This window comes from Acidovorax sp. SUPP2539 (genome assembly GCF_030158975.1).
Taxonomy (GTDB): Bacteria; Pseudomonadota; Gammaproteobacteria; order Burkholderiales; family Burkholderiaceae_C; genus Paracidovorax.
Window position 1 is genome coordinate 282,076 of record NZ_BQXJ01000004.1, and the last position, 111,313, is coordinate 393,388.

The window sequence follows — 111,313 nt, forward strand, 5'->3', positions numbered from 1 at the left end:
GACAGGATGCAGGCGTACAGGTCCGTGCCCACACGCCACACGTGAAGGTCGCACACGCTGGCGGGAATGGGGCTGGCGGCGATCGCATCGCGGATTTCCTGCACCACGGGCGCGTCCATTTCCGCGTCCAGCAGCACCCGCCCGGTATCGCGCAACAACCCCCAGGCCCAGCCCGCGACCAGGGCCGCGCCCAGCAGGCCCACGGCCGGGTCGAGCCAGTCGGCGCCCCACAGCAGCCCCCCGCACAGTGCGGCGATGGCCAGCACCGACGTGGCAGCGTCGGCCACCACGTGCAGGTAGGCCGACCGCAGGTTCAGATCGGCTGGCGTCATCCCATGGCTGTGGCCGTGGCCTTCATGCGCAGGGTGTTCGTGGTGCGAGTGGTGTGCCTGATGCACATGCCCGCCCCGCAGCAGCCAGGCGCACGCCAGGTTGACCGCCAGTCCCAGCGTGGCCGTGAAGACGGCCTGCTCATACTGGATGGGCGCCGGGGCGAGGAGCCGCTGCACCGACTGGTAGACCATGAGCCCGGCCACGAGCAGCAGCAGGATGGCGCTGGTGTAGCCGCCCAGCACCTCGATCTTCCAGGTGCCGAAGGCGAAGCGGCCGTCGCTCGCGTGGCGCCGGGCCGCGGCATACGCCACGGCGGATAGCCCGAGCGCCAGGGCATGCGAGCCCATGTGCCAGCCGTCCGCCAGCAATGCGATCGAGCCGAAGGCCCAGCCGCCGACGATTTCCGCCACCATCATGGCGACCGTCAGTGCCACCGCCCAGCGGGTGTTGCGCTCGGCCAAGGGATTGCCGTGGCTGAAGACATGGGGGTGCTGCCAGCCGGCTGCGAGGGGGGCGTTGGCGGAAGGGTTTTGGGTCATGAAAGTCATGGTGAAAGATACTGTACCCCAGTATATTTTCAGCCCTTCGTACAATCCGGTCATGGCCCATACCATCCACGGAAAAAAGAAGCTGCTGGCCCGCGTGCGGCGCATCCAAGGCCAGGCCGCGGCCCTCGAGCGGGCGCTGGAACAGGAGGCCGACTGCATGGCGGTGCTGCAGCAAATCGCGGCCATCCGCGGCGCGGTGAACGGCCTGATGGCGCAGGTGCTGGAAGGCCACATCGTTCAGCACCTGGGTGACCCCGCAGCTCCCGCGCAGCAGCGCGCGCAGGACGTGGCGGCGGTGGCCTCGGCGCTGCGCTCCTACCTCAAATAGGCCGGGTGCTCCGGGGCAAGACCGCGCCCGGCCGCCGGCCAATCGGGCGCCCCAGCGGCGGATGCCGCCGTTGGCGACAATCGGGCCCATGTTTCCTTCGCCCTTCCTTCGCGCCGCCCTCGTTCTGGGCCTTCTTTCGGCCATCGGCCCCTTTGCCATCGACATGTACCTGCCGGCGCTTCCCGACATCGGGCGCAGCCTGGGCGCGCAGGTCGGCGCCGTGCAGTGGAGCCTGACCGCGTTCTTCCTGGCGCTGGGGGCGGGGCAGCTGTTCTACGGCCCGGTGTCCGACATGGTGGGGCGCAAGCCGCCGCTGTATTTCGGGCTGCTGCTGTTCACCGCGGCGAGCGTGGGCTGCGCCCTGGCGACCGAGATCGAGACGCTGGTGGCGCTGCGCTTCCTGCAGGGCCTGGGCGCCGCCGCGGGGATGGCCATTCCGCGCGCCGTGGTGCGCGATCTGCACACCGGCACCGATGCCGCGCGCCTGATGGCGCTGCTGATGCTGGTGTTCAGTGTTTCGCCCATCCTCGCGCCGCTCGCGGGCAGCGGGGTCATCGCACTCACCGGCTGGCGCGGCGTGTTCTGGGTGGTGGCGGTGGCCGCCATCGCGGGGCTGGCGCTCGTCTATGGCGCGCTGCGCGAGACGCGTCCTGCCGCCGACCGGGTGGAAAGCAGCCTGGGCGGCGCCCTGCGGGCCTACGGCATGCTGCTGCGCGATCGCCATTACCTGGGCCTGGTCTTCATCGGCGGCTGTGCCATGTCGGGCTTCTTCGTGTACCTGGCGGGCTCGCCGTTCGTGCTCATCAACCACTACGGGCTCACGCCCACGCAGTACAGCCTGGCGTTCTCGCTGAACGCGGCGGCCTTCATCGGCTCGTCCCAGTTCACCGGCCTGCTCGGCCAACGGTTCGGCCTGGTGCCGCTCGTCAAGGTGGCGGCCAGCGCGGCCGGCATGGTCATGGTGCTGTTGCTGGCCTACTACCTGCTGGGCGGTGATCAGCTGGCGGTGCTGATCGCGCTGTATTTCGTGTCCAGCGCCTTCATGGGGCTGGTGATTCCCACCACCTCGGTGCTGGCGCTGGAGCAGCATGGCGCCATCGCCGGCACCGCCTCGGCCTTGCTGGGCACGCTGCAGATGCTGACGGGTGCGGCGGCCATGGGCATCGTGGGCCTGTTCGCCAACGGACAGCCCTTGCCCATGGTGATCGGCATGGCCGCAGGCGCGCTGGTGGGCGTGGCGCTGACCTGGATCACGCTGGCGGGCCCGCATGCTGCCGGGCCGGTGGAGGCGCGGGTTTGAGCCCCGGTCCGGGCGCCGCCGCCATGGGGCAGGGCGCGCCCACCGCCTCCGACGGGCTGCCTCCGCGCGACCGCGCGCGGGCCATGCTGGTCATCATCCTCGGGCTGACCGTGGCGGTGCTGGACGGCAGCATCGTCAACCTCGCGCTGCCCGGCATCGCTCGCGAACTGAACGCGGGCGCGGCGCAGGCCATCTGGGTCGTCAACGCCTACCAGATCGCCACGCTGGTCATGCTGCTGCCGCTCGCCTCGCTGGGCGAGCGCATCGGCTACCGGCGCGTGTACCTGCTGGGCATGGCGCTGTTCGCCGTGTCGTCGCTCGGGGCCATGCTGGCCACATCACTCCCCGCGCTGGTGGTGGCGCGCGCGGTGCAGGGGCTGGGTGCGGCAGGCATCATGAGCGTGAATGCCGCGCTGGTGCGCCTGACCTATCCGCGCGCGCATTTGGGCCGGGGCATGGCCATCAACTCGCTGGTCGTGGCCACCTCGTCGATGGCCGGGCCCTCGGTGGCGGCGGCCATCTTGTCGTTCGCATCGTGGCCCTGGCTGTTCGCGCTGAACCTGCCGCTGGGCCTGTTCACGCTGTGGCTAGGGCGGCGCGCGCTGCCGTTCAATCCGCCCAGTACGCACACCGGCGCGCGGCTGACGGTGCTGGACGTCACGCTCAACATCCTGATGTTCGCGCTGATCTTCATCGGTGGCGAGCAGCTCGGCGTGCGGGGCGAGGCCTCGCGTGCGGCGGCCCCGCTGGGCTGGGCGCTGCTGCTGGCCGGCGTCGCGGTGGGCTGGGTGTACCTGCGGCGGCAGCGGCGCGTGGCTGTGCCGCTGTTTCCGGTGGACCTGCTGCGCATCCCCGTGTTCGCGCTGTCGATGGGCGCGTCGGTCGGGGCCTTCTGCGCGCAGATGCTGGCCTTTCTGTCGCTTCCGTTCCTGCTGCTGGAGGCGCAGGGCCGGTCGCATTTCGAGGCGGGCCTGCTCATCACCGCCTGGCCGCTGGCCATCGTGGTGGTGGCGCCGTTCGCGGGACGGCTCATCGGCCGCTTCGCGGACGGCCTGCTGGGCGGTGTCGGCATGGCGGTGTTCGCCTGCGGGCTGGTCGCGCTGGCTGTGCTGCCGCCTCAACCGGGCGTGTTCGACGTGGCGTGGCGCATGCTTTTGTGCGGGGCGGGCTTTGGGCTGTTCCAGTCGCCCAACAACCACACCATCGTCGCCTCGGCGCCGTTGCACCGTTCGGGCGCGGCCAGCGGCATGCTGGGCACCGCGCGCCTGACCGGGCAGACCCTGGGCGCCGTGCTGCTGGCGGGCATCTTCGCGGTCTGGGGCCAGCACGACGGGCAGGGCGAATCGGTGGCGCTGATGGCGGCGGCTGGCTGCGCAGCGTTGGCGGGCGTGTGCAGCGTGATGCGGCTGCGGCACGGCGCCACGGTGCATGCCTGAATCGGGTTTTGGCCTTTTAGGCCGCCAGCGCAATTGATACTAGGGCGTTGTGCTATTAAATTAATAGCATTCCCTTTGGGGCATGGTCGGTCGCTTGAGCCGTCGCTCTATTGCAGGGGCGCCACCCGCTCCGCCAGCGTGCGCAGGGTGAGGGGCGCGCACCCTTCGGCATGGTTGCTGACCGTGACGAAGGCATTCTGGCCCGCCCCGGTCACCCCCGCGATCGTGCGCGCCAGCACGTCGTGCACCTCGGGGGCCGGGTGGAGGATGCGGTCATAGGGGGCGTAGAGCTTTTCGGCGTCTTCGTACCCATAGGCGCCGTGCACCGGGTTCAGGTTCCAGCGGCACACCAGCGGTCCGGGCCACAGCCGGCGCAGCAGGTGCAGTTGCTCCGCCAGCGGCGGCATCTTGGCGTGCAGCCCCACGCAGTAGGTGGCGCCGGCTTCGCGCAGCACGGCGGCAAAGTGCGGCATGAACTCGGGCGACAGCCACTCGGGGTCGCGCACCTCCACGGCCAGCACGCCGTCCGGCGCGGTGGGCGCCAGCAGCGGTTGCGCGAGCAGCATCGTGCGCAGGCGCTCGAGCACCTGCGGCAACCGGTCGAGCTGCGCCAGCGGCAGGGGGCTCAACTGGAACACCAGCGCACCCACCTTGGCGCCCAGGCCTTCGAGCGCGGGCGCCACGAACTCCTGCGTGGCCAGCGCGGCATCCAGGAACGCCGGGTTGGCCTGGCGCCCGCGTCCGTCCTCGCCGCGCACCAGCGCATCGGTCACCAGGCTGGGCGCCTTCACCACGAAGCGGAAGTCATGCGGCACCTGCGAGGCGTAGCGCTCGTACTGGCTCACCGTGAGCGGCCGGTAGAAGCTGCGGTCGATGCTCACCGTGCGCATCAGCGGGTGCTGGGCATACACCGGCAGGCCGTTCTTGGAGAGCGTCTGCTCCGAATGCTCGCCTTCCCACAGCAAGCCCTTCCAGCCAGGGTAGGTCCACGACGACGTGCCCATGCGCAAGCGGGACGGCAGCCGGTCGGCCAGTGCGCGCAGGTCGTCGTCCCAGGCCGCCGGTTGCACCGTGCCGCTGCGGCGCACGGCAGGGGCCTTGGCCTCGGTGGGCTCGGCCGATGGGGCAGGGCGTTTGGCGGGCGCCTCAGCGGGTGGCTCGGGGGGAACGGGCAGGTCGCCGAAAAGATCGTCTTGCATGGAGGGAGTCGATGAGCGGGCGCGCAGAAAGCGGATGAAAGGCAGGAAGTGCGGGCCCTGCACGGTATCGAGGTGGGGCGCGATGGCGTGTTCTTCCAGACTCGTGCTGTTTCCTTTGGTTTCGGCGCCGCAACGGCGGCACCCCGGACGCCGCGACCAGTCATTCGCCCGAAAACAGCCCCCCTTCGTTGAGCAGTTCATAGGCGATGTCGGGGTGCCGGTCCATGCTCTTCTTGATCGCGGCAGGAATGGCCTGCCGGGTCTTGCGGCACAGCCCCCGCTGCTCTAGTACCAGGATGGCAATGCCGCGCAGGCTGCGGACCTCGTTGGGGCTGGTGGTGATGCTCAGGCGGATGCCCAGTTGCGCTTCCAGCCGGTCCTGCATGCGGCGCAGTTCACCCAGGCTGCCCAGGTTTTCCAGCCGGTCGATGAGCCGTTTTTCCTCCTCCCGCGTGAGGCGCAGCACGCGCAAGTCGCCGCTCGGCGCATGCAACAGCGCATCGCGGTCGCACACGCACGCGCCTGGCGGGCATTCAGTGCGGACCGGATAGGGGAAGGGCGTCATGGTCTTAAAGGCGCAGGCGTTGGTTGTGGTGGCGTGGCGGTGGTCTGCGCATTTTAGGGACGCCCCCCGCGCTCACTGCGCGCTGTACACCAGCCCGGGGCGCGTTCCATCAAGGTCGTCGGTCTCGCCGTCCTGCACCGGCTCCGTGCCGAAGGTGCGCCCCAATGCCACGAAGCGGTACGCGCCCTGGCGGTCGGTGTAAATGGCCCAGCCGCCGGGCGTGATGGCAATCCCATGCCAGGGGCCGGCGATGCGCGCGTCCGCCACGCTGGCCACCTGCTGCCCATCGGCGGTGCGGTACACGCGCAGTTCGCCGGTGTTTCGCAAAGGGGCGGTGTCGGCAGCGCCTTGGGCGGAGGGGGCGGGGGCCTGCGGCCGCTGGACCTCGCGCACGGCAAACCGCCCTCCCGGCGCCAGCCGCACGGGGCCGCTGTCCGCATCGGTGGGATCGGCCAGCCGCACGAAGCGATGCGCGGCGCGATCGGCAAAGCCCGCCTGGGCCTGCGGCGTGCCTTGGGACGGGTCGGGACCCGCGAACTCCACCAAGGACACATCGCCCGACCATTGGGTGAAGCGTGCAAAGGCCAGGCCCTGGCCGCCCGCATACCCGGCCAACTCGGCCGTGGCATCAGGCGCCCCCTCGGATGGGCGGGGCACCCACTGGCCGGCCTGCGGGCCACGCACCATGCGCGGCGGCGTGCCGTTGAGCACGTCGAACGTTCCCAGGTCCGCTTGCTGGCGCAGCGTCCAGTCGGGCAGCGAGAACGTCAGCAGTCGATAGGCTTTCTGCCCATCGGCATCGCTGCGGTAGAACTGGGGCGTCGCGACCAACTGCACCTGGCGCTCTGCTGTGCCACCCGCACCATCCGTGGCAGCGGGGCGGGCCAGGCAACTGTCGGGCTTGACGCCCGGAGACGGCGCCGCAGCGACGGCCGGCGGCGTGCCGCTGCGCTCGCTGAGCGCGAACGACGAGACTTTGGCGGGCCGTGCCAGATCGAGTCGGTCCACGGTGCCGTTGCAGTAGATGACGTAGAGAAACCGGTGGCTGGCATCCGGGGCGCTTAAAGACGCTGGGTTGTTTGACGGTGTCTGTGACGGGGCATCGGCCTGACCGCCGTCCTTGTTGGGTGAACAGGCGGCAAGCAGCATGGCAGCGCACATCAAGGTGGAGCGGCGTACTGTCCGTGCGTTGTAGTTAAAGGTTGGTAAGGGGTTTTTTTGCTGAGTCATGGCAATCAGAAATCCGCAGCCGCATCAACATGTTCAACATAGCGAGGGTCTCCAGCGCTGCCCCGTTCATCCACGGGCACTCTTTCCCATTCCGCACTTCCGCGCTGGCCGCTCGAATCCAGGGTGACAACCAGTTGACCGCTCTGCGTTCGTGGCCGAAACTCATGCAAGCCGTTGGCGTAGCCGTTGAATCCGCGAATCGTATCGAGTTCGAGCTGTTCATCCGTGAAGGCCGGCAGTGTGACTTGTGCTTGCGGCAAATTTTGGGCAGACCGCGCGCGATTCCATGCACCGACGAGATTTCTAAAGGACTCACTGCGTTGGGCGTTAGCAGGATAGGCACGAGCGATGCGCTCCTTTTCCTGATAAAGCGCCCATCCAGCGCGAATGTTTTCCTTCCAGTTCCAGGTTTGGTCTGCTGTGGGAGCAGGTCGGGTGATCTGCGCCAGCCCCACGCCCCCGAGCCCATCGCTGCTGTACTTTGGCCAGTTTCCAGGTGGCCGGAACTGCTGAAGCGAGCTCTCTTGGCGCAACTGTTTTCTAAACCGCACCTTGGTGGCCCCAATGCTGTTGGCGAAGGCTCGGATGGCCGTGGGCAGCGGATTGGTGCCTGCAATGGTCAGGTTCGTGCTGCTTGCATTCAGCACGGTGCCACCAACGCGGGCGATCACATTGACGGTCAGCAAGCCTCCGCGCAATTCCGTGAATGGAATGCACCAAGTGTTGCCATGCCCTGCCTGCGAACGAATCGGTGCATGCTGGGTTCTGCGGTTTCCTCCATAGGCAGTGTTGGTAGGCGGGACACCTCCATCGAACACAAGGGTTGCCGACCATTCATAGGTGGGTACAGGCCCAGCCGGATTCAGCGGTACGCCAGACAGCGTGGCCGTCATCACGATCTCTGGCATCGTTGCATCTGCAGAGATGAAGAAGCGCGGGCCTGCGGGTCGGCAGGTCAGTACAAGAGGCATGGTCTGGCCTAGTTTTTATAAAGCCGCAGATTCTCCCGTCTTGGGCTCCCTCGCTGGTGCTGCTCCGTGATGAAAATCGTGATGAATTGTTGTTCCGCTCCTCAAAGCAAAAAACCTCTTCTCGCTACACCGAGAGGTACCGCGCCCACAGCCCCCGATCCGCATTGAGCGCCTCGGAATCCCCTTGCCACACCACGCGCCCGCGCTCCAGGATCACGTGCCGATCGGCCAGGCCCATAAGGCGGTGCACGTACTTGTCCACCACCAGGATGGTCTGCCCCGCGGCCTTGAGCGTGGCGAGGCACCGCCAGATTTCCTCGCGGATCACTGGGGCCAAGCCCTCGGTGGCCTCGTCCAGGATCAGCAGGCGCGGGTTGGTGGACAGCGCGCGGCCGATGGCCAGCATCTGCTGCTCGCCGCCCGACAGCTGGTGGCCCAGGTGGTGCTCGCGTTCCTGCAGGCGCGGGAACACGCCGTAGATGCGCTGCAGGTCCCAGGGCTCGCCCAGGCCGCTGCGGTTGCCGGCGAAGGCCAGCAGGTGTTCGCGCACGCTGAGGTTGGGGAACACGTGGCGGCCCTCGGGCACGATGGCCAGGCCCATGCGGGCAATGGCGTCGCTCTTCATCGCCCCGATGGCCTGGCCCGCGAAGCGGATGGCGCCGGCCGTGGGGCGCAGTGCGCCCATCAGGGTCTTGATGGTGGTGCTCTTGCCCATGCCGTTGCGTCCCAGCAGGGACACCACTTCGCCCGCGGCGATGTCGAGATGGATGCCGAACAGCACCTGGCTCACGCCGTAGCCGGCCTCCAGGCCCTGGCAGCTCAGCAGGGGCTCGGCCACGGGCGCGGACCCATGGTGCATCGAAGGCGTGGGCGTGCTCATGGGGTGGCCTCCAGGGTTTCGGTGCCCAGGTACACGGCCTGCACTTCGGCGTTGCTGCGGATCTCATGGGGCGTGCCGGTCGTGAGCACCCGGCCGTACACCAGCACCGAGATGCGGTCGGCCAGGCGGAAGACGGCCTCCATGTCGTGCTCGATCAGCAGCACGGCCATGTCCTGGCGCAGGCTGTCGATCAGCTGCACCATCTGCTGCGATTCCTCCGGCCCCATGCCGGCCATGGGTTCGTCCAGCAGCAGCAGCTTCGGCGCGCAGGCCAGGGCGAGGGCCACGTCCAGCGTGCGCTGGGCGCCATGGGGCAGGGCGCCGGCGATGCCGTCCATGCGGTCTTGCAGCCCCACGCGCTCGGCCAGCCGGTCGGCGGCCTCGTACAGCCCGCGCGCCTGTGAGCGCGGCTGCAGGAAGCGAAAGCTCGATCCGCTGTGCGCCTGCACGGCCAGCAGCAGGTTGTCGCGCACGGTCTGGGCCGGGAAGATGCGCGTCACCTGAAAGCAGCGCGACAACCCTTTGGCCACGCGGCGGTGCATGGGCAGGGCGGTGATGTCGTCACCGTCGAGCAGCACGCGGCCTGCGTCGGGCGCCAGCAGGCCCGAGATCTGGTGGACCAGCGTGGTCTTGCCCGCGCCGTTGGGGCCGATGAGGGCGTGGACCTCGCCGTGCGCCACGGTCAGGTCCACGTGGTCGGTGGCCAGCAGGCCGCCGAAGCGTTTGACCAGGCCCTGCACTTGGAACAGGCTCATCGCGCGCTCCTTGCGCGCAGGTCCGCCAGCGCGGCCAAGCCCCTGGGCGCGTACAGCGCGGTGGCGATCAGCAGCAGGCCCAGCGGCATGTGCCAGTAGTCGGTGTGGAGCTTGAGCGCCTCTTCCAGCGCCAGCCACACGGCCGCGCCCAGCGGCCCGCCCCAGCGCCGGCCCAGGCCGCCGATGACGACCATCACGATGAGCGTGGCCGACTGCGTCCAGTGCATCATCGCCGGGCTCACGAAGCTGTTGCCCGTGGCCAGCAGCGCGCCCGCCAGGCCCGCCACTGCGCCGGCCAGGGTGAAGGCGGCCAGCTGCAGCAGGTACACCGGATAGCCCAGCGCGCGCATGCGCGTCGCGTTGTCGCGGATGCCCGCCAGCGCCGCGCCGAAGCGCGAGGCCGTGGCCCGGTCCAGCCACCAAAGCACCAGCGCCACCAGCGCCAGCACCACCCAGTACAGGGTGGGCTCGTGCATGGCGTCCAGGCCCAGGCCGAGCACGGGCCGCATGGGCAGGGTGTAGCCGTCGTCCCCGCCGTAGCTGCGCAGCGAGACGAACACGAAGTACAGCATCTGCGCGAAGGCCAGTGTGATCATGATGAAGTACACGCCCTGGGTGCGCAGCGAGATGGCGCCCACCAGCGCAGCCGCCAGCGCGGCCAGCACCATGGCGGCGCCCCACACCACCCAGGCCGAGGTGGCGCCCGCGTCGCTGAGAACCACCACTGCGTAGGCGCCCACGCCCATGAAGCCCGCATGCCCCAGCGCCACCATGCCGCCGAAGCCCATGATGAAGTTCAGGCTGGCGGCGGCCAGGGCCACGACCAGCACCCGGCGCACGAAGCCGATGTAAAAATCCAGCCCCAGGGCCGATGCCACCAGCGGAAACACCGCCAGCGCCGCCAGCAGGGCCAGCGGCAGCAGCGCGCCGCGCCAGCGCGGGGCGGCAGGGCGCTGAGGCGGGGAAGAGGAAGTCAGGGATGCAGCAGACATGTCGCTCAGGCCTTGGCAGAAAACAGCCCCGCGGGGCGAAAGCTCAGAACCGCCGCCATCAGGGCGTACATGGCCACCTCGGCGCACAGCGGCCCTAAGTCGGCGGCCACGGCAGGCGGCAGGGTGGCGCGCAGCAGCAGCGGTAGGAAGGCGCGGCCGATGGTGTCCACCAGGCCCACCAGCAGGGCCGCCACGAAGGCGCCGCGCACCGAGCCGATGCCGCCGATGACGATCACCACCAGCGCGGGGATCAGGATGGATTCGCCCATGCCGACCTGCACCGCCATCAGCGGCCCCATGAGGGCGCCCGCGAGGGCCGCCAGGGCGGCACCCAGCACGAAGATGCCGCAGAACACGCGCCGGACGCGCACGCCCATCAGCTCGGCCATCCAGCGGTCCGACGCACCCGCGCGCACCAGCATGCCCACGCGGCTGTGGTTGACCAGCAGGTACAGCAGACCCGCCACCAGCACGCCCGCGCCCAGCACCACCAGGCGGTACGACGGGTAGGGCAGGCCGGCGAACAGTTCCACCGGCCCCGAGAGCCAGGCCGGCGTGGGCGCCATGACGGGGGAGGGGCCCCACACCATCTTCACGGCATCGTCCGCCACGAGGATCACGCCGAAGGTGGCCAGCACCTGGGCCAGGTGGTCGCGTCCGTAGAGGCGGCGCATCAGCGTCACCTCCAGCAGCGCCGCCACCGCCACGGTCACGGCCACGGCCACCAGCACCGCGACGGCGAACGAGCCGCTCTGCACATGCACCGTGGCCGCCACATAGGCGCCCACCATGAACAGCGAGCCGTGCGAGAGGTTCATCACGTCCATGATCCCGAAGACCAGGGTGAGCCCCGCCGCGATCAGGAAAAGCATGAGCCCGTAGCCCGCGCCGTTGAGCAGTTGTTCGAAGACGAGGATCGGATTCATGGCGCAGCCCCAGTGGATGAGGAGGGGTTCGATGTCATTTCAGGGTTCCATGTCCGCAAGCGACGCGCGCTGCCTTTCAAAACGGGCGCGGCCCCAAGCCAGCAGCCGCCGCGCAAGGGCCGCCCCGCCGCGCTGGCGGCGTCCCCCCTCCGGGGGGAAGGCGCGAAGCGACTCAGGGGGGCTATTTCATACCGCACTGGGCAGAGAACGCATCCCCATAGTTTTCCAGCACCGTCTTGATGGTCTTGTTGGTCACGCGGCCTTCGGCGTCCTTGCCGATGGTGCGCAGGTAGAAGTTCTGCACCGGGTAGTGGTTGTTGGCGTAGCGGAAGTTGCCGCGCACCGAAGGAAACTGCGCCTTGGCCAGCGCCTTGATCAATGCATCGCGGTCGGCCACCTTGCCGCCCACGGCCTTGACGGCCGCGTCCATGGCGGTGATCACGTCGAAGGCCTGCGCAGCGTAGATGGACGGGTAGCGCCCGCCGTATTCCTTGCGGAACGCGGCCACGAAGGCCTTGTTGGCCGGGTTGTCCAGGTCGTGCGCCCAGTGCGAGGTGTTGAACAGCCCCAGCATGGGTTCGCCCACGGCGCTGATGACGTCTTCGTCGGCCGAGAAGCCGCTGGTCACCAGCGTGATGTCCTTGGACAGGCCCGCGCCCACGAACTGCTTGATGAAGTTGATGCCCATGGCGCCGGGCAGGAAGAAGTACACGGCCTCGGGCTTGGCGGCGCGCAATTGCGCCAGCTCGGTCGCGTAGTCGATCTGGCCGAGCTTGGTGTACATCTCGTCCACCACCGTGCCCTTGAACTTGCGCTTGAAGCCGTTGATCCCGTCCTTGCCGGCGGGGTAGTTGGGGGCGATCAGCACCATGCGTTTGAAGCCCCGGTCGGCCGCGAACTGGCCGGCGGCCTCGTGGTACTGGTCGTTCTGGTAGGCCGTGCCGAAGAAGTAGGGGTTGCACTGCGCGCCCGCCAGCTGGCTGGGGCCCGCGTTGTTCGACAGGTAGGGCACCTTGGCGGCGAACAGCGTGGGTGCCACGGCCAGCGCCACGTTGGAGGCGATGGGGCCGGTGAACAGGTCGATCTTCTCGCGCTGCACGAAGCGGTCCACCAACTGCTTGGCCTGGTCGGGGCTGCCGGCCATGTCGGTCTGCACGAACTGCACGGGCTGGCCGCCCAGCTTGCCGCCCAGCTGCTTGATGCCCAGCGCGAAGCCGTCCCGCGCCTCGGCCCCCAGGGCGGCGAACGGGCCGGAGATGTCCAGCGCGATGCCCACCTTGATGGGGGTGGCCGGCTGCTGGGCCGCTGCCGGCAGGCCGGCGCAGGCGCCCAGGACCGCCAGGGCGGCGGCGCCGAGCCGGGTGCGAAGGGAAGTGCGGGAAATTCGTGCCATCGTCAGTCCTTCAATCGTCGATCAACCAAGGGGAAAACCAGCCGGGGCCGCTGCAGGCCGTGCCGTGCATCGCCTGGCCGTCGCGGGGCCCTGCAGCCCCACTTCGGCCCGCGTTGCCGTGCCATGCACCGGGAACGTGCGCATCGCTAGGTGCAAAGGCGCCTTGCAGGCACGGAAAGCGGATGCCCGGGCTGTCCTGATGCAAGGGGCATTCCATGCAGCGGTGGTCGCCATCGCCACCCGGTCCTGGGCGGGCGATGGGAGTGCCTGGGGATCGTACAAGCGCGCCGGGCTGCCGCGCCTACAGGTCTTCCCTGGGATGGAATGTCGCCCGGTGCCGGCCGGGCCGCCACGCAAGGCACGGGGCAGGGGGGCGGTGCGGCCTGAAACAAGGGCCGGGAAGGCCTGTGGCACACTCGCCCGCTTTTCCAAAGCCGAGCCCTCGGGCGCGTTTTCAGCATGCAGAAGATCATCCGGCAGATTGCCGCAGAAATCCGGGTCACCGAGCAGCAGGTGGCCTCCGCCGTCGAGTTGCTCGATGGGGGCGCCACGGTGCCCTTCATCGCGCGCTACCGCAAGGAAGTGACCGGTGGGCTGGACGACATCCAGCTACGCGAGCTGGAGGCCCGCCTGTCGTACCTGCGCGAGCTGGAAGACCGCCGCGCCGCGGTGCTCAAGGCCATCGACGAGCAGGGCAAGCTGACCGACGCGCTGCGCGCCGCCATCGCGGGTGCACCGACCAAGCAGGAGCTGGAAGACCTCTACCTGCCCTTCAAGCAAAAGCGCCGCACCAAGGGCCAGATCGCCCGCGAGTTCGGCATCGAGCCGCTGGCCGACAAGCTCTTCGCCGACCCCACGCTGGACCCGGCCGCCGAGGCCGCCGCGTTCACCCGACCTCCCGAGGTGCTGGACGATGGCAAGCCGGGTGCCGACTTTTCCACCGTGCCGGCCGTGCTCGACGGCGTGCGCGACATCCTCTCCGAGCGCTGGGCCGAAGACGCGGTGCTGGTGCAGTCGCTGCGCGAATGGCTGTGGACCGAGGGCCTGCTGCGCAGCAAGAAGGTCGAGGGCAAGAACGAGGCCGATCCCGAGGTCTCCAAGTTCCGCGACTACTTCGAGTACGACGAGCCCATCGGCCGCGTGCCCTCGCACCGCGCGCTGGCCGTGTTCCGCGGCCGGGCGCTCGAAATCCTGGAGGCCAAGCTGGTCCTGCCCGTCGAGCCAGAGCCCGGAAAGCCCAGCATCGCCGAGGGCAAGATCGCCCTGCACCTGGGCTGGAGCCATGCCGGCCGCGCGGCCGACGACCTGCTGCGCAAATGCGTGGGCTGGGCCTGGCGCGTGAAGCTGAGCCTTTCCACCGAGCGCGACCTGTTCGCCCGCCTGCGCGACGAGGCCGAGAAGGTCGCCATCAAGGTCTTCGCCGACAACCTGCGCGACCTGCTGCTGGCCGCGCCCGCCGGCCCGCGCGTGGTGATGGGGCTGGACCCCGGCATCCGCACCGGCGTGAAGGTGGCGGTGGTGGATGCGACCGGCAAGCTGGTGGAGACCGCCACCGTGTTCCCGCACGAGCCGCGCCGCGACTGGGACGGCTCGCTGCACACGCTGGCCAAGCTGGTCGAAAAGCACGGCGTGAACCTGATCGCCATCGGCAACGGCACCGCCAGCCGCGAAACCGACAAGCTGGCCGCCGACCTGATCAAGCTGGCCGCCAAGGCCGAGCGCGCCATCGAGAAGGTGGTGGTGAGCGAGGCCGGCGCGTCCGTCTATTCCGCCAGCGAGTACGCCTCGCAGGAGATGCCCGATGTGGACGTGAGCCTGCGCGGCGCCGCCTCCATCGCGCGGCGCCTGCAGGACCCGCTGGCCGAGCTGGTCAAGATCGACCCCAAGAGCATCGGCGTGGGCCAGTACCAGCACGACGTGAACCAGAGCGAGCTGGCCCGCACGCTGGGCACGGTGGTGGAGGACTGCGTGAACTCGGTGGGCGTGGACCTGAACACGGCCAGCGTGCCCCTGCTCAGCCGCGTGTCGGGCCTGTCGGGCAGCGTGGCGAAGGCCGTGGTGCGCTGGCGCGAGGCCAACGGCGCGTTCAAGAGCCGCCGCCAGCTCATGGAGGTGTCGGGCCTGGGCGCCAAGACCTTTGAGCAGAGCGCGGGCTTCCTGCGCATCCGCGGCGGCGAGAACCCGCTGGACATGACGGGCGTGCACCCTGAGACGTACCCCGTGGTCGAGCAGATCATGCAAAAGACCGGCAAGCCCGTGGCCGAGATCATGGGCCGCGCCGACATGCTCAAGACGCTCAAGCCCGAGTTGTTCGCCAACGAGAAGTTCGGCGTCATCACGGTCAAGGACATCCTGGGCGAGCTGGAGAAGCCCGGCCGCGACCCACGCCCGGACTTCAAGGTGGCGCGCTTCAACGACGGCGTGGAAGACATCAAGGACCTGAAGGAAGGCATGGTGCTGGAGGGCACGGTGAGCAACGTGGCGCAGTTCGGCGCGTTCATCGACCTGGGCGTGCACCAGGACGGCCTGGTCCACGTGAGCCAGCTGAGCCACAAGTTCGTGAACGATGCGCGCGAGGTGGTCAAGACCGGCGACATCGTGAAGGTGAAGGTCATGGAGGTGGACGTGGAGCGCAAGCGCATCGGCCTGTCCATGAAGCTCGATGCAGCGCCCCCGCGCAGCGGCGGCGACCGAGGTGCGCCCCGCGACAACCGGTTCGAAGGGGCGGGGCGGGGCCAGCATGCGGCACCGCGCCGCAGCAACGAGCCCGCGCCCCCGTCGGCCATGGCCTCGGCCTTCGCCAAGCTGCAAGGTAATAAGCGGTAAAAGTTGCGTGGATAATCGCCGGACCCTTACTTCCGGCCGTTCCATGGAGCTCATCGCCCTGCTGGGGATTCCCGTCGCGCTGCCGAGCGTGCCGCGCGCGGTGGCGCTGCTGATGAACGAGCTGGCGGCGCCCGAGCCCAACCTGCGCCGCGTCACCCAGCTCTTCGGCACCGACCCGGCCATGGCCGCGCGGCTGCTGGAAGAGGCCAACTCCCCCACGTTCCAGGCCCAGCAGCAGATCAGCGGCATTCCCGAGGCGCTGTCGCTGCTGGGTGTGCAGCAGCTGCGCACGCTGGTGGCGTCCGCGCCGCTGGGCACGACTTCGCGGTCGGTGCCGGGCGTCAACCTGCAGCAGTTCTGGCGCTACAGCCTGCACACCGCCAAGCTGGCGCGGTCGCTGGCCGGCAGCGTGCACCACAACCAGATCGCGGCATACACCGCGGGCCTGCTCCACGGCGTGGGCGAGTTGCTGCTGCACCTGGGCAATCCGGACCGCGTGCAGGCCATCAACCGGCTGGTCGGCCCCTTCGATCCGCGCCGCTCCAAGCTGGAGCAGCGGCTGCTGGGCTACTGCTATTCGCAGGTGAGCGCCGGCATGGCGCGCCGCTGGCAGTTGCCGCAGGTGGTGGTGGATGCCTTGCAGTACCAGAGCGCGCCGTTCGAGAACAGCGTGTACGAGCCGCTGGCCGGCGTGCTGCACCTGGCCGCCTGGCGCGTGCGGGCCCGCGAGGCGGCGCTGGGCGAGAAGGAGCTGGCGGTCTCTTTTCCTGGCGAGGTCGGGCTGGCGCTGGGGCTCGATATCGACATGGTGCTGCAGCAGGACCCGATCGACTGGACGGTGCGCCCCGATCCGGGCGACTACGTGTGAGCGCCGTGGCGCGCCGGTGCACCGGCCGATGAAGGCGCTGCGCATCCATGCCGGGCCGCTGGCGCGGGCGCACATCGCCCGGCACGGCCTGCAGCCTGCCGACATCGGCGTGATCCCCGCCGCGGCCGGCGGCCCCAAGGGGCTGGTGCTCGGGCCGCTGGACCGCTTCGTGTTCGGGCACTGGCTGCAGGGCTCCGCCCAGCCGGTGCATCTGGTGGGCGCGTCGATCGGGGCGTGGCGCATGGCCACCGCCTGCCTGGATTCGCCCGTGGCCGCGCTGGAGCGGCTGGAGCATGCCTACATCCACCAGCACTACGCGCCGCCGCCCGGCCGCCAGCGCCCTTCGGCCGCGCAGGTGAGCGCGCAATTCGGGCAGGGGCTGCGCGACTTCTACGGTGCGCCGGTGGGGCCGTTGCTCGCGCACCCGCGCTGGCGGCTGCACATCGTGACGTCGCGGGGGCGTCACCTGCTTTCGCGTGAACGCCGGCTGGCCACACCGCTCGGCTACCTGGGCGCGTTCGCCGCCAACGCGGTGCACCGCCGCGCGCTGGGGTGGTGGCTGGAGCGGGTGGTGTTCTCCGGCCCGGCCGGCGATGCCCCCGGGGCCGCCATGGCGCCGCTGCCGTTCGCCACCACCGACTACCCCACGCGGCAGGTGGCGCTGACCGGGGCCAACTTCCTGCCGGCGCTGCAGGCCAGCTGCTCCATCCCCTTCGTGCTGCAGGCGGTGCACGACGTTCCGGGCGCGCCGGCCGGTGCCTACTGGGACGGTGGCCTGACCGACTACCACCTGCATCTGCGCTACCGGCCGCTGGCGGACATCGAGCGGATGGATGCTATAAAAAATATAGCGACATGCCCTAGTGTTGATTGTGCTGGAGGCCAAAAACGTTCAGATCCCCTTGGCGCCCTGGTGCTGTACCCGCACTTCCAGCAGAGCGTGGTGCCCGGCTGGCTGGACAAGGGCCTGCGCTGGCGCCACCGCGCCACGCCCGCGCTGGACCGCATGGTGGTGCTGTCGCCGCACCCCGACTGGGTGCACACGCTGCCGAACGCGAAGCTGCCCGACCGCAACGATTTTCTGCACTACGGCAGCGACCTGGCCGCCCGCGTGCGCGCCTGGAGCGCGGCCACGTCGGCCAGCCGCCAGTTGGCCGATGAGTTCGCCGAATGGCTGCGCCGGCCCGACCCGGCGGCGGTTCTGCCGCTTTGAGGGCGGGCCGCCGCGGCCGCAACGCTCACATCGATTCGGCGAGCATCGCCCGGTAGTCGTCCACGCTGGCCTCGCGCGGGTTGGTCTTGTGGCAGTGGTCGGCCATGGCGCCTTCGATCACGTCGCCGAACAGCGCCTCGGTCACACCCATCGCGGCCAGACCCGTGGGCAGCCCCAGCCGCGCGCTCATGTCACGGATGGCTTCGGGGATGTCGCCCGCGGACGCCAGCCCCATGGCGTGGGCCATGCGTTCCAGGCGCCGGTCTTTCTGCACGGCGGGGTCCTGCGCGTTGAAGCGCACCACGGCGGGCAGGAACACCGCGTTCAGCGTGCCGTGGTGCAGCCGCGGGTTCACGCCGCCCAGGCTGTGGCTCAGCGAATGCACGCAGCCCAGCCCTTTCTGGAACGCCATCGCGCCCTGCATGCTCGCGCTCATCATGTTCAGGCGGGCCTCGCGGTCGCTGCCGTCGCGCGTGGCGCGTTCGATGTGGGCCCAGCCGCGCGTAAGCCCCTCCAGCGCGATGCCGTCGGCCGGTGGGTTGAAGGCAGAGGACATGAAGGTCTCCATGCAGTGCGCGATCGCGTCCATGCCGGTGGCGGCCGTCAGCGCGGGCGGCAGGCCCAGGGTCAGGCCCGGGTCGCAGATGGCTGTCTTGGGCACCAGGTGCCAAGAGTGAAAGCCCAGCTTGCGGTGGTCGTCCACGATGATGATCGCGCCGCGCGCCACCTCGCTGCCGGTGCCGGCAGTGGTGGGCACGGCGATCAGCGGCACGGCGCGCTCGGTGATGCGGGGCGAGCCGCCTTCGATGGTGGCGTAGTGCGTGAGCGGCCCTTCGTGCGTGGCCGCGATGGCGATGCCCTTGGCGCAGTCGATGGCCGAGCCGCCGCCCACCGCGACGAGGCCGTCGCAACCGTGGTCGCGGTACACCTGCACGGCGGCGCGCACGGCCGCTTCGGTGGGGTTGGAGGGCGTCTGGTCGAACACGGCCACGGGCACGCCGGCCAGTGCATCCAGCGCGTGCTGCAGCACGCCGGCGGCTTTCACGCCGGGGTCGGTCACCACGAGCGGACGCGTGATGCCCACGCGGTCGCACTCCTGTTTCAGGAGCTGGATGGCGCCGAATTCGAACTGGATCTGGGTGACGTAGTAGATGAAGGCCATGGTGGATTGCGAGGATGCGCCCAGGGCGCGGTTGTGGTTAGCATGCCGGCCAGCCAATCTACAACCGGGAGCCTTCCATGGCCATGCAGCAAACCCTCATCGCCGCCGTGCTGGCGGTCGCCTGTGCGACAACCGCCCAGGCCGAATGCCTGAGCGACGTCCAGGTGGCCGAACTGGCCGCCCATTACTCGGGCAGGACGCCCGCCGCCAACCTGCCGCCCCTGAGCGATGCCGATGCCGCCTGCACGCGCGCCAAGTTCAATGCCTTGCTGGCGCACCGCCTGGGCCGGGTGGTGGGCTACAAGGCGGGGCTGACCAACCCTGCGGTGCAAAAGCGCTTCGGCACCGACAAGCCGGTGTGGGGCAAGCTGTACGAAGGCATGGTGCTGCGTGACGGCGCTGTGGTTGATGCGGCGTTCGGCGCCCGCCCGCTGTTCGAGGCCGACATGCTGGTGCGCGTGAAGAGCGCCGCCATCAACCATGCGCGCACGCCGATGGAGGTGCTGGAGCACATCGATCAGGTCATCCCTTTCATCGAGCTGCCCGACCTGCTGGTGCAGGCTCCGCCCCAACTCAACGGGGCCGGCGTGGCAGCCATCAACGTGGGGGCGCGGCTGGGCGTGGCTGGCGCCCCCATCGCCGTGCCGCGCCTGCGCGCGGAGCGCTATGCGATGGTGGACGCTCTCCAGAACATGGCGGTGACGCTCACCGATGGCCAGGGCGCTCGGCTGGGCGGCGGCAGGGGCAGCGACATCCTGGGCCACCCGCTCAACGCCGTCGTCTGGCTGGCCGAGGCGCTGGCCAAGGAGGACATCATCCTGCAGCCGGGCGATCTGGTGAGCCTGGGGTCGTTCTCCGCACTGCTGCCGCCGCGGCCGGGACTGGAGGTCACGGCCACGTTCGACGGGTTGCCGGGCGCGGTGCCAGTGCGCGTGACGTTCCGGTGATGCGTTGCCGTTGAGCGAGGGCCGGGAACGCCGGCCGGGGGCGAATAACCCGGCCCCGCCTGCCCACGGCCGAGTTGCGGGATGATCGGGCCCTTATCCTTTTGGCCCTTTTTCCGCCATCCCACGGGGTGGCCCGCGACCGTGACACCTTCCGCCCCATCTACCGCCCGGCTCACCCCGCAGATGCGCAGCGTCATCGACCGCATGGAGCGCGCCGGCCGGCCGCCCCTGCACACGCTGCCCCCCGCCGAGGCCCGCGCCGCCTACGAGGCCGGTGCCGGCGTGCTCGAAGTGCCCAAGGCCGCCCTCGAGCGCGTGGAAGACCTGCACATCCCCGCCCGTGACGGCCATGCCTTGCCGGCCCGCCTGTACGCCCCCACGCGCGGCGCGCCGCTGCCGGTGCTGCTGTACCTGCACGGTGGCGGTTTCACCATCGGCAGCGTGGCCACGCACGACGTGCTGTGCCGGGAACTTTCGCGCCTGGCGGGCTGCATGGTGGTGTCGCTGGACTACCGGCTGGCGCCGGAGCACCGGTTTCCCACGGCCTCCAACGATGCGTGGGATGCGCTGGCCTGGCTCGCGGCGCAGGCCCATGCACTGGGCGCCGACCCGGCGCGCATCGCCGTCGGGGGCGACAGCGCGGGCGGCACGCTGTCGGCCGTCAATGCCATCCTGGCGCGCGATGCCGGCCTGCCGCTTGCGCTGCAGTTGCTGTTCTACCCCGGCTGCACTGCCCACCAGGACACGCCCTCGCATGCTGCGTTCGCCCACGGCCTGGTGCTGGAGGAGCCCGCGATCACTTGGTTCTTCGGCCACTACGTGCGCGGGCCCGCGGACCGCGACGACTGGCGCTTCGCCCCGCTGAACGCGCCCGACGTCGACGGCGTGGCGCCGGCCTGGATCGGGCTGGCCGAATGCGATCCGCTGGTGGACGAAGGCGTGGCGTATGCCGACAAGCTGCGTGCCGCCGGCGTGGCGGTCGATCTGGAGATCTACCGAGGCGTGACGCACGAGTTCATCAAGATGGGCCGCGCGATCCCGGAAGCCCGCCAGGCGCATGCGGATGCGGCGCGGGCGCTGCGCACGGCGTTCGGGCTGGCCTGAGCGGGGCTGGCCGTGCCGGCTCAGCGCTTCTTGCAGGAGGCGGTGATCAGCTTGCGCGCCGGCTCGCCGGGGATGCCGGCGAAGGACACCGGCGCCTCGTCTTCCTTGAATTCCTCGCGCGCGGTCACGGGGCCTTGCCACACGGGCTCGGCGTAGTAGTTCAGGGCCAGGTACCACCCCTTTTGCGTGCCGCAGTCGATCACGGCCACGCCCTTGAACGAGCGGTAGGGGTGCTTGCGGTAGCTGGAGCGCTGGGTGCTGCGCGACACGCGCACCTCCATGGTGAACTGGTTCTGCCAGGGAATCTGCGTGGGGTTGATCTGCACCAGGTCGCCGGTCTTGTCTTCCGGAAAGCCCTGGATCGTGAGCCATTCTTCGTCGGTTTGCGCATGTGCCTGCGCCGCCAGGAGCAGGACCGCTAACAGGGCAGGGCGAAGGGGGGACACGGGGCCTCCAAGGATGGGGTGCAAACGGTGCAGCGGCGAATCTTATGCGATCTGCGCCGCGCCGCATTGACGTGGATCAAGGGGACAAAGCCGCATCAGGGTAATCCTGCGAAGGGGCGCGCTGCTGCGCTCCCTAAAATCGGTTGCGCTGCAAACCATCAAATCATGGGTGCCTCGCACCCCAGGAGCCCGCTGTGCCAGAAACCACGTCCCCCCCAACCCCCTCGACCGCACAGCAGAGGATCATCAAGAAGTACCCCAACCGCCGGCTGTACGACACCTCCACCTCCACCTACATCACCCTGGCCGAGGTCAAGCAGCTCGTGATGGCGGGCGAGCAGGTGGTGGTGCGCGATGCCAAGACCAGCGAAGACCTCACGCGCAGCATCCTGCTGCAGATCATTCTGGAAGAGGAAGCCGGCGGCGCGCCCATGTTCACCGAGGCCGTACTGGCCAACATCATCCGTTTCTACGGCCACGCCATGCAGGGCTTCATGGGCGCCTACCTGGAAAAGAACGTGCAGGTGTTCACCGACATCCAGGCCAAGATGGCCGAGCAGTCCAAGGGCATCACACCCGAGATGTGGTCGCAGTTCATGAACCTGCAGTCGCCCATGTTCAAGGGCATCATGGGCAGCTACGTGGACCAGTCGCAGGCCATCTTCACGCAGATGCAGGAGCAGATGCAAAAGCAGACCGAGCAGATGCTCGGCGCCTTCGGCATCAAGCGCTGAAGGCAGGCCCCAGAGCCCGGGCGAGGGCCTTGGAGCGGTAGCCCTGGGCCCGTGCGGCCGCGTCGGCCATGGACGGGCTTCGCCCAGCGCAGCGGAGCGCCGTCAGTCCTGCACGTGGGATTTACGGTGGGCGTCCTGAAAGATCCGGTGGATCAGTTCCCTGAACCACTTGTGCCCCGGATCGTGGTCGTTGCGCGGATGCCAGACGGCGTCGATGGACAGCGCCAACTCCGGCAACGGCATGGGAAAGGCGACGCAGTTCGATCCGGAAAGCACGCTGTCCATCCAGTGCGCCGGCATGGCCGCGATCAGGTCGGTGGATTCGATCACCGGCACCATGCCCTGCCACGTAGGCACCTGCACCATGACCCGGCGTGCCAGGCCGCGTTCGGCCAGCAGTTCGTCCAGGATGTTGCTGCCCACCCCTGACACCTTAAGGTGCCCCAGTTCGAGGTACTTTTCCAGCGTGAGCGGGGTGGAGGCTGCCGGGTGGCCCTTTCGCATCAGCACCATCCAGCGGTCATCAAGGATGCGCCGCGAGGCCGAGAGAACGGAGTGCCCCCGCGACACCGAGAGCCTGATTTCCACCCCTTCGTACTCGACGCGGTCCGACGGCTGGCGCATCTCGAATGACTGCACTGACAGGCTGATGCCGGGCGCCACGGAACACAGCTCGGTGCACAGGCGTGGTAGCAAGAGGACCCCCACGTAGTCGGAGACGCGCAGAAGAAACGTTCTGCGCGCCGTGCCGGGATCGAACGCGCCGGCCACGCCGATGGCGTTCTCGATTTCGCTGAAAGCCTTGCGGAAACGCGTCGCCAGGCGAACGGCTTCCGGGGTCGGAACCATGCCCTCTGCCGTGCGCAGCATCAGCGGATCATTGAACTGCTCGCGCAGGCGTCGCAGTGCGTGGCTGACGGCGGAGGAGGTCAGGTTGAGCCGGGCCGCCGCCTTGGCCACGCTGCGCTCCTCCACCAGCGCCTCGAACATCACCAGCAGGTTCAGATCGATTTTGCGAAGGTTGACGACCGCGCGGTCCTGCTGGGCAGGGGGGTGAATGTTGTTCATCTTGATGATGATGGTAATGAATTTGACTAACCACCCCTGCGGCAAAAACAATCCGGTCAGCAGTTCAACCCGACCGTTTGGAATCCATGCCCATCACAGACCGCCACGGCGCAACCCATCAGGCGCCGCCTGGTGAAACAGAAAGAGTCTTTCCGCAAGGGGCGTGCGACACGCACCTCCACGTCTTCGGATCCCCCGGCGAATTTCCGTACATCGCCGAGCGCGCCTACACCCCGCCACCTGCCACGATCGAGCAGTACTGGTCTGCCTACCGCCCTTTGGGAATGGACCGGTGCGTTCTGGTGCAGCCCAGCGTGTATGGGCGCGACCACTCGCTCTTGAAGCGGACATTGGGCGACGCGGCCGCGGGCAGCATGCGCGGCGTGGCCGTGATCTTCGAGGACACGCCAGACACCGAGATGGAGGAACTTCACCGGCTGGGCGTGCGGGGGGCTCGATGCAATGCGCTGTTCAGCGGGGGCGTTTCGATCGCCAGCGTGCAGTCGATTGCCGATCGGGTGAAAGGGCTGGGTTGGCACATCCAGCTGCTCGTCGACATCGATGAAGACATCCGCCTCGTCCAGGGCCTCGCCGAGAGTGGCACGACCGTGGTGGTGGACCACTTCGGCCACCCCTCGGACTGCAGCGACATCGACAGCCGGGGCATCCGGAGCCTGCGGAGCCTGATGCGGGAAGGGTGCGCCTGGGTCAAGTTCTCGGGCGCCTACCGGATCTCTGCGGCGGCATCCGGCGTGGACCCTGCCGTGCTGCCGCTGGCGCACAGCCTGGTGCAGGCCAATCCCCACCGCATCGTCTGGGGATCGGACTGGCCCCACCCCGGCATCGACGCCACGTCCATCGCCAGCGCGGAACTGGCGAGCCTCATCACCCACTGGTTTCCCGAGGAAATCAGGCGCAAGGCGCTGGTCGACAACCCGACCCGGCTTTATTGGGAAGACTGATTTTTCTAAAAAGGAGACATGGCATGTTCAATGCACCATCCAGCCGCAGAGGCTTTTTGCAAGGCGCCGCATCGCTCGCGGCATGTTCCATGGCCTTCCCGGCCGGGGCCCAGAACCGCTTTCCCTGGAAGCCGATCACGCTGGTGGTGCCCTTCGCTCCGGGAGGGAATGTGGACATCGTCGCGCGCTCGCTGGGCGTGCCGTTGACCAAGTGGGTCGGGCAGTCCGTGATCGTGGACAACCGTGCGGGCGGCGGGGGCGCCGTCGGAACGAGCACGGTGGCGCGGGCCGAGGCCGACGGGCACACCTTGCTGGTGGCAACGCCCGGGCAGTTGGGCACCCTTCCGGAAATCATCAAAACGCCGTACAAGGCCGACAGCCTGGTGCCGGTGGCGGTGCTCAGCCGCACACCGGTCGTCGTGGTCGTGCGTGCCAACGACCCGCGGTTCAAGACCGCGGCGGATTTCATCAAGGCGGTGAAGTCCACGAGCCAGGGCGTGACCGTCGGCCACGCGGGGCCGGGCTCTCCCAACCACCTGGCGTTGCTCCAGTTCGAGGATTCCGCCCAGGCCCAGGTCAATGCAGTGCCCTACAAAGGATCGGGGCCGGCGTTGGTGGACCTGATGGGGGGCCAGATCGACGCGGTGATCGATCAGATCACCAGCTCCACCCCGCACATCAAGGGTGGCGCGCTCCGCGCACTGATGGTGCTGGGACCGCAGGCGGGCGGGCTGCTCGCGAGCGTGCCGACGCAGGTCCAACTGGGCTTGCCGGTGTTCGATGCGACCACCTTCGTCGGGGTCTTCGCGCCCAAGGCGACGCCTGCCGCCAACGTTGCCAGCCTGCATGAATGGATCACCAAATCGGTGGCCCAGCCAGAGTTCACCAACGTGATCCGGGATCTGGGCAGCGAGCCGGTGGGGGAGGGCGGGGCCGCGCTGCAACGGCTGGTGAGTGGCGAAGTCGCCCTGGCCACGCGAATGGTCAAGCAAGGACGGCTCAAAGCCGACTGAGCCGTCACGTGGGCTTTGGCGTGAGGCCCGGCCGCACCCAGCCTGCCGAGGCCATCGCCCCGCCGCCCTTTCGATGCGCCGCGTTCGACCCTTGACGGGGCCACGCGGCGCAGGGCGCTTCTTTTCGTCATCGCAGGACCCTGAAATTGATTGCAATCATTCCAGCCCCGGCGCCGCTGGACGGCGACTACCCGCGCTTTCTTCAGGCATTGGCCGCCGAGGGTTTCCGGGGCGAAATCACATCGCAATACGCGGACCGCACCGTGCTGGCGACAGACAACTCGATCTATCAGCGGCTGCCCCAGGCCGTGGTCTTCCCGCGAGATGCCTCGGACGTCGAAACACTCGCGAAGCTGCTCGCCAGGCCGGAGCACCGGTGGGTGGTGGTTTCTCCGCGGGGCGGCGGCACGGGCACCAACGGGCAATCCCTGACCGATGGCATCGCGGTGGATCTTTCCCGGCATCTGAACCAGATCCTGTGGATCGATCCTGTGCGCAGGGTGGCCCGGGTGCAGGCCGGCGTCGTCAAGGACCAGTTGAATGCAGCGCTGAAAGCGCATGGATTGTTCTTTGCCCCCGAGCTGTCCACGTCCAACCGCGCCACGATCGGCGGCATGATCAACACGGACGCCAGCGGCCAGGGCAGTTGCACTTACGGCAAGACCCGCGACCACGTGCAGGTGCTGGACATGGTCCTGCTGGGGGGCGTGCGGTTTGCCAGCCGGTCGGTCGATGCCGAGGAACTGCCGTTGCGATTGAAGGAAAGCGGCCTGGTGGGCGACGTCTGGCGCTGCGCGCACCAGATCGCCACGGAGCATGCCGAGCTGATCGAGGCGCGCTTTCCCAAGCTCAATCGCTGCCTGACCGGCTATGACCTGGCGCACCTGAAAGAGCCCGGCGGTCGCTTCAACCTCAACAGCGTTTTGTGTGGGGCGGAAGGCTCGCTGGGCTTCGTCGTCGAGGCGGAAATCGGCCTGCTGCCCATCCCCCGCCATTCCATGCTGGTCAATGTGCGTTACGCCAGCTTCATGGACGCGCTGCGCGATGCGAGGGTGTTGATGGAGCACCGCCCGTTGTCGATCGAGACGGTCGATTCGCGGGTCTTGATGCTGGCAATGGAGGACATCGTCTGGCAGGACGTGGCGGAGTACTTCCCTGCCCAGGCCGACCCGGCGCCGACGCGTGGCATCAACCTCGTCGAATTCTGCGGGGACTCGGAGGACGAGGTGCGCACTCGCGTGGCGGCCTTCACCGGGCACCTTGCCTGCAACCCCACCGTGAGCCGTATCGGCCACACCATCGCATCGGGCCAAGTGGCCGTCGAGAAGGTCTATGCGATGCGCAAGCGCGCCGTCGGCCTGCTGGGCAACGTGCAGGGCGAGGCCCGGCCCCAGCCCTTCGTTGAAGACACGGCCGTGCCGCCAGAGAAGCTCGCCGATTACATCGAAGAGTTCAGGGCATTGCTGGACCGCCACGGGCTGAGCTATGGCATGTTCGGCCACGTGGATGCGGGTGTGCTGCACGTCCGGCCCGCCCTGGATCTGAAGGACCCCGCCCATGCGGCGTTGATCCGCACCATTTCCGACGAGGTCGCCGGGCTGACCCTGAAATACGGTGGCGTGCTCTGGGGCGAGCATGGCAAGGGAGTCCGTTCCGAATACGCGCCGAAGTATTTCGGTCCCCTGTATGCCGCACTGCAGGCGCTCAAGGCGGCATTCGATCCGCACAACCAGTTCAACCCGGGAAAGATCGCCACGCCCGCAGGCCAGAGTGCCCGGCTGCTGCGCATCGATGAGGTGCCGTTGCGTGCCGACGCCGATCGACAGATCGACGAACGGGTGTGGCAGAGCTATGCCAGCGCCGTCCATTGCAACGGCAATGGCGCTTGCTACAACTTCGATCCGGACGACGCGATGTGCCCGTCATGGAAGGCCACGCGCGAACGCAGGCACTCTCCGAAAGGACGTGCCTCGCTGCTGCGCGAGTGGCTGCGCCTGCAGGGCCGGGCGGGGGTGGATGTTCTGGCGGTGGCTGCGCGACAACCCCCGTTCCTGTCCGGATTGGCCAGGCGCTGGCGCAGCAGCCGCGAGCGCGCTGTCAACGGAGCGGACCGCTCCAGCGACTTTTCCCACGAGGTGTACGAGGCGATGTCCGGTTGCCTGGCGTGCAAGTCGTGCGCGGGGCAATGCCCTGTCAAGGTCAACGTTCCGGACTTCCGTGCGCGCTTTCTGGCGCTGTATCACACGCGGTATGGAAGGCCGTTGAAGGACTACCTCATCGGCTCGCTCGAATTCAGCGTTCCCTATCTGGCACGCATTCCATGGCTCTACAACGGTGCCATGTCCAATGCGGTGGTGGGCCGGATGCTGGAGCGCCATGCAGGCATGGTGGACAGCCCGCTGTTGAGCCGCTTCGACTTCCAGGCCACATTGAACCGCTGGGGCGTGCGCCGGGCCACGCCATCGTTGCTGGCCGCGCTGACGGACGCGCAACGCGCCCGGTCCGTGATCCTGGTGCAGGACGCTTTCACGCGCTATTTCGAGACGCCCGTGTTTTCCGCGTTCATCGAGTTGGCGTCCCGGCTGGGGTACACGGTCTGGCTGGCCCCTTTCATGCCCAACGGCAAGCCGCTTCATGTACTGGGCTTTCTGCAGGCCTTCGATCGAACGGCGTTCAAAAACGCGGAGATGCTTGGCGCTCTGGCATCGCATGGCGTGCCGCTGGTCGGTCTCGATCCTGCCATGACGCTCGTGTACCGCCAGGAATACGCGAAGCTGCCGTCTTTGAAAAAGCCGCCGGGCGTCCTGCTTGCGCAGGAATGGCTGCTGGAGGCGCTGCCCGCGCGGGCGTCGGAATCTCTTTCGGGGGACTTTCAGCTACTGAACCACTGCACCGAAAAAACGACCGCCCCTGCCGCCGCAGCGCTGTGGCCCCAGGTCTTCGCCCGTGCCGGTTTGAAGCTCAGTCCGCGGGCCAGTGGCTGCTGCGGCATGTCGGGAACCTACGGACACGAAAGCCTGAATGTGCAGACCTCGCGCCTCATCTACTCTCAATCGTGGGGTCCGATATTGAACGCCGAGCCGGCGCTGCAGACGGAGTTCCTGGCCACCGGCTATTCCTGCCGCAGCCAGGCCAAGCGGATGGACGACCGGCGTTTGCGGCATCCCGTGGAAGTCCTGCTTCAGTTCTATGAACAGCAGGAAACTTCCGCTCCTGTCGGCACGGGCTGCTGAACACGTGCATCCAGCCGCTTTTCACCTGCCAATGCACAATCGGCAAATCAAAGTATGATGGCCGTCATGCGAAAAGAAAAGACCAATGCCCGGACCGCTGCCAAAGAGGCCTCGCACGAGCGCATCGTGCAGGCCGCTGCGCGCGCCATCCGGCGCAGCGGCTATGACGGCACCGGCGTGGCCGACATCATGAAAGAGGCGGGTTTGACGCACGGTGCGTTCTATGCCCATTTCGAGTCCCGCGAAGCCATGCTGGCCGAAGCGGCAGACCGTGCCGGAGCCGAAGCCAACGCCGCCGCTGCGCGCATCGTCGCAGCCGTGCCGCCAGAGCAGTCCTTGCAAGCGCTGATGCAGATCTATCTGTCCAAAGAGCATCTGGTGGCTATCGAGACAGGCTGCCCGGTTTCCGCCCTGGGCTCCGAGATGCCGCGCCAATCGCCCGAAGTGCGTCGCGCGGCCACGCTCCGCATCAAGGAGATGATCGATCTGGTGGCCCGTCAGTCGCCCGATTGGGGACAGCCTGGGGCCCACGAGCGCGCGTTGGTGACCGTGGCCACCATGGTGGGCACGTTGGTGCTGGCCCGTGCCGTCGATGATGCGGCGTTGTCGGACTCGCTGTGCAGCGCCGCGTTGAAGAGCCTGGCCCCGTCCGGTGCGTGAGCCCACCGGACTTTTTTTGCTCATAAATATGATGATCATCATTTCAAAAGGCCTGTCAGCCAATGCTGCCGGGTTCGTCATTTGCACTGCCTGGAAAAAGGAAACACCATGAAAGCTTTCGTCCTGGACCGCTACGGAAAAAAAGAGCGCTTGCGTGCTGCCGATGTGCCTGAGCCGGACTTGCGTGACGACGAGGTGCTGATCCAGGTTCATGCGACCGCCGTGAACCTGCTGGATGCCAAGATCCGCAATGGCGAGTTCAAGCTCATCCTGCCGTATCGCACCCCCTTCGTCCTGGGCCACGATGTGGCCGGCGTGGTGGCGCGTGTCGGACCGCGTGTCCACCAGTTCAAGGTGGGCGACGAGGTGTACGCCAGGCCCGATGACTTGCGCATCGGCACGTTCGCCGAATTCGTGGCCGTGAAGGAAGACTCGGTGGCGATGAAGCCCAGGAACCTCACCATGGAGGAGGCTGCGTCCATCCCCCTGGTGGGCTTGACGGCTTGGCAGGCGCTGGTCGAAAAGGCAAAGCTCAAGAAGGGGCAGAAGGTTTTCATCCAGGCAGGCTCCGGGGGCGTGGGCACGTTTGCCATCCAATTGGCCAAGCACCTGGGCGCGACGGTTGCCACCACCACCAGCTCCCGCAACGTCGCTCTCGTGAAGCGCCTGGGCGCGGATGTCGTCATCGACTACAAGAACGAAGCCTTTGAAGACCACCTGAGCGGCTACGACGTGGTGCTGAACAGCCAGGATGGCAAGACCCTCGCGAAGTCCCTGGGCGTGCTCAAGCCGGGTGGAACCCTCGTTTCCATCTCGGGGCCACCGGACCCGCGTTTCGCCGAAGACATCCAAGCCCCATGGTGGGTGAAGCAGGTGATGGGCGTCCTCAGCTCTGGCGCCCGCAAGCAAGCCCGGCGCCTCGATGTCGCCTACGCATTCCTGTTCATGAAGGCCAGCGGAAGCCAGTTGCGGCAGATCACGCCGCTGATCGAGTCGGGCGCCATCCGTCCGGTGATCGACCAGGTCTTCCCCTTCGAATCCACCAACGATGCCCTGGCGTACGTCGAAAGCGGCCGAGCCAAAGGCAAGGTGGTCATCAAGGTCCGATGAACCGTTCCATCGAACCACATCGCACGTCCGTAAATATGACGGTCGTCATTTGAAATCTCAATCCAACCCTTTGGAGCTCCCCATGCACATTGAAAACTCCGTCGTCCTCGTCACGGGCGCCAACCGCGGCATCGGCCTTGCCTTCGCGCGCGAACTGCTTGCGCGAGGTGCTCGCAAGGTTTACGCCGCCGCGCGCGACGCTGCTACCGTCACCTTGCCCGGCGTGCAGGCCCTGCGGCTTGACGTCACCAAGCCCGAGGAGGTCGCTGCTGCGGCCCAGCAGGCCGCCGACGTGAACCTGGTGATCAACAACGCGGGCATTGCCCAGCCGGGTGGTTTTCTGGATCAGGACAGCGACGCGGTGGCGCGCCGCTTGTTCGAGACGAACTTCTTTGGTGTGCTGAACGTGAGCAAGGCCTTTGCGCCCGTGCTTCAGGCGAATGGCGGTGGCGCACTGCTCAACGTTCTGTCGGTGGCGTCGTGGGTCAATGGTGGCGAGCTGGCCGCTTATTCGGCCAGCAAGTCGGCGGCGTGGTCGTTGACCAACGCACTGCGCCATGAGCTGGCCGGGCAGAAGACCCAGGTGCTGGGCCTGCACATGGCGTATGTGGACACCGACCTCACCAAGGGTTTCGAGGTTCCTAAAAGCAGCGCCGAGGAGATCGTGCAGCGTGCGCTCGACGGACTGGAGGCCGGCGCCGATGAGGTATTGGCCGATGTGCTCACCCAGCAGGTGAGGCAGGGCCTGACAGCGCCGCGCCCGGTCTACCTGCCCCAGGCACTTTGAGCCCCGGTCACACTGGCATGCCACTCGACACACTCCCTGCGCCTGCCGTGAAGAGTGGCGCCAGCGCGTGATCACGGCGCCCGTGGTGAGAAGCGAGAGCTTTGGAACACAGCATGCCCGGTGCCAGACAGAGCCTCGGAACCCATGATTTCAAGGGTGGAGATGCAGCGCGGCTGAGGTCAATTCCTGGCCTCATTTACAATGTCCGGTTATCTTGCCCGCTGGGCCGTCCTGCGAAACCTAAATGAAATCAGATACTTACGATGAAATCGCGACGCCAGAGACGATGAAGGTCCCCAAGGTAGGCTTCGTCAGTCTTGGCTGCCCCAAAGCCCTGACCGACTCCGAACTGATCCTCACGCAGCTGAGCGCCGAGGGCTACCAGACCTCCAAGACTTTCGAAGGTGCCGATCTCGTCATCGTCAACACCTGCGGCTTCATCGACGATGCGGTCAAGGAAAGCCTGGACACCATCGGCGAGGCGCTGGCCGAGAACGGCAAGGTCATCGTCACCGGCTGCCTGGGTGCGCGGTCCGGCGACGGTGGCGGGAACCTGGTGCGGCAGATGCACCCCAGCGTGCTGGCCGTCACCGGCCCCCATGCGACGCAGGAGGTGATGGATGCCGTCCACCTCAACCTGCCCAAGCCGCACGACCCGTTCATCGACCTGGTGCCGGGCAGCTTCGGCGTGGCGGGCATCAAGCTCACGCCCAAGCACTACGCATACCTCAAGATCAGCGAGGGCTGCAACCACCGCTGCACCTTCTGCATCATCCCCTCCATGCGCGGCGACCTCGTCTCGCGTCCCATCGGCGATGTGCTGAGCGAGGCCAAGGCTTTGTTCGAAGGCGGCGTCAAGGAACTGCTGGTCATCAGCCAGGACACCTCGGCGTTCGGCGTCGATGTGAAGTACCGCACGGGTTTCTGGGACGGCAAGCCCGTCAAGACCCGCATGCTGGAGTTGGTGCAAACCCTGGGCGAGATCGCCGAACCCTACGGCGCCTGGGTGCGCCTGCACTACGTGTACCCCTACCCGAGCGTCGATGAGGTCATCCCCCTCATGGCCACGGGCAAGGTGCTGCCGTACCTGGACGTGCCGTTCCAGCACAGCCACCCGGACGTGCTCAAGCGCATGAAGCGCCCCGCCAGCGGCGAGCGCAATCTGGAGCGCATCCAGCGCTGGCGCGAGACCTGTCCCGAAATCGTCATCCGCAGCACCTTCATCGCCGGCTTTCCGGGCGAGACCGAAGAAGAGTTCCAGCACCTCCTGGACTTCGTGCGTGAGGCTCAGATCGACCGTGCAGGTTGCTTCGCCTACAGCGACGTGAACGGCGCGGTGGCCAATGAACTGCCCGGCATGCTGCCGATGGAATTGCGCGAAGAGCGCCGCGCACGCTTCATGGCCGTGGCCGAGGAAGTGTCCGCCGCCAAGCTGCGCAGCCGCGTGGGCGCCACCATGCAGGTGCTGGTCGACTCCGCCCCCGCGCTGGGCAGAAAGGGCGGCACCGGCCGCACCTATGCCGATGCGCCCGAGATCGACGGCGTGGTGCACCTGCTGCCGCCCGAGAAGATCAGCAAGACGATGAAGGTGGGCGAGTTCACCCGAGCCCGCATCGTCGGCACGCAGGGACACGATCTGGTCGCACTGCCGATCTGACCGGAAGAAGGGGCCGTGAGGCCCGCGCAGGCGGGTCGCCGCGGCGGCGCAGGGCTGACGGCAGATACCGCCCACCGCGCCGTGCCATGGCGGCGATTGATCGCTCGCCGCATAGCCCGAGCACGCCGCCATGGCAACCCCACGCCGTCTATCTGCGCAATAGGCGCGGCGCCCTGCCGTCGCGGGCCTGCTGCGGGCCCGGGCTACGTATCATCGACCTCCCATGCCCATGTTCCCCTTGCCGCGCACCGCCACCGCGCCTTTTTGCCCGTCCGAAGTCAAGGGCAGCGTCCAGGTGGACCCCGGCCTCCCGTTTTCCAAAAAGCTGCTGCGCTACGCAGGGCCGGGCCTGCTGGTCTCGGTGGGCTACATGGACCCCGGCAATTGGGCGACGGACATCGAGGCCGGCTCGCGCTTCGGCTACGGGCTGCTCTTCGTCGTGCTGCTGGCGAGCCTCGCCGCCATGCTGCTGCAGACCCTGTGCGTGCGTCTGGGGCTGGTGGCGCGCCGGGACCTGGCCCAGTTGTGCCGCGAGCGCTATTCCCCCGCCGTGAACCGGTGCCTCTGGCTGGGGGCGGAACTGGCGATCGTGGCCTGCGACCTGGCCGAGGTGCTGGGCAGCGCGCTGGCGCTGCACCTGCTGTTCGGCGTGTCGATTCCGGTGGGCATCGCCATCACGGCCTTCGACACCGTGCTGGTGCTGGGCTTGCAGGGCGCGGGGTTCCGGCGGGTGGAGGCCATCGTGCTGGCGCTGGTGGCCACCATCGCCGCATGCTTTGCGGTGGAACTGGCGTTCTCGCAGCCGATCTGGTCGCAGGTGGCGATGGGCTTCGTGCCCAGCCTGGAGCGGCTGCAGCAGCCCGGGGCGCTGTACCTGGCCATCGGCATCGTGGGCGCCACGGTCATGCCGCACAACCTGTACCTGCACTCGTCCATCGTGCAGACCCGGCTGGTGGCCGACACCGATGCGGCGCGGCGCGAGGCCATTCGTTTCTGCACCTGGGATGCCGTGGTGTCGCTGTCGCTCGCGCTGCTGGTGAACGCGGCCATCATGGTGCTGGCCGCCAGTGCCTTCCACCATAGCGGCCACCGCGACGTGGCCGACATCGCCGACGCGTACCACCTCATCGAACCCCTGGTGGGCAGCGCCCTCGCGGCCGCGCTCTTCGGCATCGCGCTGCTGGCCTCGGGCCAGAGTTCGACCTTCACGGGCACCATCGCCGGGCAGATCGTGATGGAAGGATTCCTGGATCTCAAGATTCCCTGCTGGCAGCGGCGCCTCATCACGCGGGGCCTGGCGCTGGTGCCGGCTTTCGTGGGCGTGTGGTGGCTGGGCGATGCGGGTGTGGGCAAGATGCTGGTGCTCAGCCAGGTGGTGCTGAGCTTTCAGCTGCCCTTCGCGATGTGGCCGCTGATCCGGTTCAGCAGCAGCCCCGAGGTGATGGGCCGCTTTGCCACCGGACGGACCCTCCGGCTGGCGGCCTGGGGGCTGTTTGCCGTGATCTCGCTGGCGAATCTCTGGCTGGTGGCAGCGGTGTTCGGTTGAGAGAGGCGGCTACCGCAGGCCACCGCCGCGTTCAGCTCAATTGGTCGGATAGGCCGTCAGCAGAATCCATTTGCTGCCGACCCTTTCGAAGTCGAGCTGAACGTTGGAGAACTGCGATTTGGTCTTGGTGGTGCATTCGCCGTTGGCGTTGGCCGCGGTGCAGTTGAAGCCGCCGATCAGGTCTTGCTTCAGCACGCTGTAGACCGTCACCTTTTGTCGTGCATGCGTGCCGGAGCACTTGACGGCATTTCCTTTGTATTTCTTCGGGTCCTGGTAGCTGTTCCAGAAGGCGCTGTAGTCTCCCACGCTGGAGAACAGCGTCTTGTCCTGCTGGCTGGAACCCTTGGGCGGTGTCGCGCCGAAGACGTGCTGGTTGAGGTGGCCGCCATCGGCGTTGTTGTTGGCCGAGACGGCGCTGTGCTGCACGGTCGCGATGGCGCGGCATTCCACGGCGTGGGCGGTGCGGCTGAGGCCCGGGGCCATGAGCAGCGCGGCCATGGCGGACAGCGCCAAGGGGGTGGTGGACGAAAAAAAGCGGATCGAATGCATGCGGGCTCCCTGGGTGTTATGTAAGGCAATCGTCACCGGAAGGCCTTGCAATTGCCCACCCCAAGCCCCTGTGCCATGGCGGGCCTGGATGCTGGCAAGGGGTGTGCGCCTGTCGGTCTTCCGGTGGCTCCATTCTGGAAAGACTCCCCTTGCAGCGCTCTGAAGATTGCGTGAATCCTCCTGAAATGGGCTGAAGCGCGGCAGCGCACGCTTCGTGCGCGAGGCTATCGCGGCGCTGGGTGGCGTGCGGCCATGCGCGATCCAAAGTTCATCCCTGCCACGGCCATGAGGATTGCGACGGCGCCACCGACCTGCATCGGGCTCAGCCGATGGCCGAAGGCCCACGCGTCCACCCCGATGGCCACGATGGGATAGATGAACGACAGAACGCCCACCATCGACGTCGATAGCTTCTGGATGGCGCTGTACAGGAGCGTGGACATCAGGCCCGTGTGAATGAATCCGATCGCCAGCAGCAAACCCCAGGTGGGTAGCGTCGATCCGCCCGTCGGGGCCTGGGCGAACGGCAGCAAAAGCAGGGTGCCGACGATCAGCTGGATCAGGACGATCAGGCGGGGCGGCACGCCGCTCAGCCTTTTGGTGATCGCGGCCGCCATGGCGTAGAAGAACGCGGCGGCCAGTGCCAGTCCGACGCCTTCCAGGTAGCCGGAGGGCGGCGCGCCCCACTGTCCACCACCGACGACGATGAGCACGAGGCCGCCAAACGCGATGCCCAGCCAACCCGCTTGCGACGCGGTCCGCTTTTCTCCGAAGAACAGCGCCCCCAGGACCACCAGCATGAAGGGCTGGGTATGGTAGGTCACCGTGGCAATCGCGATGGATGCGTGCGAGTAGGCGGCAAACAGCAGGCCCCAGCTGGCCGCCAGGGCGATGCCGCCGAGTGCGGCCATGCCGGCTTGCCTGCGGCCGATGTCCCATCGCGCCGGCTGGCCCGGAAGGAGACAGAGCATCAGCAGCGCCGCGGCACCGAAAGCGCAGCGCCAGAAGACCACTGCGCCGGCAAGCATTCCGGTCTGCAGCACCAGCCAGCCCACCGTGCCGGCGATGACCATGGCGGTGGTCATCTCCAGCGTCCCTGCCGTTTTCGGATGCATGGATCGTTGCCTGTGTGGATTGCCCAGTCGCCTGGGCAAGGGGTCGGAATGATGCGGGCTGTTCTTTAAAAAGAACGAATGAGCGGTATGATGAACTGGCTGGAATCGTTCGTCAAGACGAACGATTGTTCTTTTTGACGATATAGGATGACCATCCCGTGACCACCATTCCCTCGCCCATCCGCCTGTTGGCTGCGGCCGTACGCCGCGAGCGCGAGCGCCTCGGCCTGTCCGTATCCGAACTCGCCAAACGGGCGGCCATCGCCAAATCGACGCTCTCCCAACTGGAGGCGGGCGTCGGCAATCCGAGCCTGGAAACGCTCTGGGCGCTCGCCACGGCGCTGAATGTGCAAGTGACGCAATTGATCGCTCAGCCCAGAACCCATGTGCAGGTCATCCGGGCCCATGAGGGGGTGGCGCTGGCTTCGGAGCAGGCGAACTACGCGGCGACCCTGCTGGCGGTGTGCCCTGCCGGCGTGCAGCGCGATCTCTATCGCCTGACGGTCCAGCCCGGCGCACCCAGGACTTCCGAGCGCCATTTGCCGGGCACGTTGGAGCACGTCGTCCTGTGCAGTGGACGCGCCCGTCTAGGGCCGGTCGGCCATCTGGTGGAACTCGGCCCGGGGGACTATGCCAGCTACTCGGCGGATGAAACGCATGTGTTCGAAGCGCTCGAACCCCAGACGACGGCGGTCATGCTGATCGAGCACACATGACATGGCCTGGCCCACCGGAAATGAAAAAGGGCACCGGCCGAAGCGGGTGCCCTTTGGGGATCGAAGTTCGATCCGGATCGATCAGACGCGCTTGCGGTATTCGCCCGTGCGGGTGTCGATTTCGATCTTGTCGCCCTGGCTCACGAACAGGGGCACGGGCACTTCGAAGCCGGTGGCGATCTTGGCGGGCTTGAGCACCTTGCCGGACGTGTCGCCCTTGACGGCGGGTTCCGTCCAGGTGACTTCGCGTTCCACGCTGGTGGGCAGTTCGACCGAGATGGCCTTGCCGTCGTAGAACACCACTTCGACGGTCATGCCGTCTTCCAGGTAGTTCAGTGCGTCGCCCATGTTCTCGGCTTCGACTTCGTACTGGTTGAACTCGGTGTCCATGCAGACGTACATCGGGTCGGCGAAGTAGGAGTAGGTGCACTCCTTCTTGTCCAGGATGACGTTGTCGATCTTGTCGTCGGCCTTGAACACGTTTTCGGTGCCGAAGTTGCCGATCAGGCTCTTGAGCTTCATGCGGACCGTGGCGGCGCCGCGGCCGCCGCGTGCGTATTCGGTCTTCAGGACGACCATCGGGTCCTTGCCGTGCATGATCACATTGCCGGCGCGGATTTCTTGAGCGATTTTCATAGCAGATTGCTGGGCTGGGGTTGAAGCCGCTCTACGCGCCGGGGCGCTGCGGGCGCTGCCTGAGAGGTGCAGCGCAAGGTCCGAGCGCCAGCGCATGTTCCGCGGCGGGATGCGCCGGCCGGTCACTTCGTCAGAAAGTGCCGCCTTGGGTTGGCGCAAAACCGTGGATTTTAGCTTTTTTCGGCAACGAACCCCAGCAGTTGGGTCAACAGATCGTCCTGCGCGAGCAGCCGTGCGCGGGCTGCCTGCACGGTCGCGCGCCATTCCTGCAGCGTGGCGGCGTCCAGGGCGGGCAGGGGGCCGTCCTGTTCGAGTCCATTCCACAGCGCGTGGAAACGCCGCAGCGAAGTCGGCGCCTGGAGCCAGTCGAGGAACGCGTGCAGCTTGGCATGGTGGGCCTGGTCGTCCTGGGGATAGATGTGCCACACGAAGGGCTGGCCGGCCCACAGGGCGCGCACCAGCGAGTCCTCGCCGCGCACGCAGTTGAAATCGCAGGCCCACAGCATCTCGTCGAACGCCGGCTGGGGGCAGGGAGCGAGGTATGAAATCGATAGCAGACTGCCGGCGTCTTGATTGCGCTGTAAGCCATTTGGGTCCTGATTTTCCAGCGCCTGGACGGCTGCCGTTGCGCGGCCGGGGGTGACGAGCAAATGGGCGCCGGCATGCTGCCGCAACCGGTCGAGCAGCGAAGGCAAGGCGGGTGGCTCGTAGCAAAACAGCGAAACGGCGAAGGCCCCGGTCGCCACGCCATGGCGGGCACGCCAGCCGGCGCGGTCGAAGGCGGCCTGGCGGTCCATCAACCCCGGTTCGCGCAACAGCCCGCCCGTGCGGCGGGTAAATCCGGGGTAGAAGAACCAGCGCGTGCAGCCCGCGCCGGGGCCGGACATCAGCAGGGAGGGCAGGCGGTGGCTGCGCTCCACATAGCTTTCGGCGCTGAGGTACTCCAGGTTGATCCAAAGGCGGTTTTGGCCTGATGCCCTAGTGGAATATGCCATGGATGCTATGAAATCAGGAGCAATCTCGCAACCGAACGCCTCGATGACCACGTCGCCCGCGCCGTCGGGCGGGGCCTGCGCAGGCCAGGGCAGGACCTGCACGCCCGGTGCGCCGGCAGGGGCCATCCAGCCCAGCGCGGTGGCGTCGTCCGTCCACAGGCGGACGGCGTGGCCCCGCCCAGCCAGGTCGGCGGCGAGGCGCCAGCACACGCCGATGTCGCCGTAGTTGTCGATGACCTGGCAAAACAGGTCCCAGCGCAGGGGGGCGGCCACGGGGTGCGCAGGGCTCATGCGCCGCCCCCGGCCGGCGCCCGCAGATGCTCCACCAGCAGTTGCGCCACGCGCGACAGCGGCTCCCCGGACCGCACGCACAGCGACAGCTGCCGGTGCGCCCACGGCTCGGCCAGGGTGATGGGCCGCAGGGCCAGGGTCGCGCGGTACAGCTGGGCGCTGCCGCGGGGCAGCACGCCCACGCCCAGGCCCGCGGACACCATGAGGCACAGCGCGTCGTAGCTGGTCACCTGGATGCGCAGCTTGAGCGGCAGGCCGGCTTCGGCCGCCGCGCGGGTGAGCTGGTTGTTGATGGCGCTGCCCGGGTGCACGCCCACGAAGTCGAACGGCAGGGCGTCGGCCAGCCGCACCGAGCGCCGCCGGGCCAGCGGATGGCCGGCGGGGGCGATCAGCACCAGTTCGTCGGTGCGGTAGGGCAGAAGGGCGACGCGCTCGCCGTAGCTGCCGTGGTTGAGGATGCCCACGTCCGCGGCGTTCTCGGCCACCGAATGGGCGATGGCGCTGCTGATCTGCTCCTGCAGCCGCACCTGGACCTGCGGGTGCGCGGCCATGAAGGCCGGCAGCTCGGCCGGCAGGAACTGGGTGATGGCCGAGATGTTGGCCACCACGCGCACGTGGCCCCGCACCCCGGCGCGAAAGTCGCGCATCTGCAGGGCGATGCCATCGAGTTCGTTGAGCACGCCGCGCGCCATGTTCAGCAGCGCATACGCCGCGTCGGTGGGCTCGGTACCCCGGTTGCTGCGGCTGAAAAGCTCCACCTGCAGGGTGCCCTCCAGCTCGGCCAGGCGCCGACTGGCGGCCGACGGGGCGATGTGCTCGCGCGCCGCGGCGCGGGCGATGGCGTTTTCTTCCATCACCGCCACGAACAGGCGCAGGGAAACCGGGTCGAGCTTCATGGGCGCCGATGGTACTGCCGCCGGGCAGCCGGCCATGCCGGTTTGCGATGGCGGCGTCGCGCATCGGGGTTTTGCGGTGGGCGGGGGCCACGGCATGATCCGCGCCATTCGAACGAAGGGACGCGACAGGAATGACGACGACGACGGATACGACAGCAGCCCCCGCCGCCCTGGCCGGGGTGCGGGTGATCGAGATGGGCCAGTTGATCGCCGGGCCGTTTTGCGGCAAGACGCTGGGCGAGTTCGGGGCCGATGTGGTGAAGATCGAGGCGCCTGGCGCGGGCGATCCGCTGCGCAACTGGCGGCTGATCAAGGAAGGCACCTCGGTGTGGTGGCAGGTGCAGTCGCGCAACAAGCGTTCGCTGGCGCTGGACCTGCGCCAGCCGGAAGGGCAGGACATCGCACGCCGGCTCATCGCCGAGGCCGATGTGCTGATCGAGAACTTTCGCCCCGGCACGCTGGAGGACTGGGGCATGTCGCCCGAGGCGCTGCATGCGCTCAACCCCGGGCTGGTGATCCTGCGCATCTCGGGCTATGGGCAGACCGGCCCCTACCGCGACCTGCCGGGCTTCGGAATGATCGGCGAGGCCATGGGCGGCCTGCGCCACCTGACGGGCGAGCCCGGCCGCGTGCCGGTGCGCGTGGGCGTCTCCATCGGCGACACGCTGGCGGCGTTGCACGGCGCCGTGGGCGTGCTGACGGCGCTCTACCACCGCAAGGTGAATGGCGGCAAAGGCCAGGTGATCGACGTGGCGCTGCACGAAGCCGTATTCAACGTGATGGAGAGCCTCATTCCCGAGTACAGCGCCTTCGGTGCCGTGCGCGACGCGGCGGGCAGCGCGCTGCCCGGCATCGCGCCGTCCAACGCGTATCCGTGCACCGATGGCTGGGTCTTGGTGGCAGGCAATGGCGACAGCATCTTCAAGCGGCTGATGGACGCCATCGGCCGGCTTGATCTGGCGGCGGCGCCCGACCTGGGCAGCAATGCCGGGCGGGTGGCCCGGGTGGCGGAGATCGACGCGGCCATCGGCGAATGGACGGCCGGGCGCACCGTGCAGGCAGTGCTGGAGGGCCTGGGCGCCGCCCGCGTGCCCGCTGGCAAGGTGTACACGGCGCAGGACATCGCCGAAGACCCGCACTACCGCGCCCGAGACATGCTGCTGCCGCAGACCACGCGCGACGGCTATGTGGTCGAGGTGCCGGGCATCGTGCCCAAGCTGTCGGGCACGCCGGGCACGATCCGCTCCAGTGCGCCGCACCTGGGCGACGACACCGATGCGGTGCTGGCCGAGGCGGGCCTGACCGCCCAACAGATCGCGCTGCTGCGCAGCAAGGGGGTGATCCAATGACCGCGACTCGCAACCCGTCGAACGGAGCGGATGAGACGCGCGAAGCCCGGGCCGGCGTGTGGAACGGCAATGGCCGCCGCATCCACCTTCAGGAAGTGGGAACGCGCGACGGCCTGCAGATGGAGCAGGCCTTCGTGCCCACGGCAGACAAGATCGCGCTGGTCGATGCGCTGTCGGCGGCGGGCCTGTCGAAGATCGAGGTGACGGCATTCGTTTCGCCCACGGCGATACCGGCGCTGCGCGATGCCGAGATCGTGATGCGCGAGATCGTGCGGCGCCCCGGCACGGTGTACAGCGCGCTGGTGCCCAACGTGCGCGGCGCCGAGCGCGCCATCGAGGCGCACACCGACGAGCTGAATCTGGTCATGTCGGCCAGCGAGACGCACAACCTGGCCAACCTGCGCATGGCGCGCGCGCAATCGTTCGCGGCGCTGTCGCAGGTGGTGGCCACCGCCCAGGCCGCGGGCGTGGCGGTGAACGTGTCGCTGTCGTGCGTGTTCGGCTGCCCCATGGAAGGCGATGTGGCGCAGGCGCAGGTGTTCGGCTGGGTGCAGCGCTTCGCCGACCTGGGCGTGCGCGGCATCACCCTGTGCGACACGACCGGCATGGCGTATCCGACCCAGGTGGCGCATCTCACCGCTGCCGCCCGGGCGCGCTGGCCGGAGGTGGATTTCACGCTGCACTTTCACAACACGCGCGGAATGGGGTTGGCAAATGTGCTCGCCGCCATCGATGCGGGGGCGGACCGTTTCGACGCGTCGCTCGGCGGCCTGGGTGGCTGCCCCTATGCGCCGGGTGCGTCGGGCAACGTGTGCAGCGAGGAGATCGCGCACGCGCTGCAATGGATGGGCTACGACACGGGCGTGGATCTTTCGCAGCTGATCGCCGCGGCGGCCCGGTTGCCCGGGCTGATCGGCCACGACATTCCCAGCCAGATCGTGAAGGCGGGGCGGCGGCTGGACCTGCACCCGGTGCCGGACGGCTTCGAGGCGATCCGCGAACGGGCACGGGCGCGCGAAGCCGCCTGAACGCCGGGCGGCAGCGGCTTTCCTGCGGGAAGGCCCGCGGGCCGGCGCGGCGCGATGCATCGACAAAAACCCAAGGAGACAAAAAGGATGGACACGCATTCACTCTCGCGCCGCGCGGCGCTGGGCACGCTGCTGTGCGGCATGGCGGGCACGGCCCTGGCGCAGGCGGGCTACCCCCAGCGCGCGATCACCCTCGTGGTGCCGCAGCAGGCCGGTGGCGCCAACGACGCGATCGCCCGCGTGGTGGCGCAAAAGCTGTCGGAACAACTGGGCCAGCCGGTGGTGGTGGACAACCGCCCCGGCGCAGGCGGCAACGTGGGCACGGCTGCGGCGGCCAAGGCCCGGCCGGATGGCTACACCCTGCTGCTCACGGCGGACAGCGCGCAGGTCATCAACCCCTGGCTCTACCAGCACACCGGGTTCGATCCGGTGAAGGATTTCGAGCCGGTGGCGCCGCTGGCCACGGCGGGCTATGTTCTGGTGGCGAACCCGGCGTTTCCAGCGTCCAACGTGGCCGAGCTGGTGGCGCTGGCCAAGGCCCACCCGGGCCAGTACGCCATCGCCTCGGCGGGCAACGGCACGCTCAACCACCTGATCGGCGAGATGCTGCAAAAGACCGCGGGCATCACGCTGCAGCACGTGCCCTACAAGGGCTCCGCCGCAGCGGCCACGGACGTGGTGGGTGGGCAGGTGCCGCTGTCGGTGCAGAGCCTGCCGTCCTCCATCGCCTTCATCAAGGCCGGCAAGCTCAAGGTGCTGGGCGTGGTGAACACGCGGCGCGTGGCGGCCTTGCCGGACGTGCCCACCATCGGCGAGACGCTGGCGGGTTTCGGCCAGACACCGTGGTACGGGCTTTTCGCGCCGGCTGGCACCCCGCCCGCCGTGGTCGCGCGGCTGCAGGCCGAGGTGGCCAAGGCGCTGGAGCAGAAAGACGTGGCCGAGCGGCTCGCCGCCGTGGGGTGCGAGCCCTACAAGGGCAACTCGGCCCAGCTGGCGGCGTTGGTGCGGGACGACCTCGCGCGCTGGGGCCGGGCGGTGAAGGACACCGGGGCCAAGCTGGATTGACGGCAGGCCGACCGGCCCGTGCGGACCGAGGGCGGGGCGCGACCCGCCGCCGCAGGGCTTTTTTTCTTTTGAATTTCAAAAAACCAAGGAGACATGGCATGAGAACGACAGCGACAGCGACAACGATCACCCCGACCACCCCGACCACCCCTTGCGCATCCCGCCGCCTGGCAACGGTGGCCGTCGCACTGGCTGCGGCCTTCGCCGGCCCCGCCTGGGCGCAGGGCGGCTATCCGAACAAGCCGGTCACCCTGGTGGTGCCCACCGCCGCGGGTGGCACCACGGACCTGTCCGCGCGCATGCTCGCGCAGGCCCTGGGCCCGGTGCTGGGCCAGTCGGTGGTGGTGGACAACAAGGGCGGCGGCAACGGCAACATCGCCGCCGGTGCCGTCAAGCGGGCCGAGCCCGATGGATACACGCTGCTCATGCAGTACTCGGGCTATCACGTGATCTCACCGCTGCTCACCCGGCAAAAGCAATGGGAGCCGGGCGATTTCCAACCCATCGCGAACGTGCTGTCGGCGCCGCAGATCATCGTCGTGCGCGACGGCCTGCCCGTGAAGACGCTGGCCGATCTGATCGCCTACGCCAAGGCGCATCCCGGCAAGCTCAACTACGCCTCGTCCGGCAACGGCTCGCTGCAGCACGTTACCGGTGCCATGCTGGAGCAGCAGGGCGGCGTGAAGATGGTGCACGTGCCGTACAAAGGCACCGGCCCGGCGCTGCAGGACCTGCTGGGCGGGCAGGTGGACCTGACCTTCGGCACCGCGCCACCGTTCATGCCCCACATCCAGGCCGGCAAGCTGCGCGTGCTGGCGGTCACCGGAAAGCAGCGCCTGGCCAGCCTGCCGGACGTGCCCACCACCGCCGAGGCGGGCTACCCCAAGGTGGATGCCACGTCGTGGTTCGCGCTGTTCGCCCCGGCCCATGTGCCGAAGGCGGTGGTGGACAAGCTGGTGGCCGATGTGCGCACCGTGGTGCAAAACCCCGCATTCCAGCAAAAGGCCCTGGAGCAGGGCGCCACCGCCGACTACCAGGGACCGCAACCGCTCGCCGAGCGGGTGAAGGCCGATCTGGCCAACTGGGCACAGGTGGTCAGGGCTTCCAAGATCGAGGCGGACTGATCGTTCCTCGCCCCTCGGGCCACCCTCTGAGGTCCCCCCAGCCATCGAAGCCCTGCGCAGCGCGCAGGGCTTTTTGCTTTTGCGCTTCGTGGTGCGCCGAGACAACGGGAGGGTTGCCGTACACGGGCGCGTCATGCGCTTGTAAAAATTCTTTGAATGATTGAATTTTTTCTTTAATATGACGGTGTTGTAAATTTTTTATCAAAAGCGGTTGAACGCTTTCCCACCCGACACCTGTCCCATGTCCGCTGTTCCCGACCCGAGCACCGAAGCCCCGACGATCGCCATCCGCATCGGCCGGGTGCGTCCCACGCTCACCCGGTCGCACCAGCAGATGGCGGACTACGTGCTGGCCCACCCGCTGCAGGCGGCCACCATGCCCATCGACGAACTCGCGGCGGCGGTGGGCGTTTCCATCGCAACGGCCAACCGCTTCGCCCGGGCCATCGGCCTGGATGGCTACCCCATGCTGCGGGCCGAGCTGGTGCGCGGTTTCGAAGCCATGCTGGCGCCCATCGAGAAGATGCGCATCAAGCTGGAAAAGCCCAGCAGCATTGGCGACGTGTTCGCCGCCGCGCTGGAGGAAAGCCAGCGCAACATCGCCGCCACGCGTGAGGCCCTGGACCCGGCCGCGTGCGAGGCCGCAGTGCAGGCCATCGTGGGGGCGCGGCGCATCTATCTCGCCGGCTTCGGCGCCAGCGGCTGGCTCGCGGGGCTGCTGCAGCGCGGGCTGGATGCGCATTGCGACGGAGTGCACCTGCTGGCCGGGGTGGCGGGTGCTTCCTACGGCGCGCGGCTGCTGCCTCGCATGGGCGAGGAAGACCTTTTCATTGCCATCAGCTACCCCCGCTACCTGACCGACACCGTCGTGCTGGCGCAGGGCGCCTTCGAGCGCGGCGTGCGCGTGCTGGCATTGACCGACGGGCTGCAGTCGCCCCTGGTGCCCTTCGCCCACGGCTGCCTGTTCGCGCAGACCGAAAACCAGTACGCGGCCAATTCCGAATCGTCGGCGCTGGCCATGATCGAGGCGCTGACCAGTGCCGTGGCGCACCAGGCGAAGGAGTCGGTGAAGACTGCGGCGCGCATGACCGAGGCGGTGCTGCCCTGGCTGCACGACAGCTCGCGCACGCGGCTGGCGCCACGCTCGGCCGACGCCGCCGCCAGGAAGCCCGCTGCCAAGGGCAATGGCCGCGCCTGAACGGCGGCCGCATCCATCGCTCCCGATCGCCTTTCGCCTGGCCGATTGATTCGTTCCCATCCACTTCGCTGACCGGTTTCGCCGCTTCTTCCATGACCGTTTTTCCGTCTCCTTCCGGCCGTCCCGTTCCGGTGATCGCCATCCACGGCGGTGCCGGCACGCTGAGCCGCGCGCAGATTGACGCCCGGCAGGAGCGGGCCTACCACGGTGTGCTGCAGGACGTGCTGCGCGCCGGGCAGGCGGTGCTGGAGCAGGGCGGGTCCGCCGCCGATGCGGTGTGCACGGCCGTGCAGTTGTTGGAAGATTGCCCGCTCTTCAACGCCGGGCATGGCGCGGTGTTCACCGCCGATGCGACCCATGAACTGGATGCCGCGCTGATGGAGGGCGCCACGCTGGCGGCCGGCGCGGTGGCCGGCGTGCGCCACGTGCGCAACCCCATCCTGGCGGCCCGCGCGGTGCTGCGCCAGGGCCAGCATGTCCTCATGGCGGGCGAGGGCGCCGAGCGCCTGGCGCGCGATGCGGGGCTGGCCATGGTCGAGCCCCACTACTTTTCGACCGAAGCCCGGCGCGCCCAGTTGCTGGCCGCGCAGGCCCGCCAGTCGGGCGCGGTGCTGGACCACGACGGGGCCGCTGCAATGGCCGGCCTGTCGGGCCGCGCGCTGGACGAAGACCGCAAGATGGGCACCGTGGGCGCGGTGGCGCTGGATGCCCAGGGCCACCTCGCAGCGGCCACCTCCACGGGCGGCATGACCAACAAGCGCCCCGGCCGCGTGGGCGACAGCCCGCTCATCGGCGCGGGCACCTATGCGGACGACCGCACGGCCGCCGTGTCGTGCACGGGCCATGGCGAAGCCTTCATCCGCGTGAGCGCGGCGCACGACATCTGTGCGCGCATGGCCTACGGCGGCGCCTCGCTGGAGGCGGCTGTCGATGCCGTGGTGCATGGCGCGCTGCCTGCCGTGGGCGGCACCGGGGGCCTGATTGCGGTGGACCGCCACGGCAACGTGTGCCTGCCGTTCAACACCGAGGGCATGTACCGCGGGCTGGCCCGCGTCGGCCACGCGGCCGAGTCCTTCATCTTCCGCACGCCGGATGCATGAAGCCCACGGGCCGATGCATCGACCGACCGACCGACTGGCTGCCTGATCGCCTGACCGAATTTCCTATCCCTGTCCTGCCATGACCCCAACCCCTTCGAGCGCGACGACCTCCCTGGCCCTTGCAGAGCAGCGCGTGCTGGCCGTGGACGATATGACGGTCCGCTTTGCCAATTCCGAGCGCACGGTGGACGCCGTGCGCAACCTGTCCTTCCACGTGGACCGGGGCGAAACGCTGGCCATCGTGGGCGAGTCGGGCTCGGGCAAGTCCGTCACTTCGCTGGCGCTGATGCGGCTGGTCGAGCATGGCGGCGGAAAGATCGTGGGCGGCTCCATCGCGCTGCGCCGCAGCAGCGGGCAGGTGCTGGACATGCGCCGCGCCAGCAACGCCACGCTGCAGTCGGTGCGTGGCGCCGACGTGGCCATGATCTTCCAGGAGCCCATGACCTCGCTGAACCCCGTCTTCACGGCGGGCGAGCAGATCGCGGAGTCCATTCGCTACCACCAGGGCAAGGACCGGGCGGCGGCGCGCGCCGAGGCCCTGCGCATGCTGGAGCTGGTGCGCATTCCCGAGGCGCGCAACGTGCTTGATCGGTTTCCGCACCAGCTGTCCGGCGGCATGCGCCAGCGCGTGATGATCGCCATGGCGCTGTCGTGCAAGCCGCAGCTGCTGATCGCCGACGAGCCCACCACCGCGCTGGACGTGACCATCCAGGCGCAGATCCTGCAGCTGATCCGCCAGCTGCAGGAGGAGATGCGCATGGGCGTGATCTTCATCACCCACGACATGGGCGTGGTGGCCGAGGTGGCCGACCGCGTGCTGGTCATGTACCGCGGCGACAAGGTGGAAGAGGGCCCTTCCGCCCAGATCTTCGCCGCCCCGCAGCATGCCTACACGCAGGCGCTGCTGTCGGCCGTGCCCAAACTGGGCGCCATGCAGGGCACCGACCTGCCGCGGCATTTCGAACTGCTGCGACCTTCCGGCGATGCCGCGACGGCGCCGGTCCTGCAATCCACCCCGGTGGATACGCGCCCCGCAGGGGCCCAGCCCATCCTGCGCGTGAAAGACCTGGTGACGCGTTTCGACCTGCGCTCGGGGCTGTTCAACCGCGTCAAGCGCCGGGTGCACGCAGTGGAGAAGGTGAGCTTCGATCTCTATCCGGGCGAGACGCTGGCGCTGGTGGGCGAATCCGGCTGCGGCAAGTCCACCACGGGCCGCTCGCTGCTGCGTCTGGTGGACAGCCAGAGCGGCGCCATCGAGTTCGGTGGGCGCAACATCCTGGACCTGCCCACGAGCGAGGTCCAGGCGCTGCGCCGCGACATCCAGTTCATTTTCCAGGACCCGTTCGCCTCCCTCGACCCGCGCCTGACCGTGGGCTTTTCGATTATGGAGCCGCTGCTGGTGCACAAGGTGGCCAGCGGCCGGCAGGCGCAGGAGCGCGTGGACTGGCTGCTGGAAAAGGTGGGGCTGCCGCGCGACTACGCGCAGCGCTACCCGCACGAGTTCTCGGGCGGCCAGCGCCAGCGCATCGCCATCGCACGGGCGCTGGCCCTCAACCCCAAGGTGGTGGTGGCGGACGAATCCGTGTCGGCACTGGATGTGTCCATCCAGGCGCAGATCGTCAACCTGATGCTGGACCTGCAGCGCGAACTGGGGGTGGCGTTTCTTTTCATCTCGCACGACATGGCCGTCGTCGAGCGCATCAGCCACCGCGTGGCGGTGATGTTCCTCGGCCAGATCGTGGAGATCGGACCGCGCCGCGCGATCTTCGAGAACCCGCAGCACGCCTATACCAAAAAGCTCATGTCCGCCGTGCCCGTCGCCGACCCGGCGCGCCGGCACCTCAGGCGCACGCTGCTGGAGGGGGACATTCCCAGCCCCATCCGCGCGGTGGGCGACGAGCCCGTGGTGCTGCCGATGGTGCAGGTGGGACCCGGCCATTTCGTGGCGCCGCAAGGGGGGTGACGTTTCCAACTCAGATCGACCTTCAGCGCTTGCCTGACAAGCGAAAGCAGCTATCCATTTTGAAAACCCCTGATCTTTTCCACACCGGAGTTCACCCATGAAGAAAGCTTATACCCGCCGCATCGCCTTCAGCCTGCTGGCCCTGGCCATGTCCGGCTCCGCACTGGCCGCCGGCAACGCCGTGCTGGCCATCTACCAGCAGCCCGAGACGCTCGACCCCTACAACACCAACACGACCATCACCACGGCCGTGACCAAGAGTTTCTACGAGGGCCTGTTCGCGTTCGACAAGGACATGAAGGTCAAGAACGTGCTGGCCGAGAGCTACGAAGTGTCGAACGACGGCCTCATCTATACCTTCAAGCTGCGCTCGGGCGTCAAGTTCCACGACGGCACCGACTTCAACGCCGCCGCGGCCAAGGCCACCCTCGACCGCGTGATGAACCCCGAGAATCGCCTGCTGCGCGCCAACCAGTTCAACCGCGTCGCCAAGGTCGAGGCCGTGAACCCGACCACGCTGCGCATCACGCTCAAGGAGCCCTTCGGCCCCTTCATCAATGCGCTGGCCCATGCCTCGGCCGCGATGATCTCGCCCGCCGCGCTGGCCAAGTGGGGCAGCAAGGACATCGCCTTCCACCCCGTGGGCACCGGCCCGTTCGAGTTCGTCGAATGGAAGCAGACCGAGGCCATCGTGGGCAAGAAGTTCGCGGGCTACTGGAAGAAGGGCTATCCCAAGGTCGATCAGGTCACCTGGAAGCCTGTGATCGAGAACAACACCCGCGCCGCCATGCTGCAGACGGGCGAGGCCGACTTCGCCTTCACGCTGCCCTATGAGCAGATCGCCACGCTCAAGAAGAGCGACAAGGTCACGGTGGTGTCCGCGCCGTCGATCATCCAGCGCTTCCTCACCTTCAACATGCTGCAAAAGCCGTATGACAACCCCAAGGTGCGCGAAGCCATCGGCTACGCCATCAACAAGGAAGCGCTGGCCAAGGTGGCCTTTAACGGCCATGCCTTCCCGGCCCAGGGCTTCGTGCCGCAGGGCGTGGAATACGCGGTGAAGATGCAGCCCATTCCCTACAACGTGGCCAAGGCCAAGGAACTGCTTAAGGAAGCGGGCTACCCCAACGGTTTCGAATCCGTGCTGTGGAGCGGCTACAACAACACCACCAGTCAGAAGGTGATCCAGTTCATCCAGCAGCAGTTGCAGCAGGTCGGCATCAAGGTGTCGGTGCAGGCGCTGGAGCCCGGCCAGCGCGCCGAGCAGGTGGATTCATGGCCCGACCCCAAGACCGCCAAGGTGCGCCTGTACTACATCGGCTGGTCTTCCTCCACTGGCGAGGCCGACTGGGCGTTGCGCCCCCTGTTCTCCACGGAGTCGTGGGCGCCGAAGCTGGCGAACTACGCCTTCTATAGCAACCCCGTGGTGGACGAGTCCATCGCCAAGGCGCTGCTGACCACCAACGGCGCCGAGCGCGAAGCGCTCTACAAGACCGCGCAGGAGCAGCTCGCCAAGGACCTGCCGCGCATCCCGCTGGTGACGGAGGACGTGCTGTACGCCCACGCCAAGCGCCTGTCCGGTGTGCATGTGATGCCCGACGGCAACATCAACAGCGACGAGATCGATCTGAAATAACAGGACAAGACCGCTCCGCGCGCTGATCTGGCGCGCGCGGGCTGCTCCTGTTTTCATCAAAAAACACATCGCTGCGACCGCAGCGCCGCACCCATGCTGAACTACTTTCTCAAACGACTGCTGGGACTCTTGCCCACGCTGCTGATCGTGGCTGTGCTGGTGTTCCTGTTCGTCCACATGCTGCCCGGCGACCCCGCGCGCCTGGCGGCGGGCCAGGACGCCGACGAGGCCGCCGTCGCGGTCGTGCGCCACGACCTGGGCCTGGACAGGCCGCTGCCCGAGCAGTTCGTGCACTTCTTCACGCGCATGGTTCAGGGCGACTTCGGCAAGTCCATCCGCACCGGCCGCACGGTGGCGGCCGAGATCGGCGAGCGCTTCATGCCCACGCTGGCGCTCACGGTCACCAGCATGGTCTGGGCGGTGATCTTCGGCATGGGCATCGGCATCATCTCGGCCGTGTATCGCAATCAATGGCCCGACCGACTGGGCATGACGCTGGCGGTGTCGGGCATCTCGTTTCCCGCGTTCGCGCTGGGCATGGTGCTGATGCAGGTGTTCTCGGTCAACCTGGGCTGGTTGCCCACGGTGGGTGCGGCAAGCTGGCAGCACTACATCCTGCCCTCCATCACGTTGGGGGCGGCCGTCGCCGCGGTGATGGCGCGCTTCACCCGCGCGTCGTTCGTCGAGGTGGTGCAGGAAGACTTCGTGCGCACGGCGCGCGCCAAGGGGCTCAACGAGCGTCTCGTGATCTTGAAGCATTGCCTGCGCAATGCGCTCATTCCCGTCATCACCATGATGGGGCTGCAGTTCGGCTTCCTGCTGGGCGGCTCCATCGTGGTGGAGGCCGTCTTCAACTGGCCGGGCCTGGGTCGCCTGCTGGTGGATGCCGTGACCATGCGGGACTACCCCGTGATCCAGACGCTGGTGCTGCTGTTCTCGCTGGAGTTCATCCTCATCAATCTCGTGGTGGACATGCTCTACGGCTTCATCAATCCCACCATCCGCTACAAGTGACCACGGCGGCCTGCATCCCATTCCACGAACACGAAGAGACGGTATGACCACGCCTTCCATCCCCACGCCCCCCGATGCCGCGCAACTGGCGGCCGCCTCGGTGGCGCCTGCCGCCGCCAGTTCCGGCGCGGTCCGCACGCCCTGGCGAGAGTTCTGGCGCAAGTTCAAGAAGCAGCGCGTGGCCATGGTGGCGCTGGCTTTCGTGCTGCTGCTGGTGCTGGTGGCTGTGCTGGCACCGGTCCTGGTGCCTTACGACCCCGAAGGCTTTTTCGATTACGAAAGGCTGAACGAACTGCCGTCGGCCGTCCACTGGTTCGGCGTGGACCCGCTGGGGCGCGACATCTTCAGCCGTATCCTGATGGGCGCGCGAATCTCGCTGGCGGCGGGATTCCTGTCGGTGCTCATCGGCTGCCTGATCGGCACGACCCTCGGCCTGCTGGCCGGGTACTACGAGGGATGGTGGGACCGCGTGGTGATGCGCATCTCGGACGTGCTGTTCGCCTTCCCCGGCATCTTGCTGGCGCTCGGCGTGGTGGCCATCCTGGGCAGCAACATGACGAACGTCATCGTGGCCGTGGCGGTGTTCAGCGTGCCGGCCTTCGCGCGGCTGGTGCGCGGCAACACGCTGGTGCTCAAGCAGATGACCTACATCGAATCGGCGCGCAGCATCGGTGCGTCGGACTGGACCATCATCGTGCGGCACATCCTGCCGGGCACGATCTCTTCGATCGTCGTGTACTTCACGATGCGCGTGGGCACCTCGATCATCACGGCGGCCAGCCTGTCGTTCCTGGGCATGGGCGCGCAGCCGCCCACGCCGGAGTGGGGCGCCATGCTCAACGAGGCCCGTGCGGACATGGTGAACGCACCGCACGTGGCGCTGTTCCCCAGCCTGGCCATCTTCCTGACCGTGCTCGCCTTCAATCTGCTGGGGGACGGCCTGCGCGATGCCCTCGACCCGAAGATCGACCGGCAGTCATGAGATCGCCTTCGACAGGCGCCACGGCGGCGCTGGTGCCGCCACGCATCGGCAGCCTGCTGGCCGGGCCGCTCGATGCCATCACCGACGTGGCGGGCGTGACCGTGGGGCATGCGACGCGCGACGACGGTCCGGTGCAGACCGGCGTCACCGTGATCCATCCGCATGGGCTGGACCCCTATCGCCACAAGGTGCCGGCCGGTGCGGCGGTGATCAATGGCTTCGGCAAGAGCGTGGGCTTGGTGCAACTTGCGGAATTGGGGCAGCTGGAGACGCCCATCGCGTTGACCAACACTTTCTCCGTCAGTGCCATGGCCCAGGCGCAGATCCGCCAATGCATCGAGGCCAATCCGGAGACGGGCAGGGCGCTGCCCACGGTCAATCCGCTGGTGCTGGAGTGCAATGACGGTTTTTTGAACGACATCCAGCGCATGGCCCTGGATGGCGGCGACTACCTGGCGGCGTGCAGCAATGCCGGCGCGCGCGCGGCACAGGGTTCGGTGGGTGCGGGGCGGGGCATGTCGAGTTTCCAGCTGAAAGGCGGCATCGGCACGGCGTCGCGGCGGGTGCCGCTGCGCCAGGGGGGCATCTGCACGGTCGGCGCACTGGTGCTGGCCAACTATGGGCTGCTTCCGAACCTGGTGTGGGGCGGCAAGGCCATCGGTGCCGAAGTGGCCACCCTGCTGGACGACAGAGCGCGCGCACAGTCTGCGGAGACCGAACGCGGCTCCATCATCATGGTGCTCGCCACCGATGCGCCGCTGGATGCCCGCCAACTGAACCGCCTGGCACTGCGCGCGGGCGCAGGACTGGCCCGCACCGGCTCGGTCTACGGCCATGGCAGCGGCGACATCGCCCTGGCGTTCTCCACGGGCTACACCGTGCCGCATCTGGCGGACCAGCCCATGCCGGCCACGCCGATGCTGCACGAAACCTTGCTGGACGGCCTGTTCCAGGCAGCGGCCGACAGCGTGGAGCAGGCCATCGTCCATGCCCTGTGGCATGCCACGCCCGTCACCGGCCGGAATGGGCACCACCGCCCCGCATTGCGCGGGTTGCTGCCCTGCCTGCCCGCATCGATTTCTTGAAGACCCCTCCATGAAAATTCTCATTTCCGTCGATATCGAAGGCGTCGCGGGCGTCTACCACCCCGAGCAGGTGCGGCCCGGCAATCCCGAATACGAGCGCGCGCGGCGCCTGATGGCGGCCGAGGCCAACGCGGCGATCGCAGGCGCCTTCGATGCCGGGGCCTCCGAGGTCTACGTGAACGATTCGCACGGCGGTTTCCGGAACATGCCGCCGGACCTGCTGGACGAGCGGGCGCAGGCCATCCAGGGCAAGCCCCGCTACCTGAGCATGGTGGCGGGCGTGGAACTGGGCATGGACGGCGTGTGCCTCATCGGCTATCACTCCCGAGCCCAGGGGCGCGGTATTCTGGCCCACACCATCAACAGTTTCGCCTTTGCGCGCATTGCCTTCAACGGCCAGGAACTGGGCGAGGCGGGGATCTATGGCGCCCTGGCAGGCGCCTATGGGGCGCCGGTGATCATGGGATCGGGTGACGACGTGTTCATCGCGGAAACCCAGCCGCTGTTTCCCCGGGCCCGTTTCGTGCAGACCAAGCGGGCGACGGGCCAGACGAGCGGCATCAGCCTGTCGCCCGCGCAGTCCTGCGTGGCCATCCGTGCGGGCGTGGCGGCAGCGGTGCAGGATTGCGCTGCCGTGCCGCCTTTTCGCATCGAGGGCGAGATTCTGGTGGACGTGCAGGCCCAGACGCCTGCCCTGGCCGATCTGTTCTGCCAGTGGCCCACGCTGGAGCGCGTGGCCTCCGACGCCGTGCGCTTTCAGGCCCCCGACACCGAGTCGGCCGTGCGAATGGTCAATTGCCTGTCGGCCATGTCGAGCATGCTGCGATGAACGACGAACCGCATTCCTTTGGCACGCCCGCGAAGGTTGGCATCCTGGCCGGCATGGGACCGGCGGCAGGCGTGGATTTCGCCCGCCTGTTTCTCAAGGCGTCCGAGCGCTGGCTGCAGGACCATGGCCTGGCGGTTCAGGACCAGGCATTCCCCGAGCACTGGATGGCACAGGTCCCGGTGGCGGACCGGTCCCGCGCGCTCAGCGATGCAAACGCACCGCAGCCATTGGACGAAATGGCGCGGGTGCTGCAGCAACTCTCGGCCGTGGGCGCCCGCGCCGTGGCCATCTCGTGCAATACCGCGCACGCCTGGCACGCTGCGCTGCAGGAGCGGGTGCCGTCCGTGGACCTGCTGCACATCGCGCGGGAGACTGCCGCCGAATTGCAGCGGCGGCGCATCCGCCAAGTGGCGCTGCTGGCCACGCAAGGCACCTACGGCATGGGCCTGTACGACACCGTCATGGCAGCCCATGGCATCGAATGCGTGATTCCCGATTCCTCCGAGCGTGAAGAACTCATGCAGGGCATCTACCAAGGGGTCAAGGCCGGCAACCTGGCGTTGGCGCAGGCATGTTTCACGCGCGTGGGCAGGCAATTGCGTGGGCGCCATGGCGATGGCATCGCCCTGATCATGGCCTGCACCGAAATTCCGCTGGCCTTGCCCCAGGCCCCGCAAGCGCAAGGTTGGACGTTGATCGATCCTTCCGAAATCCTGGCCATGGCGCTGGCCCGCAAGGCCTACGAAGGGCACGCCGGGCACTGATCCGGCAGGGCTTGGCCGTTGCGGCATGCGACGGGGCGCAGAGACTGGCCACAATAGCGCCATGTCCGATGTGCATTCCCCCGAACTCCTCGCGCAGGTGGCCGCGCTGCCGCCCTTGCCGGGTGTCTACCGTTATTTTGATGCGCAAGGCGCCTTGCTCTACGTGGGCAAGGCACGCAACCTCAAGAAGCGCGTTTCCAGCTACTTCACCAAGACCCATGGCGGTACGCGGATCGGCCACATGGTGGGCCGGATCGTCCGGCTGGAGACCACGGTGGTGCGCTCCGAGGCCGAGGCACTGCTGCTGGAAAACAACCTCATCAAGTCGCTGAATCCGAAATACAACATTCTGTTTCGGGACGACAAGAGCTATCCGTATCTCAAGATCACCGGCGTGGCCGCCAAGGACGGAACCGGCGAGGCGCCAAGCCAGCTGTTCCCGCGCATGGCCTACTACCGCGGCGCCATCGACAAGCGGCACCGCTACTTCGGTCCCTACCCGGGGGCCTGGGCGGTCAAGGAAACCATCTTGCTGCTGCAGAAGGTGTTTCGCCTGCGCACCTGCGAGGACACGGTGTTTGCCAACCGCACCCGGCCCTGCCTGCTGTACCAGATCAAGCGCTGTACAGGCCCCTGCGTGGATTTGATCTCGCCCCAGGCCTATGCGAGCGATGTCGCGCATGCGGAAGCCATGCTGCGGGGCGAGACGCAAGAGCTGCTGCGATCGATGGAGGCCCGCATGATGGAGCATTCCGGCCGCCTTGAGTTCGAGCAGGCAGCCGATGTACGCAACCAGATCACCGCGCTGTCGCGCGTGCTGCACCAGCAGGCCATCGAAACCGTGTCCGACAAGGATGTGGACATTCTGGCCGTGAAGGTGCTGGGCGGGCGCGCCTGCGTGAATCTCGCCATGGTGCGGGGAGGTCGGCACCTGGGCGACCGCGCGTACTTTCCCGTGCACGTGGAAGACGCTGCGGCCGTGTTCCAGGCAGAGGAGGGCGCGGACGACGCCGAGCCCCCAGGTGAGGCCGCCTCCATTGAAGGCGGGCAGGGCGGTGAATTGGCTGGCGCCACGGTGGATCAAGGAAAGTCGGCTCAGGCCGCGCGCCCTGCGCCGGCGCGTTCCGTCGAGGCGCAGGTGCTGGAGGCCTTCATCGCGCAGCATTACATCGGCGTGCCGGTGCCCCCTGCGCTCGTCGTGAGCCAGCCGGTCGATCGCGCACTGATCGATGCGCTGTCCCAACAGACCGGTGTGCGTGTGACGGCGGTGCACCAGCCGCGGGAGCAGCGCCGTGCCTGGCTGGACATGGCCCAGAAAAATGCAGACATCCAGCTGGCCCGCCTGCTTGCCGAAGAGGGCTCGCAACAGGCACGCACCCGGGCCCTTGCCGAGGCGCTGGACCTGAGCGAAGAGGACCTCGATACCCTCACGATCGAGTGCTTCGACATTTCGCACACGGCGGGCGAGTCCACCCAGGCGTCTTGCGTGGTGTTCCACCACCACAAAATGCAGAGCAGCGAGTACCGGCGCTTCAAGATCGAAGGCATCACGGGCGGAGACGACTATGCAGCCATGCGGCAGGTGCTCATGCGCCGCTACAGCAAGGTCGCGGAAGCACAGCGCGAGGCCGGGGGTGCGGAGCCCGCGCCAGGCCAAGCCCGGCTGCCCGATCTGGTGCTGGTGGACGGCGGCAAGGGGCAGGTGAGCATGGCGCGCGAGGTGTTCACCGAACTCGGCCTGGACCTCAGCCGCATCGTCGGCGTTGAAAAAGGCGAGGGCCGAAAGGTGGGGCTGGAAGAACTGGTGTTTGCCGATGGGCGTGAAAAGGTCTACCTGGGCCGGGACTCTGCTGCCTTGATGCTGGTCGCTCAGATCCGCGACGAGGCGCACCGCTTCGCCATTACCGGCATGCGGGCGGCGCGGGCCAAGGTGCGTGTGGGCGGGGGGCAACTGGAAGAGATTCCGGGCGTGGGGCCGAAGAAGCGGGCGCGGCTGCTTCAGCGGTTCGGCGGCGTGCGCGGGGTCGCAGCGGCCAGCGTGGAGGACCTGATCACGGTGGAGGGCATTTCGCGCGATCTGGCCGAGGAGATCTATCGCGCGCTGCGTTGACTGGATTGGCCTCGTTCGGCGATGGTGGCCGAACGGACATGACACAATCGCCGCATGTTCCTGACCATCCCCACCATCATGACCTGGACGCGCATCGTCGCGATACCTTTGATCGTGGGGGTGTTCTACGCGCCACTGGAGCCGACCACGCGCAACCTCATCGCGACGGTGATGTTCGTCATCTTCGCCGCGACGGACTGGCTGGATGGCTATCTGGCGCGCAAGCTCAACCAGACCTCGTCGTTCGGCGCCTTCCTCGACCCGGTGGCAGACAAGTTCCTGGTCTGTGCTTCCTTGCTCGTGCTCGTGCATCTGCAGCGGGCCGATGTCTTCGTTGCCATGATCATCATCGGGCGGGAAATCGCGATCTCGGCACTGCGCGAGTGGATGGCGCAAATCGGCGCGTCGCGCAGCGTGGCCGTGCACATGCTCGGCAAGGTCAAGACCACGGTGCAGATGATCGCGATCCCTTTTCTGTTGTACGACGGGCGGCTGTTCGGCGTTGTCGACACGGGCGTCTGGGGCACATGGCTGATCTGGATTGCCGCGGTGCTCACCGTGTGGTCGATGGTGTATTACCTTCAAAAGGCGCTTCCGGAAATTCGCGCTCGGGTCAAGAAATGATGGGACATCGCACCGCGCATTGACGAGTGGTGCGAGCATGGAAATTCCGCCCAGCAGATTGTCAATACGGGATGTGCCTATGGGCGCAACGCCCTGAGAAAAAGCCTTTGGAAGCCCCGGCCCGCTTCACAAATGCGTCTAGAATTCGCTGCTACGCTGCCGTAAAACGGCGCACTGTATTGACACCCGGAAAGTCGATGGCTTTAATCTGACACAGCAGAATCTGCCCCAGTGTCAGCCCTTCCCCGCCTGCTTGATGTGCCGTTTCGTTGCGGTCGGGCACGGCGCGTGTCGGAGGGCCAGATTTGCAAAAGACATTCCATCCACTCTTTTCCCGAGAGGCTTCTTGTGAATAAAACCGAACTGATTGAGCACATTGCTAACAACGCCGACATCTCCAAGGCTGCAGCAGCGCGAGCGCTGGAGTCCACGATCGAGGCGGTCAAGAAGACCCTGAAGAAGGGCGGTACGGTGTCTCTCGTCGGTTTTGGTACTTTTGCTGTGGGCAAGCGCGCTGCGCGCACCGGCCGTAATCCCCGTACGGGCGATACGATTAAGATCAAGGCTGCTAAAGTCCCGAAGTTCCGTCCAGGCAAGGCATTGAAGGATGCTCTGAACTGATGGTTTCTGTTTAAGGTGGGGTGCTTAGCTCAGTTGGTAGAGCGGCGCCCTTACAAGGCGTAGGTCGGCGGTTCGACCCCGTCAGCACCCACCACCGAACAAAAAGGCGAACGCGAGTTCGCCTTTTCTTTTGTCGCCACTGAAAGATCGCACATGTTCGAATCCATCCGCAAGCACTCCAAGATCGTGATGTTCTTGCTGTTCTTGCTGATCATTCCGTCTTTTGTCCTTGTCGGCATCGACCGCAGCTACTTCTCCAGCAAGAGCCCAGTGGTCGCACGCGTCGATGGCCACGACATCACGCAGGACGAATGGGACAACGCCCACCGCGCTGAAACGGACCGTATTCGCGCGCAATCTCCCACGGTGGATGCCAAGCTGCTCGACACGCCTCAGGCGCGCTATGCGACCTTGGAGCGGATGGTGCGTGATCGTGTTTTGCAGACCGCCGCGCAGAAGATGCACCTGATCGCCAGTGATGCGCAGTTGGCTCGCACTTTGCAAGGCATTCCCGCCATCGCGAATCTCAGGCGCCCGGATGGCACGCTGGATGCGGAGGCCTATCGCGCCATCGTGGGAGCGCAGGGACTGACGCCGGAAGGTTTTGAAGCCAATGTGCGCCGCGACATCTCCGTGAATCAGGTGATGTCGGGTGTGCTGGGTTCGGCTTTCAGCAGCAACGCGCAATCTCAGTTGGCGCTGGATGCGTTGTATCAGCGGCGCGAAATCCAGATCGCGCGCTTCAATGCCGCTGACTTCGCCACCAAGGTCACGCCTTCGGATGCCGATCTGGAGGCTTATTACACGTCGCACGCAGCATCGTTCCAGCAGTCCGAGCAGGCCAACATCGAGTATGTGGTGCTGGACACGAATGCAGTGCAGTCCAGCATCGTCGTGAACGAAGAAGACCTGCGCACCTACTACAAGCAAAATCTGGAACGCTTGGCTGGCAAGGAAGAGCGCCGCGCCAGCCACATCCTGATCAATGCGAGCAAGGATGCCCCTGCTGCCGATCGCGAAAAAGCCAAGGCACGTGCGACCGAATTGCTGGAGCAGGTTCGCAAGGCCCCTGGCACATTCGCCGAATTGGCCAAGAAATACTCGCAAGATACCGGCTCCGCAGCCTCTGGTGGAGATCTGGATTTCTTCGCCCGCGGTGCGATGGTCAAACCTTTCGAGGATGCCGCCTTCTCCATGAAGAAGGGCGAGATCAGCAACGTGGTGGAGTCTGACTTCGGCTATCACATCATTTTGCTGACCGACATCAAGGCACCCAAGCAACCCAGCTTCGAGCAATTGCGCCCCACGCTTGAGACAGAGCTGAAGCAGCAGCAGGCTCAACGCAAGTTTGCGGAAGTGGCTGAAGCCTTCACCAACGGGGTGTACGAACAGGCAGACGGTTTGCAATCCGTCGCAGACAAGCTCAAGCTCAAGGTGCAGACCGCCAACGGCGTGACGCGCACGCCCGCTCCCGGGGTGCAGGGGCCTTTGGCCAATCAGCGCTTCCTGGAAGCGCTGTTCTCCCCGGATTCGCTGGAGCACAAGCGGAACACGGAAGCCATCGAAACCAGGCCCAGCGCCCTGGTGGCAGGGCGAATCACGTCGTATACGCCTGCGCGTGCATTGCCGCTGCAAGATGTTCGTGCCCGCGTGAAGGATTTGTATGTGGCTGAGAAGTCCGCGGAAATGGCTCGCAAGGAAGGCGAAGCCAAGCTTGCGGCCTGGAAGGCTGCGCCTGCATCGGCCACGGGCCTCGCGCCTGCGCTCACCATCTCTCGAGACCAACCGCAGAATCTGCCTCGGCCTGTGATCGATGCCGCGCTGCAGTCCAATGTGGATGCTTTGCCTTCATGGACTGGCGTTAGCCTGGGTGCCCAGGGCTATGCCGTGGTGAAGGTCAACCGCTTGATGCCACGTCCTGCGCCTGATGAGGCAGCAAGCCGTCAACAGCACCAGCAGTATGCGCAGGCGGCCGGTTCTGCAGAAGCCTTGGCCTATTACGAAGTGCTGAAAGACCGTTTCAAGGTGCAGTTCAAGGTGCCTCGCCCGGTGGTTGCGCCTGTTCTGGAAAATTGATGGGCGTTTCGTCGGATAGCGATTGATTTATGGGTATAATTTAAGTCTGCGGTGGCTGTAGCTCAGTTGGTAGAGTCCAGGATTGTGATTCCTGTTGTCGTGGGTTCGAGCCCCATCAGCCACCCCAAGTCATCAAAAGCGCTGCAATCGAAAGATTGCAGCGCTTTTTTCTTATGTGCGTGGTGTTTGCCAATTTCAGGTGGATCATGAAATTGTTCACGGCCCGCATCGCACAAGGCCAAGCCGCCTACAAAAACAGTGAGGCCACCTGCTCAGAATAGGGAAAATTTTGAAAGGGCTGGAAATGCATGAGAAGCACGCGCAAGAGACAGTTTTTGGGGTGGCCGACGGAGCCACTTACACGGCCGAGTTGTGCCTGAGCAAGGCAGGGCGTTACTACTTCGCACAGATCCAGGTAGACGGCCATAACTTGCCTCTACCTGATGGCCATTGGCCTAATCGCGACGAAGCCATGGTCGCACTCTCCGATTTTGCTTCCGGTGCGCGCAAGCCGGATGAACCGCAGGTGGAAAGTACTACGAGAAGGTGATTTAACTCGCCGAAGGGGCGAAATCAAGCATGCAAGACGCCTGCACGAATCTTCATGCAGGTCTTCAGTTCAGATGTCTTCCAGCAAAGCATAAGGAAGCGTTCCTAACGCAAGCGTCACTCCCTCAGCGCCGCCTGCGCGCAGCGATTCGCCTGTGGAGGTGATTTGGAGGGACACCAGGGCATCCACGCCTCCATCTGGAGACGCTGCTGTTTGCACCACCACACCGCAAGGTTGTTCGCTGTCGCTGGCGGCGAAGACCTCCAATCCGACCGCAATGGGTTGGGCTGCGTGGGCGAGATAGGTGCGTCGTTTCAATGTGCCACGGAATTGACTGCGAGCCACGATCTCCTGGCCGGGATAGCAGCCCTTCTTGAAATTCACGCCTCCGATGGATTCGTAGTTCAACATTTGAGGCACGAACAAGTCCACGAGGGGCGCTGTCAGTGTTGCCACTCCACTCTGGACTTCGCCCCACTCCCACAATCCGGGCGCGAGAAAATTCCCGACCGGCGCAGGTGCGGTGGACGGTGCCACCCACAGTGCACGCGGCTGACCCACTGCCGGATACAGATGCACCACAGTGGCGACGTCCCGCTCGGCTTTGGACCACGGTAAGGGTGGCTCACCCGCTGTCAGCGCAGTCACCGCATCCCCTGCCAAGCCATACAGGGCGAAATCTGCCGTGGCATCGCTCAACCGGGCCTTGGCACGCAGCACGAACATGGACAGCCGTTTGAGCGTAGGAGCGAGCAGGTCGCCACTGCAAATCAACAGCACTTCCGTGGCGCTGCGCTTGAAGCCGATGAAGCTGGCCTGCACCCGTCCCTTGGCGGAAAGGAATGCGGCCAATCGGGCCTGATCCATGCCCAGCAGCGCGAAATCCTGGGTGAGCTGGCCATGCAGGAATTTCGCTGCATCTTCCCCTTCCACGCGAATCACGCCGAGGTGGGGCAGGGGGGCTATGCCATTCAAGGGATAAGTCATGGCTGAATTATGATGCCCGGTTCCTTCCCTACAGGCTGCCAAGGTTGTGCGTCGTTTTTTCGCGTTGTTGCTAGTCATTGTGTGCTCCGCGACTGCGGCAGCGGTGTGGTGGTTGCACCAGCCCATGCCCGTTCGCAGCGGCGTGTCCTCCGCGCAACCGCTGGAGTTGGCGATCGAGCCGGGCACCACGCCCCGCGGTGTCGCGCGTGATGTGGTCGCCGCCGGTGTCGACGCCGATCCCCGTCTGCTCTACGCCTGGTTTCGCCTGTCCGGCCAGGACCGTCTGATCAAAGCCGGGAACTACGAAATTCCGACAGGCACCACCCCACGCGAGCTGCTGCAAAAACTCGTGCGTGGGGAAGAGGCTCTGCGCGCCGTCACCTTGGTAGAGGGATGGACCTTTCGGCAGGTCCGCCAGGCGCTGGCGCGGGAAGACCAGTTGAAGCCCGATACCAAAGGCCTCGCTGACGACGCCATCATGGCGCGCCTTGAGCGTCCCGGCGTGCCGGCGGAGGGCCGTTTTTTCCCCGATACCTACACCTATGCCAAAGGCAGCAGCGATTTGTCCGTGCTTCGCCGGGCGATGCATGCCATGGACCGGCGCCTGGAGGCGGCGTGGGCGCAACGTGTGACGGACACGCCTTTGCGAAGCGCCGACGAAGCCCTCACCCTGGCGAGCATCGTGGAAAAGGAAACGGGCCGTTCTTCGGACCGTGCACAGATCGCGGGCGTCTTCAGCAACCGATTGAAGGCGGGCATGCTGCTTCAAACCGATCCCACCGTGATTTATGGTCTGGGTGAAAAATTCGACGGCAACCTGCGCCGGCGTGACCTGCTTGCGGACACGCCCTGGAACACCTACACCCGTCCCGGCCTTCCCCCGACGCCCATCGCGATGCCAGGCAAAGCCTCGCTCATCGCTGCAGTCCAGCCCGAGAAGACCAACGCCTTGTATTTCGTTGCCCGAGGCGACGGGACCAGCCAGTTCAGCCCGACCCTCGATGAGCACAACCGTGCCGTCAACCGCTACCAGCGGGGGCAGCCTTGACCATGCCCCAACACGGCAGAAAGTCCACCATGGAGCCCGCGGGCCGGTTCATCACATTCGAAGGCATCGACGGTGCGGGCAAGTCATCGCACATCGACACCTTGGCTGCGGCCTTTCGGCGCCAGGGCGAGACCGTCACGGTCACCCGGGAACCCGGTGGCACGCCGCTGGCGGAAAAGATTCGCGCGCTTTTGCTGAATGACGCCATGGACGCTCTCACGGAGTCGCTGCTGGTGTTCGCGGGTCGCCGCGACCACCTGCGCTGCGTGATCGAGCCTGCATTGGCAAGGGGCGAGGTGGTGCTGTGCGACCGCTTCACGGATGCCACTTTCGCGTATCAGGGCGGCGGACGCGGCTTCGATGCGAAGGTGCTATCTATTTTGGAGCGCATCACCCAATCAGGTATTGCGCTGGAGCCTGAAAAAATGCGCGATCCTGATCTGACGATCTGGTTCGATCTTCCTCCGGAGATGGCCGCTGCACGCCTGGCCGATGCACGTGCTCCCGATCGCTTCGAATCGCAGCCTGCCGATTTTTTTGGCCGGGTGCGGCAGGGTTATGCCGAGCGCGCCTCGGCGGCGCCGCAGCGCTTCGTGCGCCTGGACGCAGGACAGCCCCGGGATGCGGTGTGGTCGCAATTGACCGGCTCGCTTGTTCAGCGAGGCTGGCTGCAGGCGGGCCCTTCAGACGTTGGCGCGGGTGCATCATGAGCCATCCTTCATTGATCGCCCCGTGGATCGCCGCGCAACGCCAGACGCTGCTGGCACAGCGGGGTCATGCGTGGCTGCTGAGTGGCCCGTCCGGGCTGGGCCAGTACGCGTTGGCCATGGAATTGGTACGGGCCTGGTTGTGCGATACGCCCACAAATGATGGCGCATGTGGTCACTGCGGCAGTTGCCATGCGGTCGAGGTGAGAACGCATGCAGATCTTTGCGTACTCATGCCCGAAACGCAGATGATGGAGCGCGGCTGGCCATTGCCGGAGAAGGCGCAGTCCGAAATCGACGACAAGAAGCGCAAGGCCAGCCGTGAGATCCGAGTGGATGCCATGCGGGACGCCGTGCAGTTCGCGCAGCGTACTTCTGCCCGCGGGCGTGGCAAGGCTGTGCTCGTGTACCCCGCAGAGCAGATGAACAACGTCACGGCCAATGCGTTGCTCAAGACGCTGGAGGAGCCGGCAGGCGACGTTCGATTTGTACTGGCCACCGAGGCGGCGCACCAATTGTTGCCCACGATCCGAAGCCGCTGCCTGGGGCACACGATGCAATGGCCCACCGAATCCGACATGGTGAATTGGCTGGTTCAGCAAGGGTTGGAATCCGAAGCCGCCAGCGCATTTTTGCGGGCGTGTGGTGGTCGTCCCGATGACGCATTGAGTTTGGCCCGTGCCGGGCGCAGCCCGCAATCGTGGTCGCAACTGCCCAAGGCGGTCGCCAGGGGTGATGTCACGGTGTTGGCCGATGCGTCTCCTGCCCAGGCGGTGGACGCGTTGCAGAAACTTTGCCATGACCTGATGGCGTGCCGGGTCGGCGCGGCGCCACGCTACTTTGCAGTGGCGGACCTGCCGACGCCGCCGGGCCTCGGGCCGTTGAGCCGCTGGGCGAAGGCTTTGGCAAAAGAGGCACGTACCGCCGATCACCCCTTCAATGCGGGGCTCATGCTGGAAGCGCTTGTTGCCCAGGCGCGAAACACCCTACACTCGCGCCATTGAAGAAGACGCCCCAAGACCATGAGCAGCCCCTCTACCGCGCCCCGTCCCAGCGTCATGCAGCTGGCCATCAAGGAGAAGGCGGCTCTGTATGCGGCCTACATCCCCTTGTTTGCCGAAGGCGGCATCTTTGTACCGACGCAGCGCGAATACAAGCTGGGCGATGATGTCTACGTGCTGTTGACGTTGCCGGAAGACACGCAGCGTTATCCTGTCGCGGGGCGAGTGGCCTGGGTGACCCCCGCTCGGGCGGCCGGGAATCGGACACAGGGGGTCGGCATTCAGTTTCCGAGGGACGAAAAATCCCGCATTCTCAAGCTCAAGATCGAAGAGTTGCTGGGGACCAGCCTGGGATCGGATCGGCCGACGCAGACCCTCTGAGCGCCCGGCGCCGTTGCCATGCCGACCGAATGCCGGTCGGCATTTTTGTTTGGATTGCGCATGTTCACAGATTCCCACTGCCATCTCACCTTTCCGGATTTGGTCTCCCAACTGCCAGCCATTCGCCAGGCCATGGCCGATGCCAGCGTGGATCGTGCGCTCTGCATCTGCACCACCCTGGAGGAGTTCTCCGATGTGCATGGGCTGGCCATGACCTACGACAACTTCTGGAGCAGCGTGGGCGTGCATCCCGACAACGAGGGCGTTGCCGAACCTTCCGAGCAGGATCTGCTCGATCGTGCTGCCTTGCCGAGGGTGATTGCCATCGGCGAGACCGGCCTCGATTACTACGGCATGGAAGACCGCAAGGGGGGGCGCAGCATCGCCGATCTGGAATGGCAGCGTGATCGTTTCCGCACGCACATCCGTGCTGCCCGCGCGTGCGGCAAGCCCTTGGTCATCCACACGAGAAGCGCCTCGGACGATACCCTGGCCATCCTGCGCGAAGAGGGCGAGAACGGAGTCGGTAACCGTGCGGGCGGGGTGTTCCACTGTTTTACCGAGACCGCCGAAGTGGCTCGCGCAGCCCTTGATCTGGGCTACTACATTTCGTTTTCCGGCATCGTGACGTTCAAGAGCGCTCAGCATTTGCGGGATGTGGCGGCTTTCGTGCCCTTGGACCGGATGCTGATCGAAACGGATAGCCCCTACCTTGCGCCGGTGCCCTACCGTGGCAAGACCAACAACCCGTCCTACGTTCCCTTCGTGGCGCAGCAGCTGGCCGACGTCAGAGGGATGCCCGTGCAGGAGGTGGCGCTGACCACGAGCCGCAATTTCGACACACTGTTTTTTTCTGGAGCCACCCCATCATGATGGTCCGTCGCCGAGTGCTCGCTTCCCTCGCTTTGGCCGCCGCGGCGCTGTGCGGCGCATGCGCCCACGCCGGTGCGTATGAGGATTTCTTTACCGCCGTATTGCGCGACGACGACTCCGGCATCAACTCGCTGGTGCGCCGGGGATTCGATCCGAATACGCGCAATCCGAAGGGTGAGGTCGCGCTCACGCTTGCGTTGAAAGAAGGCTCCATGCGCGCCTTTGCGGCGCTGATGGCGGCCAAGGGCATCAAGGTGGAAGAGCGGAACGTCAAGGATGAAAGCCCGCTGATGCTGGCAGCGATCAAGGGCAATGTCGAGGCGGCGCGCGCGCTCATTGCCAAGGATGCCGATGTCAACAAGACGGGGTGGACGCCTCTGCACTATGCAGCCTCCGGCACCACGCCGCAGCAGGCGGCCATCACCACGCTGCTGTTGGAAAACCATGCCTACATCGACGCCGCGTCGCCCAATGGCACCACGCCCTTGATGATGGCAGTGAGCTACGGCACGGCCGACGTGGCCAAGCTGCTGCTGGACGAAGGAGCGGACCCCACGCTGCGCAATCAGATCGGTCTGGGTGCCGCTGACTTCGCGCGGCGTGCCGACCGCAAGGACATGGAGGAACTCGTGGCAGAGGCCGTGCGCCGGCGGCAACCCCGCCGCGGACAGTGGTAGGGCGGCGGAGCGTTTCGCCTTCGGTCGGACCCGGAGCGCAGCGGAGGTTCAGTGCCCCCCAGGGCGGGCCTGGAGCCGGGCGTAGAGGCCGCCTTGGGCGATCAATTCGGCGTGCGTGCCTTGTTCGGCAATGCGTCCCCGCTCCATCACCACCACCCGGTCGGCATGCTCGATGGTGGACAGGCGGTGAGCGATCACGAGCGTGGTGCGCCCCTGCATGAGGCGCTGCAGCGCGTCTTGCACCAGACGCTCTGATTCGGTATCCAGTGCCGATGTGGCTTCGTCCAGGATGAGGATCGGCGCATCCTTGTAAAGCGCTCGGGCGATGGCCAGGCGCTGGCGCTGCCCGCCCGACAGCTGCGTCGCGTTGTGGCCCACCACGGTGTGCATGCCGGAAGGCAGCGCCGCCACATGCTCGGCCAGGTTCGCGGCGGCCAGACAGTCCTGCACGCGCTGCTCATCGATTTCGCCGCCCAACGCCACGTTGGCTGCCACCGTGTCGTTGAACATCACCACGTCCTGGCTGACCATGGCAAATTGCGACCGCAGGGCTTGCAGGTTCCAGTGCGACACGGGCTGGCCATCCAGGAGGACCTGGCCGGCGCTCGGCGCGATGAAGCGGGGCAACAGGTTTACCAAAGTGGTTTTGCCGGCGCCGGACGGGCCTACGAGCGCCACGGTTTCTCCGGGGTGCACGGTCAGGTTCACACGGTCCAGGGCCGTGGCCTGCTCTTCGCCGAACGCCACGGTGACGTCTTCCAGGGTAATGGCTCCCGAGGTGCGCGTGGGCGCGTGGCTGCCTCCGCCCTCTGCCCGGGTGTCCCCCAGCAGGGCCAATCCGCGTTCGAGGGCCGCGACTCCCCGGGTCACGGGATTGGCCACGTCCGCCAGGCGGCGGATCGGTGCGATCAGCATGAGCATCGCTGTGATGAATGCCGCAAAGCCACCCACGGTCACATCGCGTTCGCCGCTGGCATGGCTTTGCCAGAGCGCCACGCAAATAACGCCCGACAGGGCCGCGGCGGCGAGCAACTGGGTGAGGGGGGTCATCGCCGCCGAGGCGATGGTGGCCTTGATGGCCAGTCGCCGCAGGCTCTGGCTCAGAACACCGAAGCGCCGCGACTGGCTGGGTTGTGCCCCGTGCAGCCGAACCATGCGATGGGCCAGCACGTTTTCTTCCACCACATAGGCCAACTGGTCGGTCGCTTCCTGGCTGCTTTTGGTGATGCGGTAGAGCCGCCGGGACAGCGTCTTCATGATCCAGGCCACGCCCGGCACCACGATGGCGACGATGAGCGTGAGCTGCCAATTGAGGTAGAGCAGGTAACCCAGCAGCGCAATCAGGGTGAATCCGTCGCGAGACAGCCCCATCAGCGCCTGCACGAGCAGCGTGGCACCGGTCTGCACTTCGTACACCACTGTGTTGGACAGAGTGCTGGCCGACTGCCGCGTGAACAGCGCCATTTCGGCTGCGAGCAGGCGGTCGAAGAGCGCCTCGCGCAGCTTCATCATGCCTTCGTTGGCAATGCGGGCGAGGGCGTATTGACCCGCGAACTGCGCCAATCCCCGCACCAGAAACACACCCATGATGGCTAGCGGGACCATCCAGAGTTTCAAGGAGCCTTCGGTGAATCCCTGGTCGAGCAAGGGCTTGAGCAGGGCGGGAATGAGGGGCTCGGTGACCGCTCCGACCAGCGTGGCCAGCACGGCGAGGGTCCATGCGGAGCGCTGGTTGCCGAAATAAACGGAAAGCCGCCGGAGCCTGGCAGCCAGGGTGAGGCGGGCGGTTTGTTCGGAAGCCGGAAGGGGGCGGGGGTCTGGGGCGTGCATGAGGCGCGGATTCTACGTAGGACCGCATCCAAACCTCGCACAGTTTGTCACAGGGGTATCCCACCAGTGTGTAACATCCACGGTCTGTCCACCGGCATTTGCTCGGTATCCGATGGCTGCCAATGACTATTGACCGAAATCCATCCTCCATTCTTGCTGCGGCCCTGCCGCACCTCTCTCGCCGGCACGCTATCACCGCGCTGGTTTCTTCCTCCGCACTGCCCGCACTGGCCCAATTCAGGGTCGAGATCACCGGCGTGGGTTTGACCCAGCTTCCCTTTGCGATCTCGCCGTTCCGTGGCGAGGCGCAGTCCCCGCAAAAGATCTCGGCCATCATCCAGGCCGACCTGGAGCGCAGTGGCCAGTTCCGGGCGGTCGATTCTTCCGGACCAGCGCTCGACGAAACGTCGCGACCCGACGTCGCCCTGTGGAAGCAAAAGGGGGCGGAATCGCTCACGACCGGCAGCATCACGCGCTTGCCCGATGGTCGCTTCGACATCCGCTTTCGTTTGTGGGACGTGGTGCGCGGCCAGGACCTCGGTGGCCAGAGCTTCGTGGTCACGCAGGGCGACCTGCGTCTGGTGGCCCACCGCATCGCTGATTTCATCTACGAAAAGCTCACGGGCCAGCGGGGGGTGTTCTCGACCCGCATCGCGTATGTGACCAAGTCCGGCCCGCGCTACAGCCTCTGGGTGGCCGATGCGGACGGAGAGAACGCGCAATCGGCGTTGTCCAGCCCGGAACCCATCATTTCACCGGCTTGGTCTCCCAGCGGTGGGCAATTGGCCTATGTGTCTTTCGAGTCGCGCAAGCCGGTCGTCTATGTGCACGATGTGGCCTCAGGCCGGCGCCGCCTGATCGCCAACTTCAGGGGTTCCAACAGCGCGCCTGCATGGTCTCCCGACGGCCGCACGCTCGCCGTGACTCTGAGCCGCGATGGTGGCTCGCAGCTCTACACCATCGATGCCAATGGCGGCGAGCCGCGTCGGCTCATGCAGAGCACTGGCATCGATACCGAGCCCATGTTCTCGAGCGATGGCCGGAGTATCTACTTCGTCAGCGACCGGGGCGGTGCGCCGCAGATCTACAAGGTCGGCACCTCGGGCGGCAATGCCGAGCGTGTGACGTTCACCGGTTCCTACAATATTTCCCCCAGCATCAGCCCCGACGGCAAGTGGTTGGCTTACGTCTCGCGCATAGGCGGTGCGTTCAAGTTGCACGTCATGGATCTGGGCACGGGTACGGCCACGGCCGTGACCGACACCACTGCGGATGAAAACCCCAGCTTTGCGCCCAACAGCCGCCTGATCGTCTACGCGACGCAGCAACAAGGCCGTGAAGCGCTCATGACGACCACGCTGGACGGCAAGATCAAGGCACGCTTGGCCGGGCAGGGCGGTGATATCCGCGAGCCCGACTGGGGCCCGTTCCAAAAACAGTGACCGTCATCTTTCGATTTTTTGATCATTTGGACTTGAGGAGTATTTCAATGAACCGCTTTCCCTTCAAACGCATTTCCGCCATCTTCATCGCAGCAGCCATCGTGGCCGGCTGCAGCTCCGGCGTGAAGCTGGAAGACGTGCCTGTCGAAGACAAGGGCGCCACGTCGACGATGCCAGGCAATGCCGGCGCCAACCCCAACGGCGCTTCGCAAAGCGGTGTCGCTCCTGTGGACCTGAGCCAGTCGGCGCGCGATGGCGCAGGCCCTGTCGGCGTGAGCCGCATCGTGTACTTCGACTACGACAGCTATGCGGTCAAGCCGGAGTTCCAGTCGCTGATCGAGCAGCACGCCCGTTTCATCAAGGCCGGCCAGAACCGCAAGGTCATGATCGAAGGCCACACCGACGAACGTGGCGGCCGCGAATACAACTTGGCCCTTGGCCAAAAGCGCGCAGAAGCGGTGCGCCGTTCGCTCGCCTTGCTGGGCGTGTCGGAAGCGCAAATGGAAGCCGTGAGCTTCGGCAAGGAAAAGCCTGCGGCACAGGGCAGCACGGAAGACGTGTACGCCCAGAATCGCCGCGTTGAGCTGTCTTACCGTTGATGAGCGCGCAGATGGTGGTTCCCCGCAAGGCACTTGCCCTGCTGGCCTTGGCCCTGTCGGCGGCTTTCGCTCCGGCAAGCCACGCCGCGCTGTTCGAGGATGAAGAAGCACGCCGCGCCATTCTGGAATTGCGCCAGCGTGTGGACACGCTGCAACAGGCCAACCAGCGTTCGGGTGACGATCTTCGCCGCTCTGGCGACGAGACTTCCCAGATGCGCCGAAGCCTGCTAGATCTGCAAACGCAGATCGAAACCCTGCGGACCGAGCAGGCCAATCTGCGTGGGCAGAACGAGCAGTTGCTGCGGGATGTCTCGGAGTTGCAGCGCCGTCAGAAAGACATCGCCCAAGGCGTTGACGAACGGCTGCGCCAGTTCGAACCTGCCAAGGTCACGATGGATGGTCAGGAGTTTCAGGCCGATCCCGCCGAAAAGCGGGATTTCGATGCGGCATTGGCTGTCTTTCGTACTGGCAAATTTCCGGATGCCGTGAGTGCATTCGGAAATTTCCTGAAGCAGTACCCCCGCAGCGGCTATGCGCCTTCCGCCAGGTTCTGGCTGGGCAATGCCCAATACGCTACTCGCGATTACAAGGAAGCCATCAACAACTTCAAGGCCTTGCTGGCTGCTGCGCCTGACCATGCGCGTGCCCCGGAAGCTGCGTTGTCGATCGCCAACTGCCAGATCGAGTTGAAGGACACGCGCGCCGCCCGCAAGACGCTGGAAGACCTGATCCGCGTCTACCCCCAGTCCGAAGCGGCTGGAGCGGCCAAAGAACGCTTGTCGCGCCTGAAGTGAGCGGCACGGTAGAGCCTTCGGCAGACATCCATTCGCACGTCCATGCGATGCAGGATGCCGGCACCGCCGATCTCCAGCGCCGCTTCGGCGGCCTGGAGCGGCTCTATGGCGTGGACGGCGCCGCGCGCATTCGCAACGCGCATGTGGCCGTGGTGGGCATTGGCGGCGTGGGCTCTTGGACTGCGGAAGCGCTGGCGCGCAGCGGTGTCGGGCACCTCACGTTGATCGACCTGGATCAGGTGGCGGAGTCCAATATCAACCGCCAAATCCATGCCCTGTCCAGCACGGTGGGCCAGGCCAAGGTCGAAGCCATGCGAGACCGCATTGGACAGATCAATCCTGAGTGCAAGGTGACTTGCTTTGAGGAGTTTGCGGATGCCGACAACTGGCCGGCCTTGTTGCCGCATGGAGTCGATGCGGTCGTGGATGCCTGCGACCAGGTCAAGACCAAGGCGCTGATCGCTGACTGGGCGATTCGCGGTAAGCATCGGCTGGTGGCGGTGGGTGCTGCAGGCGGTAAACGGCTGGCGCACAAGGTGGACATCGACGATCTGTCGAACACCACGCACGATCCGCTGTTGGCCCAGATGCGTTACCGGCTACGCAAGCACTATGGTGCTGCGAAAGAGGGGCGCCGCATCGGTGTCCAGTGCGTGTTCAGCCGGGAAGCGGTGGCACCTCCCCATGCGTCCTGTGATATCGCCGGCGATGGTGACGGTTCACTCAATTGCCATGGCTATGGCTCGGTGGTGGCGGTGACCGCCACGTTTGGCCAATGCGCTGCCGGATGGGTCTTGGACATGCTGGCAACCGTGCCAAAGCGGTAGATCCGCATGGAAAAGACGCTATAATTCAAGGCTTTGCTGCATGGGTTCCATGCCGATGTGGCAAAGGTTGGGACGTTAGCTCAGTTGGTAGAGCAGCGGACTTTTAATCCGTTTGTCGTGGGTTCGACCCCCGCACGTCCCACCAAGATATGAATTGAATCAAGCACTTACGGCGATCACGCTGTAGGTGCTTTTTTCTTGTCCGTCTCTGGCAGATTTCTGCAGAACACTCTGCCATCAAGAGAGTCGAGTGCTTGATGTGTAGCGCATTCTTGCCACATGTGACTTCTATTTCATACAGACGAGTTGGTAGGCGCTGGGGGCGTTGAGGTTTGTCTTCCAACGAGCCATTCACAGAGAGCACGCATATGGAGGTGGTCGTCACGCCACACCTTGTTCAGCTTGACCTGCCTCCGTTAGGTTCGTCGGTGAATCTGCTCCTCTTCATGTCCATTTTTCCTGTGAAAGCGGACTCTACGAACCTTCAACTGATACGCCGTATGGGAAGCAGATCATGCGAGACCTTCAAAAGAAGAAACGCGACCATTAGCGTTGCCTCCCATTTCACCTAGGACTTTACCCTTCGAGGCATCATGCCCAAGTCTGATTTTCGCTGGCTATGCTGCCAACGACCAGCCCCCCAAAAACAATGGCGGTCAAAATTCGGGGTCGACCCGACCAAAATATTGGGGCTCGCTACAAACTGATTTTTCTCGTAGAAGCAAGCTACAAGTAAGCCTTCGATTCTAAGGTGCGTTCCTCCGGGCCTCCGCAGTGTTTGTGCTGGCCATCGGGCAGGAATAGGAGGAAATCAATGAAATCGATCAATAAATCTCTCATCACAACCGTCTTTGGCTTGGCGGCCGGCGTCGCCATGGCTGGGACTGATTATTTCTACGTCATGTCTCCCCCAGTGGGAGGGATTGCCGGCAACGTCAAGTTCGATTTAACAGTATTTAGCCCTGACCTTTACAACCGACCAATTTGGTCGGTAGACAATGCAACTGCGGCAATGAATCCAGCATTCAATCAGGATGGCGTCGCATTTAGCGGCTGGAATCTTGGTGACTTTACGGGTCTTGCGGTGCCGAGCCCTCTGGAAAACTACCAGCGTAGTAAGCCCGGGGCGAGTTATGGCGGAACAGCTGTGTCAGCGCACGATGTGCTTGATGGTGGGGTGGTTTCGCCACGTTATGGCGCAATGCTGAATGCCTACAATCTTCCTTGGAACCAGAGAACCGAAAATGGTGTGCCGGTGTTCAATGCAGACGGAACGCCCGTCGGCCACCATCGGAACATCATGGGCGGCAATCTTGACTATGCGTTTTCTCAAGACGTCGACTATCGACCTTTCGGGCGAGGGCCAACCAGCAAATTTAATTTCTCTCTGATGCTTCAAGTGCCGACTGCCCATACTGCGGGCAAAGCAAGAGCGCATGTCGGACCTTCATTTACGCTTGAAGAGAAAACCGGCAGTCAACCGAGGTATATCTGGTTTGGTGTGTGGGCCTTCGATTTCCCCTCCGGTGGCGAGCCGCCGGCTCCTGTTCAGAGCATCGCAAGGGATGAAGCAACGGAGAGTCCGATCATCGGCACGTCGTTCAACCCTGGAACCACGTACTCGACAACCGAGCCAGGGTCAGCATTTTCCACAAGCCAGCCTTGGACGGGATGGAGGTGGTTCTCCCTCTCCGTCTCATACTCTCAGGCTCAGGCTGCGCTGCAGTCTCTGAATAGCGCAATTTCTGCGGATCCGTCATGCGCTACTCCAGCCACAACACCGGCATTGATAAGGAAGTGCACTCCCTGGTCCATAAATCCAGCCGACTATAGATTGGGCCTTGTTCATCTAGACGGGGAAGTTGCGAGATCCAGTCCGGGCTCAGGAGGGGCGATGGGCTACAGCACCTATGGATGGTGGGTGTATTCAACTTATTGATTGGCGACTGAAAGTTGGAGGTGGTGATTCGTCAGGTTTAACCACTTTACATACCATTGGCCATGCAAAGCGCTGCATTTTCTAGATGCGGCTCTTTGCTTTGTGCGCCGTGGCGTGATTTCTTTTGCCCATAACCTGATTGCCAGGGCCTGAATGGTGGCCACTGAAACCCAGCGTTTCGCGCACGAACCTGCTGTTGCAATGTCGTGCTGAACTCAGCCTTTAGTTCAGAGGTTTTCTTGTTTTCGGCCTGCTAGAGTCTCGGCACGGAGGTCATATATGAATACCAAGGGACTCGCCATGGTGGCCATGGTGCTATGCAGCTGCACGCTATCGGCCACAGCGCAGGTTCATCGGTGCGCAGATGCCACAGGCAAGCTCACCTATTCGGATCAACCCTGCCAGGCAGGCCAGGCGGGCGCACAGATCGAACAGCGTAAAACGGCGGAAGTGTTGCAGCAGGAACGCGCGGAGGCGGCTCGGGCCCATCAGTTGAAGGCGCAACAGCAGCGCGCCGAACAGGACGCGCAGCGCCGTCCCACTCCAACGACTTCACCAGCGCCGACTGTCATGGCGCAAACGCAGCCCTCCGTCGAGTGCCGTGCCGCGCAAAAGGAGTTGGAGTTCGTCTCCAGTATCCGCACCCTGTCTGGTGCAGAAAAGCGTTCACGCATGAACGCCGCGATCAGCGGAGTGAATGCCTCATGCGGTACGCAGACACCGCTCATTCAGGAACCACCACCCCCTGTGATCCGGCAGATCGTCATGACGCACTGCGACACCAAGTTCTGCTACGACGATCGGGGTGCCGCTTATGGCCGAAGCGGGAACGGTGTGCTGACTGCGCCGGATGGACAGACGTGTACCGGGGCCGGCATGGCCTGGACATGCCAATGAAGATGCGTCGTCCGGTTTGACGGAGGGGGGGGCGCCACGCCGGTTGACCATTCATTGCACGGCGTTTGCGATGCCCTGCATGAGTGCGGGTGCGATCGCATTCAGCGCTTTCCTTTGGCCTTGAAGTGAATCGTTCGCGCATCGAATCGCCACGGTGCGAATGAAAGCGGCGGCACAAAAAAGGCAGCCCGCACAAGGCGGGCTGAAACTTGCTCAAGAGCAAGAAAGGGAGGTGTCGACAGGGAGTGTCGACAGGTCAATATTAGGCGCTGTTGGCCCCCATGTTGTCCCACTGCATGGAAAGTGGTGGATTGGTGCAAAATGGCGGGTTGACCTCGACGGCGCATGGGGGCGGTGCGCAAAAGCCAAGTGCTTGCCGAATGTCGATCCACCCTTGCCAGCCCCGTTGCTGCAAACGCCCACCCTCAAGAAAACTGGCGCGAAGGCGCGTCCGAATGGCTCATTTGCACGCGGGCCTCGTGTGCCTGATGTACCTGCTGCGGCAGCAGCGCGGGATTGGCACCCTGCACACCATCCGGTGCATCCGGCATGCACACTTGCCGGAGATCCGCCAATTTTCCAACCGGTTCTTCCCACATGGTGGTTACCTACCGATTCGCCAAATAGGAACGCACCGCCTGCGCAGAATTGCCCACGGCTTTCACCGCGATGCGCAACTCGTCCTCGGTGCAATTCAGAGACCGGGCCCAGTCGCGCACCTCATAGTCCTCGGCCAGGCTGATGAGCTTGCGGTCTTGCGCAGTTTTCGTGGCGTCGTCCGACATGCGTGGCTCCTGATGGAATGAGAGCGCCATGCTAGGTCTGCCGCTCGCGGACTTCGCGTAGGACGATTGCGGCAGGACAAGGCCATCGACCGCGATGGCCATGGGCGGCGGTCAAGGCCTGCGTTGCGGGGCCAGTTGAATGGTGCCGATGCCCTGCGGCGCTTCGCGCGCGGTCAGCCAGTGGATCCACAGGCCGCGAAGCCACGCCCCCATGTAGAGGACGCTGACGGCGAAGATGCCCCATTGGCCCGCCGTCCAGCTGGCATAGAACCAGAAGGGCTGGCCCAGCATGCCGAAGATGCAGGCCCAGCGCCGGCGTTCCTCGTGGCGCGATTGAGAGAGCCACGCCGCGGCGGCGCCCAGCAAGGCGATGGCGATTTGGTCGAAGCCCATGGGTGTGGGAATGGGTGGGGAAAGTATGGGCAACAACGGCGGTTCATCCCGCCAGATGGACGTCGAAGTACGCGCTTTCCGCCTCGCCCAAACCCTGGAACGCGGCTTGGCGCGCCGCGGTACTGGCTTTGCCCCATTGCCGCAGCAAGGCGAGATCGGCGGGTGGCACCACTTCGGGCGGCGACTCTTCCAGGCTGCGCAGCGTGTCCAGTGCCGCGGCGACCTGGGCGGCGGAGCCGAAGGCCTTTTCCATCGCTTTGGCATAGCGGCGTTCCGCGTTGTTGCGCTCGCGTTCGGGCAGGTTTTCCGGATAGTCGCGCAGGGTGACCGTGTAGGTGAGTTCTTCCGTTTCCATGGCGTGCTCCTTGGGTTGATGCTGTATGAATTTACAGTATTTTGGCCCAACTTTCATCCGGGTTTTTAGTGCCCGACCCTTGGAAGCGCTGGTCCTACACCTGCCCGGCCATGTGCGGCATACGCTGGCAGCTTCCTTTTCAGGAGCGAAAAAAATGGCACACGACAAATTGACGCCCGAGCAGGATCGCCAGCGCGATCAGGGCCATTTCAACCTCTATGGAATGCGCGACGACGCGCGCGGCCGTGGCGAAGTGGACGGCGAGAACCCCGGCGATGGCGAAGGTCCCCGGCGCTTCGGAGCCAGCGGTGACGAATCCACATACGCCAACCGCGCGCCGGAAGATGCGGTGCACGAGCATCCCACCGGCCCGATCGCCGCCGTCGATGCCTCCGGCTCGGCACGCGGCCTGGGCCTGGACTACGGAGGCGATGCACACAAGGAACCCCGTTTGTCCTCACGCCAGGGCGCGGCGCTGATCGGCGAGCTCGATGACCGAAAGAAGACGGAATAGGGCTGGCTTCATGCTGCCAGGCGCCTGTTTCGCCCGCTGCAGCGGCACCGCCGACCCCCACGTTTTCACCCTCCCTTGAAAGGCCATCGATGCACGCGTCCTCCATCCCCATTCCGACCCCGACCACCCCGCAGCCTCCGCTGGATACGCCTCCCCAGCCCGCCTGGACGCCTGTGCCCCCCGTCGAAGACCCGCCCGGAGGCGATGGGCCGCCCGTGCAGGAGCCGCCGCCTCACCACTGAGCCGGTACGGCGTGGGCCGCAGCCGATTGCAGGTCTTGAGCCCGATTGGCTTTTACCGCTTTATCCACGCCTTTGTTCGCTATGAAAAAAGTAGCGCCTGGTGGCGCTCAAGGCCGGTGTTCCATGACCAGGGAATACATCGCCTGGGCTGCGACCGACAGGCTGCGGTCCCGGCGCCGCACCAGGTAGATCTGGCGGGTCAGCCCCGGCAATGCCAGCGGCCGCGTCACCAGCCCGGGTTGGTCGAAGTGGAACAGCGTGAGGGTGGGCACCACGCTGATGCCCAGGCCCGCGCGCACCATGCCCATCACGGTGGCGAGCTGTTCCACTTCCATGAGCGTGTTCATCGCCTGCGGGTGCAGCGCTGCCTCCAGGTACTGGCGCACGCTGCTGGTTCGCGCCAGATGCACGAAAGGGAATGCTGCCAGGTCGGCGGGTTGCAGCGCAACGACCTTGCCGCCATGGCGCCGGCGACGCGCGAGCGGATGGTCGGCGCGGCACACCAAATGAAAGCCGTCGCTGCTGAACGGCTCGGCCTGCAGTTCCGGCGTATCGGCCCGGATGGCGGCCAGCGCGAAATCGGCCTTGCCCGTGGCCACCCGCTCGATGCAGGGTTCCGACAGCACATCGGCGATGTCCAGTTCGATGCCGGGATGGGCCGCGCGATACGCCGCCAGCACGCCGGGCAACCAGCCCGCCGCGAGCGAGGGCAGCAGGGCGATCGCCACGCGCCCCCGGCGCAGCGTAGCGGTGTCGTGCACGGCGGCGAAGGCGTTGTCGACCTCGGCCCGGATGCGGCGCGCGGACTCCAGAAAATCCTCGCCTTCCGCCGTCAGCGCCACATGGCGCGTGCTGCGGTCGAACAACCGCAGTCCCATCGCATCTTCCAGCGTGCGGATGAGGGCGCTGAAGGCGGGCTGCGACAGGTGGCAGTGCGCAGCCGCCCGCGTGAAGCTGCGCTGGCCGGCCAGGGCGAGAAAGGCATCGATCTGCCGTGTGGAGATATTCATTGAAGATTTGGATGAATTGATCCTGATTATCTATTTCACAGAATAACGCGCGGGGCCTACATTGGCCGGCAGGAGACAACCATGGCCCCCCCAAAAAACCTGCTGGTCGGCTGCGCCGCCGGCTTCTCGGGCGACCGCACCGATGCCGCCGCACCCGTGGTGCAGGCACTCATCGACAGCGGCCAGCCCGCGGTACTGATTTTCGAAACCCTGGCCGAGCGCACCCTGGCCCTGGCCCAGTTGGCGCGCCGTGCCGATCCGGACGCCGGCTACGAGCCGCTGCTCGACGACCTGCTGCGCCCTGTGCTGGCGCAGTGCCTGCAGCACGGCATTCGCATCGTGAGCAATTTCGGTGCGGCCAATCCGCTGGGTGCCGCGCACCGCATCCAGCAATTGGCCCAAGCGCTGGGCGCGCGCCGCCCCCGCATCGCCGTGGTGCAGGGCGACGACCTGAGCGGGGACGGGCACCGTGCCGTGCTGGCCCAGGCGCTGGGCGCAGCCCTGCCCACCGACCCCATCGTGAGCGCCAATGCGTACATCGGCGCGCAGCCGATTGCCGACGCGCTGCGCGCAGGCGCCGATATCGTGGTGTGCGGCCGCGTGGCGGACCCCTCGCTGGTGCTGGGGCCGGCCCTCGCGCATTTCGGCTGGGCTCAGGACGACTGGGACCGGCTGGCGCGCGCCACCATGGCCGGGCATTTGCTGGAATGCGGCGCGCAGGTCACCGGCGGGTATTTCGCCGACCCGGGCTACAAGGACGTGCCGGGCATGGCGCAACTGGGCTACCCCATCGCCGAGATCGACGCCGATGGCCACTGCACCATCGCCAAGCCCGCGGGCACGGGCGGGCGCATCGACGAGCGCACGGTGAAGGAGCAGCTGCTGTACGAGCTGCACGACCCGGCCGCCTACCTCACGCCCGATGTGGTGGCCGACATCACCACCGCGCGCGTGCTGCCGGCCGGCACCGACCGTGTGCGGCTGGAAGGGGTGAGCGGCCATGCGCGGCCACCGTCGCTCAAGGTGAATGTTTGCTTTGAATCCGGCTGGTTCGCCGAGGGCGAGATTTCCTATGCCGGGGCCCGTGCCGAAGCGCGCGCGCGGCTGGCGGGCGAGGTCCTGCGCGAGCGCCTGGCCGGCGTCGCGCCGTTGCGCATCGACCTGATCGGGGTGACCAGCGTGTTCGGCGATGACGCCGGGCACTGGCGGGACGCGGCTGCGGCCGGCGATGCCCGCGATGTGCGCCTGCGCGTGGCGCTGCAGCACCGGGAGCACGCCAGCGCCCAGCGCCTGGTGCGCGAGGTGACGGCCCTGTACTGCTGCGGCCCGGCGGGCGGCGGCGGCGTGCGCACCGCGATGCGACCACGCCTGGGCACGGTGTCGTGCCTGGTGCCGCGCGAGTCCGTGGCCGTGGGTCACGTGATGCTGGATTGACGCCGAGCCCCGAGGAACCTGCTATGACCACCGCCACCCCTTCGATCCCCGCATCGGCTGCCGCGCCATCTTCCGCTTCGACCTCCGCTGCCGCCACTGCCGCCACTACCGCGCCCTTGACCGTGCCCCTGTACCGCCTCGCTCACAGCCGCACGGGCGACAAAGGCAATCGCTCCAACATCAGCGTGATCGCCTGGCATCCCGCGCTGTGGGAGGTGCTGACCGCGCAGGTCACCGAGGCCGCCGTGGCGCGCCAGTTCGCGCTGCGCCGGCCCAGCCGCGTTGCGCGCTACCTGCTGCCGAACCTGCACGCCATGAACTTCGTCATCGACGACGTGCTGGACGGCGGCGTGAACGATGCGCTCAACCTCGACAGCCACGGCAAGGCGCTGTCGTTCCTGCTGCTCGACCTGCCCGTCGAGGTGCCTGCCGCGCTGGCCGCGCACCTGGCGGGGCCGCCCGGGTAACGCCTTTCGAATGCCGCACCCGGCCATGCGCCGGGCCCGCGGTCCTGCATCGCTTTTTCCATAACCACACAGGAGACGACATGAACCCTTTTTTCCACCCCCAGCCTCGCCCCGAACCGCACCCGCATGCCTCGCGCCGCCATGCGCTCGCCGCCACCGTGGCGGCGGTTCTGGGCCTGGCAGTGGCCGGGCCGGCCGCTGCCCAGGCCCCGGCCTATCCGTCCAAGCCCATCACCTTCGTCGTGCCGTTCGCGGCGGGCAGCGCCACCGACCAGCTCGCGCGCGCCATCGGCCAGTCCGTCACCACCGACACCAAGCAGGCGGTGGTGGTGGACAACAAGGCCGGCGCCAGCGGCATGATCGCCGCACAGGCCGTGGCCAAGGCCGCGCCGGACGGCTACACGGTGCTCATCACCACCAACACCACGCACGCCGCCAACGAGCACCTGTACAAAAAGCTGTCCTATGACCCGGTGAAGGATTTCGTGCCGGTCACCGGCCTGGGCAAGGGCGGCCAGGTGCTGGTGGTGAACGCCGCGGCACCCTACAAGAACGTGGGCGAGCTGATCGCGGCGGCCAAGAAGAGCCCGGGCAAGCTCAGCTTCGGCAGCGGCAGTTCGTCCAGCCGCGTCGCGGGGGAGATGCTCAAGCAACTGGCCGGCGTGGACATCCTGCATGTGCCCTACAAGAGCAATCCCCTGGCCATCACCGACCTGCTGGGCGGGCAGATCGATTTGATGATCACCGACACCTCCACGGGCGTGCCGCAGATCAAGGCCGGCAAGCTGCGCGCGCTGGGTTATTCGACGAAAAAGCGCGGCGCGCAGCTGCCCGACGTGCCCACCATCGAAGAGGCCGGCGTGAAGGGCTACGACATGGGCTACTGGTTCGCCGCCTACGTGCCGGCGGGCACGCCGGCCCCCGTGGTGGTGCGGCTCAACGAACTGCTCGGGCAGGCCACCAAGAGCGCGGCGGCCCAGTCGTTCTACGACATGGCGGGCTCCGAGGCCTGGACCACCACCTCCGACGAACTCGCGAAGTTCCAGGCCGCCGAGACCCAGAAATGGGGCCAGGTCATCAAGGCCGCGGGCATTCAGCCCGAATAGGTTCTCGCCCCCTCACGGCCCATCGGGCCGCGCCCTGAAGGCGCGCACGTCCCCGCCGCAGCGCACGGCGGGGTGGGCGCAGCCTTGCCCTGTACCGACGACAACACCCAAGAACCTTCCGGAGACAAGACCATGACATTCCCGTCCTTCACGATTTCCCCGCTGGGTCGCCCCCGGCTGCGCGCCATGGCGCCCGTGCTGGCCGCGGCGCTGCTGGCCGCCTGCGGCGGCAGCGATTCCCCGCCCGCGGCCACCGCCCCGCAGATGCGCCTGTCCATCACGGCCACCGAGGACGTCGCGGGCACCTACGGCAGCGTGGGCGCCTACGAGAAACTGACCGGCACCCTGCGCGGCGAGGTCGATCCCGCCGACCCGCGCAATGCGGTGATCCAGGACCTGCAACTGGCCCCCGTCAATGCGCGCGGCATGGTGGAGTACAGCGCCGATTTCGTGATGCTCAAGCCCAAGGACATGGCCCGCGCCAGCGGCGTGCTGCGCTACGACGCGCCCAACCGCGGCAACATCCTCACGCAGCCCAACCCGGCCGCGACGCCGGGCGATGCGGTGTACTTCGAGCGGGGCTACGTGATGCTGTATTCGGCCTGGCAGGGCGATGTGCCCAAGAGCACGCCCGCACGCCTGACCGTGACGGTGCCCGTGGCCCGGAACAAGGACGGCAGCACCATCACCGGCCCGTATCGCACCGAACTCGTGCCCACGGCCGCCGTGCCCGCCATGGCGCTGCCGGGCGGCGTGTTCAACGGCACCATGGTCCCGTACGAGCCCGCCAACCTGGACAACACCCAGCCCGGCTATTCGCTCACCCGCCGGCGCAACGAGACCGATGCGCGCGAGCCCGTGCCCGCCGGCCAGTGGAAGTTCGCCACCTGCGATGCGGCCGCCAATCCGTTCCCAGGCACGCCCAACCCGGCCAGCGTGTGCCTGCAGGGCGGCTTCGATCCGCAGTACCTGTACGAGCTGGTCTATGTGGCGAAAGACCCCAAGGTCATGGGCGTGGGCCTGGCGGCGCTGCGCGACACGGTGAGCTTTTTCCGCAGCGCGGCGGCCGATGCCGACGGCCGGGCCAACCCGGTCGCCGGCCGCATCCAGTCCACGCTGGGGCAGGGCACCTCGCAGTCGGGCAACGCGATGAAGACCTTCCTGCACCTGGGCTTCAACCAGTCGCTGCGCGGCGGCAAGGTGTTCGACGGCATGTTCGCCCACGTGGCCGCGCGCCAGACCAACATCAACACGCGCTTCGCCGTGCCGGGCGGCGGCGGCGGGCTGCGCACCGACCACACGGCCTTCGGCCAGACGGCGCCGCGCGGGCTGGACAAGGACTACAGCGACGAGGTGAGCGGCCGGCAAGGCGGCGTGATGAAGCGCTGCGCGGCCACCGACACCTGCCCGAAGTTCTTCCTGGGCCTGTCGGGCACCGAGTTCTGGCAGCTGCAGGGCTCGCCGGTGCTGACGGATGCCAACGGCCTGCGCGACCTCGCCCAGCCCGCCAATGCGCGCATCTACTACTACGCCAGCACGCAGCACGGCGGCACGGGCGGCACCGAAAGCATCAGCTACGCGCCCACGCGCAATGTCTATCCGGCCGGCACGGTGGTGCACTTCACCGACACCTTCCGCGCGCTGTTCATCGCGCTGGAAGACTGGGTGGTGCGCGGCACCGAGCCGCCGGCCAGCCAGGTGCCCAAGGTGGCCGACGGCACGCTGGTGCCGCCCGCGAAGCTCGTGTATCCGGCCATGCGGGGATTGACCTGGAGCGTGGGCGGCACGCCGACCGCCATCCCGGCGTTCGACTACCTAGCGCGCTACAACGGCTTCTCGCTGCTGGACTTCGGGCCGCAGTACGTGCCGCAGGACGAGTCCGGCATCGCCACGCTGCAGCCGCCGCGCGCCGTGGGCCGCGACTACGCCATCCTGGTGCCGCAGGTGGACCCGTCCACCGGACTGGCCCGCGCCGGCATCCAGAGCGTGGAAGCGCGTGCGCCGCTGGGCACGAGCATCGAGTTCAACTACGTGGCCACGCCGGGCATCACCGATCTGTCCAACCTCACCGGCAGCTTCATTCCCTTCCACAAGACGCGCGCCGCGCGGCTGGCGGCGGGCGATGCGCGGCCTTCGCTGGAGGAGTTGTACGGCACGCAGGCCGGGTACGTGGCCGCGGTCACCCAGGCGGCCGATGCACTGGTGGCGGGGCGCCTGCTGCTGCGGCGCGATGCCGATGCGCTGGTGGCCAAGGCCAGGGCGTCTTCCGTGCTTCCCTGACGCGGAAGGATGGCGGGGCGGCGGTTTGAAAGAAAAAGTGCCGATGCCCTAGTCATCATTGCCTCCATTGCTATTGATTTAATAGCAATCGGTGGCTGCGCCGGTGGGTCCATCTCGGCACAGCCCGCCGGCCAGCGCGCCCACGGTGCGCAGGGCCTCGTCGAAGCGCGCCGCGGCCGGGTGGCCGCAGTTGATGCGCACGCAGTGCGAGAAGCGCCGGTCGGTGGAAAAGAGGTGCCCCGGTGCCAGGCTGATGCCCCGGCCCAGCGCCGCGCGGTGCAGGGCCAGTGCATCCACGGACTGGGGCAGCTCCACCCACAGGAAATACCCGCCGTCCGGCCGCGACACGCGCGTGCCCGGCGGAAAGTGCTCGGCGATCAGCGCCCGTGCGCGCGCCTGCTGGCGCGCCAGCGTGCCGCGCAACTGGCGCAGGTGCCGGTCGTAGCCGCCCTGGTCCAGGTATTCCGACAGCGCCTGCTGCGACGGCGTGGCGGTCGAGAGCGTGGTCATCAGCTTCAACCGCTGCACCGCGCCGGCAAAGCGGCCCGCGGCCACCCAGCCCACGCGATAGCCGGGCGCCAGGCATTTGCTGAACGAGCTGCAGTGCAGCACCTGGCCCCCGGTGTCGAAGGCCTTGGCCGGCGGCGGGCGGCGCGGGGCGAAGTGCAGCTCGCCATACACGTCGTCCTCGATCAGCGGCACGCCGTGGCGGGCCAGCAGCGCCACCAGCGCCTCCTTGCGCTCCTCGGGCAGGGTGCTGCCCAGCGGGTTCTGGAACGTGGGCATCAGCCAGCAGGCCTTGACGGGGTGCGCGCGCAGCGCGCGTTCCAGGGCGCCCAGGTCGATGCCTTCGCGCGGGTGGGTGGTGATCTCCACCGCGCGCAGCCGCAGCCGCTCCAGCGCCTGCAGCGCCGCGTAGAAGGTGGGCGACTCCAGCACCACGATGTCGCCCGGCTGCGTGATGGCCTCCAGGCACAGGTTGAGCGCCTCCATCGCGCCGTTGGTGGTCACGATCTCGGCCGCATCCACCGCCATGCCGTGCAGGCCGTAGCGCAGCGCGATCTGCTGGCGCAGCCGCTCGTCGCCTGGCGCCAGGTGCTGCACGATGGCGGCCGGGTCCAGCCGGCGCATGCCGCTGGACAGGCAGCGCGCCAGCCGCGCCAGCGGAAAGAGTTCAGGGCCCGGAAACGCCGACCCGAGCGGCACCAGGTGCGGGTCGCGCGCCGATCCCAGCACATCGAACACCAAGTCGCTGATCTCCACGCCGCGCGAGCCGTCGTGCGGCGCGGAAGGCTGAGGCTCGGCCGGGACGCGGTCCGTGGCGGACGGCTGCCGGTGGCTCACGTAGTAGCCCGAGCGCGGCCGCGCATGCACCAGGCCCTGCGCTTCCAGCAGGTCGTAGGCCGCGAACACGGTCGATGGGCTGATGCCCCGGGCCCGGCTGGTTTCCCGCACCGAGGGCATGCGGTCGCCCGCGCGCAGGGCGCCGCTGTGGATCAACTGGGCGAGGGCGTCGGCGTGGCGTTCGTAGCGTTTCATGGACGGGAGCGGACCGGGGAGGAGGTGGATGGACCGTGGCGGCGCGTGGACGGCATGCAACTGATCCGTATTTTTAGCGGCAAACTGAATCTGTACTGTTTTGCACGGGGTGCGTAGAGTCGCACCATGGCAGACCTGCCGCATTCCCACGTCCGAACGGATCCCCCATGAATGAAACCGCACGCCGGGCCGGGCGCCTGGCCTGGCCTGCCCTTGTGTCGCTGCTGGCGCTGCTGACGGCGGCGGGGCCGGCCGCCGCGGCGGCCCCTGCCGACGGGCCGGCCGCTCCTGCCCTGGGCGACCGCGTGCTGGCCTGCACCGCCTGCCACGGCGGGGAAGGGCGCGCCACCCAGGAGGGCTACTTTCCGCGCATCGCCGGCAAGCCGGCGGGCTACCTCTACCACCAACTGCTCAATTTTCGGGACGGCCGCCGCAGCTATCCGCAAATGGCCTACCTGCTGGAGCACATGACCGACGACTACCTGCGCGAGATCGCCGCGCATTTCGCCGCGCTGGACCTGCCCTACGCTCCGCCGCCCCCGACCCGGGCCACGCCTGCGGCCCTGGAACGCGGGCGCACGCTGGTGCGCCAGGGGGATGCGGCGCTGGGCATTCCGGCCTGCGTGCAGTGCCATGGCGCCGCCATGACCGGCGTGGCCCCGGCCATTCCCGGCCTGCTGGGATTGCCGCGTGACTACCTCAACAGCCAGATCGGCGCCTGGCAGACCGGCCAGCGGCGCGCCCAGGCGCCCGACTGCATGGCCCACGTGGCCCGGCAACTGGCACCCGAAGACGTGAGCGCGGTCACTGCCTGGCTGTCCGCACAGGCCGTGCCCGCCGATGCACGGCCTGCCGCTGCCTTGCCCGGCCGGCTGCCGATGCCCTGCGGCGGCGTGGCCGCCGCCGGCACAGGCGCATCGGGGGGCTTGCAATGAAGCGCGCGCTGAAAGGGCTGGCCGGCCTGGTGCTGCTGGGCGCCTTGGCGTGCGCCGTGGTCGCGTTCCTGAACCTGCGCGGCGAAGCGCCCTTGCCGCCGCAGGACCTGCCCCTGGCCCAGCCCGCGCCGCAGGCCGTGCAGCGCGGCGAATACCTGGCGCGTGCGGGTAATTGCATGTCGTGCCACACCGCGCAGGGCGGGGCGCCGTTCGCCGGAGGCCGGGGCGTGGAGACGCCGTTCGGCGTGGTGTTCGCCAGCAACCTCACGCCCGACGCCGAAACCGGCCTGGGGCGCTGGACAGCGGCGGAGTTCTGGCGCGCGATGCACCACGGCCGCTCTCGGGACGGCCGGCTGCTGTACCCCGCGTTTCCCTACCCCAACTACACCCACGTCACGCGCGAGGATTCCGACGCGATCTACGCCTACCTGCGCAGCCTGCCGGCCGTGCAGCGGCCCAACACGCCCCATGCGCTGGCGTTCCCGTTCAGCACGCAGGCGGCGCTGGCCGGCTGGCGCGCGCTGTTCTTCCGGCCCGGCACGCTGGTGCCCGATCCGCAGCAGTCGGCCGAATGGAACCGGGGGGCCTACCTCGTGCAGGGGCTGGGCCACTGTGCGGCCTGCCACAGCCCGCGCAACGCCTTCGGCGCGACGAGCGAATCGCAGGCGTTCCGCGGTGGTCTCATCCCGGTGCAGAACTGGTATGCCCCGGCCCTCAACGCCGCCGCCGAGGCGGGCGTGGCCGGCTGGCCGCAGGAAGAAGTGGTGGCGCTGCTGCGCACCGGCGTGGCGCCGCGCGGGTCGGTCACAGGGCCCATGGCCGAGGTGGTGTTCCGCAGCACCCAGTACCTGAACGATGCCGACCTGGGCGCCATGGCGGTCTACCTGCGCGCGCTGCCCGCACACGAACGCCCGGCACCAGCGGTGGCACCCCCGTCCGCTTCGGCCATGGAGCGGGGTGCCACCGTGTATGCGCAGCAATGCGCGCAATGCCACGGAGACCGCGGCGAGGGTCGGCCAGGGGCCTTTCCCGCACTGGCGGGCAACCGCGCCGCGACCATGGAAAATCCGACCAATCTGGTGCGCATGGTGCTCCTGGGCGGTTACCCGCCCACCACGGCCGGCAACCCGCGTCCCTACGGCATGCCGCCGTTCCGGCACGTGCTGGGTGACGAAGACGTGGCAGCGGTGTCGACCTATGTTCGCAACGCCTGGGGCAACCGGGCGGCCAGTGTGGGTACGATGGACATCTACCGCGCCCGCGAGGGGCGCCATCCCTGAGCCCCATCCTTTCTTCCATGCACGCACCGGCCGCCTCTCCCGACACCTCCCTTTCAAGCGCGACCGCCGGCTGGTGGGTCGTCTGCCTGTGTGCCGGCTGGTGCGGAGCGTGCCGCGAATACCGGGCGGTGTTCGACACCGTGGCGCAAGCCCATCCGCAGGCCCGCTTCGTGTGGGTGGACATCGAAGACGAGGAAGACCTGGCCGGCGATCTGGACGTGGAAACCTTCCCGACCCTGCTCATCGCCGATCCGGCCGGCGCGCGCTTTCTCGGCCCGCTACTGCCCCAGTCCGGAGTGCTGGCTCGGTTGCTCGACAGCCTGGCATCCCAGCCTCCGGCAGGGCGGGATCCACAGGCCCAGGCGCTGATCGAACGGGTGCGCGCAGCCCGTGGATAGCGGAGAACCGCCGGGCTTTTTGCCCGCTCGCCGCAGGGCCGGCCGGGACGCCTGTGGCGCCAATGCAAATTGCATGCCGCCGCCTTTGCAAAGCGGCGCGCGACAGGCTACAATTGCGTCTTCACGACCAAACGGGCGGGTACCTACCGCCCGTTTTTTTTGGCCGTTCGCTTTTGGAGCTCGAAGCTGCCCTGGAAGGTCCTAGGTGGTTATCGGGTTTTTTGTACTTCTGGATACTGAACAGAACAACACGTGGCATTGCAGCAGATCGTTGAACAAACCGTGACCGGGCTGGGCTATGACCTGGTGGAGATCGAGCGCTCCGCCGGCGGCCTGCTGCGCATCACCATCGATTTGCCCTGGCAGGCGCCCGTGGAGGGTGAGCCCGTGCTGTCCGAGCAGTTCGTCACCGTGGAAGACTGCGAAAAGGTCACGCGGCAACTGCAGTTCGCGCTGGAAGTGGATGGCGTCGAGTACAAGAGGCTGGAGATCTCCTCGCCCGGCATCGATCGCCCTCTGCGCCACGAGCAGGATTTCATCCGTTTCACCGGGCACATGGTGGACCTCACGCTCAAGGCGCCCATCGGCGAGGCTGGCGGCGGTCAGGTCAATGCCAACCGCAAGAAATTCCGCGGCACGCTGGAGCGTACCGAAGCCGGTGGATGGCAGGTCGTCTGGAGCGAAGAGCCGCCCGTGAAGCCTGGCCAGCGGGTCAGCAAGAAACGCGTACCGGCGCCGCTGCAAGCGCTGGGTTTCACGCTGGACGAGCTGCGCGATGCGCGCCTGGCGTCCATCGTCGATTTCAAGGGGCGGGGATCCAAAGACGGGCCGGTCCAGGCCTGACACACCGAACGAATACAAAGGTTGGCGCGCGCGGCGCGGCGGCCTTCAAGAGATTGAAAAATAGGAGAGTCGTCGCATGAATCGCGAACTGTTGATGTTGGTCGAAGCCATTTCGCGTGAGAAGAACGTGGAACGCGATGTGGTCTTTGGCGCCGTCGAATTGGCCCTTGCCCAGGCCACGAAGAAGCTGTACCAAGGCGAAGTGGACATCCGTGTCGCCATCGACCGTGACAGCGGCAACTACGAGACTTTCCGTCGCTGGCTCGTCGTGCCCGACGACGCCGGTCTGCAGAACCCCGAAGCCGAAGAGCTGCTGATGGACGCCCGCGAGCGCATCGCCGACATCGAAGTGGGTGAATTCATCGAAGAAGGCGTCGATTCCGTGCCGATCGGCCGCATCGGCGCGATGGCCGCCAAGCAGGTCATCTTGCAGAAGATCCGCGACGCCGAGCGCGAGATGCTGCTCAACGACTTCATGTCGCGCGGCGAAAAGATCTTCACCGGCACCGTCAAGCGCATGGACAAGGGCGACATCATCGTCGAGTCGGGCCGGGTGGAAGGCCGCCTGCGCCGCTCCGAGATGATCCCCAAGGAAAACCTTCGCAATGGCGACCGGGTGCGCGCCATGATCATGGAAGTCGACCTCACGCTGCGCGGTGCGCCCATCATCCTCTCGCGCTCGGCGCCCGAGTTCATGATCGAGCTGTTTCGCAACGAAGTGCCCGAGATCGAGCAGGGCCTGCTCGAGATCAAGAGCTGCGCTCGCGATGCCGGCAGCCGCGCCAAGATCGCGGTGCTGTCGCACGACAAGCGCGTCGATCCCATCGGCACCTGCGTGGGCGTGCGTGGCACGCGCGTCAACGCCGTCACCAACGAGCTGGCCGGCGAGCGGGTGGACATCGTGCTGTGGTCGGAAGACCCCGCCCAGTTCGTGATCGGCGCGCTGGCGCCGGCCAACGTGTCGTCCATCGTGGTGGACGAAGAGAAACACGCCATGGACGTGGTGGTGGACGAGGAAAACCTCGCCATCGCCATCGGCCGCGGTGGCCAGAATGTGCGCCTGGCTTCCGACCTGACGGGCTGGAAGATCAACATCATGGACGCGGCTGAAAGCGCGCAAAAGCAGGCCAACGAGACCGACACGGCCCGCAAGCTGTTCATGGAAAAGCTCGATGTGGACGAGGAAATCGCCAACATCCTGATCGAGGAAGGCTTCGCCAGCCTCGAAGAGGTGGCCTACGTGCCGCTGCAGGAAATGCTGGAGATCGAAAGCTTCGACGAAGAAACCGTGAACGAGCTGCGTGCCCGTGCCAAGGATGCGCTGCTCACCATGGAAATTGCCCGAGAGGAAAGCGTGGACGGCGTTTCGCAGAACCTGCGCGATCTCGAGGGCCTCACGCCCGAGTTGATCGGCAAGCTCGCCGAAGGCGGCGTGAACACCCGGGATGATCTGGCCGACTTAGGCCTTGACGAACTGACCGCCCTGACCGGCCAGTCTGAAGAAGATGCCAAAGCCTTGATCATGAAGGCGCGCGAACATTGGTTCGCGGGGCAAGAGTAGGTCAGGGGAGGTACGAACCAAATATGTCCAGTAACACAGTCGCCGAGTTCGCCACTGAACTCAAGAAATCGCCAGAAACCCTGCTCGACCAGCTCAAGTCTGCCGGGGTGGCCAAGGCCGCCCCGACCGATGCCTTGACCGAAACGGACAAGCAAAAGCTGCTGGCCTTCCTGCAGGCCAGCCACGGCACCGCCTCGGCCGATCGCAAGAAGATCACCTTGACGAAAAAATCCACCAGCGAGATCAAGCAGGCCGATGCCACCGGCAAGGCGCGCACGATCCAGGTGGAAGTGCGCAAGAAGCGCACTTTCATCAAGCGCGACGAAGGGGGCGAGGGCGCCTCCGACGCCGGCTCCGACGAGGCTGCCGAAGCCGCGGAAACCGTGATGTCTCCGGAATCGCAGGACCTCGTGCGCCGCGAAGAAGAAGCGCGCCGCCAGGCCGAGCTGATCGGCCACCAGGAAGCCGAGCTGAACGAAAAGCGCCGCGAGCGGGAAGCCCGCGAACAGCGCGAGCGCGAAGCCGAAGAGCGTGCCGCTGCCTACGCCGCGCAGGAGCAAAGCCGCAAGGCCCAGATGCAGGCGGAAAAGCAGGAGGCCTCACGCGAGCAGGCGGCGGAAGCCAGTGCACGCCAGGCCGCCCAGGCTGAAGCCCGCGCCAAGGCCGAAGAGGAATCCAAGGCCCGTGCGGCCGAGGAAACCGCGCGCGCCGTCGATCTGGACGAACGCCGCCGCAAGGCCCTGGCCGAAGCCGAGGCGATCCGCGCCATGATGGCTGCGCCCAAGAAGGTGCTCGTGGCCAAGAAGCCCGAAGAGCCCAAGCCGGCTCCCGCGGCCGCCAAGCCCGCCGGTGCCGATGCCAAGAAGGGCACGCTGCACAAGCCGGCCGCTGCGCCGGGTGCCCGTGCACCAGCCGCGCCCGCCGGCGGCAACAAGGAGGTCAAGTCCGCCAAGCTGTCGTCCAGCTGGGCCGGCGATCCTGCCAAGAAGAAGGAAATCAAGACGCGCGGCGACAGCAGTGGCGGCGTGGGTCGCAACAACTGGCGCGGGGGTCCCCGTGGCCGCCGCAACGAGCGCGACGACCACCATCACCAGCAATCCGCTCCGGTGGAAGCCCGCATCATCGAAGTGCACGTGCCCGAAACCATCACGGTGTCCGAGCTCGCGCACAAGATGTCGATCAAGGCGTCCGAAGTCATCAAGGCGCTGATGAAGATGGGCCAGATGGTCACCATCAACCAGCCGCTGGACCAGGACACCGCCATGATCGTGGTGGAAGAAATGGGCCACAAGGCCGTGGTGGCGGCGCTGGACGATCCGGAAGCCTTCACCAACGACGACGTGGCGGGTGCCCAGGCCGAATCGGTCTGGCGCGCTCCGGTGGTCACCGTCATGGGCCACGTGGACCACGGCAAGACCTCGCTGCTGGACTACATCCGCCGTGCCAAGGTGGCCGCGGGCGAAGCCGGCGGCATCACGCAGCACATCGGCGCCTACCACGTGGAAACGCCGCGCGGCATGATCTCGTTCCTGGACACCCCGGGCCACGAGGCATTCACCGCCATGCGGGCCCGCGGTGCGCAGGCCACCGATATCGTCATCCTGGTGGTGGCGGCCGACGACGGCGTCATGCCGCAGACCAAGGAAGCCATCAAGCACGCGAAGGCGGCCGGTGTGCCCATGGTGGTCGCGATCACCAAGTCCGACAAGCCCGATGCCAACCCCGACCGCGTCAAGCAGGAACTGGTGGCCGAGCAGGTCGTGCCCGAAGAGTACGGCGGCGATTCGCCTTTCGTGCCCGTGTCCTCCAAGACCGGCATGGGCATCGACGACCTGCTGGAGCAGGTGCTGCTGCAGGCCGAAGTGCTGGAGCTGCGCGCCCCGGTCGATGCGATGGCCAAGGGCCTCGTGATCGAAGCCGAACTGGACAAGGGCCGCGGCCCCGTGGCCACGGTGCTGGTGCAGTCCGGTACGCTGAAGGTCGGCGACGTGGTGCTGGCAGGCCAGACCTACGGCCGCGTGCGCGCCATGCTGGACGAAAACGGCAAGGTCGCCAAATCGGCCGGTCCGTCGATCCCGGTGGAAATCCAGGGCCTGACGGAAGTGCCGCAGGCCGGCGACGAATTCATGGTGCTGGGCGACGAACGCCGGGCCCGCGAAATCGCCACCTACCGCGCCGGCAAGTTCCGCAACACCAAGCTGGCCAAGCAGCAAGCCGCCAAGCTGGAGAACATGTTCGCCGACATGACGGCGGGCGAGGTCAAGTACCTGCCCATCATCGTCAAGGCCGACGTGCAGGGTTCGCAGGAAGCGCTGTCGCAGTCGCTGCTCAAGCTGTCCACGGACGAGATCAAGGTCCAGCTCGTGTATGCGGGCGTGGGCGGTATCAGCGAGTCCGACATCAACCTGGCGATCGCCTCCAAGGCCATCGTGATCGGCTTCAACGTGCGTGCCGATGCCGGCGCGCGCAAGACGGCCGAGAGCAACGGCGTCGATCTGCACTACTACAGCATCATCTATGACGCCGTGGACGAGTTGAAGGTCGCCATGTCCGGCATGCTGGCCCCCGAGCAGCGCGAGGAAGTCATCGGCACGGCCGAGATCCGCACGGTGTTCGTGGCCACGAAGATCGGCACGATTGCCGGTTCGTACATCACCTCGGGCATGGTCCATCGCAACGCACGCTTCCGCCTGCTGCGCGACAACGTGGTGGTCTACACGGGCGAAGTCGACTCGGTCAAGCGCCTCAAGGACGATGTCAAGGAAGTCAAGGAAGGCTTCGAGTGCGGTATCAAGCTCAAGAACTACAACGACATCAAAGAAGGTGATCAGCTGGAGTTCTTCGACATCAAGGAAATCGCGCGGACGCTGTAAGGCCCGGGGCTCGACATGGCTGCGAAGAAATCCTCCACCCCCAACCGCGGCTTCAAGGTCGCCGATCAGATCCAGCGCGATCTGACGGAGCTGATCGCGCGCGAATTGAAAGATCCGCGCGTGGGCATGGTGACGCTGCAGGCCGTGGAGGTGACTCCCGACTACGCGCATGCCAAGGTCTTCTTCAGCGTGCTGATCGGTGACCCCGAAGCCACGCAGGTGGCTCTGAACCAGGCCGCGGGCTTCCTGCGCAACGGCCTGTTCAAGCGCCTGCACATCCACACCGTGCCCACGCTGCACTTCGTGTTCGACCGCACCACCGAGCGTGCGGCCGACATGAACGCCTTGATCGCCAAGGCGGTTTCTTCGCGCGCCCAAGAAGACTGAGCATGCATACCGACGGGCCGCCCCAGGGAGCGAGTGCCCCCTTGGGGGGCAGCGATTTGCACGCAGCGAACGGGCCGCGTGGCGGTGCGGTGCGCGCGCCGCGCACCCGCATCCAGCGGCGTCCGGTGCATGGCGTGCTGCTGCTCGACAAACCACTGGGCCTGTCGAGCAACGATGCCCTGCAGAAGGCCAAGTGGCTGCTGCGGGCGGAGAAGGCGGGCCACACCGGCACGCTCGATCCCCTCGCGACGGGCGTGCTGCCGCTGTGCTTCGGCGCGGCGACCAAGTTCAGCCAGTTGCAGCTGGATGCCCCCAAGACCTACGAGGCCATCGCCCTGCTGGGGACGACCACCACCACCGGCGACGCCGAGGGCGAGGTGCTGGCGCAGCGCGCGGTCGATCCGGCGCAGCTCACGCCCGAGCGCCTGGCCGAGGTGCAACGCCAGTTCACGGGACCGATCCGCCAGGTGCCGCCCATGCACAGCGCGCTCAAGAAAGACGGCAAGGCGCTGTACGAGTACGCACGCGCCGGCATTGCCGTGGAGCGCGAGGCGCGCGACGTGGTCATCCATGCATTGAAACTGGCTCCAGTGCAAGAAACACTAGGGCGTTCTGCTATCAAAATAATAGTGACCTGCAGCAAGGGCACCTACATCCGCACGCTGGGCGAGGACATCGGTGCCGCGCTCGGTTGCGGCGCGCACCTCACGTTCCTGCGGCGCATCGACACCGGCGGGCTGGGCGTGGAGCGCTGCGTCACGCTGGCCGCGCTGGAGGCGATGGACGAGGGGGAGCGCATGGCCTGCGTGCACCCCGCCGAGATCCTGCTGGCACAGCATGTGCGTGTCACGCTGGACAGCGAGAATGCCGGGCGGTTCCTGTCCGGCGTGCGCCGCCGCGGCCCCTGGCCCGATGCGCCCGCGGTCGCGGTCTTCGGAGACGATCCCCATGCCCTGCTGGGCGTGGGCCACACCACTGCGGGTGAACTGGTGCCCGACCGGCTCCTGAGCCCCATGGAAATTCAACAGATTCTAGAAAGCACGCCGCAGGTAGAGCGCGGCATATTGGAAGCACTATGAGCAAACAAATCCGCAATATCGCCATCATCGCGCACGTTGACCACGGCAAAACCACCATGGTCGACCAGCTGCTGCGCCAGTCCGGCACCTTTGCCGACCACGAAAAGGTCGTCGATACCGTGATGGACAACAACGCCATCGAAAAAGAGCGTGGCATCACCATCCTGGCCAAGAACTGCGCCGTGAGCTGGGAAGGCACGCACATCAACATCGTCGACACCCCGGGCCACGCGGACTTCGGCGGCGAAGTGGAACGTGCCCTGTCCATGGTGGACAGCGTGGTGCTGCTGATCGACGCGCAAGAGGGCCCCATGCCCCAGACGCGTTTCGTGACCAAGAAGGCCCTGGCCCTGGGCCTGCGCCCGATCCTGGTCGTGAACAAGGTGGACAAGCCCGGTGCCAACCCCGACAAGGTGGTGAACGCCGCGTTCGACCTGTTCGACAAGCTGGGCGCGACCGACGAGCAGCTCGACTTCCCCGTGGTGTATGCCTCGGGCATCAACGGCTGGTCCTCGCTGGAAGAAGGCGCTCCCGGCGAGCAGTGGGGCCCCGACATGTCGGCCCTGTTCAACACCATCCTCAAGCACGTGCCCCCGAACTCGGGTGACCCGACCGCTCCGCTGCAGCTGCAGATCTCGGCGCTCGATTTCTCCACCTTCGTGGGCCGCATCGGCGTGGGCCGCATCAGCCAGGGCACCGTGAAGCCCGGCCAGGACGTGCTGGTGATGGAAGGCCCCGAGGGCAAGAGCGTCAAGGGCCGCATCAACCAAGTGCTGACCTTCCAGGGCCTGGACCGCATGCAGACGCCCCTGGCCGGCCCGGGCGACATCGTGCTGATCAACGGCATCGAGGACATCGGCATCGGCGTGACCGTGACCGACCCCTCCAACCCCGCACCGCTGCCCATGCTCAAGGTGGACGAGCCCACGCTGACCATGAACTTCTGCGTGAACACCTCGCCCCTGGCCGGCCGCGAAGGCAAGTTCGTGACCAGCCGCCAGATCTGGGACCGCCTGCAAAAGGAACTGCAGCACAACGTGGCCCTGCGCGTGAAGGAAACCGACGAAGAAGGCATCTTCGAGGTGATGGGCCGTGGCGAACTGCACTTGACCATCCTGCTGGAAAACATGCGCCGCGAAGGCTATGAACTGGCCGTGTCCAAGCCGCGCGTGGTGTTCCGCGACATCAACGGCGAAAAGCACGAGCCGATCGAGCTGGTGACGGCCGACATCGAAGAAACCCACCAGGGCGGCGTGATGCAGGCCCTGGGCGAGCGCAAGGGCGAACTGGTGAACATGGAGTCGGACGGCCGTGGCCGCGTGCGCCTGGAGTACCGCATTCCGGCCCGTGGCCTGATCGGTTTCACCAACGAATTCCTGAACCTGACGCGCGGCTCGGGCCTGATCTCCAACATCTTCGACAGCTACGAACCGCACAAGGGCGCCATCGGCGGCCGCAAGAACGGCGTGCTGATCTCCATGGACGACGGTGAAATTTTCACCTACGCCCTGGGCAAGCTGGACGACCGCGGCCGCATGTTCGTGAAGGCGAACGACCCGGTGTACGAAGGCATGATCGTCGGCATCCACAGCCGCGACAACGACCTGATCGTGAACGCCACGCGCACCAAGCAGCTGACCAACTTCCGCGTCTCCGGCAAGGAAGACGCGATCAAGATCACGCCCCCGATCGACCTCACGCTGGAATACGGCGTGGAGTTCATCGAGGACGACGAACTGGTCGAGATCACGCCCAAGAGCGTGCGCCTGCGCAAGCGCTTCCTGACGGAAAACGAGCGCAAGCGCGCCGGCCGCTGATCGGTAAGTGGGAGGGGGTTTCGATCCCCTTCGCTGGCTTCGAGAAAGGCACCGCGAGGTGCCTTTTTCTTTTTCTCGTTGTCCTTCCTTCGGTGCCCCAGCGCTCAGGCGTGCAGGGCGATGTCCCCGGCGGGGGCGCCCTGCCCGGGCAGGGTGGAGGTGGCGATCGCCTGCGGTGCGTGGCTCGGCGCCAGCACGCATTCGCGCGCATGGAAGTCGGCCAGCGCGTCCCGGTGGCCCACGCTGATGACCGTGGCGGCAGGCAGGCGCTCGGCCAGCAGCGTGTAGAGCATGCGCTCAGCCGCCGGGTCCAGCGCGCTGGTGGCCTCGTCCAGCAGCACCCATTCGGGTTGCTGCAGCAGCACGCGCGCGAAGGCCAGGCGCTGTTGCTCGCCGGGCGACAGGCGCTGGGCCCAGGGCGCGACCTCGCCGAGCAGGCCGCTGAACGGCGCAAGCCCCACCGCCTGCAGTGCCTCGCGCACCTGCGCTTCGGGGTGTTCGCCGGCCGTGTCCGGGTAGGCGAGCGCATCGGCCAGGCTTCCCATCGGCAGGTAGCTGCGCTGCGGCACGAAGAGCATCCGCGCGCGCGGCCGCTCAATGGTGCCACGACCAAAATCCCACAAGCCGGCGAGCGCGCGCAGCAAGGTACTCTTGCCCGCCCCGGAGGGGCCCCGCAGCAGCCAGCGCTCGCCGGGTGCGATGCGCAGGTCGGGCACGCTGAGCAGTGCCGCGCCGCCGGGCAGGGCCAGTTGCAGGCCGTGCGTCGCGAGCACTGAGCCGTCCCCGGCTCGCCACTGGATTCCTTCGGACGGCGTGGCAGGCACGGTGGCAAGCACGCCGCGCAGCTCGGCCAGCCGGTTCACCGTGGCGCGCCATTCCGCCAGCGTGCCGTAGCTGTTGATGAACCAGGACATCGCCCCGCTCACCGTGTCGAAGGCCCGGCTGATCTGCATCAGCACCCCGAAGCTGTAGGCGCCCGCGAAGTACCGCGGCGCCGCCAGCGCGAGCGGCAGCACCACGGCCACCTGCGCGTACAGCGAGTTCACCAGCGTGAGGCGCTTGGTGTAGCGCATCACCATCCGCCAGTTGTCCTGGATGCGGCCGAACAGGGTGGCGGAGTGGGCGGCTTCGGCCCGTGCGCCGTCGTACAGCGCAATGGGCTCCGCGTTTTCGCGCACCCGCACCAGGCCGAAGCGGAAGTGCGCCTCCACCTGCTGCTGGCGGTAGTTCACGGCCACGAGGCGGTGGCCGAAGGCCTGCATGGCGACCGAGCCCACCAGGGCATAGGCCGCAGCGGCCCAGACCATGTAGCCCGGAATGGTGGCGCTGTAGCCCGCCACATGCACCAGCAGCGGCCCGCCCACCGACCAGAGGATCACAACGAACGAACCGAGGGTGACCACCGTGGACAGCAGGTCCAGCGTCAGCGCGAGGGTGGTGGTCGCCAGGCTGCTGAGGTCATCGGCGATGCGCTGGTCCGGGTTGTCGGCCAGCCGGTCGCGCTCGATGCGGTAGAACGCGTTGCCGTGCAGCCACCGCTGCAGGTAGTCGGTCGTGAGCCACCGGCGCCAGCGAAAGCCCAGCATCTGCTTGAAGTACAGCGCATACACGGCCAGGACGATGTAGGCCAGCGCCAGCCCGGTGAACAGCAGCAGCAGGGGCCCGAACCGGGCGGTGTCCCGTGCCTCCAGGGCGTTGAAGAAATCCGCGCTCCAGGCGTTGATGCGCACGTTGATGTACACGATGCCCAGGTTCATCGCCACGATCAGTGCCAGCAGGCCCCGCGCGGGCCAGCGATCCTGCGAGAACCAGTAGGGGCGGATCAGCGACCAGGCGGACGTCTTGGCAAGTGGGGGATGGGGCATCGAGGGCGCGATCGTCGTGGGGGGATGGCCAGTGTGCCGCGCGCGCCGGGCGGCTGGCTTAGCCGGGCCTTAAACGCGCTCCCGTGCGTCGCTGCGTGCGCTGTTGCGTGCGTGGGCCGGCACCTGTCCACCGCCTGACATTCGCTGCGGGCCACAGGCCCTAAGATTCCGCCCGGGCCGGCCGCCAGCGTGCGAGCGGGTCTTTCAGGCAGTGAACCGATTGAAAAAGGAACAGCGATGACGGAGACGACGACGGCAGCGGCCGCAGAGGTTTTGGCCCAGGTGCGCGGGCAGGTGGGGTTCATCACCCTCAACCGCCCCCGGGCACTGAATGCGCTGTCGCTGGGCATGGTGCGCGCGCTCATGGAGACCCTGCTGGCATGGCAGGACGACGAGCGCATCCTGGCGGTGGCCATTCGCGGCAGCAACAAGGAAGGCCCGTTCGGGGCCTTCTGCGCGGGCGGCGACATCCGCTTTCTGCACCAGGCGGGCAGCCAGGGCGATCCGAGGCTGGAGGATTTCTTCACCGAGGAATACGCGCTCAACCACCTGATCCACCACTACAGCAAGCCCTACATCGCGTTCATGGACGGCATCGTGATGGGCGGCGGCATGGGCATCAGCCAGGGGGCCAGCCTGCGCATCGTGACCGAGCGCACGAAGATGGCCATGCCCGAGACGGCCATCGGCCTGTTTCCGGACGTGGGGGGCGGCTACTTCCTGTCGCGTTGCCCGGGACACGCCGGGGAATGGCTGGGCCTGACGGGGGACACCATCGGCGCGGGCGATGCGGTGGCGCTGGGCTTGGCCGACGGCTGCCTGCCGTCCGATCGGCAGGCGGCGGTCTGGGATGCGCTTGGCACAGAGTCCTTCGCTGACGCAGCGGCGGTGCAGGCGTCGATTGCTACTAAATTTGTAGCACAAGAGGCAATGAATACTAGGGCATTGGCCGAAATCGATCAATATTTCGCGTTGGACAGCGTCCAGGCCATCGTGGCCGCGCTGGAGGCCGCCGGCACCGACTGGGCCCGCACCACGGCAGCCACCTTGCGCAAGCGCTCGCCGCTCATGCTGCACGTGGTGCTGGAGCAGATCCGCCGCGCCCGCGGCATGGACCTGGCCGCCGACCTGCGCATGGAGCGCGACATGGTGCGCCACTGCTTTTTCCTGCGCCCCGGCCAGAGCGAAACGGTCGAAGGCATCCGGGCCCTGGCGGTGGACAAGGACCACACGCCGCGCTGGAGCCCGGCACGCATCGAGGACGTGACGCCGGAGACGGTGGCACCGTTCTTCGAGAGCCCTTGGCCGGCCCATGCCCACCCGCTGGCCGCGCTGCGCTGAGCGCGGCCATCACAACTGCGGATGCACCGCCGTCGCCAGCCCCAGCAGGGCGGCGCGCGGCAGGGCGCCGCTGAGCGCATAGCCGAAGCCGCCATCCGTCCAGTAAAAGCAGGGTACCGGGCCGTCCGCATCGAAGCGGAAAGCCGTGTCGGCGGCGCCGGGCTGGCCCGCCGCCAAGGCGCCGAGGTACAGGGTGACGCGCTCTCCGGCGGCGTTCTGGTACATGAACTGGGCCCGTGCGCCCGTGTCACCCGGCAGCAGCCGCCCGCCCACCAGCTCGTACCCCTGGCCCGCCAGCACGGGAATCCTGAGCGGCCGCCCGAGCCGCTTGGACAGCCACTGCACCAGATGCTCCTGCTGGGCGGCGGCCACCTCCACGGGGTGCCGCTGCTCCGGCTGGTACACCGCGTGCGCCACGGCGGCCTGTTGTGCGAAGCGGCGGGCGACGGCGGGTGCGGCATCGGCCATGCGGCCGGCGGCCTGGCCGCGGTGGTCGGTGGGCCATTGCCCGTGCACGGTCCAGCCCAGGCCGAAGGCGAGGAGCAGCGAGGCGGCCATGCCGCCCAGGCGCCACCAGCGGGCAGCGCGCTCGCGCACGGCCTCCAGGCGGCCGGCCGCGCGCCGCAGGCTGTCTGGCACCGGGGCCGCGTCCCAGGCGGCGTGCAGGGCCTGCAATTGCGCGCGCTGGGCCTGCCAGGCCGCTGCGGTGGCCTGGGTCTCGGCATCGCGGGCGAGGCGGGCGCGCAAGGCCTCGGCTTGCGCGGCCGAAAGCCGTCCGTCGGTCAGGGCGTGCAATGCGTCCTCGGAAATGGGGGTGTCGTCGTGGGAGGCCATGGGGTCCTCACTTCATGCGGCGCAGCGCGGGCGGGGCGTCACCGGGCGCCGGGCGCGCTGTGGCGGGCGCGTGCATCAGCTCGCGCAGCCGTGCCCGGGCGCGGGACAGGCGCGACATCACCGTGCCGACGGGGATCTGCAGCACGCGGGCTGTCTGCGCGTAGTCCATGTCTTCGAGCGTGACCAGCAGCAGCACCGCGCGCTGGTCGGGGGGCAGGCGCTGCAGGCAGCGATCGAGGTCGATGGCGTCGTCCGATGCGGGTGCCGGGGCCTGGAGGCTGTCCTGCACGGCCTCGATGTCCAGCAGCGGCAGGGCCGAAGCCGAGCGCTGCTGGTTCAGGTACAGGTGGTGCATCAGGGTGAAGAGCCAGGCCCGCAGATCGCTGCCCGACCGCCAGAGCAGCCACTTGCGGCACGCACGCTCCAGGGTGTCCTGCACCAGATCGTCCGCGGCCCAGGCATTGCCGGTCAGGGCCCGCGCATAGCGGCGCAGGCTGGGCAGGTGCTCGACGATCCGGTCCATGGGAGCGGGCGCTGGGCCGGTCCCGGATCAGGGCTTGGCGGTGTGCCAGACCTGGTTGACGCCGTCGCCGGTGCGATCGCCTGGCTTGGCGTCCTTGGCCCAGTAGTACAGCGGCTTGCCCTTGTAGGCCAGCTGGCTGCTGCCGTCATCGCGGCGCACCACGCTGTAGTCGCCGGTCGGGGTGGCGTTGCCGGCCATCAGCGGCGGCCAGTTGGTGGCGCAGGGGCCGTTGCAGACCGATTTGCCGCTGCCCGTCGCATCGCGGTCGAAGGTGTACAGAGTCATGCCGTTGGGGCCGGTCAGTGCGCCGTCCTTGGCCTGGACGCCAGCCGGCGCCGTCATCATGGAAGAGCAGCCGGCCAGCGCCAGTGCAAAGGCGGCGGTGGCCACGGAGGAAGCGATGCGGATCATGGGTGTCTCCAGTCGATCGGGTGCGGGCGATGCGAAATGCGGCCCTGCACCTGGATGAACACCGAAGGATGCGCTTTTATTCCCGGCGCCGCCGAAAAAATTACCGGTGGCGGCTTTTCATGGCGCGCTCGACCTCGCGCTTGCCTTCACGGTCCTTGATGGTGTCGCGCTTGTCGTGCTCCGCCTTGCCCTTGGCCAGCGCGAAATCGCACTTCACCAGGCCATCCTTCCAGTGCAGGTTGAGCGGCACCAGCGTGTACCCCTTTTGCTCGACCTTGTTGATCAGGCGGTCGATCTCCTGCCGGTGCAGCAGCAGTTTTTTGGTGCGCGCCGCCTCGGGGCTGACGTGGGTCGAGGCGGTCTTCAGGGCGTTGATCTGGCAGCCGATCAGGAACAACTCGCCTTCGCGGATCACGACGTAGCCGTCGGTCAGTTGCACCTTGCCTTCGCGCAAGGCCTTGACCTCCCAGCCGTGCAGCACCATGCCGGCTTCGTAGCGTTCCTCGAAGAAGTAGTTGTAGGCTGCCTTTTTGTTGTCGGCGATGCGGGACTGTGTTTCGGGTTTTTTGGCCATGGGTTATAGGTGCGGCGCAAACCGGGAGATGAAAGCCCTCCCTACAATCGTTGTCGTCTCGCTTCCAAGATTTTAGGCCCACGCGCTCCAGGCCCTCCGTAGGGCATCCGGCCCTTTGCCCATGGCGCCTTGCTTCATCCATGAAAAACGTCAACAAGTCCGTCCTGATCTGGTACAGCCCCGAGGAAATGTTCGCCCTCGTCACCGATGTGGCCAAGTACCCGGAGTTCCTGCCCTGGTGTGACCATGCGGCCGTGCTGGACCAGGACGCGCAAGGCATGACGGCCGAGGTCGGCATCGCGCTGGGCGGGCTGCGCAAGACATTCGTCACGCGCAACACGCATGAGGCCGGGCGCCGCGTTCAGATGCGCCTGGTCAAAGGGCCGTTCTCCCAGCTGGACGGCGACTGGATATTTCACCCGGTGGGAGACGGCTCGCAGCGCGCCTGCAAGGTCGAGCTCACGTTGAACTACGGTTTCGACAGCGTGGCGCTGGCGGCCTTGGTGGGGCCGGTTTTCGATCGCATTGCCGGCACGATGGTGGATGCGTTCATCCAGCGCGCCGAGCAGGTGTATGGCTGACAGGCCGGACACGTCCGCTGCTGGGGCGGCGGTGGAGTGGCTGACGGTCACCGTGGTGCACTCCTCGGCACCCCGATCGACCGTGGAGCGGGTCTTGTCGTTGCCCAGGGGCTCCACCCTGGCCGATGCATTGAAGGCCTGCGGGCTGGCTGCGGGCGACAGCGCCTTCGGCGTATGGGGCAGGGCGGCGGCGCCCGACCAGGTTTTGCAGGACGGGGACCGGGTGGAGCTGTACCGGCCTTTGGTGGTGGACCCCAAGGTGGCGCGGCGCGAGCGTTTCGCCCGCCAGGGGGCCCGGTCCACCGGCCTGTTCGCGCAGCGCCGGCCGGGTGCGAAGGCCGGCTATTGAGGGCTGGCGGGCACGCGGGGCGAGATGCCCTTGCGGGTGGTCATCCAGTGACCGTGCCGGGTTTTGCCCGGCTCAGCGCGGCGCGCACTCGGACGCGATCACGCTGTCGGCGCGGCGGGCCTCCGCGGCCTTGGCGGACTCGTCCATGAACACGCGCTCTCCCTGTGCATTGGTCTGGCTGAACAATTGGCCGGAGGTCATCGCTGCCTTGGATTGCCGTGCCCGCTCGCAGTTTTCGGCCCGCAGCTTGGCTTGGCGCTCCTCGTCGGCCTTCTTCTTCGCGGCCTCCGCCGCGTCGGCCTGGGCCTTGCGCTCTTCCAGTTCCTTGTCTTTCCCGGTGGGGCGTGGCGCACTGGCTGCCGCCATGGCGGCAGACGCTCCATCCGCCGCAGGCGGCACCGCAACCGGGCGGGCCGAGATCGCATTGCCGCCGGGCTGCTTGAGAATGCTCTTTTGCGGAATCTCCGCTGGCGGCGGCCGGTCGCTGTAGACCTTGCGGCCGTCCTTGTCGATCCACTGCCATTGCGCCGCAGCGCCCATGGCCCATGTGCAGGCGAGGGCGGCCAAAAGAAGCTGGGAGGTTTTCATGCGACGCAAGTTTAGCGGCCGAAGTCCCTTGGCGCCATGGTTGCCAAGCCACAACGCGAGCGCACGCACGGCCCGCAGGTACAATCCTTCTTTTGGAGCTTTCTCATGCGCCTACTTGGAAAAGCGCTCACCTTCGACGATGTGTTGCTGGTGCCAGCGTACTCCCAGGTCCTCCCCAAGGACACGTCCCTCGCGACGCGACTCTCCCGCAATATTTCCCTGAACCTGCCGCTGGTGTCCGCCGCCATGGACACGGTCACCGAAGCGCGTCTGGCGATTGCCATCGCGCAAGAGGGCGGGATGGGGATCGTGCACAAAAACCTCACGCCGCAGGAGCAGGCCGCCCACGTGGCCAAGGTCAAGCGGTACGAGTCCGGGGTCGTTCGCGACCCCGTCGTCATCACGCCCGAGCACACCGTGCTGCAGGTGTCGCAACTGTCGGAGCAACTGGGCATCTCGGGTTTTCCGGTGTGCGACGGTGGCAAGGTCGTCGGCATCGTGACGGGGCGCGACCTGCGCTTTGAAACGCGCTACGACGTCAAGGTGCATGAAATCATGACGCCGCGCGACAAGCTCATCACGGTCAACGAGAAGGAAGGCACTTCTCCCGCCGCGGCCAAGGCCTTGCTCAACAAGCACAAGCTCGAGCGGCTTCTGGTGGTCAATGACGCGTTTGAGCTCAAGGGCCTGATCACGGTCAAGGACATCACAAAGCAGACCAGTTTTCCCAATGCCGCGCGAGATGCCGCTGGCCGCCTGCGCGTCGGCGCGGCCGTCGGTGTGGGCGAGGGCACGGAAGAGCGCGTGGAAGCGCTGGTGAAGGCCGGTGTCGATGCCATCGTGGTGGACACGGCCCACGGCCACAGCAAGGGCGTGATCGACCGGGTGCGCTGGGTCAAGCAGAACTACCCCCAGATCGACGTGATCGGCGGCAACATCGCCACGGGTGCTGCCGCGTTGGCGCTGGTGGAAGCCGGTGCCGATGGCGTCAAGGTGGGTATCGGCCCGGGCTCCATCTGTACGACCCGCATCGTGGCGGGCGTGGGTGTGCCGCAGATCATGGCCATCGACAACGTGGCCACGGCGCTCCGGGGCACGGGCGTTCCTCTCATCGCCGATGGCGGCATCCGTTACTCCGGCGATATCGCCAAGGCCTTGGCGGCCGGCGCCAGCGCCGTGATGATGGGCGGCATGTTCGCCGGCACCGAAGAGGCGCCGGGCGAGGTCATCCTGTTCCAGGGCCGCAGCTATAAAAGCTACCGCGGGATGGGCAGCATCGGCGCCATGCAGCAGGGCAGTGCGGACCGTTACTTCCAGGAATCCAGCACGGGCAACCCCAATGCGGACAAACTGGTGCCGGAAGGCATTGAAGGCCGTGTGCCCTACAAGGGGTCGATGGTCTCCATCGTGTTCCAGATGGCGGGCGGTGTGCGCGCCGCCATGGGTTACTGTGGTTGCGCCACGATCGAAGAAATGAACAACAAGGCCGAGTTCGTCGAGATCACCACCGCAGGCATCCGCGAAAGCCATGTCCACGATGTGCAGATCACGAAGGAAGCGCCCAACTACCGCGCCGACTGATCTTGTCGCCACCACAGGCCCGAACCCTCCTTGCGGTGTTCGGGCCTTTGTTTTTTCCTCCCCCCGTCGCCTGCCATGCAACACCAGAAAATCCTCATCCTCGATTTTGGCTCCCAGGTCACCCAACTCATCGCGCGCCGAGTGCGCGAGGCGCATGTGCTCAGCGAAGTGCACCCCTGCGATGTCACGGATGAATGGATCCGCGAATATGCCAAGGACGGCTCGCTCAAAGGGGTGATCCTCTCCGGCAGCCATGCCAGCGTGTACGAGGACACCACCGACAAGGCCCCGCAAGCCGTGTTCGAACTGGGCGTTCCCGTCCTGGGCATCTGCTACGGCATGCAGGCCATGGCCCACCAACTGGGCGGCAAGGTCGAGGGCGGGCACAAGCGCGAGTTCGGTTTCGCGGCGGTGCGAGCACGGGGCCACACCGAGCTGCTGCGCGACATTGCCGACTTCACCACGGAAGAAGGCCACGGCATGCTCAATGTGTGGATGAGCCATGGCGACAAGGTCACGGAACTGCCTCCAGGCTTCAAGCTCATGGCCAGCACCGAGAGCTGCCCCATCGCCGGGATGGCGGATGAAGAGCGCAAGTTCTATGCGGTGCAGTTTCATCCTGAAGTCACGCACACCGTGCAGGGCAAGGCGCTGCTGGAGCGTTTCGTGCTCGGCATCTGCGGCGTGCGTCCCGACTGGATCATGGGGGACTACATCTCCGAAGCGGTCCAGAAAATCCGAGACCAGGTGGGCGACGAAGAAGTCATCCTGGGGCTGTCCGGTGGGGTCGATTCGTCGGTGGCCGCCGCGCTGATTCACCGCGCCATCGGCGATCAGCTGACCTGCGTTTTCGTGGACCACGGCCTGCTGCGTTTGAACGAAGGCGACTTGGTCATGGAGATGTTCCAGGGCAAGCTGCATGCGAATGTCATTCGCGTCGATGCGAGCGATCTGTTCTTGGGCAAGCTGGCAGGCGTGAACGACCCGGAAGCCAAGCGCAAGATCATCGGCGGCGAGTTCGTGACGGTGTTCAAGCAAGAGGCCGCCAAGCTCAAGGCGGGCGACAAGGGCCACAAGGGCGCCACATTCCTCGCGCAAGGCACGATCTATCCCGATGTGATCGAGTCAGGTGGCGCGAAGAGCAAGAAGGCCGTCACCATCAAGAGCCACCACAACGTCGGCGGTCTGCCTGAGCAACTCGGCTTGAAGCTGCTGGAGCCGCTGCGCGATCTGTTCAAGGATGAGGTGCGCGAACTGGGCGTCGCCCTCGGGCTGCCGCCCGAAATGGTGTATCGCCATCCATTCCCCGGGCCGGGCCTGGGCGTGCGCATTCTTGGCGAAGTGAAGAAGGAATACGCCGATCTACTGCGGCGTGCCGACGACATCTTCATTCAGGAGCTGCGCAATTTCATCGATCCAGGCACTGGCAAGAGCTGGTACGAGTTGACCAGTCAGGCCTTCACCGTATTTCTGCCCGTGAAAAGCGTGGGTGTCATGGGCGATGGGCGCACGTATGACTACGTGGTGGCCCTGCGCGCCGTGCAAACCAGTGACTTCATGACCGCGGATTGGGCAGAGCTGCCTTACGCATTGCTCAAGAAAGTGTCCGGACGGATCATCAATGAGGTGCGCGGGATCAATCGAGTGACCTACGACGTCTCCAGCAAGCCGCCAGCGACGATTGAGTGGGAGTGAAATCAGGTCCTTCGGGGACTATCGCCACCTATCGAAAATCCGTCGTAACGTGTTGATTTCAAAGGAAATACGTCACGGCAGCTATCGGTGACTATCGCCGGGCAGCGCAACGGATTGACGGTAGAGGTGACGGTAAGAACCGGAGGCCGGATTAAGACCTCCTTGTTTACTATCGAGACCAAATCGGTCTTTGACGGTAAATCACTCCTCTGGAAAGCTTGTTTCATGCGGCTTTCCGGGCATCAGCAGGTCTCCTGACCCCTGACGGTAAAAGCCGTCATGAACAGGAGGAAAAACCTCGATGCTTACCGACACCGCACTGCGCAATTTCAAGCCTAAGTCCAAGACTTACAAGGCTTCCGACCGTGACGGCATGTACGTGACGGTATCGCCCACCGGTACCGTCACCTTCCGCTTCGATTACCGTCTCAACGGCCGGCGGGAGACGCTGACCATTGGCCGGTATGGGCTGTCCGGTATTTCGCTGGCGATGGCCCGCGAAAAGCTGCTGGATGCCAAGAAGGCCGTCGCCCAGGGCAAGTCCCCGGCGCACGAGAAGCAGCGCGAGAAGCGCCGCCTTACCGCCGCCAAGAACTTTGGCGACATGACTGCCCAATGGCTGGCTGGTGCCAGGATGGCCGACAGCACGCGAGCGATGCGTAAGAGCATCGTTGATCGGGACATCCTGCCGGCCTTCCGGAACCGCCTGCTCAACGAAATCAGCGCCGATGACTTGCGTGCCTTGTGCGGCAAGGTGAAGGGGCGGGGCGCCCCGGCCACAGCGGTGCATGTCCGCGACATCGTGAAGCAGGTCTATGCCTTCGCGATCATGCATGGTGAGAAAGTGGACAACCCGGCGGCCGACGTGGGCGCGGCGTCGATTGCAACCTTCATGCCCAAGGACCGTGCCTTGTCGCCGTTGGAGATCCGCCTGATGTCGCGGCAGATGGAGTCGGTGGCCACCTACCCCACCATCCGGCTGGCGCTGCGCATGATTCTGCTGACGCTGGTGCGCAAGAGCGAGCTGATCGAGGCTACCTGGGACGAGGTCGATTTCGAGAATGCGACCTGGACCATTCCGAAGCAGCGGATGAAGGGGCGCAATCCGCATGTGGTCTACCTGTCGCGCCAGGCGCTGGACATCCTGGTGGCGCTGCACACCTGTGCGGCCGGATCGAAGTTCGTGCTGCCGTCGCGCTACGACTCCGACCGCAGCATGTCCCACGCGACCCTCAACCGGGTCACGCAGATCGTGGCGCAGCGGGCGAAGGATGCAGGCCTGCCGCTGGAACCATTCACCGTCCACGACCTGCGCCGCACGGGTTCGACGCTGCTCAACGAGATCGGGTTTAACCGCGATTGGATCGAGAAGTGCCTTGCGCACGAGGAAGGGCGCTCCTCGCGCTCGATCTACAACAAGGCCGAGTACGCCGAGCAGCGGCGCCACATGCTGCAGGAGTAGGCCAACATGGTCGATGCGTGGATTGATGGGCAAACCTATGTGCCGAAGCTGATGCCGGACAACGTGGTCGTGCCGGTGCTGAGCGCAATGGCTTGATGTAGTGGCAAGGTTGTCACTTGACAACCTTGCCGTATATTCCCATACTGGAGACTGTTGATGGCACGTTCCTCTCATCCGAAGAAAGAGGTCGAGGAAGCGCTCAGGCACGCCGAAGGGCAGGGCTGGCGCGTAGAAGTCGGTGGCAGCCATGCTTGGGGGCGGATCTATTGCCCGTACAAAGACGCGGAGTGTCGCTGTGGCGAGTTCTGCATCACCAGCGTGTGGAGCACGCCGAAGAACCCCGGCAACCACGCGCGTGCCTTGCGGCGCGTCGTGGACAACTGCACCACACACCGCAAGCAGCAGGAGGCCGCTGACGATGCCGAGGAGTAGCACGATGGAATACACCTTCACCCTGAAATACCAACTCGCCGACGATGACCGTGACGCGGAGGCGCTGGTCGAGCGTCTGGGCGAGGCCGGTTGCGACGATGCCCTGGTCGGCATCGGGCAGCCGGGGCGGCTCGCACTGGAGTTCACCCGCGAGGAGAGCAGTGCGGACGCAGCAGTGCGCAGCGCGCTGGCCGACGTGCGGCGCGCCGTACCGTCGGCCAAGCTGATCGAGGTCGCGCCGGATTTGGTCGGGCTGACCGATGTAGCCGACATCGTGGGCGTGTCGCGGCAGAACATGCGCAAGCTGATGCTGGCCCATCCGAGCAGCTTCCCGACGCCGGTGCATGAAGGCAGTGCGTCGATCTGGCACTTGGCGGATGTGCTGGTTTGGCTGCAGGCCAGGGGGAGCTACTCGCTGGCCTTGGACGTTCTGGAAGTGGCGCGCGTGGCTTTGCAGGTCAATGTAGCCAAGGAAGGGCGAAGGCTATCGCGGTCGGCTTCCAAGGAACTGGATGCTCTTGTTGGATGAGGCCGGCGCCAGCTTCATCCCTGAGCGGAACCCGCCCGAACAGGGCGGGTTTTTCGCAAGTAGACATCCGGCTTGGTAGCGCCGGCGCGAGGGGCTTGCTTGCGTTCGTCGATCCAGGCCTCCACCTCGGCCAAGTCCCATACTACGCAGCGCGGCGTCAGATTGAAGCGCCGTGGAAACTCACCGCGACGCTCCATTTCGTAGATCGTCGTCTCGGCCAAGGGAACGATCTGCCGCAACTCATGGCGGCGAATGGTGCGCCGAAATGGCAGAACGTTGTGCTTCGGAAACTGCGGGAGATCGCTGTAGGCGTTTGAGCCCGGCAGGGGAAGGGATGCGGGCTGCAAGCGCATCTCGGCGCCGCTGTCGCTGCCGATTTTTCCCGCCGGGTTATTCTCCATGACGAACTCCGTGATTGTTCGGCTATCTGACTTGCCACCGCACGCCAATATGGTGGCTTTCATTGGCTATCGCGGCAACTCGCAGGAGCGTAGCGAGGCGTACTGAAGACAAATAGCCACTGAGAAGGGGCAGGGCATGGCGACGATAACGGTTTGTTCGATTCACATCGAGGAGTACAGCGGCATCCAGTTTGAGCGCCTTGACTTTGCGTACCATGTCCGCGAGGCTGGCGTGGCCTGATCTGGCACGGCCAATTGGGAGGCGGCCAACGGCGGGACATCTCGGGTATCGACCCGTTCGATGGCCAGTCGGCACGCAAGTCTCATGAATCGTCGAAGCGGTGCCTGTTCGCGAAGAATCGGAGCGCGCACCCTGCTCTGTTATCGACTTAATTCGCTATGCATATACCAATGTGACGGCGATCTTGCAGACGACCTCTCGCTCCGATCGTGACTACTTGAGTGCTGAGATCTCCCGACTCTTGATCAGCCGCGAGCGCAGCACATTGCGGCTGATGCCCAGCAGCTTGGCGGCCTGCACCTGGTTGCGGTGGCAGAATTCGAAGGCTGTGCGCATCACGGTCTCCTCGATCCTCTCGAAGAGCTGTGAGTCGGGCTCGTTGAACAGCGCGCGCAGCACGGTCTCCAGCGCCTGCTGTGGCGTGGCCTCGGCCGGAGCGTCGCCTTCGGTCGCGCGGCGCTGGATGTGCAGCGACGACAGGTGCAGGTGCTCCTCGCCGAGCACGTCGTGCTGGCAAATCAGCAGCGCGTGGTGGATCACGTTCTCCAGCTCGCGGATGTTGCCGGGCCAGCCGTGGTCGCCGAGCTTGCGTTCGGCCGCCGCGTTCAGCCGCACCGCGCCGTAACCCAGCCGCTGGCGGTATTCCTCGATGAAGTGGCGCGCCAGCGGCAGGATGTCGCCGGGCCGCTCGCGCAGCGTGGGCAGTGCCAGGTGCACCACGTGTAGCCGGTAGAACAGGTCCTCGCGGAAGTGGCCGGCGGACACGGCGTCCTGCAGCCGCACGTTGGTGGCCGCGACCACGCGCACGTCGATCGGCACGCTCCTGCGCGAGCCCAGGCGCACCACCTCGCGCTCCTGCAGCACGCGCAGCAGCTTGACCTGGATCGACAGCGGCAGGTCGCCGATCTCGTCGAGGAACAGCGTGCCGCCGTTAGCCGCCTCGAACCATCCGGTCTTGGCCGAGAAGGCGCCGGTGAAGGCGCCTTTCTCGTGGCCGAAGAGCTCGCTCTCGACCAGGCTTTCGGAAAACGCGCCGCAGTTCACCGCCACGAAGGGCTTGCCGCTGCGCCGGCTCAGGTCGTGCACGTGGCGCGCGATCAGCTCCTTGCCGGTGCCGGTCTCTCCGATGATCAGCACGTTGGCGTCGCTGGGCGCCACCATGCGCACGCGCTCGAGCAGCGCGGCCGAGCGCGGGTCCTGGAACACCTGCGCGGTGGCGCGGATCGATGTGGTCAGCTTGCGCGGGTTGGGCAGCGTGAGCAGCGGGGGCGCGTCCGCCTCGCTGTCGGTGGCATCGGCCGGCGGCAGCACGCCAAGGGGGCGGTAGAAGGCGTTCATGAGTAGAAGGTCGGTACGGGGTATTGCTGCTTGAGGGCCCACTCGCCGAGCTCGCGCACCTTGTAGGCCACGGGGTCGTGCAGGGTTTGGGTGCGCAGGTTGCGCCAGTGGCGGTCCAGGCGCAGGCCGCCGTGGGTGGCGCGCGCGCCGGCCACGTCGAACATGCGCGTACAGATGTCCAGCCCGGTGCGGGTGGCCGCCACCTTGGCGCTGGCCACGGCCACGGCGACCTCGCCGCGCTCTTCGTCCTTCAGCGCGGCGCCGCGCCGCCAGGCCGCGTCGAGCCGGTCGGCCGCGCGGTCGGCCAGCACGCGCACGCTTTCCAGCCCGACCCAGAAGTCGCCGTACTGGCTCAGCACGTACGGGTCTTCGTGCATCTGCTCCACCTTGGCCGCATGCCAGGGGCGCGACTCGTGCAGCGTGTAGTGGCGCGCGTCGTCGAACGCCGCCTCGGCAATGCCCAGGTAGATGTTGGCCAGCACCAGCTGCGCCACCAGCGGGCGCAGGCAGGCGAAGGGCGTGGACAGCGGGCCGGGGTCGGCCAGCACCTCGTGCTGCTCCACGCGCACCTTCTCGAAGGTGACGCTGCCGCTGTCGGTCTGGCGCTGGCCGATGTTGTTCCAGTCGGGCGCCACGAAGATGCCCGAGCGCCCGGTGGGCAGCGCCGCCACGATGAAGGCACCGTTGCCTTCCTCGCGCGCCGAGGCGATCAGCATCTCGGAGTCGAGCGCGCCCGAGCAGAAGCTCTTCTGCCCGGTGA

General features: G+C 66.6%; 104 protein-coding genes, 3 tRNA genes and 1 pseudogene (2 of these 108 running past the window's edge). 73 read left to right on the plus strand and 35 right to left on the minus strand.

Annotated elements, in window-relative coordinates:
• Positions 1-872, minus strand: partial view of a CDF family Co(II)/Ni(II) efflux transporter DmeF gene (dmeF, locus tag AVTE2539_RS15955; RefSeq protein WP_284412031.1) — the 5' portion only. The gene continues 124 nt to the left of window position 1, outside the view; 872 of the gene's 996 nt are visible here — the first part of the coding sequence; its start codon is at positions 870-872; its stop codon lies off the left edge, out of view.
• A 61-nt stretch (positions 873-933) separates the two neighbouring features.
• Between dmeF and AVTE2539_RS15960 the strand changes: the two genes are divergently transcribed.
• The 3 genes from AVTE2539_RS15960 (at position 934) to AVTE2539_RS15970 (ending at position 3,945) form a co-directional block, all read left to right on the plus strand.
• Positions 934-1,209 carry a metal/formaldehyde-sensitive transcriptional repressor gene (locus AVTE2539_RS15960; protein ID WP_284406194.1) on the plus strand — a complete coding sequence of 92 codons (276 nt, stop codon included), beginning with the start codon at positions 934-936 and terminating at the stop codon, positions 1,207-1,209.
• 88 nt (positions 1,210-1,297) lie between these two features.
• The gene (locus AVTE2539_RS15965) at positions 1,298-2,509 is read left to right on the plus strand and encodes a multidrug effflux MFS transporter (protein WP_284412033.1); all 1,212 of its coding nucleotides are present in this window, start codon (positions 1,298-1,300) and stop codon (positions 2,507-2,509) included.
• Between the two features lie 23 nt (positions 2,510-2,532).
• On the plus strand, positions 2,533-3,945 hold the full coding sequence (locus tag AVTE2539_RS15970; protein WP_284412473.1) for an MFS transporter: 1,413 nt from the start codon (positions 2,533-2,535) through the stop codon (positions 3,943-3,945).
• Positions 3,946-4,052: 107 nt separating this feature from the next.
• Here AVTE2539_RS15970 and AVTE2539_RS15975 read toward each other — a convergent pair whose 3' ends face one another.
• From AVTE2539_RS15975 to AVTE2539_RS16015, 9 genes are all read right to left on the minus strand, one after another.
• The gene (locus AVTE2539_RS15975; RefSeq protein ID WP_284412035.1) at positions 4,053-5,144 is read right to left on the minus strand and encodes a DUF72 domain-containing protein; all 1,092 of its coding nucleotides are present in this window, start codon (positions 5,142-5,144) and stop codon (positions 4,053-4,055) included.
• 160 nt (positions 5,145-5,304) lie between these two features.
• The gene (locus tag AVTE2539_RS15980) at positions 5,305-5,709 is read right to left on the minus strand and encodes a hypothetical protein (RefSeq protein ID WP_284412037.1); all 405 of its coding nucleotides are present in this window, start codon (positions 5,707-5,709) and stop codon (positions 5,305-5,307) included.
• A gap of 72 nt (positions 5,710-5,781) precedes the next feature.
• Positions 5,782-6,858 carry a hypothetical protein gene (locus tag AVTE2539_RS15985; RefSeq protein ID WP_284412040.1) on the minus strand — a complete coding sequence of 359 codons (1,077 nt, stop codon included), beginning with the start codon at positions 6,856-6,858 and terminating at the stop codon, positions 5,782-5,784.
• A gap of 86 nt (positions 6,859-6,944) precedes the next feature.
• Entirely contained in the window at positions 6,945-7,910 is a 966-nt protein-coding gene (locus AVTE2539_RS15990) for a hypothetical protein (protein WP_284412042.1), read from the minus strand.
• Between the two features lie 124 nt (positions 7,911-8,034).
• The gene (locus tag AVTE2539_RS15995) at positions 8,035-8,790 is read right to left on the minus strand and encodes an ABC transporter ATP-binding protein (RefSeq protein ID WP_284412043.1); all 756 of its coding nucleotides are present in this window, start codon (positions 8,788-8,790) and stop codon (positions 8,035-8,037) included.
• Complete coding sequence (locus tag AVTE2539_RS16000; protein ID WP_272568580.1) at positions 8,787-9,545, minus strand: ABC transporter ATP-binding protein; 759 nt, start codon at positions 9,543-9,545, stop codon at positions 8,787-8,789. The genes AVTE2539_RS15995 and AVTE2539_RS16000 overlap by 4 nt, the downstream gene beginning before the upstream one ends.
• Positions 9,542-10,537, minus strand: coding sequence for a branched-chain amino acid ABC transporter permease (locus AVTE2539_RS16005; RefSeq protein WP_284412047.1), 996 nt, complete (start codon positions 10,535-10,537; stop codon positions 9,542-9,544). Before AVTE2539_RS16005 ends, AVTE2539_RS16000 begins: the two co-directional genes overlap by 4 nt.
• A 5-nt stretch (positions 10,538-10,542) precedes the next feature.
• Positions 10,543-11,463: a branched-chain amino acid ABC transporter permease gene (locus AVTE2539_RS16010; protein WP_284398629.1), complete on the minus strand. Its 921-nt coding sequence runs from the start codon at positions 11,461-11,463 to the stop codon at positions 10,543-10,545.
• Positions 11,464-11,644: 181 nt separating this feature from the next.
• Positions 11,645-12,856 (minus strand): ABC transporter substrate-binding protein, encoded by a 1,212-nt coding sequence (locus AVTE2539_RS16015; RefSeq protein WP_284412049.1) that lies wholly within the window; start codon positions 12,854-12,856, stop codon positions 11,645-11,647.
• Positions 12,857-13,315: 459 nt separating this feature from the next.
• On the opposite strand from AVTE2539_RS16015, the gene AVTE2539_RS16020 reads away from it, so the two are divergent.
• From AVTE2539_RS16020 to AVTE2539_RS16030, 3 genes are read left to right on the plus strand one after another with little or no spacing between them, the layout of a single operon-like run.
• The gene (locus tag AVTE2539_RS16020; RefSeq protein WP_284412051.1) at positions 13,316-15,682 is read left to right on the plus strand and encodes a Tex family protein; all 2,367 of its coding nucleotides are present in this window, start codon (positions 13,316-13,318) and stop codon (positions 15,680-15,682) included.
• 43 nt (positions 15,683-15,725) lie between these two features.
• Positions 15,726-16,550 (plus strand): HDOD domain-containing protein, encoded by an 825-nt coding sequence (locus tag AVTE2539_RS16025; RefSeq protein WP_272568586.1) that lies wholly within the window; start codon positions 15,726-15,728, stop codon positions 16,548-16,550.
• Positions 16,551-16,578: 28 nt separating this feature from the next.
• Positions 16,579-17,763 (plus strand): phospholipase, encoded by a 1,185-nt coding sequence (locus tag AVTE2539_RS16030; RefSeq protein ID WP_284412053.1) that lies wholly within the window; start codon positions 16,579-16,581, stop codon positions 17,761-17,763.
• Positions 17,764-17,788: 25 nt separating this feature from the next.
• Here AVTE2539_RS16030 and gbd read toward each other — a convergent pair whose 3' ends face one another.
• Complete coding sequence (gbd, locus tag AVTE2539_RS16035) at positions 17,789-18,925, minus strand: 4-hydroxybutyrate dehydrogenase (protein ID WP_284412055.1); 1,137 nt, start codon at positions 18,923-18,925, stop codon at positions 17,789-17,791.
• Between the two features lie 77 nt (positions 18,926-19,002).
• Here gbd and AVTE2539_RS16040 point away from each other — a divergent pair, with 77 nt between their 5' ends.
• Positions 19,003-19,872, plus strand: a complete 870-nt coding sequence (locus AVTE2539_RS16040) for a 2-keto-4-pentenoate hydratase (RefSeq protein WP_284412058.1) — start codon at positions 19,003-19,005, stop codon at positions 19,870-19,872.
• A gap of 183 nt (positions 19,873-20,055) precedes the next feature.
• Positions 20,056-20,976: an alpha/beta hydrolase gene (locus tag AVTE2539_RS16045; RefSeq protein ID WP_284412477.1), complete on the plus strand. Its 921-nt coding sequence runs from the start codon at positions 20,056-20,058 to the stop codon at positions 20,974-20,976.
• A 20-nt stretch (positions 20,977-20,996) separates the two neighbouring features.
• Here AVTE2539_RS16045 and AVTE2539_RS16050 read toward each other — a convergent pair whose 3' ends face one another.
• Positions 20,997-21,422: a surface-adhesin E family protein gene (locus tag AVTE2539_RS16050; RefSeq protein WP_284412060.1), complete on the minus strand. Its 426-nt coding sequence runs from the start codon at positions 21,420-21,422 to the stop codon at positions 20,997-20,999.
• Positions 21,423-21,616: 194 nt separating this feature from the next.
• On the opposite strand from AVTE2539_RS16050, the gene phaR reads away from it, so the two are divergent.
• On the plus strand, positions 21,617-22,156 hold the full coding sequence (gene phaR, locus AVTE2539_RS16055) for a polyhydroxyalkanoate synthesis repressor PhaR (protein ID WP_272568591.1): 540 nt from the start codon (positions 21,617-21,619) through the stop codon (positions 22,154-22,156).
• Between the two features lie 102 nt (positions 22,157-22,258).
• Here the strand turns inward: phaR and AVTE2539_RS16060 are convergent, their stop codons facing one another.
• The gene (locus tag AVTE2539_RS16060) at positions 22,259-23,224 is read right to left on the minus strand and encodes a LysR family transcriptional regulator (RefSeq protein ID WP_284412062.1); all 966 of its coding nucleotides are present in this window, start codon (positions 23,222-23,224) and stop codon (positions 22,259-22,261) included.
• Positions 23,225-23,310: 86 nt separating this feature from the next.
• Between AVTE2539_RS16060 and AVTE2539_RS16065 the strand changes: the two genes are divergently transcribed.
• The 8 genes from AVTE2539_RS16065 (at position 23,311) to AVTE2539_RS16100 (ending at position 34,192) form a co-directional block, all read left to right on the plus strand.
• A complete protein-coding gene (locus AVTE2539_RS16065; RefSeq protein ID WP_284412064.1) occupies positions 23,311-24,186 on the plus strand; it encodes an amidohydrolase family protein in 876 nt (291 codons plus the stop codon).
• A gap of 23 nt (positions 24,187-24,209) precedes the next feature.
• Positions 24,210-25,199, plus strand: coding sequence for a Bug family tripartite tricarboxylate transporter substrate binding protein (locus AVTE2539_RS16070; RefSeq protein ID WP_284412066.1), 990 nt, complete (start codon positions 24,210-24,212; stop codon positions 25,197-25,199).
• A 149-nt stretch (positions 25,200-25,348) separates the two neighbouring features.
• Positions 25,349-28,432, plus strand: coding sequence for a D-2-hydroxyglutarate dehydrogenase YdiJ (gene ydiJ, locus AVTE2539_RS16075; protein ID WP_284412481.1), 3,084 nt, complete (start codon positions 25,349-25,351; stop codon positions 28,430-28,432).
• A 54-nt stretch (positions 28,433-28,486) separates the two neighbouring features.
• The gene (locus tag AVTE2539_RS16080; RefSeq protein ID WP_284412069.1) at positions 28,487-29,092 is read left to right on the plus strand and encodes a TetR/AcrR family transcriptional regulator; all 606 of its coding nucleotides are present in this window, start codon (positions 28,487-28,489) and stop codon (positions 29,090-29,092) included.
• A gap of 108 nt (positions 29,093-29,200) precedes the next feature.
• Positions 29,201-30,202 (plus strand): NADP-dependent oxidoreductase, encoded by a 1,002-nt coding sequence (locus AVTE2539_RS16085; protein ID WP_284412071.1) that lies wholly within the window; start codon positions 29,201-29,203, stop codon positions 30,200-30,202.
• Between the two features lie 82 nt (positions 30,203-30,284).
• Positions 30,285-30,989: an SDR family oxidoreductase gene (locus tag AVTE2539_RS16090; RefSeq protein WP_284412073.1), complete on the plus strand. Its 705-nt coding sequence runs from the start codon at positions 30,285-30,287 to the stop codon at positions 30,987-30,989.
• A 244-nt stretch (positions 30,990-31,233) separates the two neighbouring features.
• Entirely contained in the window at positions 31,234-32,646 is a 1,413-nt protein-coding gene (gene rimO, locus AVTE2539_RS16095; RefSeq protein ID WP_284398575.1) for a 30S ribosomal protein S12 methylthiotransferase RimO, read from the plus strand.
• Between the two features lie 229 nt (positions 32,647-32,875).
• Positions 32,876-34,192, plus strand: coding sequence for an Nramp family divalent metal transporter (locus AVTE2539_RS16100; RefSeq protein WP_284412486.1), 1,317 nt, complete (start codon positions 32,876-32,878; stop codon positions 34,190-34,192).
• A 36-nt stretch (positions 34,193-34,228) separates the two neighbouring features.
• On the opposite strand, the gene AVTE2539_RS16105 is transcribed toward AVTE2539_RS16100, so the two are convergent.
• Both AVTE2539_RS16105 and AVTE2539_RS16110 read right to left on the minus strand, forming a co-directional pair.
• Entirely contained in the window at positions 34,229-34,741 is a 513-nt protein-coding gene (locus AVTE2539_RS16105) for a hypothetical protein (protein WP_284412075.1), read from the minus strand.
• 224 nt (positions 34,742-34,965) lie between these two features.
• The gene (locus tag AVTE2539_RS16110; protein ID WP_284412077.1) at positions 34,966-35,856 is read right to left on the minus strand and encodes a DMT family transporter; all 891 of its coding nucleotides are present in this window, start codon (positions 35,854-35,856) and stop codon (positions 34,966-34,968) included.
• Positions 35,857-36,014: 158 nt separating this feature from the next.
• Between AVTE2539_RS16110 and AVTE2539_RS16115 the strand changes: the two genes are divergently transcribed.
• The gene (locus tag AVTE2539_RS16115; RefSeq protein ID WP_284412079.1) at positions 36,015-36,572 is read left to right on the plus strand and encodes a helix-turn-helix domain-containing protein; all 558 of its coding nucleotides are present in this window, start codon (positions 36,015-36,017) and stop codon (positions 36,570-36,572) included.
• A gap of 81 nt (positions 36,573-36,653) precedes the next feature.
• Here the strand turns inward: AVTE2539_RS16115 and efp are convergent, their stop codons facing one another.
• The 3 genes from efp to AVTE2539_RS16130 all read right to left on the minus strand — a co-directional run bounded on the left by efp (position 36,654) and on the right by AVTE2539_RS16130 (position 39,390).
• Positions 36,654-37,208: an elongation factor P gene (efp, locus tag AVTE2539_RS16120; RefSeq protein WP_272552191.1), complete on the minus strand. Its 555-nt coding sequence runs from the start codon at positions 37,206-37,208 to the stop codon at positions 36,654-36,656.
• A 170-nt stretch (positions 37,209-37,378) separates the two neighbouring features.
• Positions 37,379-38,494 (minus strand): elongation factor P maturation arginine rhamnosyltransferase EarP, encoded by a 1,116-nt coding sequence (gene earP / locus AVTE2539_RS16125; RefSeq protein ID WP_284412081.1) that lies wholly within the window; start codon positions 38,492-38,494, stop codon positions 37,379-37,381.
• Entirely contained in the window at positions 38,491-39,390 is a 900-nt protein-coding gene (locus AVTE2539_RS16130; RefSeq protein WP_272568647.1) for a LysR family transcriptional regulator, read from the minus strand. The genes earP and AVTE2539_RS16130 overlap by 4 nt, the downstream gene beginning before the upstream one ends.
• Positions 39,391-39,521: 131 nt before the next feature.
• Between AVTE2539_RS16130 and AVTE2539_RS16135 the strand changes: the two genes are divergently transcribed.
• From AVTE2539_RS16135 to AVTE2539_RS16230, 20 genes are all read left to right on the plus strand, one after another.
• Positions 39,522-40,739 (plus strand): CaiB/BaiF CoA transferase family protein, encoded by a 1,218-nt coding sequence (locus tag AVTE2539_RS16135; protein ID WP_284412083.1) that lies wholly within the window; start codon positions 39,522-39,524, stop codon positions 40,737-40,739.
• Positions 40,736-41,767, plus strand: a complete 1,032-nt coding sequence (locus AVTE2539_RS16140) for a hydroxymethylglutaryl-CoA lyase (RefSeq protein ID WP_284412085.1) — start codon at positions 40,736-40,738, stop codon at positions 41,765-41,767. The genes AVTE2539_RS16135 and AVTE2539_RS16140 overlap by 4 nt, the downstream gene beginning before the upstream one ends.
• An 87-nt stretch (positions 41,768-41,854) precedes the next feature.
• Positions 41,855-42,832 (plus strand): Bug family tripartite tricarboxylate transporter substrate binding protein, encoded by a 978-nt coding sequence (locus AVTE2539_RS16145; protein WP_502868932.1) that lies wholly within the window; start codon positions 41,855-41,857, stop codon positions 42,830-42,832.
• A gap of 98 nt (positions 42,833-42,930) precedes the next feature.
• The gene (locus tag AVTE2539_RS16150) at positions 42,931-43,956 is read left to right on the plus strand and encodes a Bug family tripartite tricarboxylate transporter substrate binding protein (RefSeq protein ID WP_284412087.1); all 1,026 of its coding nucleotides are present in this window, start codon (positions 42,931-42,933) and stop codon (positions 43,954-43,956) included.
• Positions 43,957-44,197: 241 nt separating this feature from the next.
• Entirely contained in the window at positions 44,198-45,154 is a 957-nt protein-coding gene (locus AVTE2539_RS16155; RefSeq protein WP_284398546.1) for a MurR/RpiR family transcriptional regulator, read from the plus strand.
• 92 nt (positions 45,155-45,246) lie between these two features.
• Positions 45,247-46,254: an isoaspartyl peptidase/L-asparaginase family protein gene (locus tag AVTE2539_RS16160; RefSeq protein ID WP_284398544.1), complete on the plus strand. Its 1,008-nt coding sequence runs from the start codon at positions 45,247-45,249 to the stop codon at positions 46,252-46,254.
• Positions 46,255-46,333: 79 nt separating this feature from the next.
• Positions 46,334-48,217 (plus strand): dipeptide ABC transporter ATP-binding protein, encoded by a 1,884-nt coding sequence (locus AVTE2539_RS16165; RefSeq protein WP_272568660.1) that lies wholly within the window; start codon positions 46,334-46,336, stop codon positions 48,215-48,217.
• Between the two features lie 97 nt (positions 48,218-48,314).
• On the plus strand, positions 48,315-49,853 hold the full coding sequence (gsiB, locus tag AVTE2539_RS16170; protein WP_284412090.1) for a glutathione ABC transporter substrate-binding protein GsiB: 1,539 nt from the start codon (positions 48,315-48,317) through the stop codon (positions 49,851-49,853).
• 93 nt (positions 49,854-49,946) lie between these two features.
• Entirely contained in the window at positions 49,947-50,867 is a 921-nt protein-coding gene (gene gsiC / locus AVTE2539_RS16175; RefSeq protein WP_284412092.1) for a glutathione ABC transporter permease GsiC, read from the plus strand.
• Between the two features lie 43 nt (positions 50,868-50,910).
• Positions 50,911-51,849: a glutathione ABC transporter permease GsiD gene (gsiD, locus tag AVTE2539_RS16180; protein WP_272568665.1), complete on the plus strand. Its 939-nt coding sequence runs from the start codon at positions 50,911-50,913 to the stop codon at positions 51,847-51,849.
• Positions 51,846-52,934: a P1 family peptidase gene (locus tag AVTE2539_RS16185; protein WP_284412094.1), complete on the plus strand. Its 1,089-nt coding sequence runs from the start codon at positions 51,846-51,848 to the stop codon at positions 52,932-52,934. Before gsiD ends, AVTE2539_RS16185 begins: the two co-directional genes overlap by 4 nt.
• A gap of 10 nt (positions 52,935-52,944) precedes the next feature.
• A complete protein-coding gene (locus tag AVTE2539_RS16190) occupies positions 52,945-53,763 on the plus strand; it encodes a M55 family metallopeptidase (protein ID WP_284412097.1) in 819 nt (272 codons plus the stop codon).
• The gene (locus AVTE2539_RS16195) at positions 53,760-54,527 is read left to right on the plus strand and encodes an aspartate/glutamate racemase family protein (RefSeq protein ID WP_284412099.1); all 768 of its coding nucleotides are present in this window, start codon (positions 53,760-53,762) and stop codon (positions 54,525-54,527) included. Before AVTE2539_RS16190 ends, AVTE2539_RS16195 begins: the two co-directional genes overlap by 4 nt.
• Positions 54,528-54,588: 61 nt before the next feature.
• The gene (gene uvrC, locus AVTE2539_RS16200) at positions 54,589-56,637 is read left to right on the plus strand and encodes an excinuclease ABC subunit UvrC (protein WP_284412102.1); all 2,049 of its coding nucleotides are present in this window, start codon (positions 54,589-54,591) and stop codon (positions 56,635-56,637) included.
• Between the two features lie 54 nt (positions 56,638-56,691).
• The gene (gene pgsA, locus AVTE2539_RS16205) at positions 56,692-57,261 is read left to right on the plus strand and encodes a CDP-diacylglycerol--glycerol-3-phosphate 3-phosphatidyltransferase (RefSeq protein WP_284406258.1); all 570 of its coding nucleotides are present in this window, start codon (positions 56,692-56,694) and stop codon (positions 57,259-57,261) included.
• Between the two features lie 348 nt (positions 57,262-57,609).
• Entirely contained in the window at positions 57,610-57,882 is a 273-nt protein-coding gene (locus tag AVTE2539_RS16210) for an HU family DNA-binding protein (RefSeq protein ID WP_007858657.1), read from the plus strand.
• An 18-nt stretch (positions 57,883-57,900) separates the two neighbouring features.
• Positions 57,901-57,976, plus strand: a tRNA-Val gene (locus AVTE2539_RS16215).
• A gap of 59 nt (positions 57,977-58,035) precedes the next feature.
• Complete coding sequence (locus AVTE2539_RS16220; RefSeq protein ID WP_284412104.1) at positions 58,036-59,958, plus strand: SurA N-terminal domain-containing protein; 1,923 nt, start codon at positions 58,036-58,038, stop codon at positions 59,956-59,958.
• Positions 59,959-60,009: 51 nt separating this feature from the next.
• A tRNA-His gene (locus AVTE2539_RS16225) sits at positions 60,010-60,085 on the plus strand.
• A gap of 177 nt (positions 60,086-60,262) precedes the next feature.
• Positions 60,263-60,508 (plus strand): hypothetical protein, encoded by a 246-nt coding sequence (locus AVTE2539_RS16230; protein WP_284412106.1) that lies wholly within the window; start codon positions 60,263-60,265, stop codon positions 60,506-60,508.
• Positions 60,509-60,577: 69 nt separating this feature from the next.
• Here AVTE2539_RS16230 and ygfZ read toward each other — a convergent pair whose 3' ends face one another.
• Positions 60,578-61,495 (minus strand): CAF17-like 4Fe-4S cluster assembly/insertion protein YgfZ, encoded by a 918-nt coding sequence (gene ygfZ, locus AVTE2539_RS16235; protein WP_284412108.1) that lies wholly within the window; start codon positions 61,493-61,495, stop codon positions 60,578-60,580.
• A 46-nt stretch (positions 61,496-61,541) separates the two neighbouring features.
• Between ygfZ and mltG the strand changes: the two genes are divergently transcribed.
• Genes mltG through AVTE2539_RS16265 form a run of 6 tightly spaced genes read left to right on the plus strand, consistent with a single transcriptional unit; the run spans position 61,542 to position 66,182 of the window.
• Complete coding sequence (gene mltG / locus AVTE2539_RS16240) at positions 61,542-62,543, plus strand: endolytic transglycosylase MltG (RefSeq protein ID WP_284412110.1); 1,002 nt, start codon at positions 61,542-61,544, stop codon at positions 62,541-62,543.
• Positions 62,544-62,572: 29 nt separating this feature from the next.
• The gene (tmk, locus tag AVTE2539_RS16245; protein WP_284412112.1) at positions 62,573-63,253 is read left to right on the plus strand and encodes a dTMP kinase; all 681 of its coding nucleotides are present in this window, start codon (positions 62,573-62,575) and stop codon (positions 63,251-63,253) included.
• Positions 63,250-64,254 carry a DNA polymerase III delta subunit-related protein gene (locus AVTE2539_RS16250; protein ID WP_284412114.1) on the plus strand — a complete coding sequence of 335 codons (1,005 nt, stop codon included), beginning with the start codon at positions 63,250-63,252 and terminating at the stop codon, positions 64,252-64,254. Before tmk ends, AVTE2539_RS16250 begins: the two co-directional genes overlap by 4 nt.
• Before the next feature lie 18 nt (positions 64,255-64,272).
• On the plus strand, positions 64,273-64,632 hold the full coding sequence (locus tag AVTE2539_RS16255) for a PilZ domain-containing protein (protein WP_272568678.1): 360 nt from the start codon (positions 64,273-64,275) through the stop codon (positions 64,630-64,632).
• Between the two features lie 60 nt (positions 64,633-64,692).
• On the plus strand, positions 64,693-65,505 hold the full coding sequence (locus AVTE2539_RS16260; RefSeq protein ID WP_284412116.1) for a TatD family hydrolase: 813 nt from the start codon (positions 64,693-64,695) through the stop codon (positions 65,503-65,505).
• Positions 65,502-66,182, plus strand: coding sequence for an ankyrin repeat domain-containing protein (locus AVTE2539_RS16265; protein WP_284406266.1), 681 nt, complete (start codon positions 65,502-65,504; stop codon positions 66,180-66,182). Before AVTE2539_RS16260 ends, AVTE2539_RS16265 begins: the two co-directional genes overlap by 4 nt.
• Positions 66,183-66,230: 48 nt before the next feature.
• Here the strand turns inward: AVTE2539_RS16265 and msbA are convergent, their stop codons facing one another.
• Positions 66,231-68,012, minus strand: a complete 1,782-nt coding sequence (msbA, locus tag AVTE2539_RS16270; RefSeq protein WP_284412119.1) for a lipid A export permease/ATP-binding protein MsbA — start codon at positions 68,010-68,012, stop codon at positions 66,231-66,233.
• 122 nt (positions 68,013-68,134) lie between these two features.
• On the opposite strand from msbA, the gene tolB reads away from it, so the two are divergent.
• The 7 genes from tolB (at position 68,135) to AVTE2539_RS16305 (ending at position 74,510) form a co-directional block, all read left to right on the plus strand.
• Positions 68,135-69,454, plus strand: a complete 1,320-nt coding sequence (gene tolB / locus AVTE2539_RS16275; RefSeq protein ID WP_284412121.1) for a Tol-Pal system beta propeller repeat protein TolB — start codon at positions 68,135-68,137, stop codon at positions 69,452-69,454.
• A 47-nt stretch (positions 69,455-69,501) separates the two neighbouring features.
• Positions 69,502-70,053: a peptidoglycan-associated lipoprotein Pal gene (gene pal, locus AVTE2539_RS16280; protein ID WP_284402253.1), complete on the plus strand. Its 552-nt coding sequence runs from the start codon at positions 69,502-69,504 to the stop codon at positions 70,051-70,053.
• Entirely contained in the window at positions 70,053-70,847 is a 795-nt protein-coding gene (gene ybgF / locus AVTE2539_RS16285) for a tol-pal system protein YbgF (RefSeq protein WP_284412123.1), read from the plus strand. Before pal ends, ybgF begins: the two co-directional genes overlap by 1 nt.
• Positions 70,848-70,894: 47 nt before the next feature.
• Positions 70,895-71,674 carry a tRNA threonylcarbamoyladenosine dehydratase gene (locus AVTE2539_RS16290; RefSeq protein WP_284412494.1) on the plus strand — a complete coding sequence of 260 codons (780 nt, stop codon included), beginning with the start codon at positions 70,895-70,897 and terminating at the stop codon, positions 71,672-71,674.
• 69 nt (positions 71,675-71,743) lie between these two features.
• Positions 71,744-71,819: transfer RNA gene (locus AVTE2539_RS16295), tRNA-Lys, on the plus strand.
• Positions 71,820-72,488: 669 nt separating this feature from the next.
• Complete coding sequence (locus tag AVTE2539_RS16300) at positions 72,489-73,613, plus strand: hypothetical protein (protein ID WP_284412125.1); 1,125 nt, start codon at positions 72,489-72,491, stop codon at positions 73,611-73,613.
• Positions 73,614-73,892: 279 nt separating this feature from the next.
• The gene (locus AVTE2539_RS16305; protein WP_284412127.1) at positions 73,893-74,510 is read left to right on the plus strand and encodes a DUF4124 domain-containing protein; all 618 of its coding nucleotides are present in this window, start codon (positions 73,893-73,895) and stop codon (positions 74,508-74,510) included.
• 425 nt (positions 74,511-74,935) lie between these two features.
• Here AVTE2539_RS16305 and AVTE2539_RS16310 read toward each other — a convergent pair whose 3' ends face one another.
• The 4 genes from AVTE2539_RS16310 to AVTE2539_RS16325 all read right to left on the minus strand — a co-directional run bounded on the left by AVTE2539_RS16310 (position 74,936) and on the right by AVTE2539_RS16325 (position 76,043).
• Positions 74,936-75,109 carry a hypothetical protein gene (locus AVTE2539_RS16310; RefSeq protein ID WP_284412129.1) on the minus strand — a complete coding sequence of 58 codons (174 nt, stop codon included), beginning with the start codon at positions 75,107-75,109 and terminating at the stop codon, positions 74,936-74,938.
• A 9-nt stretch (positions 75,110-75,118) separates the two neighbouring features.
• Positions 75,119-75,295 (minus strand): DUF3606 domain-containing protein, encoded by a 177-nt coding sequence (locus tag AVTE2539_RS16315; protein ID WP_284406271.1) that lies wholly within the window; start codon positions 75,293-75,295, stop codon positions 75,119-75,121.
• A gap of 111 nt (positions 75,296-75,406) precedes the next feature.
• Positions 75,407-75,688, minus strand: coding sequence for a hypothetical protein (locus AVTE2539_RS16320; RefSeq protein ID WP_284412131.1), 282 nt, complete (start codon positions 75,686-75,688; stop codon positions 75,407-75,409).
• Positions 75,689-75,731: 43 nt separating this feature from the next.
• Positions 75,732-76,043 carry a hypothetical protein gene (locus AVTE2539_RS16325; RefSeq protein ID WP_284402239.1) on the minus strand — a complete coding sequence of 104 codons (312 nt, stop codon included), beginning with the start codon at positions 76,041-76,043 and terminating at the stop codon, positions 75,732-75,734.
• 154 nt (positions 76,044-76,197) lie between these two features.
• On the opposite strand from AVTE2539_RS16325, the gene AVTE2539_RS16330 reads away from it, so the two are divergent.
• The gene (locus AVTE2539_RS16330; RefSeq protein ID WP_272568694.1) at positions 76,198-76,557 is read left to right on the plus strand and encodes a hypothetical protein; all 360 of its coding nucleotides are present in this window, start codon (positions 76,198-76,200) and stop codon (positions 76,555-76,557) included.
• 349 nt (positions 76,558-76,906) lie between these two features.
• Here AVTE2539_RS16330 and AVTE2539_RS16335 read toward each other — a convergent pair whose 3' ends face one another.
• Entirely contained in the window at positions 76,907-77,809 is a 903-nt protein-coding gene (locus tag AVTE2539_RS16335) for a LysR family transcriptional regulator (RefSeq protein WP_284412133.1), read from the minus strand.
• 81 nt (positions 77,810-77,890) lie between these two features.
• Between AVTE2539_RS16335 and AVTE2539_RS16340 the strand changes: the two genes are divergently transcribed.
• The 4 genes from AVTE2539_RS16340 to AVTE2539_RS16355 all read left to right on the plus strand — a co-directional run bounded on the left by AVTE2539_RS16340 (position 77,891) and on the right by AVTE2539_RS16355 (position 83,096).
• A complete protein-coding gene (locus tag AVTE2539_RS16340) occupies positions 77,891-79,243 on the plus strand; it encodes an acyclic terpene utilization AtuA family protein (RefSeq protein ID WP_284412136.1) in 1,353 nt (450 codons plus the stop codon).
• Positions 79,244-79,266: 23 nt separating this feature from the next.
• Positions 79,267-79,710 (plus strand): AtuA-related protein, encoded by a 444-nt coding sequence (locus AVTE2539_RS16345; RefSeq protein WP_284412138.1) that lies wholly within the window; start codon positions 79,267-79,269, stop codon positions 79,708-79,710.
• A gap of 80 nt (positions 79,711-79,790) precedes the next feature.
• Positions 79,791-80,816, plus strand: a complete 1,026-nt coding sequence (locus tag AVTE2539_RS16350) for a Bug family tripartite tricarboxylate transporter substrate binding protein (protein ID WP_284412140.1) — start codon at positions 79,791-79,793, stop codon at positions 80,814-80,816.
• 186 nt (positions 80,817-81,002) lie between these two features.
• Positions 81,003-83,096, plus strand: a complete 2,094-nt coding sequence (locus AVTE2539_RS16355; protein WP_284412499.1) for an alpha/beta hydrolase domain-containing protein — start codon at positions 81,003-81,005, stop codon at positions 83,094-83,096.
• Between the two features lie 78 nt (positions 83,097-83,174).
• Here the strand turns inward: AVTE2539_RS16355 and AVTE2539_RS16360 are convergent, their stop codons facing one another.
• On the minus strand, positions 83,175-84,635 hold the full coding sequence (locus AVTE2539_RS16360) for an aminotransferase-like domain-containing protein (protein WP_284412142.1): 1,461 nt from the start codon (positions 84,633-84,635) through the stop codon (positions 83,175-83,177).
• Between the two features lie 167 nt (positions 84,636-84,802).
• Here AVTE2539_RS16360 and AVTE2539_RS16365 point away from each other — a divergent pair, with 167 nt between their 5' ends.
• From AVTE2539_RS16365 to typA, 9 genes are all read left to right on the plus strand, one after another.
• Positions 84,803-85,570, plus strand: a complete 768-nt coding sequence (locus AVTE2539_RS16365; RefSeq protein WP_284412144.1) for a c-type cytochrome — start codon at positions 84,803-84,805, stop codon at positions 85,568-85,570.
• Positions 85,567-86,850 carry a cytochrome c gene (locus tag AVTE2539_RS16370; protein ID WP_284412146.1) on the plus strand — a complete coding sequence of 428 codons (1,284 nt, stop codon included), beginning with the start codon at positions 85,567-85,569 and terminating at the stop codon, positions 86,848-86,850. The genes AVTE2539_RS16365 and AVTE2539_RS16370 overlap by 4 nt, the downstream gene beginning before the upstream one ends.
• 17 nt (positions 86,851-86,867) lie before the next feature.
• Positions 86,868-87,248: a thioredoxin family protein gene (locus AVTE2539_RS16375; protein WP_284412148.1), complete on the plus strand. Its 381-nt coding sequence runs from the start codon at positions 86,868-86,870 to the stop codon at positions 87,246-87,248.
• Positions 87,249-87,500: 252 nt separating this feature from the next.
• Entirely contained in the window at positions 87,501-88,091 is a 591-nt protein-coding gene (gene rimP, locus AVTE2539_RS16380; protein ID WP_284412150.1) for a ribosome maturation factor RimP, read from the plus strand.
• Between the two features lie 76 nt (positions 88,092-88,167).
• Positions 88,168-89,652 carry a transcription termination factor NusA gene (nusA, locus tag AVTE2539_RS16385; protein WP_272568708.1) on the plus strand — a complete coding sequence of 495 codons (1,485 nt, stop codon included), beginning with the start codon at positions 88,168-88,170 and terminating at the stop codon, positions 89,650-89,652.
• 23 nt (positions 89,653-89,675) lie between these two features.
• Complete coding sequence (gene infB / locus AVTE2539_RS16390; RefSeq protein ID WP_272568710.1) at positions 89,676-92,525, plus strand: translation initiation factor IF-2; 2,850 nt, start codon at positions 89,676-89,678, stop codon at positions 92,523-92,525.
• Positions 92,526-92,540: 15 nt separating this feature from the next.
• Positions 92,541-92,912 carry a 30S ribosome-binding factor RbfA gene (gene rbfA, locus AVTE2539_RS16395; protein WP_272568711.1) on the plus strand — a complete coding sequence of 124 codons (372 nt, stop codon included), beginning with the start codon at positions 92,541-92,543 and terminating at the stop codon, positions 92,910-92,912.
• 89 nt (positions 92,913-93,001) lie between these two features.
• Positions 93,002-93,991, plus strand: coding sequence for a tRNA pseudouridine(55) synthase TruB (gene truB / locus AVTE2539_RS16400; protein WP_284412503.1), 990 nt, complete (start codon positions 93,002-93,004; stop codon positions 93,989-93,991).
• The gene (gene typA / locus AVTE2539_RS16405) at positions 93,988-95,808 is read left to right on the plus strand and encodes a translational GTPase TypA (protein WP_272568713.1); all 1,821 of its coding nucleotides are present in this window, start codon (positions 93,988-93,990) and stop codon (positions 95,806-95,808) included. The genes truB and typA overlap by 4 nt, the downstream gene beginning before the upstream one ends.
• Before the next feature lie 104 nt (positions 95,809-95,912).
• Here typA and AVTE2539_RS16410 read toward each other — a convergent pair whose 3' ends face one another.
• Entirely contained in the window at positions 95,913-97,673 is a 1,761-nt protein-coding gene (locus AVTE2539_RS16410; RefSeq protein ID WP_284412152.1) for an ABC transporter ATP-binding protein/permease, read from the minus strand.
• A gap of 237 nt (positions 97,674-97,910) precedes the next feature.
• Between AVTE2539_RS16410 and AVTE2539_RS16415 the strand changes: the two genes are divergently transcribed.
• Positions 97,911-99,014, plus strand: coding sequence for an enoyl-CoA hydratase/isomerase family protein (locus AVTE2539_RS16415; RefSeq protein WP_284412153.1), 1,104 nt, complete (start codon positions 97,911-97,913; stop codon positions 99,012-99,014).
• A gap of 9 nt (positions 99,015-99,023) precedes the next feature.
• On the opposite strand, the gene AVTE2539_RS16420 is transcribed toward AVTE2539_RS16415, so the two are convergent.
• The 4 genes from AVTE2539_RS16420 to smpB all read right to left on the minus strand — a co-directional run bounded on the left by AVTE2539_RS16420 (position 99,024) and on the right by smpB (position 101,356).
• Positions 99,024-99,848, minus strand: coding sequence for an anti-sigma factor family protein (locus tag AVTE2539_RS16420; RefSeq protein ID WP_284412155.1), 825 nt, complete (start codon positions 99,846-99,848; stop codon positions 99,024-99,026).
• A gap of 7 nt (positions 99,849-99,855) precedes the next feature.
• Positions 99,856-100,371, minus strand: coding sequence for an RNA polymerase sigma factor (locus AVTE2539_RS16425; RefSeq protein WP_284412157.1), 516 nt, complete (start codon positions 100,369-100,371; stop codon positions 99,856-99,858).
• 27 nt (positions 100,372-100,398) lie between these two features.
• Positions 100,399-100,782, minus strand: coding sequence for a COG4315 family predicted lipoprotein (locus AVTE2539_RS16430; protein WP_272568718.1), 384 nt, complete (start codon positions 100,780-100,782; stop codon positions 100,399-100,401).
• A 100-nt stretch (positions 100,783-100,882) separates the two neighbouring features.
• A complete protein-coding gene (gene smpB, locus AVTE2539_RS16435; RefSeq protein ID WP_272568719.1) occupies positions 100,883-101,356 on the minus strand; it encodes an SsrA-binding protein SmpB in 474 nt (157 codons plus the stop codon).
• A gap of 140 nt (positions 101,357-101,496) precedes the next feature.
• Here smpB and AVTE2539_RS16440 point away from each other — a divergent pair, with 140 nt between their 5' ends.
• Together AVTE2539_RS16440 and AVTE2539_RS16445 are read left to right on the plus strand one after the other, a co-directional pair.
• Positions 101,497-101,937: a type II toxin-antitoxin system RatA family toxin gene (locus AVTE2539_RS16440; protein ID WP_284412159.1), complete on the plus strand. Its 441-nt coding sequence runs from the start codon at positions 101,497-101,499 to the stop codon at positions 101,935-101,937.
• Positions 101,930-102,286 carry an RnfH family protein gene (locus AVTE2539_RS16445; protein ID WP_284412161.1) on the plus strand — a complete coding sequence of 119 codons (357 nt, stop codon included), beginning with the start codon at positions 101,930-101,932 and terminating at the stop codon, positions 102,284-102,286. Before AVTE2539_RS16440 ends, AVTE2539_RS16445 begins: the two co-directional genes overlap by 8 nt.
• Positions 102,287-102,358: 72 nt before the next feature.
• Here the strand turns inward: AVTE2539_RS16445 and AVTE2539_RS16450 are convergent, their stop codons facing one another.
• Complete coding sequence (locus tag AVTE2539_RS16450) at positions 102,359-102,874, minus strand: DUF4124 domain-containing protein (protein WP_284412163.1); 516 nt, start codon at positions 102,872-102,874, stop codon at positions 102,359-102,361.
• A gap of 105 nt (positions 102,875-102,979) precedes the next feature.
• Here AVTE2539_RS16450 and guaB point away from each other — a divergent pair, with 105 nt between their 5' ends.
• The 5 genes and pseudogenes from guaB to AVTE2539_RS16475 all read left to right on the plus strand — a co-directional run bounded on the left by guaB (position 102,980) and on the right by AVTE2539_RS16475 (position 108,573).
• A complete protein-coding gene (gene guaB / locus AVTE2539_RS16455) occupies positions 102,980-104,455 on the plus strand; it encodes an IMP dehydrogenase (RefSeq protein ID WP_272552260.1) in 1,476 nt (491 codons plus the stop codon).
• Between the two features lie 75 nt (positions 104,456-104,530).
• Complete coding sequence (guaA, locus tag AVTE2539_RS16460; protein ID WP_284402196.1) at positions 104,531-106,150, plus strand: glutamine-hydrolyzing GMP synthase; 1,620 nt, start codon at positions 104,531-104,533, stop codon at positions 106,148-106,150.
• 301 nt (positions 106,151-106,451) lie between these two features.
• A pseudogene (locus AVTE2539_RS16465) lies at positions 106,452-107,708 on the plus strand (tyrosine-type recombinase/integrase).
• Positions 107,709-107,768: 60 nt separating this feature from the next.
• A complete protein-coding gene (locus AVTE2539_RS16470) occupies positions 107,769-108,044 on the plus strand; it encodes a hypothetical protein (protein ID WP_284412164.1) in 276 nt (91 codons plus the stop codon).
• Between the two features lie 4 nt (positions 108,045-108,048).
• Positions 108,049-108,573, plus strand: a complete 525-nt coding sequence (locus tag AVTE2539_RS16475; RefSeq protein WP_284412166.1) for a helix-turn-helix transcriptional regulator — start codon at positions 108,049-108,051, stop codon at positions 108,571-108,573.
• 14 nt (positions 108,574-108,587) lie between these two features.
• On the opposite strand, the gene AVTE2539_RS16480 is transcribed toward AVTE2539_RS16475, so the two are convergent.
• The 3 genes from AVTE2539_RS16480 to AVTE2539_RS16490 form a co-directional block, all read right to left on the minus strand.
• Positions 108,588-108,926 (minus strand): helix-turn-helix transcriptional regulator, encoded by a 339-nt coding sequence (locus AVTE2539_RS16480; RefSeq protein WP_284412505.1) that lies wholly within the window; start codon positions 108,924-108,926, stop codon positions 108,588-108,590.
• Between the two features lie 502 nt (positions 108,927-109,428).
• Entirely contained in the window at positions 109,429-110,553 is a 1,125-nt protein-coding gene (locus AVTE2539_RS16485) for a sigma-54 interaction domain-containing protein (RefSeq protein ID WP_284412168.1), read from the minus strand.
• On the minus strand, positions 110,550-111,313 hold the 3' portion of the coding sequence (locus tag AVTE2539_RS16490) for an acyl-CoA dehydrogenase family protein (protein WP_284412507.1). It continues 364 nt past the right edge of the window; the window shows 764 of its 1,128 coding nt (coding positions 365-1,128); its start codon lies off the right edge, out of view — the gene reads right to left on this strand; its stop codon occupies positions 110,550-110,552. Before AVTE2539_RS16490 ends, AVTE2539_RS16485 begins: the two co-directional genes overlap by 4 nt.

What these genes read in the sequence shown, in the direction of transcription:
- AVTE2539_RS15960 (WP_284406194.1), top strand. Translation starts at nt 934, where the DNA reads ATGGCCCATACCATCCACGGAAAAAAGAAGCTGCTGGCCCGCGTGCGG.
- AVTE2539_RS15965 (WP_284412033.1), top strand. Translation starts at nt 1,298, where the DNA reads ATGTTTCCTTCGCCCTTCCTTCGCGCCGCCCTCGTTCTGGGCCTTCTT.
- AVTE2539_RS15970 (WP_284412473.1), top strand. Translation starts at nt 2,533, where the DNA reads ATGGGGCAGGGCGCGCCCACCGCCTCCGACGGGCTGCCTCCGCGCGAC.
- AVTE2539_RS15975 (WP_284412035.1), bottom strand. Translation starts at nt 5,144, where the DNA reads ATGCAAGACGATCTTTTCGGCGACCTGCCCGTTCCCCCCGAGCCACCC.
- AVTE2539_RS15980 (WP_284412037.1), bottom strand. Translation starts at nt 5,709, where the DNA reads ATGACGCCCTTCCCCTATCCGGTCCGCACTGAATGCCCGCCAGGCGCG.
- AVTE2539_RS15985 (WP_284412040.1), bottom strand. Translation starts at nt 6,858, where the DNA reads ATGCTGCTTGCCGCCTGTTCACCCAACAAGGACGGCGGTCAGGCCGAT.
- AVTE2539_RS15990 (WP_284412042.1), bottom strand. Translation starts at nt 7,910, where the DNA reads ATGCCTCTTGTACTGACCTGCCGACCCGCAGGCCCGCGCTTCTTCATC.
- AVTE2539_RS15995 (WP_284412043.1), bottom strand. Translation starts at nt 8,790, where the DNA reads ATGAGCACGCCCACGCCTTCGATGCACCATGGGTCCGCGCCCGTGGCC.
- AVTE2539_RS16000 (WP_272568580.1), bottom strand. Translation starts at nt 9,545, where the DNA reads ATGAGCCTGTTCCAAGTGCAGGGCCTGGTCAAACGCTTCGGCGGCCTG.
- AVTE2539_RS16005 (WP_284412047.1), bottom strand. Translation starts at nt 10,537, where the DNA reads ATGTCTGCTGCATCCCTGACTTCCTCTTCCCCGCCTCAGCGCCCTGCC.
- AVTE2539_RS16010 (WP_284398629.1), bottom strand. Translation starts at nt 11,463, where the DNA reads ATGAATCCGATCCTCGTCTTCGAACAACTGCTCAACGGCGCGGGCTAC.
- AVTE2539_RS16015 (WP_284412049.1), bottom strand. Translation starts at nt 12,856, where the DNA reads ATGGCACGAATTTCCCGCACTTCCCTTCGCACCCGGCTCGGCGCCGCC.
- AVTE2539_RS16020 (WP_284412051.1), top strand. Translation starts at nt 13,316, where the DNA reads ATGCAGAAGATCATCCGGCAGATTGCCGCAGAAATCCGGGTCACCGAG.
- AVTE2539_RS16025 (WP_272568586.1), top strand. Translation starts at nt 15,726, where the DNA reads ATGGAGCTCATCGCCCTGCTGGGGATTCCCGTCGCGCTGCCGAGCGTG.
- AVTE2539_RS16030 (WP_284412053.1), top strand. Translation starts at nt 16,579, where the DNA reads ATGAAGGCGCTGCGCATCCATGCCGGGCCGCTGGCGCGGGCGCACATC.
- gbd (WP_284412055.1), bottom strand. Translation starts at nt 18,925, where the DNA reads ATGGCCTTCATCTACTACGTCACCCAGATCCAGTTCGAATTCGGCGCC.
- AVTE2539_RS16040 (WP_284412058.1), top strand. Translation starts at nt 19,003, where the DNA reads ATGGCCATGCAGCAAACCCTCATCGCCGCCGTGCTGGCGGTCGCCTGT.
- AVTE2539_RS16045 (WP_284412477.1), top strand. Translation starts at nt 20,056, where the DNA reads ATGCGCAGCGTCATCGACCGCATGGAGCGCGCCGGCCGGCCGCCCCTG.
- AVTE2539_RS16060 (WP_284412062.1), bottom strand. Translation starts at nt 23,224, where the DNA reads ATGAACAACATTCACCCCCCTGCCCAGCAGGACCGCGCGGTCGTCAAC.
- AVTE2539_RS16065 (WP_284412064.1), top strand. Translation starts at nt 23,311, where the DNA reads ATGCCCATCACAGACCGCCACGGCGCAACCCATCAGGCGCCGCCTGGT.
- AVTE2539_RS16070 (WP_284412066.1), top strand. Translation starts at nt 24,210, where the DNA reads ATGTTCAATGCACCATCCAGCCGCAGAGGCTTTTTGCAAGGCGCCGCA.
- AVTE2539_RS16080 (WP_284412069.1), top strand. Translation starts at nt 28,487, where the DNA reads ATGATGGCCGTCATGCGAAAAGAAAAGACCAATGCCCGGACCGCTGCC.
- AVTE2539_RS16085 (WP_284412071.1), top strand. Translation starts at nt 29,201, where the DNA reads ATGAAAGCTTTCGTCCTGGACCGCTACGGAAAAAAAGAGCGCTTGCGT.
- AVTE2539_RS16090 (WP_284412073.1), top strand. Translation starts at nt 30,285, where the DNA reads ATGCACATTGAAAACTCCGTCGTCCTCGTCACGGGCGCCAACCGCGGC.
- rimO (WP_284398575.1), top strand. Translation starts at nt 31,234, where the DNA reads ATGAAATCAGATACTTACGATGAAATCGCGACGCCAGAGACGATGAAG.
- AVTE2539_RS16100 (WP_284412486.1), top strand. Translation starts at nt 32,876, where the DNA reads ATGTTCCCCTTGCCGCGCACCGCCACCGCGCCTTTTTGCCCGTCCGAA.
- AVTE2539_RS16105 (WP_284412075.1), bottom strand. Translation starts at nt 34,741, where the DNA reads ATGCATTCGATCCGCTTTTTTTCGTCCACCACCCCCTTGGCGCTGTCC.
- AVTE2539_RS16110 (WP_284412077.1), bottom strand. Translation starts at nt 35,856, where the DNA reads ATGCATCCGAAAACGGCAGGGACGCTGGAGATGACCACCGCCATGGTC.
- efp (WP_272552191.1), bottom strand. Translation starts at nt 37,208, where the DNA reads ATGAAAATCGCTCAAGAAATCCGCGCCGGCAATGTGATCATGCACGGC.
- earP (WP_284412081.1), bottom strand. Translation starts at nt 38,494, where the DNA reads ATGAGCCCTGCGCACCCCGTGGCCGCCCCCCTGCGCTGGGACCTGTTT.
- AVTE2539_RS16130 (WP_272568647.1), bottom strand. Translation starts at nt 39,390, where the DNA reads ATGAAGCTCGACCCGGTTTCCCTGCGCCTGTTCGTGGCGGTGATGGAA.
- AVTE2539_RS16135 (WP_284412083.1), top strand. Translation starts at nt 39,522, where the DNA reads ATGACGACGACGACGGATACGACAGCAGCCCCCGCCGCCCTGGCCGGG.
- AVTE2539_RS16140 (WP_284412085.1), top strand. Translation starts at nt 40,736, where the DNA reads ATGACCGCGACTCGCAACCCGTCGAACGGAGCGGATGAGACGCGCGAA.
- AVTE2539_RS16145 (WP_502868932.1), top strand. Translation starts at nt 41,855, where the DNA reads ATGGACACGCATTCACTCTCGCGCCGCGCGGCGCTGGGCACGCTGCTG.
- AVTE2539_RS16150 (WP_284412087.1), top strand. Translation starts at nt 42,931, where the DNA reads ATGAGAACGACAGCGACAGCGACAACGATCACCCCGACCACCCCGACC.
- AVTE2539_RS16155 (WP_284398546.1), top strand. Translation starts at nt 44,198, where the DNA reads ATGTCCGCTGTTCCCGACCCGAGCACCGAAGCCCCGACGATCGCCATC.
- AVTE2539_RS16160 (WP_284398544.1), top strand. Translation starts at nt 45,247, where the DNA reads ATGACCGTTTTTCCGTCTCCTTCCGGCCGTCCCGTTCCGGTGATCGCC.
- AVTE2539_RS16165 (WP_272568660.1), top strand. Translation starts at nt 46,334, where the DNA reads ATGACCCCAACCCCTTCGAGCGCGACGACCTCCCTGGCCCTTGCAGAG.
- gsiB (WP_284412090.1), top strand. Translation starts at nt 48,315, where the DNA reads ATGAAGAAAGCTTATACCCGCCGCATCGCCTTCAGCCTGCTGGCCCTG.
- gsiC (WP_284412092.1), top strand. Translation starts at nt 49,947, where the DNA reads ATGCTGAACTACTTTCTCAAACGACTGCTGGGACTCTTGCCCACGCTG.
- gsiD (WP_272568665.1), top strand. Translation starts at nt 50,911, where the DNA reads ATGACCACGCCTTCCATCCCCACGCCCCCCGATGCCGCGCAACTGGCG.
- AVTE2539_RS16185 (WP_284412094.1), top strand. Translation starts at nt 51,846, where the DNA reads ATGAGATCGCCTTCGACAGGCGCCACGGCGGCGCTGGTGCCGCCACGC.
- AVTE2539_RS16190 (WP_284412097.1), top strand. Translation starts at nt 52,945, where the DNA reads ATGAAAATTCTCATTTCCGTCGATATCGAAGGCGTCGCGGGCGTCTAC.
- AVTE2539_RS16195 (WP_284412099.1), top strand. Translation starts at nt 53,760, where the DNA reads ATGAACGACGAACCGCATTCCTTTGGCACGCCCGCGAAGGTTGGCATC.
- uvrC (WP_284412102.1), top strand. Translation starts at nt 54,589, where the DNA reads ATGTCCGATGTGCATTCCCCCGAACTCCTCGCGCAGGTGGCCGCGCTG.
- pgsA (WP_284406258.1), top strand. Translation starts at nt 56,692, where the DNA reads ATGTTCCTGACCATCCCCACCATCATGACCTGGACGCGCATCGTCGCG.
- AVTE2539_RS16220 (WP_284412104.1), top strand. Translation starts at nt 58,036, where the DNA reads ATGTTCGAATCCATCCGCAAGCACTCCAAGATCGTGATGTTCTTGCTG.
- AVTE2539_RS16230 (WP_284412106.1), top strand. Translation starts at nt 60,263, where the DNA reads ATGCATGAGAAGCACGCGCAAGAGACAGTTTTTGGGGTGGCCGACGGA.
- ygfZ (WP_284412108.1), bottom strand. Translation starts at nt 61,495, where the DNA reads ATGACTTATCCCTTGAATGGCATAGCCCCCCTGCCCCACCTCGGCGTG.
- tmk (WP_284412112.1), top strand. Translation starts at nt 62,573, where the DNA reads ATGGAGCCCGCGGGCCGGTTCATCACATTCGAAGGCATCGACGGTGCG.
- AVTE2539_RS16250 (WP_284412114.1), top strand. Translation starts at nt 63,250, where the DNA reads ATGAGCCATCCTTCATTGATCGCCCCGTGGATCGCCGCGCAACGCCAG.
- AVTE2539_RS16255 (WP_272568678.1), top strand. Translation starts at nt 64,273, where the DNA reads ATGAGCAGCCCCTCTACCGCGCCCCGTCCCAGCGTCATGCAGCTGGCC.
- AVTE2539_RS16260 (WP_284412116.1), top strand. Translation starts at nt 64,693, where the DNA reads ATGTTCACAGATTCCCACTGCCATCTCACCTTTCCGGATTTGGTCTCC.
- AVTE2539_RS16265 (WP_284406266.1), top strand. Translation starts at nt 65,502, where the DNA reads ATGATGGTCCGTCGCCGAGTGCTCGCTTCCCTCGCTTTGGCCGCCGCG.
- msbA (WP_284412119.1), bottom strand. Translation starts at nt 68,012, where the DNA reads ATGCACGCCCCAGACCCCCGCCCCCTTCCGGCTTCCGAACAAACCGCC.
- tolB (WP_284412121.1), top strand. Translation starts at nt 68,135, where the DNA reads ATGACTATTGACCGAAATCCATCCTCCATTCTTGCTGCGGCCCTGCCG.
- pal (WP_284402253.1), top strand. Translation starts at nt 69,502, where the DNA reads ATGAACCGCTTTCCCTTCAAACGCATTTCCGCCATCTTCATCGCAGCA.
- ybgF (WP_284412123.1), top strand. Translation starts at nt 70,053, where the DNA reads ATGAGCGCGCAGATGGTGGTTCCCCGCAAGGCACTTGCCCTGCTGGCC.
- AVTE2539_RS16290 (WP_284412494.1), top strand. Translation starts at nt 70,895, where the DNA reads ATGCAGGATGCCGGCACCGCCGATCTCCAGCGCCGCTTCGGCGGCCTG.
- AVTE2539_RS16300 (WP_284412125.1), top strand. Translation starts at nt 72,489, where the DNA reads ATGAAATCGATCAATAAATCTCTCATCACAACCGTCTTTGGCTTGGCG.
- AVTE2539_RS16305 (WP_284412127.1), top strand. Translation starts at nt 73,893, where the DNA reads ATGAATACCAAGGGACTCGCCATGGTGGCCATGGTGCTATGCAGCTGC.
- AVTE2539_RS16310 (WP_284412129.1), bottom strand. Translation starts at nt 75,109, where the DNA reads ATGTGGGAAGAACCGGTTGGAAAATTGGCGGATCTCCGGCAAGTGTGC.
- AVTE2539_RS16315 (WP_284406271.1), bottom strand. Translation starts at nt 75,295, where the DNA reads ATGTCGGACGACGCCACGAAAACTGCGCAAGACCGCAAGCTCATCAGC.
- AVTE2539_RS16320 (WP_284412131.1), bottom strand. Translation starts at nt 75,688, where the DNA reads ATGGGCTTCGACCAAATCGCCATCGCCTTGCTGGGCGCCGCCGCGGCG.
- AVTE2539_RS16325 (WP_284402239.1), bottom strand. Translation starts at nt 76,043, where the DNA reads ATGGAAACGGAAGAACTCACCTACACGGTCACCCTGCGCGACTATCCG.
- AVTE2539_RS16330 (WP_272568694.1), top strand. Translation starts at nt 76,198, where the DNA reads ATGGCACACGACAAATTGACGCCCGAGCAGGATCGCCAGCGCGATCAG.
- AVTE2539_RS16335 (WP_284412133.1), bottom strand. Translation starts at nt 77,809, where the DNA reads ATGAATATCTCCACACGGCAGATCGATGCCTTTCTCGCCCTGGCCGGC.
- AVTE2539_RS16340 (WP_284412136.1), top strand. Translation starts at nt 77,891, where the DNA reads ATGGCCCCCCCAAAAAACCTGCTGGTCGGCTGCGCCGCCGGCTTCTCG.
- AVTE2539_RS16345 (WP_284412138.1), top strand. Translation starts at nt 79,267, where the DNA reads ATGACCACCGCCACCCCTTCGATCCCCGCATCGGCTGCCGCGCCATCT.
- AVTE2539_RS16350 (WP_284412140.1), top strand. Translation starts at nt 79,791, where the DNA reads ATGAACCCTTTTTTCCACCCCCAGCCTCGCCCCGAACCGCACCCGCAT.
- AVTE2539_RS16355 (WP_284412499.1), top strand. Translation starts at nt 81,003, where the DNA reads ATGGCGCCCGTGCTGGCCGCGGCGCTGCTGGCCGCCTGCGGCGGCAGC.
- AVTE2539_RS16360 (WP_284412142.1), bottom strand. Translation starts at nt 84,635, where the DNA reads ATGAAACGCTACGAACGCCACGCCGACGCCCTCGCCCAGTTGATCCAC.
- AVTE2539_RS16365 (WP_284412144.1), top strand. Translation starts at nt 84,803, where the DNA reads ATGAATGAAACCGCACGCCGGGCCGGGCGCCTGGCCTGGCCTGCCCTT.
- AVTE2539_RS16370 (WP_284412146.1), top strand. Translation starts at nt 85,567, where the DNA reads ATGAAGCGCGCGCTGAAAGGGCTGGCCGGCCTGGTGCTGCTGGGCGCC.
- AVTE2539_RS16375 (WP_284412148.1), top strand. Translation starts at nt 86,868, where the DNA reads ATGCACGCACCGGCCGCCTCTCCCGACACCTCCCTTTCAAGCGCGACC.
- nusA (WP_272568708.1), top strand. Translation starts at nt 88,168, where the DNA reads ATGAATCGCGAACTGTTGATGTTGGTCGAAGCCATTTCGCGTGAGAAG.
- infB (WP_272568710.1), top strand. Translation starts at nt 89,676, where the DNA reads ATGTCCAGTAACACAGTCGCCGAGTTCGCCACTGAACTCAAGAAATCG.
- rbfA (WP_272568711.1), top strand. Translation starts at nt 92,541, where the DNA reads ATGGCTGCGAAGAAATCCTCCACCCCCAACCGCGGCTTCAAGGTCGCC.
- typA (WP_272568713.1), top strand. Translation starts at nt 93,988, where the DNA reads ATGAGCAAACAAATCCGCAATATCGCCATCATCGCGCACGTTGACCAC.
- AVTE2539_RS16410 (WP_284412152.1), bottom strand. Translation starts at nt 97,673, where the DNA reads ATGCCCCATCCCCCACTTGCCAAGACGTCCGCCTGGTCGCTGATCCGC.
- AVTE2539_RS16415 (WP_284412153.1), top strand. Translation starts at nt 97,911, where the DNA reads ATGACGGAGACGACGACGGCAGCGGCCGCAGAGGTTTTGGCCCAGGTG.
- AVTE2539_RS16420 (WP_284412155.1), bottom strand. Translation starts at nt 99,848, where the DNA reads ATGGCCTCCCACGACGACACCCCCATTTCCGAGGACGCATTGCACGCC.
- AVTE2539_RS16425 (WP_284412157.1), bottom strand. Translation starts at nt 100,371, where the DNA reads ATGGACCGGATCGTCGAGCACCTGCCCAGCCTGCGCCGCTATGCGCGG.
- AVTE2539_RS16430 (WP_272568718.1), bottom strand. Translation starts at nt 100,782, where the DNA reads ATGATCCGCATCGCTTCCTCCGTGGCCACCGCCGCCTTTGCACTGGCG.
- smpB (WP_272568719.1), bottom strand. Translation starts at nt 101,356, where the DNA reads ATGGCCAAAAAACCCGAAACACAGTCCCGCATCGCCGACAACAAAAAG.
- AVTE2539_RS16440 (WP_284412159.1), top strand. Translation starts at nt 101,497, where the DNA reads ATGAAAAACGTCAACAAGTCCGTCCTGATCTGGTACAGCCCCGAGGAA.
- AVTE2539_RS16445 (WP_284412161.1), top strand. Translation starts at nt 101,930, where the DNA reads ATGGCTGACAGGCCGGACACGTCCGCTGCTGGGGCGGCGGTGGAGTGG.
- AVTE2539_RS16450 (WP_284412163.1), bottom strand. Translation starts at nt 102,874, where the DNA reads ATGAAAACCTCCCAGCTTCTTTTGGCCGCCCTCGCCTGCACATGGGCC.
- guaB (WP_272552260.1), top strand. Translation starts at nt 102,980, where the DNA reads ATGCGCCTACTTGGAAAAGCGCTCACCTTCGACGATGTGTTGCTGGTG.
- guaA (WP_284402196.1), top strand. Translation starts at nt 104,531, where the DNA reads ATGCAACACCAGAAAATCCTCATCCTCGATTTTGGCTCCCAGGTCACC.
- AVTE2539_RS16470 (WP_284412164.1), top strand. Translation starts at nt 107,769, where the DNA reads ATGGCACGTTCCTCTCATCCGAAGAAAGAGGTCGAGGAAGCGCTCAGG.
- AVTE2539_RS16475 (WP_284412166.1), top strand. Translation starts at nt 108,049, where the DNA reads ATGGAATACACCTTCACCCTGAAATACCAACTCGCCGACGATGACCGT.
- AVTE2539_RS16480 (WP_284412505.1), bottom strand. Translation starts at nt 108,926, where the DNA reads ATGCGCTTGCAGCCCGCATCCCTTCCCCTGCCGGGCTCAAACGCCTAC.
- AVTE2539_RS16485 (WP_284412168.1), bottom strand. Translation starts at nt 110,553, where the DNA reads ATGAACGCCTTCTACCGCCCCCTTGGCGTGCTGCCGCCGGCCGATGCC.